85 protein-coding genes are annotated in these 101,335 nt (G+C 39.0%); 5 read left to right on the top strand and 80 right to left on the bottom strand.

The genetic code is table 11. The annotated features are described in order from the left end of the window. Positions 1-611: 611 nt before the first annotated feature. From HF876_RS07875 to HF876_RS07750, 26 genes are all read right to left on the bottom strand, one after another. Positions 612-2,345, bottom strand: a complete 1,734-nt coding sequence (locus HF876_RS07875) for a TcaA NTF2-like domain-containing protein (protein WP_169359515.1) — start codon at positions 2,343-2,345, stop codon at positions 612-614. A gap of 16 nt (positions 2,346-2,361) precedes the next feature. Next, positions 2,362-3,204, bottom strand: coding sequence for a DUF6574 domain-containing protein (locus HF876_RS07870; protein ID WP_169359514.1), 843 nt, complete (start codon positions 3,202-3,204; stop codon positions 2,362-2,364). 1,477 nt (positions 3,205-4,681) lie between these two features. Next, the gene (locus HF876_RS07865) at positions 4,682-6,133 is read right to left on the bottom strand and encodes a right-handed parallel beta-helix repeat-containing protein (RefSeq protein ID WP_169359513.1); all 1,452 of its coding nucleotides are present in this window, start codon (positions 6,131-6,133) and stop codon (positions 4,682-4,684) included. Positions 6,134-6,711: 578 nt separating this feature from the next. Next, positions 6,712-12,036 carry a S8 family serine peptidase gene (locus HF876_RS07860; protein ID WP_346764048.1) on the bottom strand — a complete coding sequence of 1,775 codons (5,325 nt, stop codon included), beginning with the start codon at positions 12,034-12,036 and terminating at the stop codon, positions 6,712-6,714. A gap of 1,002 nt (positions 12,037-13,038) precedes the next feature. Next, positions 13,039-14,034 carry an ABC transporter ATP-binding protein gene (locus tag HF876_RS07855; RefSeq protein ID WP_169359512.1) on the bottom strand — a complete coding sequence of 332 codons (996 nt, stop codon included), beginning with the start codon at positions 14,032-14,034 and terminating at the stop codon, positions 13,039-13,041. After that, positions 14,031-15,023, bottom strand: a complete 993-nt coding sequence (locus HF876_RS07850; RefSeq protein ID WP_346764049.1) for an ABC transporter ATP-binding protein — start codon at positions 15,021-15,023, stop codon at positions 14,031-14,033. The genes HF876_RS07855 and HF876_RS07850 overlap by 4 nt, the downstream gene beginning before the upstream one ends. An 11-nt stretch (positions 15,024-15,034) precedes the next feature. Beyond that, the gene (locus tag HF876_RS07845; RefSeq protein ID WP_169359510.1) at positions 15,035-15,928 is read right to left on the bottom strand and encodes a serine hydrolase; all 894 of its coding nucleotides are present in this window, start codon (positions 15,926-15,928) and stop codon (positions 15,035-15,037) included. 23 nt (positions 15,929-15,951) lie between these two features. Next, positions 15,952-16,755, bottom strand: coding sequence for an ABC transporter permease (locus HF876_RS07840; protein WP_169359519.1), 804 nt, complete (start codon positions 16,753-16,755; stop codon positions 15,952-15,954). A gap of 107 nt (positions 16,756-16,862) precedes the next feature. Further along, entirely contained in the window at positions 16,863-17,783 is a 921-nt protein-coding gene (locus HF876_RS07835) for an ABC transporter permease (RefSeq protein WP_169359509.1), read from the bottom strand. Positions 17,784-17,817: 34 nt separating this feature from the next. After that, positions 17,818-19,383: an ABC transporter substrate-binding protein gene (locus HF876_RS07830; protein WP_169359508.1), complete on the bottom strand. Its 1,566-nt coding sequence runs from the start codon at positions 19,381-19,383 to the stop codon at positions 17,818-17,820. A 163-nt stretch (positions 19,384-19,546) separates the two neighbouring features. Next, a complete protein-coding gene (locus HF876_RS07825; protein ID WP_169359507.1) occupies positions 19,547-21,772 on the bottom strand; it encodes a hypothetical protein in 2,226 nt (741 codons plus the stop codon). 333 nt (positions 21,773-22,105) lie between these two features. After that, on the bottom strand, positions 22,106-22,591 hold the full coding sequence (locus HF876_RS07820) for a hypothetical protein (RefSeq protein ID WP_169359506.1): 486 nt from the start codon (positions 22,589-22,591) through the stop codon (positions 22,106-22,108). 1,056 nt (positions 22,592-23,647) lie between these two features. After that, on the bottom strand, positions 23,648-25,912 hold the full coding sequence (locus HF876_RS07815) for a hypothetical protein (RefSeq protein ID WP_169359505.1): 2,265 nt from the start codon (positions 25,910-25,912) through the stop codon (positions 23,648-23,650). 1,039 nt (positions 25,913-26,951) lie between these two features. Then, positions 26,952-28,076: an acetylornithine transaminase gene (locus tag HF876_RS07810; RefSeq protein WP_169359504.1), complete on the bottom strand. Its 1,125-nt coding sequence runs from the start codon at positions 28,074-28,076 to the stop codon at positions 26,952-26,954. Then, positions 28,073-28,852, bottom strand: coding sequence for an acetylglutamate kinase (gene argB / locus HF876_RS07805; protein WP_169359503.1), 780 nt, complete (start codon positions 28,850-28,852; stop codon positions 28,073-28,075). The genes HF876_RS07810 and argB overlap by 4 nt, the downstream gene beginning before the upstream one ends. After that, positions 28,815-30,041 (bottom strand): bifunctional ornithine acetyltransferase/N-acetylglutamate synthase, encoded by a 1,227-nt coding sequence (argJ, locus tag HF876_RS07800; protein ID WP_277347092.1) that lies wholly within the window; start codon positions 30,039-30,041, stop codon positions 28,815-28,817. The genes argB and argJ overlap by 38 nt, the downstream gene beginning before the upstream one ends. A gap of 14 nt (positions 30,042-30,055) precedes the next feature. Further along, the gene (gene argC, locus HF876_RS07795; protein WP_169359502.1) at positions 30,056-31,090 is read right to left on the bottom strand and encodes an N-acetyl-gamma-glutamyl-phosphate reductase; all 1,035 of its coding nucleotides are present in this window, start codon (positions 31,088-31,090) and stop codon (positions 30,056-30,058) included. A 417-nt stretch (positions 31,091-31,507) separates the two neighbouring features. Further along, positions 31,508-32,626 carry an anti-sigma factor domain-containing protein gene (locus tag HF876_RS07790; RefSeq protein ID WP_169359501.1) on the bottom strand — a complete coding sequence of 373 codons (1,119 nt, stop codon included), beginning with the start codon at positions 32,624-32,626 and terminating at the stop codon, positions 31,508-31,510. Beyond that, complete coding sequence (sigI, locus tag HF876_RS07785; protein ID WP_169359500.1) at positions 32,623-33,372, bottom strand: RNA polymerase sigma-I factor; 750 nt, start codon at positions 33,370-33,372, stop codon at positions 32,623-32,625. The genes HF876_RS07790 and sigI overlap by 4 nt, the downstream gene beginning before the upstream one ends. Before the next feature lie 86 nt (positions 33,373-33,458). Continuing rightward, a complete protein-coding gene (locus HF876_RS07780) occupies positions 33,459-34,472 on the bottom strand; it encodes a hypothetical protein (RefSeq protein ID WP_169359499.1) in 1,014 nt (337 codons plus the stop codon). A 212-nt stretch (positions 34,473-34,684) separates the two neighbouring features. Further along, positions 34,685-35,602, bottom strand: coding sequence for a DMT family transporter (locus HF876_RS07775; RefSeq protein ID WP_169359498.1), 918 nt, complete (start codon positions 35,600-35,602; stop codon positions 34,685-34,687). Between the two features lie 319 nt (positions 35,603-35,921). Beyond that, on the bottom strand, positions 35,922-37,181 hold the full coding sequence (locus HF876_RS07770; protein ID WP_169359497.1) for an efflux RND transporter periplasmic adaptor subunit: 1,260 nt from the start codon (positions 37,179-37,181) through the stop codon (positions 35,922-35,924). After that, positions 37,178-37,855: a hypothetical protein gene (locus tag HF876_RS07765; protein WP_169359496.1), complete on the bottom strand. Its 678-nt coding sequence runs from the start codon at positions 37,853-37,855 to the stop codon at positions 37,178-37,180. Before HF876_RS07765 ends, HF876_RS07770 begins: the two co-directional genes overlap by 4 nt. 15 nt (positions 37,856-37,870) lie before the next feature. Further along, positions 37,871-39,247 carry a S41 family peptidase gene (locus HF876_RS07760; protein ID WP_169359495.1) on the bottom strand — a complete coding sequence of 459 codons (1,377 nt, stop codon included), beginning with the start codon at positions 39,245-39,247 and terminating at the stop codon, positions 37,871-37,873. Positions 39,248-39,681: 434 nt separating this feature from the next. Further along, the gene (locus HF876_RS07755) at positions 39,682-40,509 is read right to left on the bottom strand and encodes a flagellin N-terminal helical domain-containing protein (protein WP_169359494.1); all 828 of its coding nucleotides are present in this window, start codon (positions 40,507-40,509) and stop codon (positions 39,682-39,684) included. Positions 40,510-41,395: 886 nt separating this feature from the next. Next, a complete protein-coding gene (locus tag HF876_RS07750) occupies positions 41,396-41,857 on the bottom strand; it encodes a transcriptional regulator (protein ID WP_169359493.1) in 462 nt (153 codons plus the stop codon). 643 nt (positions 41,858-42,500) lie between these two features. Here HF876_RS07750 and HF876_RS07745 point away from each other — a divergent pair. From HF876_RS07745 to HF876_RS07735, 3 genes are all read left to right on the top strand, one after another. Then, on the top strand, positions 42,501-42,896 hold the full coding sequence (locus HF876_RS07745; protein ID WP_169359492.1) for a helix-turn-helix domain-containing protein: 396 nt from the start codon (positions 42,501-42,503) through the stop codon (positions 42,894-42,896). 142 nt (positions 42,897-43,038) lie between these two features. Next, the gene (locus HF876_RS07740) at positions 43,039-44,619 is read left to right on the top strand and encodes a hypothetical protein (protein WP_169359491.1); all 1,581 of its coding nucleotides are present in this window, start codon (positions 43,039-43,041) and stop codon (positions 44,617-44,619) included. After that, complete coding sequence (locus HF876_RS07735) at positions 44,616-47,327, top strand: DEAD/DEAH box helicase (protein ID WP_169359490.1); 2,712 nt, start codon at positions 44,616-44,618, stop codon at positions 47,325-47,327. The genes HF876_RS07740 and HF876_RS07735 overlap by 4 nt, the downstream gene beginning before the upstream one ends. Positions 47,328-47,410: 83 nt before the next feature. On the opposite strand, the gene HF876_RS07730 is transcribed toward HF876_RS07735, so the two are convergent. Then, positions 47,411-47,809: a single-stranded DNA-binding protein gene (locus HF876_RS07730; protein WP_169359489.1), complete on the bottom strand. Its 399-nt coding sequence runs from the start codon at positions 47,807-47,809 to the stop codon at positions 47,411-47,413. 247 nt (positions 47,810-48,056) lie between these two features. Between HF876_RS07730 and HF876_RS07725 the strand changes: the two genes are divergently transcribed. Further along, on the top strand, positions 48,057-48,491 hold the full coding sequence (locus tag HF876_RS07725; RefSeq protein ID WP_169359488.1) for a YwpF family protein: 435 nt from the start codon (positions 48,057-48,059) through the stop codon (positions 48,489-48,491). 40 nt (positions 48,492-48,531) lie between these two features. On the opposite strand, the gene HF876_RS07720 is transcribed toward HF876_RS07725, so the two are convergent. The 44 genes from HF876_RS07720 to HF876_RS07505 form a co-directional block, all read right to left on the bottom strand. After that, complete coding sequence (locus tag HF876_RS07720; RefSeq protein WP_169359487.1) at positions 48,532-48,900, bottom strand: hypothetical protein; 369 nt, start codon at positions 48,898-48,900, stop codon at positions 48,532-48,534. 307 nt (positions 48,901-49,207) lie between these two features. Further along, positions 49,208-49,648, bottom strand: coding sequence for a 3-hydroxyacyl-ACP dehydratase FabZ (fabZ, locus tag HF876_RS07715; protein WP_169359486.1), 441 nt, complete (start codon positions 49,646-49,648; stop codon positions 49,208-49,210). A 15-nt stretch (positions 49,649-49,663) separates the two neighbouring features. Continuing rightward, the gene (locus tag HF876_RS07710) at positions 49,664-49,960 is read right to left on the bottom strand and encodes a DNA-directed RNA polymerase subunit beta (RefSeq protein WP_169359485.1); all 297 of its coding nucleotides are present in this window, start codon (positions 49,958-49,960) and stop codon (positions 49,664-49,666) included. A gap of 15 nt (positions 49,961-49,975) precedes the next feature. Further along, positions 49,976-50,815 (bottom strand): flagellar hook-basal body protein, encoded by an 840-nt coding sequence (locus tag HF876_RS07705; RefSeq protein ID WP_169359484.1) that lies wholly within the window; start codon positions 50,813-50,815, stop codon positions 49,976-49,978. A 21-nt stretch (positions 50,816-50,836) separates the two neighbouring features. Beyond that, the gene (locus HF876_RS07700) at positions 50,837-51,673 is read right to left on the bottom strand and encodes a flagellar hook-basal body protein (RefSeq protein ID WP_169359483.1); all 837 of its coding nucleotides are present in this window, start codon (positions 51,671-51,673) and stop codon (positions 50,837-50,839) included. Positions 51,674-51,689: 16 nt separating this feature from the next. Then, positions 51,690-52,682, bottom strand: a complete 993-nt coding sequence (gene mreB / locus HF876_RS07695) for a rod shape-determining protein (protein ID WP_169359482.1) — start codon at positions 52,680-52,682, stop codon at positions 51,690-51,692. Between the two features lie 698 nt (positions 52,683-53,380). Then, positions 53,381-53,767 carry a hypothetical protein gene (locus HF876_RS07690; protein ID WP_169359481.1) on the bottom strand — a complete coding sequence of 129 codons (387 nt, stop codon included), beginning with the start codon at positions 53,765-53,767 and terminating at the stop codon, positions 53,381-53,383. A 195-nt stretch (positions 53,768-53,962) separates the two neighbouring features. Beyond that, the gene (locus HF876_RS07685; RefSeq protein ID WP_169359480.1) at positions 53,963-54,223 is read right to left on the bottom strand and encodes a sporulation transcriptional regulator SpoIIID; all 261 of its coding nucleotides are present in this window, start codon (positions 54,221-54,223) and stop codon (positions 53,963-53,965) included. 66 nt (positions 54,224-54,289) lie between these two features. After that, positions 54,290-54,949, bottom strand: coding sequence for a M23 family metallopeptidase (locus HF876_RS07680; RefSeq protein WP_169359479.1), 660 nt, complete (start codon positions 54,947-54,949; stop codon positions 54,290-54,292). Between the two features lie 31 nt (positions 54,950-54,980). Continuing rightward, positions 54,981-55,862: a stage II sporulation protein D gene (spoIID, locus tag HF876_RS07675; RefSeq protein ID WP_169359517.1), complete on the bottom strand. Its 882-nt coding sequence runs from the start codon at positions 55,860-55,862 to the stop codon at positions 54,981-54,983. A gap of 495 nt (positions 55,863-56,357) precedes the next feature. Then, complete coding sequence (gene murA, locus HF876_RS07670; protein ID WP_169359478.1) at positions 56,358-57,653, bottom strand: UDP-N-acetylglucosamine 1-carboxyvinyltransferase; 1,296 nt, start codon at positions 57,651-57,653, stop codon at positions 56,358-56,360. A 326-nt stretch (positions 57,654-57,979) separates the two neighbouring features. Continuing rightward, positions 57,980-58,213, bottom strand: coding sequence for a DUF1146 family protein (locus HF876_RS07665; protein ID WP_169359477.1), 234 nt, complete (start codon positions 58,211-58,213; stop codon positions 57,980-57,982). A 358-nt stretch (positions 58,214-58,571) separates the two neighbouring features. Then, entirely contained in the window at positions 58,572-58,976 is a 405-nt protein-coding gene (locus HF876_RS07660; RefSeq protein ID WP_169359476.1) for a F0F1 ATP synthase subunit epsilon, read from the bottom strand. Positions 58,977-59,000: 24 nt separating this feature from the next. After that, positions 59,001-60,416 carry a F0F1 ATP synthase subunit beta gene (atpD, locus tag HF876_RS07655; protein WP_169359475.1) on the bottom strand — a complete coding sequence of 472 codons (1,416 nt, stop codon included), beginning with the start codon at positions 60,414-60,416 and terminating at the stop codon, positions 59,001-59,003. Between the two features lie 28 nt (positions 60,417-60,444). Then, positions 60,445-61,311: a F0F1 ATP synthase subunit gamma gene (locus tag HF876_RS07650; RefSeq protein ID WP_169359474.1), complete on the bottom strand. Its 867-nt coding sequence runs from the start codon at positions 61,309-61,311 to the stop codon at positions 60,445-60,447. A 44-nt stretch (positions 61,312-61,355) separates the two neighbouring features. Continuing rightward, a complete protein-coding gene (atpA, locus tag HF876_RS07645; protein WP_169359473.1) occupies positions 61,356-62,864 on the bottom strand; it encodes a F0F1 ATP synthase subunit alpha in 1,509 nt (502 codons plus the stop codon). Between the two features lie 27 nt (positions 62,865-62,891). Next, positions 62,892-63,428 (bottom strand): F0F1 ATP synthase subunit delta, encoded by a 537-nt coding sequence (locus tag HF876_RS07640; RefSeq protein ID WP_169359472.1) that lies wholly within the window; start codon positions 63,426-63,428, stop codon positions 62,892-62,894. After that, complete coding sequence (gene atpF / locus HF876_RS07635; protein WP_169359471.1) at positions 63,425-63,952, bottom strand: F0F1 ATP synthase subunit B; 528 nt, start codon at positions 63,950-63,952, stop codon at positions 63,425-63,427. The genes HF876_RS07640 and atpF overlap by 4 nt, the downstream gene beginning before the upstream one ends. 142 nt (positions 63,953-64,094) lie before the next feature. Beyond that, positions 64,095-64,319 (bottom strand): F0F1 ATP synthase subunit C, encoded by a 225-nt coding sequence (atpE, locus tag HF876_RS07630; RefSeq protein ID WP_144540512.1) that lies wholly within the window; start codon positions 64,317-64,319, stop codon positions 64,095-64,097. Between the two features lie 65 nt (positions 64,320-64,384). Further along, on the bottom strand, positions 64,385-65,098 hold the full coding sequence (gene atpB / locus HF876_RS07625; RefSeq protein ID WP_169359470.1) for a F0F1 ATP synthase subunit A: 714 nt from the start codon (positions 65,096-65,098) through the stop codon (positions 64,385-64,387). Positions 65,099-65,124: 26 nt separating this feature from the next. Then, positions 65,125-65,496 (bottom strand): ATP synthase subunit I, encoded by a 372-nt coding sequence (locus tag HF876_RS07620; protein ID WP_169359469.1) that lies wholly within the window; start codon positions 65,494-65,496, stop codon positions 65,125-65,127. 602 nt (positions 65,497-66,098) lie between these two features. Then, a complete protein-coding gene (gene upp, locus HF876_RS07615) occupies positions 66,099-66,728 on the bottom strand; it encodes a uracil phosphoribosyltransferase (RefSeq protein ID WP_169359468.1) in 630 nt (209 codons plus the stop codon). 720 nt (positions 66,729-67,448) lie between these two features. Then, a complete protein-coding gene (glyA, locus tag HF876_RS07610; protein ID WP_205964045.1) occupies positions 67,449-68,708 on the bottom strand; it encodes a serine hydroxymethyltransferase in 1,260 nt (419 codons plus the stop codon). Beyond that, complete coding sequence (locus HF876_RS07605; RefSeq protein WP_169359466.1) at positions 68,705-69,250, bottom strand: TIGR01440 family protein; 546 nt, start codon at positions 69,248-69,250, stop codon at positions 68,705-68,707. Before HF876_RS07605 ends, glyA begins: the two co-directional genes overlap by 4 nt. Positions 69,251-69,271: 21 nt before the next feature. Next, positions 69,272-69,709 (bottom strand): ribose 5-phosphate isomerase B, encoded by a 438-nt coding sequence (gene rpiB / locus HF876_RS07600; RefSeq protein ID WP_169359465.1) that lies wholly within the window; start codon positions 69,707-69,709, stop codon positions 69,272-69,274. A 115-nt stretch (positions 69,710-69,824) separates the two neighbouring features. Continuing rightward, complete coding sequence (locus tag HF876_RS07595) at positions 69,825-71,135, bottom strand: methyl-accepting chemotaxis protein (RefSeq protein ID WP_169359464.1); 1,311 nt, start codon at positions 71,133-71,135, stop codon at positions 69,825-69,827. A 12-nt stretch (positions 71,136-71,147) separates the two neighbouring features. Continuing rightward, positions 71,148-71,579, bottom strand: coding sequence for a low molecular weight protein arginine phosphatase (locus HF876_RS07590; RefSeq protein WP_169359463.1), 432 nt, complete (start codon positions 71,577-71,579; stop codon positions 71,148-71,150). Between the two features lie 45 nt (positions 71,580-71,624). Further along, on the bottom strand, positions 71,625-72,128 hold the full coding sequence (locus HF876_RS07585) for a manganese efflux pump (protein WP_169359462.1): 504 nt from the start codon (positions 72,126-72,128) through the stop codon (positions 71,625-71,627). An 88-nt stretch (positions 72,129-72,216) separates the two neighbouring features. Then, a complete protein-coding gene (locus HF876_RS07580; protein ID WP_169359461.1) occupies positions 72,217-73,248 on the bottom strand; it encodes an L-threonylcarbamoyladenylate synthase in 1,032 nt (343 codons plus the stop codon). Between the two features lie 67 nt (positions 73,249-73,315). After that, the gene (locus HF876_RS07575; protein ID WP_169359460.1) at positions 73,316-73,846 is read right to left on the bottom strand and encodes a stage II sporulation protein R; all 531 of its coding nucleotides are present in this window, start codon (positions 73,844-73,846) and stop codon (positions 73,316-73,318) included. Positions 73,847-73,891: 45 nt separating this feature from the next. Next, positions 73,892-74,749, bottom strand: coding sequence for a peptide chain release factor N(5)-glutamine methyltransferase (gene prmC / locus HF876_RS07570; RefSeq protein ID WP_346764045.1), 858 nt, complete (start codon positions 74,747-74,749; stop codon positions 73,892-73,894). Next, positions 74,742-75,821: a peptide chain release factor 1 gene (prfA, locus tag HF876_RS07565; RefSeq protein WP_169359458.1), complete on the bottom strand. Its 1,080-nt coding sequence runs from the start codon at positions 75,819-75,821 to the stop codon at positions 74,742-74,744. Before prfA ends, prmC begins: the two co-directional genes overlap by 8 nt. Positions 75,822-76,098: 277 nt before the next feature. Next, positions 76,099-76,275, bottom strand: coding sequence for a hypothetical protein (locus HF876_RS07560; RefSeq protein WP_169359457.1), 177 nt, complete (start codon positions 76,273-76,275; stop codon positions 76,099-76,101). Positions 76,276-76,317: 42 nt separating this feature from the next. Then, on the bottom strand, positions 76,318-76,896 hold the full coding sequence (locus tag HF876_RS07555; RefSeq protein ID WP_169359456.1) for a thymidine kinase: 579 nt from the start codon (positions 76,894-76,896) through the stop codon (positions 76,318-76,320). 429 nt (positions 76,897-77,325) lie between these two features. Further along, positions 77,326-77,541: a 50S ribosomal protein L31 gene (rpmE, locus tag HF876_RS07550; RefSeq protein ID WP_169359455.1), complete on the bottom strand. Its 216-nt coding sequence runs from the start codon at positions 77,539-77,541 to the stop codon at positions 77,326-77,328. A 164-nt stretch (positions 77,542-77,705) separates the two neighbouring features. After that, positions 77,706-79,034 (bottom strand): FtsW/RodA/SpoVE family cell cycle protein, encoded by a 1,329-nt coding sequence (locus tag HF876_RS07545; protein WP_169359454.1) that lies wholly within the window; start codon positions 79,032-79,034, stop codon positions 77,706-77,708. After that, the gene (locus HF876_RS07540) at positions 79,024-79,434 is read right to left on the bottom strand and encodes a helix-turn-helix transcriptional regulator (protein ID WP_169359453.1); all 411 of its coding nucleotides are present in this window, start codon (positions 79,432-79,434) and stop codon (positions 79,024-79,026) included. Before HF876_RS07540 ends, HF876_RS07545 begins: the two co-directional genes overlap by 11 nt. Next, on the bottom strand, positions 79,419-79,961 hold the full coding sequence (locus HF876_RS07535; protein ID WP_205964047.1) for a sigma-70 family RNA polymerase sigma factor: 543 nt from the start codon (positions 79,959-79,961) through the stop codon (positions 79,419-79,421). The genes HF876_RS07540 and HF876_RS07535 overlap by 16 nt, the downstream gene beginning before the upstream one ends. A 144-nt stretch (positions 79,962-80,105) precedes the next feature. Further along, entirely contained in the window at positions 80,106-81,389 is a 1,284-nt protein-coding gene (rho, locus tag HF876_RS07530; protein ID WP_169359451.1) for a transcription termination factor Rho, read from the bottom strand. A gap of 119 nt (positions 81,390-81,508) precedes the next feature. Continuing rightward, complete coding sequence (gene glpX, locus HF876_RS07525; RefSeq protein WP_169359450.1) at positions 81,509-82,471, bottom strand: class II fructose-bisphosphatase; 963 nt, start codon at positions 82,469-82,471, stop codon at positions 81,509-81,511. Between the two features lie 303 nt (positions 82,472-82,774). Next, entirely contained in the window at positions 82,775-84,052 is a 1,278-nt protein-coding gene (locus HF876_RS07520) for a UDP-N-acetylglucosamine 1-carboxyvinyltransferase (protein ID WP_169359449.1), read from the bottom strand. Between the two features lie 20 nt (positions 84,053-84,072). After that, entirely contained in the window at positions 84,073-84,720 is a 648-nt protein-coding gene (gene fsa, locus HF876_RS07515) for a fructose-6-phosphate aldolase (RefSeq protein ID WP_169359448.1), read from the bottom strand. A 101-nt stretch (positions 84,721-84,821) separates the two neighbouring features. Beyond that, positions 84,822-85,679, bottom strand: coding sequence for a class II fructose-bisphosphate aldolase (locus HF876_RS07510; RefSeq protein WP_169359447.1), 858 nt, complete (start codon positions 85,677-85,679; stop codon positions 84,822-84,824). Between the two features lie 198 nt (positions 85,680-85,877). Further along, positions 85,878-86,234: a response regulator gene (locus HF876_RS07505; RefSeq protein ID WP_169359446.1), complete on the bottom strand. Its 357-nt coding sequence runs from the start codon at positions 86,232-86,234 to the stop codon at positions 85,878-85,880. A gap of 197 nt (positions 86,235-86,431) precedes the next feature. Here HF876_RS07505 and HF876_RS07500 point away from each other — a divergent pair, with 197 nt between their 5' ends. Beyond that, complete coding sequence (locus tag HF876_RS07500) at positions 86,432-86,950, top strand: DUF2529 family protein (RefSeq protein WP_169359445.1); 519 nt, start codon at positions 86,432-86,434, stop codon at positions 86,948-86,950. A 520-nt stretch (positions 86,951-87,470) separates the two neighbouring features. Here HF876_RS07500 and HF876_RS07495 read toward each other — a convergent pair. The 9 genes from HF876_RS07495 to HF876_RS07455 all read right to left on the bottom strand — a co-directional run bounded on the left by HF876_RS07495 (position 87,471) and on the right by HF876_RS07455 (position 100,785). Then, a complete protein-coding gene (locus tag HF876_RS07495) occupies positions 87,471-89,066 on the bottom strand; it encodes a CTP synthase (protein WP_169359444.1) in 1,596 nt (531 codons plus the stop codon). Positions 89,067-89,210: 144 nt separating this feature from the next. Further along, positions 89,211-89,786, bottom strand: a complete 576-nt coding sequence (gene rpoE / locus HF876_RS07490) for a DNA-directed RNA polymerase subunit delta (protein ID WP_205964044.1) — start codon at positions 89,784-89,786, stop codon at positions 89,211-89,213. A gap of 319 nt (positions 89,787-90,105) precedes the next feature. After that, on the bottom strand, positions 90,106-93,363 hold the full coding sequence (gene icmF / locus HF876_RS07485) for a fused isobutyryl-CoA mutase/GTPase IcmF (RefSeq protein WP_169359443.1): 3,258 nt from the start codon (positions 93,361-93,363) through the stop codon (positions 90,106-90,108). Positions 93,364-93,412: 49 nt separating this feature from the next. Beyond that, on the bottom strand, positions 93,413-94,051 hold the full coding sequence (locus HF876_RS07480) for a TetR/AcrR family transcriptional regulator (protein ID WP_169359442.1): 639 nt from the start codon (positions 94,049-94,051) through the stop codon (positions 93,413-93,415). 1 nt (position 94,052) lies between these two features. Further along, complete coding sequence (locus tag HF876_RS07475) at positions 94,053-95,192, bottom strand: acyl-CoA dehydrogenase (RefSeq protein WP_169359441.1); 1,140 nt, start codon at positions 95,190-95,192, stop codon at positions 94,053-94,055. A gap of 67 nt (positions 95,193-95,259) precedes the next feature. Continuing rightward, the gene (locus HF876_RS07470) at positions 95,260-96,396 is read right to left on the bottom strand and encodes an acyl-CoA dehydrogenase (RefSeq protein WP_169359440.1); all 1,137 of its coding nucleotides are present in this window, start codon (positions 96,394-96,396) and stop codon (positions 95,260-95,262) included. Between the two features lie 20 nt (positions 96,397-96,416). After that, positions 96,417-97,268, bottom strand: coding sequence for a 3-hydroxybutyryl-CoA dehydrogenase (locus HF876_RS07465; RefSeq protein WP_169359439.1), 852 nt, complete (start codon positions 97,266-97,268; stop codon positions 96,417-96,419). Further along, positions 97,265-98,473, bottom strand: coding sequence for an acetyl-CoA C-acetyltransferase (locus tag HF876_RS07460; protein ID WP_169359438.1), 1,209 nt, complete (start codon positions 98,471-98,473; stop codon positions 97,265-97,267). Before HF876_RS07460 ends, HF876_RS07465 begins: the two co-directional genes overlap by 4 nt. Before the next feature lie 158 nt (positions 98,474-98,631). Beyond that, positions 98,632-100,785 (bottom strand): heterodisulfide reductase-related iron-sulfur binding cluster, encoded by a 2,154-nt coding sequence (locus HF876_RS07455; RefSeq protein ID WP_169359437.1) that lies wholly within the window; start codon positions 100,783-100,785, stop codon positions 98,632-98,634. Positions 100,786-101,335: the final 550 nt, after the last annotated feature.

Raw genomic sequence — 101,335 nt, 5'->3', positions numbered from 1 at the left:
AGTGTTCATTTGGAAAGTATCACTTAAGTAATTTCCAATTCATTTCTTTTTTTCGCTTGACATATTACCACTGGGCTATTAATAACTCTTTTATATTTGAGTATATCATGGGAGTAAGAAGTATCTTACTCACTTTTTATACGAGATACTGTAAACCAACTCCTTTACATGTCATAAAACTCAGCGAACGTTGATAAGTTTGCTTTAAACATTTTGACACGTACAACTTTCTAGCTGAATACACGAGTAAAGAGGCCGGACATTTTCTGTGGCTACTCTATTGATGAATTGTGCAGAAATTGTGTCTGACACAGGGACAGACACAACTAAGAGTAGCCGAACGCTTCCCACGGCCCCTCCATTCGATGAATTGTGTGGAAATTGTGTGTGACAAAGGGACAGACACAGAGAAAGGGTATAAACCTAAGTCAAAAACTCTCTACCGGTCATATATTTTCGCGAACGGTCAGAAATCCCTGAGAACGATGCTAAAGTTTATCCGGCCAACTGTCTAGGTTTACCTCTAAAAAAGAAGCAGCCAGGGTTCCCCTTGACTACTTCTTTTAATAAATTGTGTGTGACACAGGGATAGACATACTCCATAATCATTCTTATATTTCATCAGTAGATATCAACTCGTCTGCAAGCCATTGACCGTCTACTTTCTTTACTATAGAAACCGTCTTAAACTTTTTTATCGTTTCCTTGTCAGGGTAGAATGTTCGATATTCCGCAGTGTAGGCAACTTGCCATACATCCGTTTCTTTTTCTTCTACTTTATCTACACTAAAAGATAATAATATTTGGGTTATTCCCTTCTCTTTCATATTAGCTATATAGTCAGTTGTTTCCTTTAGTGAGGGCCCGTCTTTTGTCATTAAGTATTCTACAAAGGACATGGAATTATTGTTAATCGCATCCACACTTGCATAAAGAAATCTTCCCATAAAATATTCTATTTCTTCCTTGATGATATCTACTTTTGCTGTTTTAATAGTTTCTTGGTCTGGTTCATATAAGGTATTTGATCCCTTTAAGACATGAGTAGCATTTTGTACAGTATTCCATTTGTCTTCACTCTGAACGAGCCATTTTTTCTCTTGCTCATCATACGTTAATTCAAATAAGAACGGATATGATTTACTTACAAATTCAGGTGTGTCCTCTAAGTAATAATCTGCTTCTTTATATAGAAGCTCTGCATTAACCTTAATGCCGGGTATATGCTCTAACAAACCTAAAATATTTGCATCCATACTCATTTCCTCAAACTGCCCAGAGTAAAGGAGATTATTATAGGAATTACCATTCAATATATGGTTTTGAATGATCTCTACATTATCTTCTGTAATAGTCGTAAATACATCAGTCGAATTAGCAGCTTTGGCTTGGGCTAATTCTTCTCCAAACTGCAACAATAGATTAGCTACCTCTGTTTCTTGATTTTTTGTTAAAAAACTTGCTGTTAAAAATTGATAGTCACTATTAATTCCTATATTTTCTGATTCTACTTTCCCCCACGGATATTCAACAACCAATTTTGCTTTTTGTGTACCATCTAGCATAATGGGGCCAATTGGATCTGTAGCACCATTACTATTTATTAATATTTCAGTTTCATTAATTAATACACTTGCTTTTTTCATTGCAGTTGAATAGTTCTCTAATTCAAATACTACTTCTGAAAAAGGCAGTTCCAACTGAATCCAGGATGGCTCGCCCTCCACATTCCATAAATAAATCTCAGAAGTTGTTACCCCTGAACCAAAATCATTTTCAAATTTAGTTTCTAAATCATATATTCCCGGGGATAGAGGCCCCATCAATACAAAGTCTTCTCCCCTATCTTCTTCTTTTACTTTTTCTTTATTAAACCGAAACGATAAAGGTTCTACAGTTCCCTCTACATAAGCAAATTGGTCAACCATTTCTACTTGATGCTTTTGAAAGACGCCTAAGAACTTTCCATTTGGCTGGATAGAATAATAATCCTCGATAGACCTTTTTCCTTCTTTCACTAGCAGCTTCACAAGAGCTTCCGCTTCCATAGCGATAATTGGTGAACCATCTTGATGGACAACTAATTTCGTTAAACTCTCCGTATTTTTCTCAGAAATAGCTTCGGCAAATCTTTTTCCAGTAGACTCCTGTGAAAAATAAGAATTAGCCCACATAGAAAAACCTATAATTATAGAAATTATACCTACCGTTATACCAAAATACATTTTCTCTTTTTTCTTATACTTTTTCACTCTTTTAGGCTGGATGACTTGGTTCCCACAGTTCACACATATATTATTACCCGTTATCAATTGGTGACCACACTCTTTACAAAAAGTCTCCATTAGACAATCACCTCTCTCACAAACTTCTTAATTGTTCTATCATTGGAGCTATAGTAGAGTCTGCAATAATTTTAATGTAAATCCAATAAACAAATGAAAATAAGAGAATATACACTAAGTAACCATGGAATTTATCGAGCTTCTGGGACTTTAACTCAAGTAATTTATTGATTATATAGGTAGGGATAATAGCTAGCATGATTAAAAAAGAAAGAATGACAATCACACTTCCTATAACATAAATATTTAGTAGAAATAAGATAAGACCAATTAATCCTACTAAGCTGCTTAAAAGCATATACGCCCCATAATAGCTTAATAATTCCTGCCAAGTTTTTGATGGGCCAAAAAACTTGGTTACAGTAAATAAAGCTAGAAAAACTAATCCCATAGATACTATAGCAAATAGAAACGCTGAACCAAATATACTAAAAAATGGAGGACTCTCTATCTCTCCAATAAAAAATTCCCCTAGCCCTCCAAGCCCATCCAACGCAGCTTGGACAAAACTAGATATAGAAACGTAAATGGTAATCCCGAAAATAATAGCGAAAATCAAAATTGATATAAGTGCATTGATAAATTCTGAAGTACCGGTCACAAATGATTCAGAAGGTCTTTTTATGTACCTTACAAAATAGTTCCAAAACATTTTAGAATGCTCTTTCACCTTCTCAACACGTTCATTCGAGGATGCATTAGTAGTATGCGGAACATTTAGATTTCCAGCAACATTCGAAGTAGATAACTCTGCACTCGATTCAGCATTTCCATTTATACTTACTACAACCTCTCCCCCACATTTCCCACAAAACTTACCTGTATCTTGCTCGTTCCCACATGAAATACATTTTTTCATCCTTGTCCTCCTTCATAATTTCAGGTCATAAAGAAAAGATATTATTTGTAGTCATCCAATAGAACGAATTCTATTAATTTAATATGTGTCATATTATTCACTAGTAAGAATACGTTTTTATATATAAATTCTTAGTAAAGATTTATAAAAAGCTAGTTATAATTAATTATTTTCTCTTGGATGCCGTTCTCTTTCTTTTATAAATTACATTATGAATAGAACGTACAACAGCTTGTACGTTCTATGATTCTTTTACATACATCTCTAAATTAAATTAATACCCTCTTCCTCCACATGCTCCACACGGAACCTTAGTTCCTCCAAGAGGATTTGCAATCCATTCTTCTCCGGTACCACCGCAAGCTTTGCAATCTTCCACCATTTGATCACCTCCTTAAAATTCCAAGTTGATGTAAGTTATGAATAGGATTACTAGTCTTTTTTTTCTATCCAATACAAATTCTTAATTGTTAGTATCTTCAATCGATGCTGTAAAAAGTGTTCGCTATAACATATGCTTATATTCCTATGAAAAATAACCTATTTAAATGTATTTTTATAAGTTTACTTTAGCGTATAGAATGGATTATTCTAAAATAAATTTCCTTTATTAGGGTTATACCTTTAACAATAGAGATATCTTTTTAGTGAAGGGTCATGACTCTTTTGGACTTACGTTGATCTAAGCAGCTCAACTGAGATCTATAGAATAGTACGTCTACCCTACTTGCTTTGATTTGATATGTATTATAAAAACTTAGTTACTAGTCAAAGAAGATGACGAAGGGGATAAAAAGTATGAAAGAAAGAATGGAGAAATGTCTAACTCAATATTTTACCTATTACAAATCCTAACGGTACAAAATTTGAACTATGCTTATACCCAGAAAATAAGTCAACTGTGCAACAATACAAAGTTGTTAAGGAAACGATTCGTAGCTCTACTGGCGTTTAATCCAAAAATAAACTTTCTTCTATCTAAGATTACGTAAATATATATGCCATACCCCCTGGTAGACTTAATAGCACCTATTGTCCTGGACACTTTTATAACATAAATTGGGTCTGATATAGGGATGCACACAAATTTCCTCCAGCTATCGTCTAGGAGTAATAAAAAAGTAGCCAGGTTTCCCTATGACTACTTCTTTGGATGAATTGTGTGGAACATAGGGAAATAAACAGAGAACTAGGTCAAAAATTCTCTACGGGTCATATATTTTCGCGAACGGTCATAAATCCCTCCGAACGGGTTATATATTCTCGCGCCCCGTCATAAATCCCTGCGAACGAGGATAAAGCTCCCCCAGCCCTCTCTCTAGGTTTACCTCTAAAAAAGAAGCAGCCAGGGTTTCCCTTGACTACTTCCTTTGATAAATTGTATCTGACACAGGGACAGATACAAAACGACTCTGCCGCTCGAATCTAGTCACAGTTAATTGTGCGGAAATTGTGTGTGACACAGGGACAGACACAATTACTCCAACCCATTAACAATATTATCCCTAATCACTAAACTACCTTCATTTTCACCAGTTATTTTTAGCGCATTATTACTACCTGTAGTAATAATGTTAGAGCTAAAGATCGCATTTGTTAAAGAAGGTACGTTAATATCAATCACATAATCTGTTGCCTTAGTTGTATTGAAGATATTATTGCTCATACTTAGATTGGATACGTTAAATTCTTCCTTCACTCCGTCTTTTTTCTTTATATTAATGAGATTCTCGGATAAATTATACGCAGAATTATTGTTAAACATAAAGTACCTGAAGGAGGAGTTAAATCCAGTTTTTCCTCCTTCTACTTCAAGGACCCTCCCGCCCGAATCTTTATTTATTTTTCCCGAAAAAGTGTTTCCCGTTATATTAATACCTTCCCCGCCTGTAAAAATAGAGATAAACACTTCTGTGATAATCTTAAAGGTATTTCCGTTTACGATTAAATCATTACTATTTTCTAAGACAATCGCCTTCGATGATCCTGAAAATTCATTTCCTACTAATTCAACCATACCTATATAAGGTACATCGTCTGTTCCTATCTTCGAAGGATCAAAGGTTTCAGCATAAAAGTTCAATAAACCTTCTTTAGCATGAAAGTGATCCTCAATCGTATTTCCTACAATCTGAGCTTGGGAAAATTGCGAGTTTACCTCGCTTGCAATGACTTTAACCGCATTAAGTGTATTGTCATTTTCCGAGTGTCCTACCTCAATATCATTACTATTTAGTTGCGTGTTATGTACATCACCATTTTCAAATAAAATGGCAATCTTCGCGTAGGAAATATGATTATTGGAGATGATGCTCTGATGTGTGTTTGTGTTATTATAGTGAATCGCGTAATCAGCCATATCCCATATTTGATTTTCTGTAATAATAACATTCCTATTTTTATTGATAAGCTCTATCCCTTTTTTAAGGCTATAAAAGTGGGAATTTGATATATTTACTCCAAAGGAGCCATCTAAAACTAACGCTGTTCCTTGGTGATTGTTAGAGTATACGTGAAGTCCTTCAATTACTGCTGAAAATTCATCTTCTAATCCCACATTGGATGGTGGTTCAGCGCCATCCTCTATTTTATTCCCCGTTAAATGAAAGGCAGGAATATCTCCTCTAACAAGAATCTTGGCATTGTTCCCTTGTATTCCTTTGATCGTGCTTAAATCGAGAAAAATCGTTTTGCTAATCAAATAAGTTTTGCCAGATTCTAAGCTTATAATCCCTCTTTCCTTAGAGGCCTTCCGAAAAGCGAGAGTATCATCTGTTTTTCCATCCCCGATAGCTCCAAACTTATGTATTTCTATGTAATCCGATTGATCTAATGATTTCGTAGTAGCTAGACTATAACCTATGATGAGCCCAACAATCATCATTAATATTAGTGTAAAAATAAGTTCTTTCCATTTAAAATTCTTCATAATTCAACTCCGACTTAAATAATTTAAATTTTCTAATTTATTGAAAATAATAACAACTAAAGTAATACAACTTTCATCTCGACTTGTTACATTGTATCAAACCCTAACTCTTATAGATAGAATAGAAAAAAAGAACTAATGATTACTTTTCATTTCTCTAGCAATAGCAACATCAATAAAAAGTAATCTAACTTGCATGATAACTACTCCAATTGCTAAAACTACCAATTTAATTATTTAAACAAAACATGACCAACTTAATCCTTTAGAATAGCATTCACTAACTGCAACAAAAGTAACCTACCTTTGACTATCTTTCTGAAATATAGATGTAGTTTTTTAGTAAGGCATCAACTTCTTGTTTAAATGAATTGTTTGTAAATTGTTTGTGACACAGGGACAGACACAACTCTCCCATAGCCGGAAAACAAGAAAAAGTAGCCCGGTTCCTCCCTTGGCTACTTCTTTAAAATGTATAGTTCGAGAATTGTGTCTGACACAGGGACAGACACAACTTTCCCATATCAAAAAAGGAGTAGCCCGACGATTTCACGTCTGCTACTCCTTTTCCATTTTAATTAACTTGCAATTTTATCCTCGAATATTGGTGTAGGTACTTCAGGAAGTAGGAATAATTCGCTATTAACCGATTCACTACCCAATTTCCCTTGTTCAGAAACTACTACGCTAATGATAATTGTGTGCTTACCATACTTAACAGTGACCATTGTTTCTCCAATGCTCTTTGCTCTTACTAGTCCACTAGTGACAGAGGCAATTTTATTATTATCTGTTTTGTATGAAGCAGCTATTGTTACATCTCTTTCAGATGTTTGCCCATCTGCAGATGTCGTAACTTCTGTAATAGTTAGTTGTAATTCCTTACCTGGTTTTAGATCCACTTGCGTTTTATCTGCTTTAATAGTTACTTCTGGTTCTGAAACAGATACATTTACTGTTTGCTCATTTTTACCATAGACAACAGTAATAGTTGTTTCTCCTGTTGCTTTTGCTAATACTAAACCATTAGTTACAGATGCTACTTTAGGAGCTGCTACTTTATATTTTGCAGATGTTGTAACGTCTTTTTCTGTTGTTTCTCCATCTGCCGTTGTCGTTATTTCTTTAACAGTCAGCTGAGCTTCTTTTCCTTTTTCTAAATTCAATTGGTTATTATCAACACTTAATGTGACTTTTGGTTCAATGACCGACACATTTACTGTCAAATCATTTTTGCCATATTTAATGTTAATTGTTGTATTTCCTGCCGCTTTTCCTCTTACTAAACCATTAGTTACAGAAGCTACTTTAGTATCTGCTACTTTATATTTTGCAGATGCGGAAACATTTTTTTCTGTTGTTTTTCCATCTGCTGTTGTTGTAATTTCCTTCACTTTTAATTGCACTTCTTTTCCTGACCCTAGACTAACTTCTGTTTTATCAACAGTTAATGTTACTTCTGGCTCGGTAACTGATACATTTACAGTTAATTCATTTTTACCGTATTTTACTGTAATGGTTGTAGTGCCCGCACCTTTAGCCTTGATTAAGCCACCGCTTACCGTTGCCACTTTGTTATTGGCAGTTTTATACGTTGCAAAGCTTGTTACATCAACCTCTTTTGTTTTTCCATCTGCTGAAGTTGTTACTTGTTTGATCTTCAGTTGAGATTCCTTGCCTGGTTCCAGATTAACCTCTGATTTGTTTGTAGTCAGAGTGATGATTGGTTCTGTAACTGTGACATTTACCTTTAATTCATTTTTACCATACTTAACTGTGATTGTTGTTTCTCCTGCACTTTTCGCTATTACTAAGCCATTGCTAACAGAAGCTACATTACCGTTTGCTACTTGATACGTTGCAGATTTTGTTACATCCTTCTGCTTTGTTTTTCCGTCAGCACCTGTTGTAACTTCTTTAATAACCAGTTGTGATTCTTTGCCTGGCTCTAGATCGATTTGTGTTTTGTTTGTTGTCAATGTCACTCCTGGCTCTGTAACTGTAACATTCACATTTAACTCATTTTTACCATATTTAACTGCAATTGTTGTACTACCTGCATTTTTAGCAATTACTAATCCTTCTTTTGCAGAAACGACTTTATTGTCCGCAACTTTATATGTTGCAGCCTTCGTTACGTCGACTGTTTTTGTTTTTCCGTCTGCTCCAGTTGTTACTTCTTTAATCGTTAGGCGAGCTTCTTTTCCTGGATCCAAATTAAGCTCAGTTTTGTTCGCAGTCAATGTTACGACTGGTTCTATCACGTTCACATTAATAGTCAGCTCGTTTTTACCATATTTAACGGTAATTGTTGTACTACCTGCATTTTTAGCTGTGATTAAACCATTCTTCACAGAAACAACTTTAGTATCTGCTACTTTGTATGTTGCAGCTTTCGTTACATCTTGTTGTTTTGTTTTACCATCTGCAGTTGTTGTTACCTCTTTAATATTCAGTTGGAATTCTTTTTTAGGATCCAAATCAACTTGCGTTTTGTTTGCAACTAGCTTCACGCCAGGGACAATAACATCAGCATCTTTCACGGTTACATTGACAGTCACTGTATTTGCACCATGAGTAATAGTGATTGTTGTAGATCCTTTAGCAACAGCTGTTACTAATCCTTTAGAAACTTTTACTACACCTTCGTCCGCTACTGTGTAAGTAGCTTCTGCAGTTACATCTTTATCAGTCGCTGTTCCTTCTGCTGGAGTAGATGTTTCTATAACCGAAAGTTGAGCTGTTTTACCAGTTTCTAAATCAAGTTTAGATGGATTAACAGCTAGTGTTACTACTGGTTCTGGTTCTGGATCAGGATTGTTATTTTCATAGATTAATGCTTCTCCTACATTACCTGCAGCATCTTGGACAACTACTTTGATAGAGTTAGTTCCTGTTGCCACTGGGAATGTGAATGACCCGTCCTGTGCTAAATTGAATTTTACAGGCGCAGCAGGTACTCCGTTTACAGTTGCAACATAGGAAGCATTTAATTTTGCATTCAAATCATATTCTAATCCGTATAAATATAATTCTTCGTTATACGTAATATACTTGTCTGTTACTTTCCCGGTTGCCACTCCGTCCTTCACAGAGCCTGCGATTTCTGGTTTAGTTGTCTTTACTACGATTGGACCTGCATAATCACCAATGACTGCTCCTGTTGTTGTTAGACCACTAAAGTCAATTGTGTACAGACCGTCTGGAATGGTTGTTGCAGGTGCAGAACTCCAAGGTTTGTACTCGCCATTAATCGGTAGCGTCCATTTACCTGCTGCAAGTGAAGTACCAGCATGTAAATAACCGATATAACCATCTCCATATTCTCCACTTTCAGGATTCATCATATCCCAAAGCTCAATATAGTTTGTTGTCACAGGACCAGTTAATGTGAATGAAAGGTTAGCTGTGTCCTTCACACCATCTCCATTAAAGGAAAGATCTGTTTCTGTAATAGACATATCTTTAATTTCTGTAGAAGGTGCTACAACAGTAGAAAAGTCTGCAGCAAATGGTAATGAAACCTCTGAACCTCCACCGTTAATACGGATATAACCTAGAATTTCAGATCCCTTCGGTGGTGCTGTTGCTTTAGAAGCTGTCAACGTGACGTTTAACAACTGCTCTCCTGCCAATGTAAATGTCGGTTTATCAACCGTCACTTTAGCATCCGCAAATGTTTTTGTAACATCTACGGTTACATTATAGTTTCCACCTGTATTCTTTAAATCTTTTACTAGAATTTGTTTTGTAACAGAAATGTTATTATCCTTCAAAGATTGCGGACCAAATGTGACCGTCCCTTTCAAGTTTTCAACAACTGCTCCACTTCCATCTAATACAGCTGTGTCAATTGCATAAGCAAGTACATTTGGATGAGCAGCGGCATACGCATCTACACGGCCAGCGCCTTGCGCAAACACATCAAATTTAGTCTTGTCTAGAATTTTAGCTGTATTGGAAAGAGCAACCTTTACATCGAAAGCATTCCATGTCGGATTTGCTTGTTTAACAAGAGCTGCAATCCCTGCGATATGAGGAGTTGCCATAGACGTTCCTGTTTTACGATCATAAGCTTCACCATACACAGCTTCCGGGAAGTCTGTTTTGTACATAGGTATTGTAGACATAATGTTTGTACCAGGTGCACTCACATCAGGTTTAATATCAAAGTTAGGAGTAGATGGCCCACGTGAGCTTGAGCTGTTCACATCATCCCCAGTAGTTTGTGTAGAACCAAAGTTCCCGAATGAAACCTTCCCTGATCCGTTTACTAATGCTGCACGAATTGCGTCCCCGTCTGTTTGAGACATATCAAACGTTGGGATAAAGTCAAAAGAGTCTCCTAAGAATGTTCCAGAGGCATTTGGTGCACCGGTACCTCCCGCAAAGTTATGAATAATTGCTCCCATAGCCCCGTTTTGCTTTGCATTTGCAATTTTATCGACAAATGCAATTCCGCCACGAGAAACTAGAACAACCTTTCCTTGAACATCTAGTCCGTTGTAATCTTTTACTTCTCCATTTCCAGGAACAGCAACTAAATCAAATTCACCTTGAAGCTGAGTGGAAACGTCTGTACCAAAAGTTGTCCCCATTAGTTGCAGTTGCTTTGTTAAATTATACTCACCAACCGTAACTTTCACTTGTCCGTTATGCATTTTTTCCGGATTAGTCGTGTTTCCAACAGCAATTCCTAATCTTGCAGTAGCAGGAGTTCCCATCGTCCCACGGTTAGGACCTGAGTTTCCTGTAGCAATTACAGAAATAGTCCCTGCCATCATTGCATTATTAATTGCAAAAGATCCACTATCTGTTTCAGTGTTAGCTCCCCCACCAAGAGAAAGGTTAATAACATCCATTTTTTCTACTACCGCAGTATCAATAGCTTTAATGATACCTGAAGTAGATCCACTTCCGTAAGCACCTAATACACGGTAAGCATATAAATCTACCTTTGGAGCAATTCCCTTGATTCCGAACTCATTAGCCCCGATCGCTGCGATTGTACCAGCAACATGTGTACCATGAGATGTATAGAATGAGCTCCCATTCGCATTAAATTCAGGAGTTCCAGCAGGACGTTCGGAAGGTAAAGTTTCCGATGCATCATCGTCTGCACGAGGTCTTGTATACGTAGATGAATTAGGTATGAAATTCTTTCCGCCCTTGTAGATGTTAGCAAACTCTGGATGGTCTGCATCAATACCCGTATCTAGTACTGCAACCTTAATGCCTTGCCCTTCTATTCCTTCATTCCAAAGTCTTTCAATGCCAAGAAATGAAATGCTTGTATTCATCTTTGCATCTATTTTTCCCTCTTTTTTAATAGAAGAGGAATTAACAGTTTTTGTTTTTTGAGGTGCTTCCGATGCATAAACGATTGCATCAGGCTCTACTAGCGTTACACCCTTAACTTCTAATAGTTTTGGTAGGTCTTCCGCTTTAACAACCGCCGCAAAACCATTTAAAACAGTGTCAAATGTATATCCTTGTTTCATTGATATCTTTTTAAGGTTAATCTCTTTCTTTACAGCTGTTTGTTGAGCTCGTACATTACTTCTTATCTTACTTTCTTGAGCAGCAGTGAACGATTTTCCTTTTAACTCATTAATTCCTTTTTCAAGCGCAACAGGTTTCTCTGAAAGATGAATAATTACAGCAACTTCCTGATTGCCTGAAATATTTTGTAAATCTTTGTGAAGCTTCGGTCCATTAAGCGACAAACTTACTTGTTCTGCTATTGCCGCCTTTAGCTCCATAGTACTTTCACTTGGAATGTTTGGCTTGAACGGCTTTTTCTCCCCATTTGCGGATGCAGTCATCATTGGACTGAACATCGTCAAGACCATAGCTAGTACTAAAAACACTTTAAAAAACTTATAAACTAGTTTTTTCCCCACTAAATTCCCCCCTATTAGTACAAATGTTTTTTACTTTTAAAGCGCAATTTTAAATTCATCTTTAAGCTACTGTCTTTTAATGAGGATCGCACACTTCCTATTAGATAGATGAGGTATCAAATTGTACTTAATACTTACCAATCTATGTGCTTTCAAGTATGAAAGAATAGCTATCTACCGCTGGAATAAATATTTATGAGAGAATTGTTTGTTACGGGGTCAAGAAAAACCTTTTTACATTATTGACAGTAATAATTAGCAAAGCTTTACAGAGGTTGCTTCAAATCCGTATTGAAGATGCGGTAATCGTTTTGTAGAGTATTTTTAAGAACCATTAGCCAGCTTAATTAATACCACTAGCAACTGTTTCCGACCCTGATGGCTATTGCGCTACTAATGGTGCATATCGTTAGCACTACAATTAGACCCAGCATATAGCACATCTATTTTTTCACCTCCTATCCGCTCTGTTACTAAACCTCTGCAATATCTTCTAAATCAGCATTTGTGCAACGTGTAATTCTATTGCTACATTATTTGCTTCGTATACCACAATCTTCATATAGCAGCTTTGGATTTAAACCTCCACTGATTAGAAGACTTTAATCGCATACATTCTGTGTCAATAGTAAATCTTTTTTTCCTAATTCTCCCTATTAAAATATACAAATATTTCAAGGAAAAATAAATTGTATTATTCCGACAATTAATTACATTTGAATTCTTATTCTTGTAAATTATTCTTTATTCCATCTTTATCGACAGCATTCTCTGTCATATTATGTGAAAAAAGGGAGGAAAGTTTTTCATTCTACTATTAATTTATGGACCCTATTATAAAATTTTGAATGCGAATAATAGTCACTATCTTTATCCGGAAAGATTTTCAACACAGTTTTTTAAATATGTGTAACACAGAAGTAGAAACGAAGAAAAAAGCAGCCTGATGTGGCTGCTTACTGGAATGAATTATAAGGGAATTACGTGGGACACAGGGACAGCTCAAACAAAACTCTCCTCAAACTCATCATCATATTTATGACAACTAACATACCTACCTTCCGCAACATTAATCTCTCGAGGAACGACCATTTCGCATATGCTTTGTTTAAAGGGACATCTAGTGTGAAAAGTACAGCCGCTCGGCGGGTTGGAGGGGCTTGGTACGTCACCTGTTAAGATAATCCTTTCTTTCTTTACATCTGGATCTAATGAAGGAACTGCCGACATGAGCGCTTGCGTATAAGGGTGTAGTGGATTTTGAAATAACCCTTTTTTATTGGATAATTCTACTATTCTCCCTAAATACATCACACCTATTCTATCGCTGACATGCTTTACGACACTAAGATCATGCGCGATGAATATGTAAGTAAGACCAAGAGACTCTTTTAAATCTTGAAATAGATTTAGTATCTGCGCCTGGACTGAGACATCTAAAGCAGAAACAGGTTCATCTGCGATTATTAGAGAGGGATTCACAGCAATAGCCCTAGCAATTCCAATTCGCTGTCTTTGTCCGCCGCTAAATTCATGTGGATAGCGGTCGATGTAACTTGGACTAAGACCTACATTCACTAATAACTCTTGGACTTTTTTTGCTCTTTCCCTAGAGCCTTGTCCAATTTGGTGGGTTTGTATTGCTTCACCTAATATTGCACCTACTGTCATTTTGGGATTAAGAGAAGCAAAAGGATCTTGAAAAACTATTTGCATCTCGCCTCTCATTTTTCTTAGGTCTCTTTCGTTTAAGGAGGTTATCTCCTCCCCTTTGAACGTAATTCTTCCTTCTGTTGGTTCAATCAGACGAAGAATACTTCGACCCATTGTTGATTTGCCACAGCCACTCTCTCCTACTATCCCTAATGTTTCTCCTCTATTCACATAAAAATTCAGTCCGTCTACGGCTTTGACAAACTGCTTTTTTTGTTTAAAGAAACTTTTTTTAACGGGAAAATGAGTTTTTAAGTTCTCTACAATCAACAGAGGTTTATTCAAGATTTCACCCCCTGCTCTTCGTATAACCAACACCTTACCCGCTGAGCATTCAGCTCGAATAAGGGGGGATTATGTTCTTGGCATTTGGCATGTACGTGCTGACACCTAAAGCGGAACGGACAACCTTCCTTAATTGCCCCTATATTAGGGACATTTCCTTCGATTGGAGTGAGACGATTATTACTTTCACTATGGATATTCGGAACAGAATTTAACAAACCAATTGTATAGGGATGTTTTGGGTTCTTAAAGATTGTCCTAACATCTGCTTGCTCAACAATTTGTCCATAATACATGACGATGACCCTGTCTGCCATTTCCGAGATTACCCCTAAATCATGGGTTATGAGTAAGATTGCTGTGTTATATTCCAGCTGCAATTGCTTCATCAGCTCTAAAATCTGTGCCTGAATCGTTACATCTAATGCAGTGGTAGGCTCATCTGCAATGAGTAGTTTAGGATTACATGCCATTGCCATTGCAATCATGACCCTTTGTCTCATACCACCAGAGAGCTGATGGGGATATTCTTCTATGATGCTTTCTGCTCGAGGAATCCCTACCTTTTTTAGAATTTCAATTGTTTTTTCCTTGCTGTTTGATTTCGTAGCAAACCCATGTAGAAAAAGAACCTCGCTAATCTGCTTTCCTATTTTATGGACTGGATTCAAAGATGTCATAGGCTCCTGAAAAATCATCGAGATTTTATTGCCCCGGATATTGTGCATGTCTTTTTCCGAAAATGTGTTTAAATTCTCTCCTTCAAAGACGATTTCACCTTGAATAGAGCTCGTATTTTCTTCAATTAACTGCATCAATGATAAGGCAGTTACACTTTTCCCACAGCCTGATTCTCCAACTAAGCCTAGCGTTTCCCCCTGTTGAATATAAAACGATAAATCTTTGACTGCTGGTATGACTTCCGATTTATGATTTGTAAAAGATATATTTAAATGATCAATCGTTAATAAGTCCTCTAAAGGTTGGATAGTCAATCGATCTACCTCCCGCCTAAGAAATATTCATATGCTAATTTAGAAATTTGAGCAATTGGCTCGTCTCCCTCATATTCTAAAGAATTGCCATTTGAGAAAACACAAATGACATACTGCCCCTTATCTTCTGGTAAATAGACGATCCCTGCATCATTGTACATCGTTCCAAGGCTACCCGTTTTATTAGCTACAGGCGTATTACGAGGAAGCAGCCCTCCAATACGTTGCTGGTAATGCTGTCTAGATAGGATATCTACTATTTCACTTGAACATTTTGTTGAGACAAACTCTCCTTTAGCAAACAGTTCTAGTAAAAGGGACATATCCTTTGCAGAGCTCACATTGCTTTCTTTATTGTGCTGATAAACGACACTTTCCCAATCTACTTCCTGTTCTTTTAAGCGTCTAATAATTTCATCAAAAAGCTCTGCACTGTATGGCTGATAAGGTATTCCTACACTCAAGCTCAAAAGTTCCCAAATGGAATGCTTGATATAAATATTTTTAAGCCCTAATCTGTCCATTGCTTCTTTCACCGGCTTAACTCCACCAAGAATTTTCAATAATTTATCGGTAGCAAGGTTATCACTCACAATGATCATCATGGTCGCTAAATCCTTAATAGTCGGCTTTATCCCATACTCCATTTCCTGAAATACTCCAGAGCCAGGTACATGGTCTTCTTCGGTGAGCTGTATCCTCTGGTTAAGTTTAATCTCTCCACTATATACCTTTTCATATAAGGCTGCTAGAACTGGAAGTTTGACCACACTTGCTGTTTGAAATAACTTGTCTTCCTGTATATTAACCTCTTCGTTTGTTTGTAAATGCTTAATATATATTCCATAGTCCGCTTCCAAATCCTTAATATAGTCCTCTATTTTTTGCTGTAAAATCAACTGAGTCACTCCTTGTTTGATAATTATTTGGATTTAGGATCTAATGCATCTCTAAAACCATCGCCTAGCAGGTTAAAGCCCAGTACTACGAGCATGATTGCTAGTCCAGGAAATAATGTCATCCACCATGCTTGACTTAAAAATGATTTTCCTACATAAACTAGTGCTCCCCACTCTGGATTAGGTGGCTGAGCCCCTAGTCCTAAAAAGCTAAGCGATGCAGCAGAAAGTATGGCACTACCGAATTCTAAAGTTGCTAAGATGATGATTGGAGAGGTAACATTCGGCAGGATATGTCTAAATATTATTTTCCCGTTCCTTAGCCCTAGCGCTCGAGCAGCCTCTACATATTCCGTTTCTCTAATCATTAAAACTGCTCCTCTGACAACTCTGACAAAGGAAGGAACAGCCGATATAGCTACTGCAATCATTGCATTTGTTAAACCTACTCCTAAAACAGCAACAATCGCAATAGCCATTAGTAAGGATGGGAAAACCATTAAAATATCAATGAACTGCATGATATAAATATCTGCTTTTCGGTAATATCCGGCAACGACTCCTAATAGAACGCCAATTGTTCCTGAGATAACAACTGCGAACAAGCCCATCAATAAGGAAACTCTACCTCCGTAAAGAATACGAGTCCAAATGTCTCTTCCAAATTCATCTGTACCCAACCAGTGATCTATACTTGGCCCTTTTAAGCTATCTTCGAAGTTCATTTCGTTTACAGGATATGTTGCAAACAATGGAGCAAAAGCTGAAGTAATGATGAAAAATAGTAATATGCAGGAGCCAATGACGGCTCCTTTGTTTCTCTTCATCTTTTGAATAAAGGTAGTTTTAGAAGACTTCCATTGAGTAGGTTCTAAAGTTAAAGTATTGGTATTATCTACAGGTTTCAGCTTTCTCTCTCCTCTCACACGACTCTTTATTCGTATTGAATACGAGGATCTAACTTCGTATATAGCAAATCAACTATAAAATTTACAAGAATGATAATAGAGCCCATAAATAGCAATAACCCTTGAACAGTTGGAATATCACGGGTAGATATCGCTGCAATGATTAGGCTGCCGAGTCCCGGGAGTGCATATACAGTTTCCGTTACTACTGCTCCCGCCATTAAATAACCGAACTGCATACCAATCAATGTGATGACCGGTATTACCGCGTTTTGTAAACAATGTTGGAAGATTAATCGGTATGCCCCGGCACCCTTCGCTCGAGCAGTTCGTATATAATCCTGTTTAATCACGTCGAGCATGCTGGAGCGAGTCATTCTCGCTATACTTCCCGCCGTCCCAAGCCCTAAAGTAATGGAAGGAAGTATGAGAGAGTAAAACCCGCTATATCCTGAAATCGGGAAAATACTTAACTGGTAAGAAAATAACAGGATTAAAAATAGTGCAATCCAAAAACCTGGTGCAGAAATACCAATTAGAGCCAAAGTCATCGCTAGTTGATCATAGATGGTATTCTTTTTTACAGCGGCTAATATACCAATACTTATCCCTAAAACCGAACCAAACAAGATACTATAGAATGCTAATTGTGCAGTTACCGGTATCCGATTCATAATCTCTTCCACTACGGTATAACCAGTTATAAAAGAGGTTCCTAAATCTCCTTGAAATGCACTCGCCATGTAGGATAAATATTGAACAGTTATTGGCCGATCTAATCCAAGTCTAGATTCTAATTCCTGAATAGATTCCTCTGTTGCATAGTCACCGAGTATATGATTGACTGGATTACCAGGGATTAAGTGAATAATCATAAATACTAAAATGGAGACCCCAATAATGGTAATAAACATTGTAGTGATTCTTTTTAGCAGATAGGATGACAAGTTGACGCCTCCTTTTGTACAAAGTATGTTACTTCTATTTCTTAACTTTTACTTCTTTCCATTCGATACTTCCTTCAATTGGATGGACTACAAAACTTTCAAAATTACGAACTGCCGTAATATTTTCTTTTACATATAGCGGCACAAATGGTGATTCCTCCACGAGCATTCTCATTGCGTCTTCATAGAGCTTTAATCTAGCGTCTTGATCCATTTCAATCGCAGCCTGATCCAAAATGCTGTAAATTTCTTCGTTTTCATAATGAAGCCGCTTGGATTTTTCTTTCCCAAACAATAAGAAGTTCAATACGTCAGCATCTGGCCATCCGAAGCTCCAAAGCAACATTTGGTGTGCCCCTTTAGGAGTTTGTTCAATTATAGTTGCAGATTCTTTTACTGAGATGTTTATTTTAATACCGATATCCATTAATTGATTTTGGATAACCTGAGCTGCTCGTTGGTTGGCCGGGTCATCGTCTACCCATAAATCCACAGCAAAAGGCTTGCCATCCTTCATCGCTACTCCATCTTTATTCGTTTCCTTCCAGCCTGCATCCGCTAAAAGCTTCTTTGCCTGCTCAATGTCTCTTGTATATTTTTCTTTGGCCATTGTTTCGATTTCCTCGCTATAGCCAAACGCAGCTTTTGGTAATGGTCCAAATACCGATTTTGCCTCTCCATTTAATGTATTATCTATAATAGACTCTCGATCTATTGCCATTGCAATAGCTTGTCTAACATTTTTATCTTGGAAAATAGGAAGCTTATTGTTCCAGCCTAAATAACTTAGGACGTCCCCAGGTACACGTTCAATCGTCACTTCGGAATCCTTCTCTAAGTCCTCAATATATTGGTAAGGTACATTTAATAAAACATCTAGATTCCCTTTCTTAAACTCTAAAATTCTAGTTTCTTCATCTGGTATAAATCTAAATTTCACACTATCAAACCCTGGACCGCCTTCGTTCCAATCAAAGTCTTTATAAGGCTCATAAATTAGAGAGTCACCACGGTTAATCTTCGTCAGCTTCAGAGGGCCAGAACCACTAGGATTCTTCTCAAACCCTTCTCCTTTTTCATCCAAAACAGAACTATCTAACGGGGACAAAAAGTAAGTAGTTGCATTGATAAAAAATGGTGCAAACTGATCCTTCCATTTAATCTTAAATGAGAATTCACTGACCACATCAATGCTCTCTATATCTCCAGCATTCGTACTGAAAGGAGAGGATGCAACCAATCTTTCGAAGGAAAGCTTAACCGCCTCCGCGTTAACCGGCTTCCCAGAATGGAATTTCTCTCCCTCTTTCAAATTAAAAATAACCTCTTTACCGTCCCCTATAATTTCGTAATCAGTTATTAAATTTGGTACGATATTCCCCTCATTATCCAGTTTCAGTAACGTATCATATAATGCAGTATTCGCTTCACCAGTCGACGATGTTCGATGAATATCAACAGAATCAGGCTCCGATACTAAACCTACTACGACCTCTCCAGCTTCCTCCTTAGAATCCGATTGCTTCCACCAGTTACATCCGGATAGTAAGAGTGCTAGCACAATAAACATACCGACGAAACCTAAACGTTTTCCTCTCATATCTTTCCCCCCATTTTCCTATGGCAACTTGTCCATACCGGAAATTTGTATTACCAACAATATATTCATTGAGGTGGGTAGATATGCTTTAGGTTAGAAACTATTGAATGTTAAACATGAAAAAATCCCCCAAAGAATATCTCTTTGGAGGATTTAGATCAGTTTAATATTTAGTTATTAGTAATTTAGGGATTATATTTATATTATTATAGGCATTATTTATTCCTTCAACAGCTATTACTTCTAAAGGCCCTGATAAACCTGGTGTTTTACCTACTGCAATAACTTCTCCAGATAGTTTATCGTCCTCATTAGGTCCAAACTTCACTTTAAATCCATTAGTAGTTTTAGAGAAAAGGTTACTATTTTTATTGTTAGTGTATTGAACGGTTGTACCATCTTCATCCTTTAAGGTAATATATGCAGAATTAGAAATTATGGCATTGTCTCTAAATACTATTGTATTGGCACGAGAAATTGGTGCAATTGTGAATTCTAGTTCTTCATTAGTAATATCTTCATCAGGAGTTTTCCCATCGCCTACAGATTGGATATTAAAAGGTCCTTCAATTACTCTAAAACTAGTACCACTATTATAAGCTGGAGTTAATTTCCCAGCAGGTTGTTGAACTATATAAAAATCATTTATAGCATTTTGTTCAATACTCGTTTTATATTTCCAGGTTCCATTAGAGCCTATTCTCACTTTACCAAGGAGAGCTCCTGTATTCTTAAAGAAGAATACTTCATAATTAGGTTGGCCTGTCCCTGAGAATTCGAGCTGGTTTCCTAACATACGGTAACCATAGGCGTTTTTATAACCAAATTGTGAATCTAACAGTAATGGCACTGAGTAGTGGTTAACTGAGATATTGAAAGAAGATGATGAATTTGTTTGATAATTTCCGTTTACAATATCTTCAATATTCAATGCAGCTTTAAAAGTATCTAAAGATACCGCTACATCTTCATTTTTATAAGTATCTGAGTAACCCTTTAAAATATATTTGAAGCCGTCTGAAGTGACAAAATAATTATTCGTATTGTCTATATAGCGTACTGCTTTATTTGATATAGTACCTGTTTTTGCAGGCGCATAGAAGTTTAAAGTAGGTGATGTTTGTGTGTCAGCCACTCTATTATTTTCTAATCTATTAAAGGTGATTACTTTGTCTAATGCTGGAGTATTTACATTGCTCGCCGTAAATGTAATGTTAATAGTACCATTTTTGTCAGGCAATACATTCACACTTTTGGATCCAGTAATGTTATTTTCTATTCCGTTAATGCTAAGTACTTTTAATCCAGCAGGAATATCAATTTTTACTGAGCTATACCCATAACCAGAAAAAGTGCCTGTTAATGCGAGTACTTCCGAAGTGTCTCTATGTTGAACTGTGGAATTACCCATTTGAATAGGAATGATAGTTCCTGGTGCAATGAAGCTAGCCGTACTTCCTTTATACTTTACTGAATACTTCACACTTGGAGTTTGAGCAGATGTGGTTAAGGTTACCGTTAATCCATCTCTACTTAAAGTTGCATTCGTGATTAACAAAGAATTATCGACAGTAAATTCTGAAATTTGAACTGATGATATAGCTCTATTCAACTTTAAATTAAGTGTTGTATTATCTATTCTGGAAATGGAGCTAATTTCGATAGGCAAAGCATTTGTCACTGAGGTTAAGCTACTTTGCAGTCTACTTTCCCATTTTAGAGCATTAGCATCTAATATCGCTTGAGCTTCATATATCTTTCTAGCAGCCTCTGCTTGTCTAGATAATCTAATATCTTCAGCGGCTCCTTTAGTTTTCATATGAACCGTAACATCATTTTTCAATTCATTAATCAGCTTCTCAGCTGGACCCTTAACTACGTTTCGAATTCTATCTCGAGTAGATTGTCCATACACTCTATCTAATAAAATGGTTTGCTTCCGAAACTCTGCAGTCATTTCATGATATGTTTTTTCCACTAAATCAAGATTATTTGCTGAAACAGCTGCAGAAAGTGCAATTGTTTTATCGTTAATTTTGGTACTAGCAGTAATGGCATCTAAGTACCCTTGTGCTCTTTTTAATTGTGTTTTTGCTTCTGTCAATCTAAGATCATACTTCAACTGTTCGGAAAAGCTTAGCTTTTTTATTTCTTTCTCTGCATTTGCGATAGCAGCTTTCGCTTCATTAAATTGACTCCATGGCTGAGTTACCCCATCAGCCGATCCTTCTATTGAGATTGCCCATTTTAAAACAGTACTTGAATTTTGGACATTCGTCATTAGTTGGTCAATGTTACTAGCTGCGTCTGCTTGGTGTGGTGCGATTGATACAATTGCTGATGCTGCTACTGCGGTAGCTACAGCAATTTTTTTAGTTTTGTTGTTCATGACATTTCTCCCCTTTATTTTTAATTACCATTAGACTTAATAATTCATTCTTTTCTAAAAATTACTAATAACTATATTATAACTTTTTATTTTAAATTTTCATTAACTTTCGAATACTTTTCCGTATTGTATTACACTTACACAGGGACGACTTCAACATTAGCGAGAAGCATATCCCAAAGTGGAATTATTATATTTACTTGTTCTTAATTTCAAAAGTCATGCCAAAGTCTTTATACAGATTAGTGGATTTTATAACTTTCAAACTATGTCTATAGTTCATACAAAAAGAGCAAATAAAAAAAGCATCCGAGTTAACGGATGCTTTTATAATCATTTATAGTCACTAAAGAAAATTTGTACATTTTTATCTTTAGCTTTTTCTTTCGCTTCAAAGCCAACTACTGCACTTCCAGTATTATAAGTAACTTTCCAATTAACTAAATCTTTGAAAGCTAAGCTTACTTTATAAGCGATAACTTCTTTAGAATCACCTTTAGCTACGTTGATTACTTTAGAAGTACTTGTGCCATCATTAAAAGTTACTGTGAATTGACCATTTCTTGAAGCAGAACCCTCTATAGTTAATTCATTGACTTCAGACTGTCCTACTATAGCTGCATTGCCTAAAACTTCTTGCTTCATTTCACCTTTAATTTCAGCACGGTTTTCTTTCTCGTTAATGTTAAATACTGCATCTGGGAAAGCTTTATTGTCTTTTGAAGTAAAAATCAACTTACTTCCTTCGGTAGTAATATCCCATTTGTCTGTTAAATCTTTATAAGAACCTTTTTGTGTTACGTAAATATTTTCATGCAAAGCTTTCGCTACTTCTTCAGCAGTTCTTTTTGAGACTTTACCGCTTACTGTTTTCTGGGTAGATCCGAATAAGTTATTTTTTACAATGCCGTCTCCGTCATTAATATAAAATTTAAAGTTACTTGTTGCATCTGGGAAATTGTCAAAGAATTCAAAAGTAACAACCGTTTGTGCTCCTTCTTTTGACTCGACTCCCTTAGCTATTTCTTTAACTGAACCATAAAAGCTATTCCCGTCTTATACTGTTAATTAACAGCTTTCGTTTCGGGCCTACACCGCACGTGCGACTTTCATCGCATACGGCGTGCCATCAAATGGATATCTATATTCCTATATCCTTATTAAAAATCCAAAAATTACTATTAATATCAAAAAAATATTACTGAATATTCAGATAATTTTAGACAAAAAAATATAACCATTTGACTGGGTTCCTTCGCTCCTGCTAGTTTTCCCCTCCTTATATGTTACCATATAAGTTCAATCGGCTAGCTATCCACACTACTATTAACCCGCTGCCATTCTTCTAACTTCATTGGTGCTGATTCACCTCTCCTAGAAGAATTTCAAACGTTCCATAACTTACCATCCCTCTTTTTAATAACCTTAGGCCTCCACTAATTAAAATGAGAACAACCAGTTTGACAGTCAATTATACAGGTTGCCTTTAAGCTATTGCAAACTTAAGGATAAAAATTGAACCCCTAGCAATTTTCTCAATAATTATTAACTCATCTTACCTACATGGATTCGTTTTCCTGACCATAGCTATTTTTTAAGGAGCCCCGCCTCATTAATGAGTACGTCTTCACCTGACTTAACCCTAGTTGTTTATCAGTACAGCTTAGGATCCAGGAGGATTAGGCATCTGCACGATGACTGTTATACAGATATAGGAATCACACCTATAAATTGGAAGTTATAGTTAGAAAATAATCCAAGTCTGATAATTTCTTATAAAAGATTTAACTGATATAAGAAACTATAGACTTGAATTCATTTCCCGCTTATTTCATCAATAAATTGACTTATAAAGCAACGTTTCGTTTATTTTTATTAAGGAGTAGTAGTTGTATCTAATTTAACGTCAACTGATTTAGCTACGTTAAATACTAGGTTATCTTGGTTAGAGATACCTTCAACTTTTACTAAAGTATTACCGAATAAAGTTTTGTATGCATCAACTGGTGTTTTAGTTTCTACGCCAGTGATAACTACTTGGTTTTTAGAACCAGTTACTTTAGATACTGTGTAGTAGCGAGTGTAACCTTGGTCATCTTGAAGTGTAATTTTCGCACTTGCAGATACTTTTAGTTCATTATTAGCTAAAGTAGAATTTTTTACATTGAATGTAACAATGTCTCCAATTCCAATGTTTCCGTTACCATCTACGTCAGTAGCGAATAATCCACCTGCTTCAGTAGCAAAGAATTGTTGGTAAACAGTTACACCAGAAACAGTAGAAGTAGCTGTATTAGAACCTACTGGTCTAGAAGTAACTACGAAGTCATTTTTAGCACCTTCAGTTAAGTTTAATGAGTTAACAACCCATGATCCATTAGAAGAAACAGTTGTAGTTGCAACTGCATTTCCTGTAGCAACTGTACCTTTGTAAACTTCAATGATATGTCCTGGTTGTCCAGTACCTTCTAAACGAGTTGCATTAGTATCAGCTGTAAGAACGTCAGATGGATTAGTAACTTTTAATGCTGCATCTGCAGTTACATCAGTATCAATTGTAAATGTAGATACGTTAGCTTTAGTTGCACTGTAGTTAAACACTACTTTATCTTGTGCAGAAAGAGCTTTTAAGAAATCAGCTGATGATACTTCTACATTTTTGAAGAAGAATTTGTCATTAGCATCATATAGATATTTTAAACCATTCATATAGATAAAGCCGTTAGTAGTGTCAACAGTTACAGAAGATACATCTGCAGTAACTTGACCATCTGCTGCTGCTTTCCAGAAAGTAGTTTTAGGAGCTAATTTATAAGATCCGTCTTCAATACGAGTTACTCTTGGAATTACTGAAATAGTATCGTCATTGTTAACTACATCTTGCACGATGAATGTTACTTTACCGTTTACTGCAGAAACAATATACTCATCATCAGCTGCAACGTAGCCAGTAGTTGTAGAACCATTTACTGATTTAACTCTAACTTTTGACTCATCAGCATATACTGCAAGAGCAGCATCTAGAAGTTCAAGTTTAACTGCACCAGTATATGGAGTTCCATCAGCTTTAGTTACGTTAACTGTATAAGAGCGTTCGCCACCATTATCTAAGTTAACTGCATCTGTTTCAACAACACCGATTGTAGTGTCAGTTGCTTTTGCTGGAGTTTTGAATGCTTTACCAGTAGCTTTACCTTGGTAAGACAATGCATACTCAGTATTAGAAACTTGGTCAGTAGTTGTTAAAGTAACAGTTTTACCGTCTGCAGCTACAGAAGCAGCTTGAACGATTAATCCGTTAGAGAATGTAAATTGTCCAGCTGGAAGTACTGCTGCACCAGGTTGGATTTTAGTAGAAAATTTAACTGTCACAGTGTTTTTGTTATCGCTAACAAGTGAAAGTACTTGTAATGGAATTGAAGCTTCTACATCATTAACTGATTTTTGTAGAACTGCTTCCCAAGTTAATACTTCAGCATCAAGGATAGCTTGTGCTTCAGTTAATTTTTTAGCAGCTTCTTCAAATTTAGAAGCTTTAACATCTGTAGCTGCAGCTTTAGTTAACATGTGAACTGTTACTTCAGAAGCATACTCTCTTACTGTTTTTTCGATTGGTAATTTATATACTTTTAAGATTTCATCACGAGTTGATTGTCCATAAACACGGTAGTTAAGAATTGTTTGTTTACGGAACTCTTCAGTTACTACATGATATTCTTTTTCGATTTGATCTAAGTTTCCTGCTTTAACAGCAGCTTCGAATGCAGCGTTTTTAGCAATGATTTTTTTACCAGAAGTAATAGCATCAATGTATGCGCCTGCACGAGAGATTTGTACTTTTGGATCTACTAATTTAGCTTGAGCAGATAATTTTGCAGAAGAATCTAATTTTGCAATTGCATCCTCAGCTTTTTTCAATGCGTTTTTAGCATTGTTGTACTCAGTCCATGGTTCATTTTTGTAGTCAGCAGTACCTTCTACTGAAATAGCCCATTTAAGAACTGTACCTGCATTTTGTGCGTCTGTGATTAATTGATTTACATTTGTTGCTGCATCTGCTTGTTGAGCTGGTGCTGCTGCAACGAATGCTGAAGCTGCTACTGCAGTTGAAGCTGCAATTTTAATAGCTTTTTTCTTCATAAACTTGTGATCTCCCTTCGCTTGTGTGTTGCTTTTTTTGTAGTGTGTAAATGCGGTCGCCTGATCGCGTCCATTATCATCACCCTAACAATATATGAGTATACCCAACTCTTATACTAAAATCAACCAATAATATAGAAAGTTTACCAGTTTTTTTAAAGAATGATGTTATGAAAGCACCAGTGACTCATTACACTTTCCATAATACAGTAATATTACCAAATAGGCTAGTCTTTTTTAGAATTTTTTCTTTTTACAATATAGTTTGATATATTATTGCTTATCTCCATTTATTAGGATAAGTCTGATTTTAAAAATAATTTTATATTTTTTAGAAAAAGGCGTGCATTTTTCCAAATATATGTTATGATGTACAGTATAGAAGGTTACTTATAAATGTGTAACGCCGTAAACTTGTTTGTACATTAATTAGTGTGCAGCCTTCTACTTCCTTCGTTTTATCGCTCAAGAAAAGAAGCATCTGATCTTCGGATGCTTCTTTTCTTATTTTATGAAGAGAATTTATAAATGGAAATTAACTTAGCATCGTCTCATTCATGGGTCGATGTTTTTTATCGTTTTCTACTTCTTTTTTTAAATATCCAAATAGAATTCGTTTTACTTATACTTCCTTTTTAGGTTTATAATCTCTGAATTCCTTATCTTAGAATGATATTTTTATGACCTATCATGCATAGTACAATAGCACTTGTCTATTACCTTATAAACCTAATCACAAACTTTTTTCATTGTAATATCTCTTTTTACGTTGTAAAACTCCTGTAAAATACTTGAAACACTAGTCTATTCAGCATAGGAACTAAGTTTTATATCTTTGGAAAGATTCAAAGAGAATTTGCTATATTTATATAATGTCTGCCTTTAAAACTGTTAATTATTACAAGTGCCAGGCACCTGTAATACTATTGAAATCTAGCTTTTCTTCTATATAAAGGAGGAAACACAAAAAGAACCCCTCTATTAAGAGTGGTCCATGTTTGTGAATAGCGGTTCGCTGAGCGCTTTAATTCAAGTATGTTTAGTTTAAGATTGTACGTAAGATTTCTACTGCTTGATCGATTTCATCACGAGTTACTGTTAAAGGTGGCAGGAGACGAATGACGTTGGGTCCTGCTCCTACTAATAGAAGTCCTGCTTTTTCTGCTTTGGTTATGTATGGTGCCGCTTCGTCTTCGCAGACGAGTCCTAGTAATAAGCCGGCACCAACTATCTTGTAGGATGGCAGTGTTTCGTTTAGTTTATGCATAAAATACTCGGACTTTTTATTAACCTCATCTATAAACTCCGATTCAAATACATTTTCTAGGACTGCTTGAGCAACTGTGACTGCTAATGGGTTGCCTCCGAACGTTGTGCCATGTGTTCCTGGACTGAATGTTTCTCCTAGTTCACTTGTTCCTATCATTGCGCCGATTGGAAAACCACCTCCAAGACCTTTTGCCAGTGTCATAATGTCTGGCTTTAATACGGTTTGCTCATAGGCGTAACGGGTACCTGTTCGGCCGATGCCTGTTTGAACCTCATCTACAATCAATAGTATTCCCTTCGATTCACATATATTAGAGATTGCTTCGGCGAATTCAGGGGTAACTTTGTTGACTCCCCCTTCTCCTTGGATTACCTCCAGCATGATCGCACCGACCTCTTCATCGATAGAAGCCTCTAGCTGCTCCACATTATTGAATGGCACAGTTTTGAATGTCTCTAGCACTGGACCGAAGCCTTGACATACTTTTTCCTGACCAGTTGCGGACATTGCTCCAAATGTTCTTCCGTGGAAAGAGTTTTCGAAGGTAATGATCGTGTGCTTGCTAGTATGCTTACGCGCTAACTTAATGGCAGCTTCATTTGCCTCGGCTCCACTATTGCAGAAAAAAGCATGAGAAAAATGAGTTTCTTCTATTAGAGTGCTAGCAAGCTGCTCCTGCTTTTTACTTTCGAATAAGTTCGATGTGTGCCATAGCTTTTCGCTTTGCTCTTGGATTGCTTTTACAATGGCGGGGTGCGCATGCCCTAGGCTGAGCACCGCTATGCCACTAGTGAAATCCAAGTATTTTTTGCCCTGATCATCGGTGACGATTGTGCCCTTTCCTTCTATTAAGTGTACTGGGCGTCGGGCGTAGTTTGGAAACAAGGAACTCATGCAAAAACCTCCTGATGAACTATCGTTGTACCGTTTAGCTTTTCATCTACAATTTTGACAGATGGAATACCCTCTTTTAGGCAGTCCATAGCTGCAGTGACCTTAGGAATCATCCCACCATATATGTCTTCGGTTGCGATCCATTCCTTGATAGAGGATGTTTGCACGACCTCTTGAACTTCTCCGTTTATCTTAATACCTGGTGTGTCTGTTACTAGCAGCAGGCAATCTGCTTTGATTGCTAAAGCGATTTTACTTGCTACTGTGTCTGCATTTATATTGAGTGGCGTTGCGTCTGGTAGGCAGCCAATACAGGAAATGACTGGTGTGATGCCATTTACGAGCAGTGTTTCAAGAATGCCTGTATTGACGTGTTTTATTTCTCCGACAAAGCCGTAAGTCTCCTTGTCTAAGAAGTCGCATTCGAGTAGATTACCATCATAGCCGCTTAAGCCTACAGCTGCAATCCCATTTTGATTGAGCTGGAGCACTAGAGCTGGATTGACCTTGCCGACGAGCGTGCATTGGACAATGTCTACTGCTTCCTCGGAAGTTACTCGGAAGCCATTAATAGTAGTCGAAGCTACTGCCTTGTCAGCTAGTGCTTTGTTGATAGCCGGACCACCACCGTGGACGATAATGATTTCATTGCCCTCAGATTGTAGCTTCTTAAAGTTCTTGAAAAACTGTTCATTTAACCCTTCCAGCATACTGCCTCCAAGCTTAATAACGATGCGATCAGGAACGATAGGTTGCATTGATTTGAACGTAGTCATAAGTCAAATCACACCCCCATGCAGTTCCTTGGCCTTCCCCTTGGTTCAGTTCGATTAAAAATTTCACTTCTGCCTGCTTCAAATAAAGCATCGTTACTTCTTCAGAGAATGGGACAGGCTCCCCATTTTCTACAACCGGTGTTGGACCGATTGAAATCTTAATAGCGTTCGGATCTATCGTTGCACCACTGTAACCAACAGCACAAATCAATCTTCCCCAGTTGGCATCACTGCCGAAAACCGCAGTTTTAACTAGCGGTGAGCCTACGACCGTCTTGGCAATTTTACGCGCCTCCTCATCGGTGACCGCACCCTTAACTTCTACCTCAATCAATTTGGTAGCTCCTTCTCCGTCTTTCGCAATCATTTTAGCTAAATCCAATGCGACTGTATGAAGCGTTTGGACGAAGTTATCCCAGTCTGGATGAAGTGGAGTCAATGGATTGTTTTCTGCTAAGCCGTTTGCCATTACGACTACCATGTCGTTCGTGGATGTGTCGCCGTCTACTGTTATGGAGTTGAAAGTAACATCTGTGATGGATTTTAGTGCATCCTGCAGATGGTTTGATTCGATATTGGCGTCTGTTGTGATGAAGGCGAACATTGTCGCCATGTTAGGCTCGATCATACCGGAGCCCTTGGCAGTTCCTGCAATAATGACTTCCTTGCCATCGATGACAGTTTTGTAGGAAGTGTCCTTAGTGACCGTATCTGTCGTCATGATTGCCTGAGAGAAATTGATAGCTCCTTCTAGCTCATCGATTGGCTCGAGGTGTTTGATTCCCGCTAGGACCGGCTCCATTTTCATCATTTCACCGATGACGCCGGTGGAGGCAACTCCGACTAGGTTTGGGTTAATGCCAAGCTTTTCCGCTGTTTTTTCCTGCATCGTGTAGGCATCGATTAAGCCTTGCTTTCCTGTGCAGGAGTTTGCGATTCCTGAGTTCACGATGAGTGCTTGCATTTTCTGTGTGGTGTATACGACTTCTTTCGTTACAATAAGTGGCGCCCCTTGGACTGCATTCGTCGTGAAAACCCCAGCAACGCTAGCGGGCACCTCACTTGTGAGTAGGGCTAAGTCTTTTTTCTTGTGCTTAACGCCGCAGTGGATGCCGGTCGCCTTGAAACCTTTTGGTGAAGCGATGTTTTTGTAGGTGATGCGCTTCATCGTCATTGTTTCTGTCAACATGGGGTTTCCTCCTTTTAAATGAATAATGGAACGAGCGAGAGTCCTGTCGTTTGGTTGAGATTGAATTGGACGTTCATGTTTTGAATGGCCTGCCCGGCTGCTCCTTTAACTAGGTTGTCGATGACCGAGACGATTGTTGCTCGGTTCGTGCGCGGATCTACTTTCACGTGAATATCGCAATAGTTAGAGCCATACACTTGGTTTGTGCCGAATTTATTCGTATCTTTTATAATTCGGACGAACGGATGGTTTACGTATGTTTCTTGTAAAGCGTTTACTAGGTCTGCTTCTGTGACGCCATCGTTTACCGGTGCGTAGCTTGTTGCCAGGATTCCTCTTTTCATTGGAACAAGATGCGTCGTGAAGGTGATTGGTGCCGACTGGTTCGCAAACATTTGAATGGCCTGCTCGATTTCTGGAATATGCTGATGCTCATGGAGCTTGTATATCGCAGTGTTTTCGTTTGTTTCACTGTAATGTGTCATTTGGCTCGGCTTGTTGCCTGCTCCAGAGATACCACTTTTAGCATCAATAACGAGATGACTTGCGTCAATTAAGTTCTCTTTGATAAGAGCCAGCAAGGAAAGCAGGACCGCTGTCGGGTAGCATCCGGGGTTTGCGATAAGCTGAGCTTCTGCGATAGCGGCTGTGTTCCATTCTGTTAACCCGTATACGCTTTGTTCTACCGCATCCGCCGGGGCTGGTGATTTTTTATACCATTGCTCGTATGCCGCTAAATCCTTTAGACGAAAATCACCCGATAGATCAATCAGCTTCGGCTTTTTGCCGATAAGTGCTGGTAGTAGATTGGATGAGACCCCTGAGGGAGTGCTCGTAAACAATACATCGTACTCTGCTAATCTATCAGACTCAATTTCTAAAAGTGGTTGGTCATGAATATTCATTAAATGTGAATATTTATCCGAAAAATGTATACCCTGTTCGGATGAAGAGAACAGATCAACGACTTCCACTTCAGGATGATTATGTAAGAAACGAACTAACTCAAGCCCACCGTACCCTGTTGCTCCAATAATACCTACCTTCATGCACTCACCTCTTACCATTTGTTAGCAATATTATAACTATGTATAAATATAAAGTCAATTGTATTTTTATTTGTTTTTATGCTGATTATTTTAGGGGAGTGTTAGTGGTTGATGGTTTGTTACAGGTGCCTGGCACCTGTAACAAACAACAAACTAGTTTGAGAGAGTAATTTTGCTAGGAGATTTGGTTTTTGAAGTTTCTCAAGAGAACCGACCGATTATTCGTTGAAACCGACCGATTTTTCCTTCGAACCGACCGATTATTTGGGAAAACCGACCGATTCTGTTGCTGGACCGACCAATTATTGAAAACAACCGACCGATTCTCCATTTATACGAAAAAAAATGCCTCGTCTAATAAGACAAAGCATTTTTAATGGCCCATGAGTCTACACATACTCATTACAAAGTAGAAGCTCATGGCCTATGGTTGTTATTCTTGTCTCTATGGTGGTTGCCTTGATTGTTGCCATTGTGATGATTGTCTTTCGGTTTGTCGTGCCCTTTATTATTGTCTTTTGGACCTACACCTTTGTGATCGTTCCTGGATGGGTGTTGTTTTTCATCCTTGTGTTTACGGTCGTTCGAGTGTTTCGGTTTATCTTTTGACTGGTTAGGGTTCGGTTTGTTTTCGGGATTATGAGTTTTATTTTTTGGTGCATTTTCTTGTTTGTTTGGGTGTTCCTTTTTCTCTTTCTCCGGCTTCTGGGTGGCAGCTGGAGGTGGAGCTGGAACGACTGGTCGTTGCTTTTCTACACGTTTTTTTTGTTTTTCATCTACACTGGATTTTTTTTGTAGCTTTGCACTGGAATTATTTTGTTGTTCTACACTGGTTTTATTTTGTTTATCTACACTGGAATTGTTTTGTTGTTCTACACTGGTTTTGTTTTCTTTAACTGGTTGTTGTTCTTTTTGTTTGTACTTTTGAATCGATGTGTTATTTTCGTTTGCTTTTTTACGTTCTTCTGTAGAGCTTTCTGTTACATTAATATGCTGCTCTGATTGTACTGCCTTTACTTCTTTTACCGCTTGGTTTACTTGAGCTTTTACTTCTTGATTGGTTTCATTCTCATAAACGGTTGTGATTACTAATTCATCCTGAGCTGCTCCTACCTGCTTGACTGCGTGGACTAAGACAGCAGCAAGAGCTAGGTCCTCCCAATTATTAATATCGATAGGAGTGTCTTCATCGAGAGAACGGAGTGAAATAACCTGCCCGTCCTCATCTACACCGATTTCGACAGCATGCTCACCTTCTAATTGTACGTAAGCATAAGCGCTCGTTTGCTGAGGGATCAAAGATGCGACACAAAATATGAGAACAATTGCCGCGACAAGTATTGGGGCTAGAATTTTTGGCTTTATTTGTGTCAGTAAAAATGGAGCTTTTGCTTCTAGCAATTGAAATTCTGCTTCGGATCCGATCATTGGGTCATCAACCAATGGGGTACCGCGCAGAAATTCGCCCTCACTTGTGAGAAAGACATAGTAATCATCTTTCTTCTCACAGACAACGCCTCGAAAGTTGCGCATCATATGATTTCTCCCTTCACATAATCTTTTATATAAACGAAGTCACTGTTGAGTAGCAGTACGACGGCAATCATATATTTGCGATGCCGTTCCAATGTTTTTCGTGATACATCAACAAGTGCTTCGATATTCTTGAGCGGAAGCTTTTTATGCTGGATAAAGGACTCGTAAAGCTCTTCGGATTCGGAAATAATTTGTGCCACTAGAAAGGCAGTTTTCCGTGTATCCTTGTGCTTTGGTGCTGAAGCCGTCAACTCGTCAAATGACAAGTTATAAGTTGCTAGCAGCTCCCCATACCGTACTAGTTCCTCTCTCCTTGCTTCCGCTCGCTGTTCTTCTGTGTATGATTCAATGGATTGCTCGTTCCATATATAATGCTGCTCGTCTATTCTATCCTCGGTAGCCCCCGTTTGGAGTAGAAGCACCTTTTCCTTGCGGGTAGCTTCCTTTCGAATAAAGTCAACAAGTCGCCTTTTTATAATAAGATGTGCAAGTGTTTGTAAGGATGCATTTTCTTCAGGATTGAATGCAAGGACCGCTTCATGAAATCCATTAAGCGCGATACTATACTCTTCATCCTGTTCATCGATTGGCCGCTTGCAAATGTAAGCGGCCGTTTTCTTTATAAAGGAGGTATTGGCTAAGAGGAGGTCATTGATTGCCTCCTCATCGCCAGCCATTGTCCCAAATTCTAGCTTTCTTTTATTCTGTTTTGATTTGAAGAGGCCATGAATGATGGACAAAAGCATATATACCCTCCGTTCCCATTAGTTCCGTATAAACCTGTATTGTATCTGTCTATCCGGGAAATGAAAAGCGGTAATCTGAAATATGATTAATTTCTATCATTTTTTCCTTGCCCATGATGACCATGTTTGTGGTCATGTTTGTTATGGTGATCTTTATGTTTTTGGTGCTTATCATGTTTTGGTTGTTGATTGTGCTTTGGTCCCTTGTGATGACGATTTTCATCTTTACCATTAGGATGCTTTGGTTTCTGTTCAGCTTTCTTTTGTTCCTGAGCTGCTTTTTTTGCAGCCAATTCAGCGGCTTTAGCTTTTTTCGCCGCTTCTATTTCAGCTTGCTTTTCTGCTTTTGCTGCTTCGCGTTCAGCCTTTTCTTGTGCTCTTTTTGCTTCAGCTGCCGCTTTTTCTTGCGCTCTTTTTGCTTCGGCCGCAGCTTTTGCTGCTTCCTTAGCTGCTTTTTCTTCAGCCTTTTTCTTTTCTAACTCTGCTTTTTTCTTATCTCTGTCTGCTTTGTCTTTGTCTTTATCCTTAATTGGAGGAACAATGACTGGTGGTGTATTTTCTTTAGGGTCCTCTTGTTTAGCTAAATAATTTTGCAGCTCCGTAACTACAGTTTTTACTTGAGCGATAATTGCTGCTTTTTTGTCTGCATTAGGTGCTTGCTGATAGTCTTTGAATAACACGATTAATCGATCGATTGCAGCCGTAAGCTCTGGAGCTTTCTTTTGGTAGATATCTTTTTGAGTCGTTTCATACTCTGCAATAACTCGATTAATCACGTTCAAGATTGCTGCTTTTGCGTCATCATTACTAGCAGTTTCATATGCCTTCACCAATCCAACTAGCTTTTCGGTTGCCAATTCCACGGGAAGATCCTTGTTTGTAGTCGTTTGTGCTGTTGCTGCAGTCGTTGATGCTGATGCAACCGCTTGAGTCGGCGTTACCTGTGCTGTCTCAGAAGCTGACGATGTTTCCTGTGTGTTTTTGTTTACGTCATTAATGTTTACGGTGTCGTAATTACTGTTCGCCCAAGCATAGCCTGCGCCTGATACTGTCAAAGTTGCCACTAATAGAGCAGCACCAGTCTTCTTCCAATTCTGCATATAATCACCTCGTATAAATTTTTGTCCAAGTAATACCCGGACATCTAGTTATTCGAAGGCTCACTCATTTTTGTGGGGGTCGCTCGGAAACTTTTTATATTTTTTTAGTTTGTTTTATTACAGGTGCCTGGCACTTGTCATAATGTTAAATACATTACGGGTGCCAGGCACCTGTAATACTCACGCAACAATGAAAAAGCAGCTACCGAATATCAGGCAGCTGCTTTTTTCTTTTTATGCTTTTTCCATAGATCCTCTGCTGCTCCTGAGCCGAGTATTACCCCGGCTATGATGAAGATTAGGCTGGCCAGATGATTCCACCCTAGCACTTCGTTTAAGAAAATGGCAGAGAATACTAATGAGAAAATAGTGTTTAGGTTCATGAATATCGCTGATTTAGTTGCACCCGCTTGACCTATCGAGTAGTTGTATAGCATGTGACCAACTGCTGTGCCTAGGATCGCAGAGGCAAAGAAAATCAACCAGAATACTGGATCTACTTCTGTAAATTGAACAATTGCTCCTGGCTCCTGTATAAAGCTGATAATCATTAATATAAATGAGCCGATTACAAGCATATATGCTGTCAGCAGTCTTGGATCCAATGTTCTTGCAGCCTTACTTATCACCATATAGCTCATGACCTGTGCAAGTATAGCAAGGAATACAAAGAAGTCTCCGATGGCAGAGCCCCCTAAGTCACCACCGCCTACTACAGAAAGGCTTACCCCAATTATCCCTAATACCAGACCTAGCCATTGAATCAAAGAAGGAAAATACCTTAGGATAAATGCTCCTGCTATCGCTGTAAGCATTGGCCCTGTCCCTAGGATCAGTGCTCCGTGTGTTCCACTTGTAACCGAAAGCCCTATATTCAGGAAATAGTGATGGATTACTACGTTAGTCAAAGACCCTATCGCAATATATTTCCATTCCTGCTTCGAAGGCTTTCGAATCATTTTCATTTTCCATAAAATAAGAAAAACTGTAACACCAGCTGTAAAAATACGGAAGGCGGTCAGGGTTACTGGGGACACCTCTGCGATCAAATATTTAAGCATCGGAAGATTAGCGCCCCATATTAACATAACGAGTACGAGTATACCGTAAATTTTCCACTGGTTGTTCATATAGTTATTCGCCTTACTTTCAATTTAGATTAATCTTTAGTATAGCGAAGTAATATTAATATGTTAAGTATTAGTAATCGTTTTTGATAGATTAAGATAGCAATCAAACCCAAGCATCGGTCGGACGAGAAAAATTTACGACAATCTGAGGGTAGTTTCCTACAATCCATAGCTACTTTACTACAATCACCCAATAAATTATTACAGGTGCCAGGCACTTGTAATAATCCCGCAACGGGTCAACCACTTTTAATGAAAAAAAGAGAATGTATGCTCACCTAGTGAACATAAATCCTCTTTTTAGTTTAATAGAATACCATTATTTATACGTCAGGTATTTAACGTAATCCTTCCAGCTAACTGCCTTGATGCTCGTCCATGACGGTGTTTCCAACGGGAACGGTAGGAAGGCTGGGGCTTCTGGTGTTTTTGGTTTATCGTCTAGGACGATCATGCCATTTTCAAGTCCTGTTGATACGACAGCATGCTTGTTTAAATGGAATGGAGTATTTACTGCAGTTCGTGTAATCTTCCCTTCAGGAGTTAACACGTAAAGCTCGGCTTGTTCCTTTGTGGGGTTTAAAAGCCATTCTCTTTTTATCGTTACTGCGTTCTCTGCTTGCTGTGTCGTTATTGCAGAGTTCATGTTTGCGGCAAACGGTAACTGTTCTGGCTGCTCGTTTAGTTGGATCATTACCTCGTAAAGTGGCTCCTCTGATTGCGCGTCATATTCTTTATATGCGGAAAGCCAAGGAGAGCCATTTGCAGGGACTTGTGTGATTGTTGCAATCGTTCCCTCTGCCATAGATTCGCTATGTGAAGAATAATTTCGTACGAGCATTCCTGCTTCTAGCTTATGCCATTCTTTCTCAGGCACGAAGGTAAGCAATGATTTCTCTACGGAATATATCTCGATAAAGTATTTACCGTCTTTATTCTCAATCGATCCAACGGTTCCTGCGATTGGGCTAAGCAGTGACATTGCACCTGGCTCCTGGTTTAGCTGAGCTTCCATGATCTGTAGCTGACGGTCTACCTCCGCAAGCTTTTGCTTTGCTGCTCCAATAGCCTGTGAATAGCTTCCATCTTGAGAAAGCTGAACATCCACCTGGACATTGACATCTGTTACCTCATCGTTCGTATTGCTAGTAGCTGTGTCTGTATCCGTGTAAGACCCTTCTGTATTCGATCTTTCATACTCTAGGTCACTTATAATTTGATTTAACTGCATTTGTTCCTGTCTATAGGCCTGTACCTCAGTTTCCCATATGCCTCGTTGCTCTTCAGCAAAATCTGGCTTTAGCTGGGCCAGTTCGGTATCAGCACCTATTTCTTCACCTTCTGAGACCGCTAAATTACTTACTCGTTCCACATCGACAGTCACCGTGACTGCATCGGTCGGTACTACAACCGATTCTTTTTCTAGCTCCTTGGAATATGTATTCGTTTGAACAGTTTCATGATCCTTTAAGTAGTACGTTCTCGCAATCTCACTATTTTCCTCGAACAGCAGAATTGCGTTTGCTGCTATAAACGTAGAAACAATAATAGAAACTCCTATTACTAACCATTTATTCATACGGCTTGCCCCCCTTCAATCCATGTTTCAATAGGAAGAACTTCAAAGCCTGCCACAAGTAATGCCAATACTATAGGAATTGCTATTAAGATAATGATTAGATTTCGAATAGACAATTCTGTGTAGTTACGCAGGAACTGAAACTGAATCGCAATGATTAAGCCAGTAATTAGACTTAATTCATTAAAGAAGTAAACAAAGAAATCATTATCTAAAAACACCGCTGCTAGTGGTCCAAACGATAGTACTGAAAAGTCTGTTGTATAACCAACGATTGCGTATATAACAAAGACAAATGCCTTTTCCAATAAAAGAAGTCCGACTACAAATAATTGCAGCACTGCAACTTTAGATAAGTCTACGCTCGTTAGCTTATGAAGCACGTAAGAAATGAGGAAAAAATAAAATGCCATGTAAACAAGCGACCAAAGAATAGCTCCAATTAAGGAGACAATTCTAGCAATAATATAGGTTTCACCAAATCCCTTTGCAAATAAAGTCGTAAGTCCTTCTGTGTGCATCCCCCAGATATCGCGAAGTGCAAAAAGAAGCACGCCTAACAAAGCGACCATCCATACACGTCCCTTAAAATCGCGCACTGTCGCATCCTTTAATGAATTCGCCAAGTCTTGCTGATGGAAAAGATATTTCCAAAATCTAAATTCAAAAAACACCAAGTGTTCCCCCTCTTATTGTTGAACAGTTACCTCGACGTAAGCACCTTGTTCCATCTGAATGTCTTTCGAAGATTGGAAGGTAGGGTGGATCAGTAGTAAGTAGGCTGCTCCTTTTTCTAGTTTTGTCGGTATTGCTTTAATTTGATTGGTAGATTTTTGTTCTACTTTCAAAGGGATTTTCTTGGTATCACCTAATGCGATCAATTCGATTCCCTCTTTTTTATTCAGCTGAACAGCTTCTGAAAATGTAACCGTGAATTGTTTTGTCTGCGCTACATTTTCTAGTTTAGATAATCGTTTATAAGATGGATAACTTTCTAAAATCGTATCTAAATGGGCCTTTTCAAGCTCCATCCCCTCTTTGGTCACCACCTGTGGCTGCACCCCTGTTTTATTCACAACAGTGCCTTTAGGTCCTGCAAATTCGGCCACCGTCAGTTTTAGATAAGACCCATCCGACAATGGATAAAACGACTGCATGGAGCCCTTTCCATAAGTTCGTTGTCCGTAAAGAGTAGCTGATTTGTGATCTAATAGTGCAGCCGCAGTCATTTCAGATGCACTCGCACTATAGCCATTGATCAGTACCTTTGTGTTATTAGGAAATAAATCCTTTTGCGGTATCGATTTTACTAAACCTACCTGATTTTTTAGCATTAGCATATACGCATGAGGACTATTTGGAAATAAACCAATTAGCTCCTCCGCAGTGTTTACGTAGCCCCCGCCATTATTGCGCAAATCTAAAATATAAGAGGTCGCTCCTTTTTTTGCAAGTCGCTCCTTTGCTGCAATGACTAAGGAAGCGCCATCCTCTGAAAAGGAGTTGATGCTTATATAGCCAACGTTTCCATATAACATTTCATTAGAAACAACTGGAACCTGAAAGCTTTTTCTTGTTAATATGTATGACTGTTTTTTTCCTGTAATCTTTAACACTTCTATGTTAACCTTTGTACCGGCTTTTCCTGTGATCAGTGAGGAAGCCTGCTGCACAGACATGCGCTCCGTAGAATTCCCATCCACAGAAAGAATAATGTCTCCCGGCTCAATGCCAGCCTCCTTTGCTGGAGCACTGTCAAACGTGCTCACTATTTGGATGCCTTTTTCATGTTCTTCAATTGAGATCCCGATACCAGTGGGTTTATTGTTTATCGAATCTGTGTATCTTTCAAACTCTTCCTTTGTAAAGTAGGTAGAGTAAGGATCTAACTGCCCCACTATGGATTCAATGGAGTCCAGTTCTGTTATGTTAGATTGGAGCTCTCCCTTGTAATATTCCTTGACCAGTTGCCTGACTTCATCAATTGGAGCTGCCCATGTGTACATAGGTGCAAGTAATAATGTTAATAGGAATACGAATGTAGTTAATCCCGAGACCTTCCTCATACCTTTTTCCCTCTTTCTATAATCTATAAACCTATCTTAACGTAAAAAATTGTGAAATGCTAAAGCTTCTTGTATATATTTGGTTACAAAGCTTCTATTTTAGAACAAAGTAGATGGCAAAATAAGAAAAGCGTAACCGCCTATCTCTGCCCCGACAGGCAAATGGAGAAATGCGAGGAGGCAGCTCCTCAGCCACCGGAGCTTTATCCATTTGACCCCGAGGTGCAAGGCGGTGGAGCTAGACATCAAGAAAAGCGCAACCGCCTATCTCTGCCCCGACAGGCAAATGGAGAAATGCGAGGAGGCAGTTCCTCAGCCACCGGAGCTTTTATCCATTTGACCCGAGGGGCAAGGCGGTGGAGCTAGACATAAATTTACCCACAGGTTCAAGATTTTATAATTTCCAGTACAAAAAAACAACCGTGAACAATGCGTCACGATTGTTTGTGCGAATTTAATAGCTGTAATACGGATTGAGCCTGTTGCATATGCATGCTTAGTACGTATTGACTGGCCTGCATTAGTATATTAGCTTTCACTAATGCCATCATTTCCTTTGCCATATCTACGTCACGTATACGAGATTCCGCTGCAGTTAAGTTTTCTTCCATGTTAACCGCGTTATTGTAGGCGTGCTCCAATCGATTCGAGTATGCCCCCATCCGAGATCTTTCCCGAGAAACCTTGTTAATAGCATCGTCTAACCCACCGATTGAATCTTCTGCATCAGCTCTTGAGGAAATCGACAGATCATTCAAGCCAAGGCTTCCTCCTGACATATCTCCAAAGAGGAGCTCAATAGACTGTCCTGCATTTGCCCCTGCCTGAATGTTAATGGAGGTGTTAGTGCCATCAAGCATGGTTTTCGTATTGAAATTAGTATCCTTGGAGATTCTAGTGACCTCTTTTTTCAATTCCTCAAACTCAATATTAAGTAAGCTGCGATCCTCATCCGTTAAAGAATCGGTTGCAGCCTGCACTCCTAACTCACGCATACGTTGGAGTATAGCATGTGTCTCATTAAGTGCTCCCTCAGCTGTTTGCAACAACGAAATACCATCCTGAATATTACGAGCCGCCTGACCAAGACCTCTAATCTGCGCCCTCATCTTCTCCGAAATAGCAAGACCAGCCGGGTCATCCGCAGCTCGGTTAATCCGATAACCAGAGGAAAGACGTTCCATCGACCGATTAGCAACCGACCAATGCTGATTCATATTGCGAAGAATAGATAACCCCATCGCATTCCACTTACCTAGCATCCCCTAACCCCCCATTCACTCTACTAACCTTTATATCGACCCACCCACCTAGAATATCAACAAAAAAAAAGAAAAGCGCAACCGCCTATCCCTGCCCCGACAGGCAAATGGAGAAAAGCGAGGAGGCAGCTCCTCAGCCACCGGAGCTTTTCTCCATTTGACCCCGAGGGGCAAGGCGGTGGAGCTAGACATCCAGAAAAGCGCAACCGCCTATCTCTGCCACGACAGGCAAATGGAGAAAAGCGAGGAGGCGGCCCCTCAGCCACCGGAGCTTTTATCCATTTGATCCCGAGGGGCAAGGCGGTGGAGCTAGACATCCAGAAAAGCGCAACCGCCTATCCCTGCCCCGACAGGCAAATGGATAAAAGCGAGGAGGCGGTTCCTCAGCCACCGGAGCTTTTCTCCATTTGACCCCGAGGGGCAAGGCGGTGGAGCTAGACATCCAGAAAAGCGCAACCGCCTATCCCTGCCCCGACAGGCAAATGGTTAAAAGCGAGGAGGCAGTTCCTCAGCCACCGGAGCTTTTCTCCATTTGACCCCGAGGGGCAAGGCGGTGTAGCTAGCCAACAATTGATACTATGAAATTAACGCCTTCCTAAACAACAAAAATATTTTTAAAACACTGTCTAACCTCCTAAACATTGGGTATATATTACACATGCATTACAGATTTATTGCAGGTGCCAGGCACCCGTAACACACAAAGCGTGGGAGGTTTATGTATATGGCTAAGTTGGGTTTTAATTGGGAGGATATTTTGTTTGGAATAGTAGGTTCAAGTACATTTGTTATTCTTTTTCATTTGTTTTCATCCTTTCAGTAATTTAGCCATAAAAAAACACCTTAGCAGCAGATAACTTTTGCAAGGTGTTTTCAAGGTATGAAATTAGTCGACATGATGTCCTCCGTACGTGTCTTTGTATTGTTGTAGTTCTCTAAATAGAGTTGCATCTTTATGAAGTAAGGCATAATCTATCATTCTATCAAAATTTTCTTTTTCTAAATGGTCTATAATTTCCTGTGTTCCTTCTAATAGCATCGAGCTAGACTCGTCTACATTGTTTGCATTAATAATGGTTTGAAGGTGTACATGAATATCAGAGACTAATAGGAGTTGGTATAGAGGAAGTCGAATAAAACGATTTCCTTTTTGGAAGACAAATACTTCGGACAGGTTCTCGACTTGTAACGAGTTAGCGTTAACTATGATCTCTTTTCCTTCTACAGGTATGAAGTCAAAAAGCTCATCGTCCTTACGCAAGGAAAAGTATTGATAGGCGAAGACCAGCTTGATCCTATCCCCTTCCAGCTGAGTATAAAAAGGCTTCATTAATTGTACAAGTAACATTCCATCCCCTCCTATCCTTTTTGAATTTTCTGATTTATTGTAGTATATCATAATATCTTTTTTTCGTGTAGTGTATTTAGCCAAAAAAGCGAACGCTAAATGCATTCGCTATTAAAATATTTCTATTTAATTTACAATGCACTCTCTATCTTCCTTTTTCCTCTAGGGCATATAAAAAAACCATATCTTTCCGCACTATATTCTACTAAAATAGCATCAAAAATCCTTTGTAGGACTTCCTCTCTTGATACCTCTTTCACACAATTTATATAGAACAGAAGCATATTTCGGTTAAAGTCCAGCTGAAGATCATAGATGCTGAAATATTCCGAGACGATTAAGGGTATATGCCTCATATCTTTTTTAGGACTTTCTACAATGTATTGTACATTTTGCTTTTTTACTCCAATTAGCTTCACATGATTTAAACCATTCTTCGAATAACCATCTAAAGAATCAAACAACAAAGGGATAAATACTTGGATTCTTTCTACTACTTTCCTCTCCTCTCTTAAGTAAATTGTCCTATAATACTTTTATACTGCATTACATCAAAATAATTACATTAATCTCCAATTTGGCGATTTTTAATCTAACCTTCTCTCTTTTCGTTATTCTTGTGGCATTGTAGAGGAGGAATTATATGGCCTTTTACGAGCATATCCGTGCGTACCGTGAACAATTAGATATTACTCAAATGGAAGCTGCGAAAAGAATGGGCATTGATCATTCTGCTTTGTCTAAGTATGAAAAAGGTGATTTAGCAATCCCTATCACCTTACTGGGAACAATCCAGGAGGTTTATGCCATACCTAAGGATGATTTTTTACATATGCTGATGGGCAAGCCTTCTAAAAGTAAGAACCCTGGGCTAGAGGCGCGAGAAAGCCGAGCAAGATACTTAGAGTCCTTTTACGAGGAAAACATCGCACCGCTACAGCATCTGAAAGAGTTCCGTGAGTTAGTGATGGATATTAAATCACATTCTAACGACGACAAAGAGCTCAAGCGGTATATAAAGAAATTAAAAACAGAGTAAGGTCCTCACTTTCTTCAATACTAGTGAGGCTTTTTATTTTGCTTTTTTTCCTCGGAAACAGTTTTGCTCTCCCTTTGGCTTTTATTCGAGCAGGTTTAAACGTATAATGGAAGGAAAGCCTTTTTTATTAGGAGAGATTTGTTTGAACCTAACTTCGTATCAAAAATTAGCTCGTCATTATAAAGAATATATAGATACATCGATGAGAAATATAGAAGAGAAATTAAATCCGACAGTCACAGAAGATGAGGAACTCGTAAGAAGAGCAACCTTTTTTGTACGTAATGGTGCGGTATCCATATCAAATTATTCCCTATCCGAAAACAGGGTAGATTTTGTTATCCGAGACGTAACGAATATTGAGGTTAAATATTTGCCGATGGTAGACCTCATTCATTGTCCTTGCCAAATGCAAAAGCCATGTAGACATATTGTTGCAGCCGTTTTTTACCTATATCAACAAAACTTTTCCTTATCGGATTGGGTTTCTAATTGGAAATCTAACTCGGAGCATCTACAACTATCGTTACTTTCCAATGAAAGAAATCCGAAAAACTGGGATTTAATTATCGATAATTTTTTCCGGAAGTTTATCTCAAGTTACCCGCCAACAAGCTTCTATTTGTTAGAATTTGCAATCCATGACCTTGAAGCACAGGTTCGAAAATCTCGACCATTTGAGCGAGAATGGCAACCTATTTTTGATGTGTATGTCAAGCTAGGTATTCTGCAACGTGCCTGGTTTTATTTTAATGAATATGCCGAAACTAATATGCGCAACCGAGTGTATCAGTTTTTAACAAACTATACGGAGGATTTAGATGAGAGTCTGTCCCAGCTAGCTGCAAAACCTAGAATGTTCGCAGCAGATCCGTTTTACGATCGAATGATGAGAATTATACGTTCCTTTTACTATGAGGAGGAAGGGCTGATCTATTACCGAAAGCACATATACTTGGCTTTCTGGGATGCCCTAGTAACGGATAAGGCTACTCGTATGCAAGAGGTTAAATACCTGCAGGAGCTTACTATAGAAGAAGATGGACTCATGTTAAATATGGTGCTGCCATATTTCTATCTTACCCTATCTATGATTGATGAGCTTTTGGAAGCAGCGGAGAATATGGATAGAAACCAGCTACTAGAGTGGGTAGAGGTTAGTGAAAAGGCTCTACATGCGTCCAACAAGGATTTAGTAAATGAGCTGAGTAGAAAGCTATTGCCTCATATCTCCTATTATTTAACGGAAGTCATTCAACATCCAGCAAAGGTTATGCTCATTAGAAGACTGCAAATACTATTCAACCAAGTGGACTTAACAACAGAGGAACTGGAAAAGCTATATTTATCTTTTGGTTTATACGGGATCCAGGCATACTCCGGTTTACTAATCGAACAGAAGCGGTATAAAGAATGGATGGCGCTTCACCAGGCTACCAACTCTTCACTAGAGTATACGGAGTCCTGTGGTTTAGCGGTTGTAAGAGAGGAGGCTCCTGAAGTACTTCTTCCACTTTATCATCATTATGCCATGCGTTATATCCAAGAAAAAAACAGATACAGCTACAAGCAAGCTGTTCGCGTTTGGAAGAAAATGAAACAGGTGGCGAAGAAAGCAAACGAAATTGACTATTGGAATGCTTACGTAGAAAGTGTTCGTGAAAAATATCGCCGACTTCGCGCCTTGCAACAAGAAATAGAGAAAGGAAACCTGCCATTATGAATAAGCCTTTATCTATTACAAAAGAATTTTCTCTGTATATCGAACAAGCAGCAAATGGAAGCTTTCTTTTATCTACAAATGCAGCTTCTATTCAAGAATGGGTGGAGGCTCTCTACTTAAATCATCGTGAAAGCTTTTTTGGACTCAATGCACAAATTGAGGATAACGTATTAGTAGCTTCTCCAGTAGAGGTAATGGAGATTTTTTCTTCCGAAGGGCATCCCTTTATCACCTTTTCTGCGGCAAATGAGTCTGCTCAAGAATGGCTAACGACGTTTAAAGAAGCTGGAGGCGTTTGGAGTTCACCTGACCTTTGGAACACAGTCGAGCTAAAGGAGAATAACTTAGAGGTTTCGGCTCCGCTTGAAGAACGAGGAAAGCAGCTTGTCCAGCATGCCATTCAGCAGAAGCTGTTCCAGGCTGGGCTGACGATGGAGGATTTACCTGCCTTAATACCTTTCTTCCAGCAGGGCGGCTGGCCGATAAAGTCCCAATCGACACATCCGAATCTATTGGTTGCCTTACGTCTATCCGAGCCAGATGAAGCAGATGACACTTGGTTAATAGAGACAGTTGTTCGCGGTAAGAAAAGCAGTGTCTATTGGACGCCTGCCTATCGTAAAAAGACATCACCTATTAAGGAAGCACTGCCAGACAAATGGAGAGATCATAGCACCTACATCGAGGAAACTCAGGATAAAATATTTTCCCTTGTTTCCTCCATTGATGCTGTAGAATTATCTACCTTTTTCTCTTCACCGTTAACTGATGAAGAAGTGCGTGTTTTTTTACGTGATGACTTGATCAAATTACAGGCCCTTGGGTTTGAGATTGTCCTTCCGAGCTGGCTGAAGAGCCTCAAGGAATCCAAAATGAAGGTAAAAACAATCGCAAAGACTGCTAATACGTATAAGACAGCTGCTGGTTTAAATGAAATTCTTCAGTTTAACTGGAACTTTTCTTTAAACGGTCACGAAATTTCTGCAGATGAATTTCAAAAAATGGTCAATGAAAACCGTTCTTATATTCAAGCAGGAAATGAATGGTTCCGAATTGACGCTGCATGGATGCAACAAATCCGAAAGTTGATGAAGCAGTCCGAGGATGAAAATTGGACGGTTAAGGAGCTATTGTTCCGTGAGATTCCTGAAGAAATTGCGTTAGCCATTGATGATGACGAGCAGTCCGATGAGGATCCACTATTTCAATTTGAAATGCAGCAATCTCTTAAGGTGTTAATGGAACAACTTTCAGAGAAAAAAGGTTATCCTACGGTTGATGTCTCATCCAACCTATTAACCTCACTTCGTCCATATCAGCAGCTAGGATTAGACTGGCTTGTCTTTATGCGCAATGAAAAGTTTGGTGCCTGTCTTGCAGATGACATGGGGCTTGGAAAAACTGTTCAATTAATCGCCTATCTGCTCCATGTTCATGAAAGCGGTGAACAAAAGACACCATCTTTAATCATTTGTCCGACCTCTGTTCTTGGAAACTGGCAGAAGGAGCTTGCTAAATTTGCTCCATCGTTAACTGTTCAAACTCATTATGGGACAGCACGAACACGGGAAATAGACAAAGAAGCAGATGTTGTCATTACCACTTTCGGTACTGCAATGCAGGACATTGAAGCATTACAGGAAATCGAATGGTCTAGTATTACACTCGATGAGGCTCAGAATATAAAGAACATGCATACCAAACAATCACGTGCCATTCGTAAGCTAATTGGTAAGCATCATATCGCTTTAACTGGAACACCGGTTGAAAACAGACTATCCGAGCTATGGTCCATCTTCGACTTTATCCATAAGGGATATTTAGGTTCTTTCCGTAAGTTCCAGGAAAATTATATAGCACCAATTGAGCGAGATAACTCAGACTCTGTAAAGCATAAGCTACGTGTCAAAATTCAGCCCTTCCTATTAAGAAGAACGAAGCAGGACCCAGAATTATTGCTTAACCTACCTGAAAAGCTGGAACAGCGAGAATACTGCGGCCTTACTACAGAGCAAGCGGCTTTGTATGAGTCTCTCATACAAGAAACGGTCAGTAAGCTGGATACGCTTTCCGGCTTTGAGAAAAAAGGACTCATCTTAAAAATGCTTAGTAAGTTAAAGCAACTATGTAACCACCCTGCCCTATACTTGAAGGAGCCTTTTGATGACGCAGATGACATGCTTGAACGCTCTGAAAAGCTAGCACGAATTGTGACGCTAGCTGGTGAAATCGCTGCCCGAGGTGAGCAATGTCTCATCTTCACCCAATACATTGGAATGGGCCATTTACTACAGCATTGCTTGACGGAGCTGTTCCAAATTGACGCTCCTTTCCTAACAGGAAGTATGCCAAAAAATCAGCGTGACCATTTGGTTGAAGCATTTCAGGCCAAGGAATTCCCAGTTTTCCTTCTATCATTGAAGGCAGGGGGAACAGGACTGAATCTTACAGCTGCTAGCCATGTCCTTCATGCCGATCGCTGGTGGAATCCTGCGGTTGAAAACCAAGCGACAGATAGAGCTTATCGGATCGGACAAACGAATTTTGTTCATGTTCATAAGTTTATAACAATTGGTACCATTGAAGAAAAAATTGATAAGCTACTTGAAGAGAAGCAGGCATTATCTGAGGAACTGATTCATTCTAGTCAATGGATCACGGAAATGTCAGATGCAGACTTGAAGGATTTACTCACCCTTTCCATTTAAATTTTTTAGCAAAAACCTGGCCAGCGATTGGTCAGGTTTTTTCTCTCTTGTATCATTTGATTTGGTTGCGGCCATTCAAATTTTTACACTGGAAGTTTTTTTATTTGTTCTGCTGGAAATTCAAAATCACTTTCTACTTGCTTATTTTCTTCTTTACTTTGTTCTGTTTCGTCACGATTTTTGGTAGCTAAAAATCGGATATCCTCCACTATAACCTCTGTCACGAATACTCTTATGCCCTCTCCTTTTTCATAAGATCTCGTATTTAAGCGGCCAGTAATTCCTACCAAGGAGCCCTTTCCACAGTACTTCACAGTTGTTTCAGCTAGTTTCCCCCAAATCGTGCAAAGGACAAAATTTGCTTCTTCGCTCTTATAGCCCTTGCTTACAGCAACTACAAATCCTGTTTGTACTCTCCCCTCGGATAAGTGTTTCAGCTGTGGAGCCTTCGTCATTCTTCCAATTATCGAAACTGTATTCAATCTGTCACCTCCTTTATTAGCCATATCATAAGCTTTACAAGCATAATTGGCAAAGTCGCATTTTAGCATTTTGGGGCGTTATTCTAGACTAAAATTTAAAATTGAAAACCTCTTTTTCGACAACCCCTTTCTCCCTCTCATTCCTAAAAATTAAAAATAGGAATTTGCTAGTTTCATAATTATTTTTTTCCATAGAATCGCTATGCTATAATGGAGAATAATTAGCCAGACTAAAGGTGGATTGTCTATGAAAACTTTTAAAATGATTTCCGTATCCCTTATTCGTAATAATGAAGAACTGCCGATTCTATTAGAGGATGGTATTGTGATTAACCAAGAGAATACCAGTCGATCTTGGATTTTAGAGTTATTTATCGACCAAAAACATGAGGATTTCTTTAATGAATTAAAAGCATCGAATGAATTGTTTAACGCAAAGGTTGTCATCTCTTACCCGGAAAATGAACCCGCTCATTTTGAAGTAGCGACATACTCCGTGAAAAAAATTGGTGATCACCTTTCCGTTCTGCTTCGTGGAACGTTAAAGCGTGTACGTAGAAAATATGCCGAATCGTTACTTGCAGAGCTAATTGAAGATGGGTTAATCGGAGAAGAATTATTAACCCAATTCGAAAAGGATATGAAAACTAGACCTTCCTTAAAGAAAGATAAAGAAAGCTGACTCCATTTGGAATCAGCTTTTCTTTATGTGAAGAATTTCTTTATCGGTCATTGCCATCAACAGTAGGTTCTTCTACCCATGTTCCTTTATCTCTGTCTAGAGTTGAATTACCATTACCATTGTTTCCACCCATTGTACCGTTGTCATCACCATGATTTATACCACGGTTACCGTCATCTTGGCCACCCATACCACCGTTCATACCATCAGTAGTACCAGTACCAGCTCCACCGCCATTACCTCCAACACCATTGCCAGTATCTCCACCCGGAGAAGGAGTAATGACACGATCACCGTTGTTTAACTCTCCCATCGGTGTTTCGTTGTTTGAAGGTACTGCTTCATCGTTATTACACCCAACTAATAAAAACGAACATAATGCAATAGTAGGAACAGCTTTTTTCCACATAAAAAAATTCCTCCTTTCTTGATATCGTCATCACAATCTTCATGTGACTTACGATAGGTTATCCAAGAGAAGAAGGAACTATCCTATGGTATTATTACCTCTTTTTTCAATGAAAAATAGGAGTAATAGTTTAAGCTTTTTCAAAAATAAAGTGCAATTGATAAGCCATCACCCGTCGCTAAGGCGCTCGATTGTAATGTCTTATCTGTATCATTCATCCCACAGGAGTCGCCGCCTGCCGCTCCAATCATTTACTTGGAAAAATCAAAATTAACTCATATAAATAGTTAAACGTGGAAGACTACGATTAGTTCTTTTCTTGTACAGGTCCCAGGGCAAAAAGAATGTCCGTTTCACAAACAAGCTCCCCATCTACTGTCGCAATACCGTGTCCTTTACCCATCGGCCCGCGAAGCTTAGTCAGCTCCACTTCAAGTTTCAGTTGATCGCCTGGTTTCACTTGGCGTTTGAAACGACAGTTATCTATTCCTGTAAAGAAAGCGAGTCTTCCTTTGTTTTCAGGAATTTGTAATACTGCCACTGCTCCAACTTGGGCTAGCGCTTCCACAATAAGAACGCCTGGCATTACAGGATATCCAGGAAAGTGACCATTAAAGAATTCTTCATTAATCGTTACATTTTTTAATCCTACCGCTCGTTTACCTTCTTCTATTTCTAAAATACGATCTACCATTAAAAATGGATATCGATGAGGTAGAATAGCTTGTATTTGCTCCGTTGTTAGCATGGAATCGCCCTCCAATTATTTACCGTCTTTAATGTCAAATATATGCTGGTACGTTTCCCATTTGAGCGCATCCTTTGGCTCGCCTTCACCTATTACTCCGTAGCCGACCATAAGTCCAGCAGCTACTGCCACTGCTATAAGTGCCGCAACAATTAGGATACGCAACCAAATTGGAAACATACGAATTTGAACCCACTTAGTTTGTTTCGTTTGTTCTGTTGATTCATTTACTGGTTCTTTCTTATTAGCTTGCCCTTGTGTTTTTTCTAGCCTACGTTGTTGTCTGCTAGAAGATTTTACTTCTTCTGTCATACAAATTACTCCTTACTAGCGTATCCCATTAATTAAGCCCATCATTTGATCTGCAATGGAAATGGAACGTGCACTAAACTGATACTGCCGTTGAGTGGTCATTAAGTCTGTCATCTCTTTGGAAACATCCACATTAGACATTTCTAACACTTGGTTGCTCAAAGAAATTTCTCCTCTGGCCGCTCCCTGTAAATCTACCATAACATCCTCAGCATTTGCACCTAACTCATCTAAATTCTCTGGTATAACAATATACGCAGCAGACAAGTGTTCCATGAATTGAGGCTTTTGCAGTACAGAAACCGCTAATTCTCTTTGATCAGTTGTGCCATCTGGATACTCTGCTACTAAGACACCGGATTCATTGACAGAGAATCTGGAAACACCTTCTCTTAAGGTAATCGCTTGTCCTTGGGCGTCGGCAACTGGATATCCTTCCCCGTTAACGAGCATCAGCTGACCATTCTCTACCGGAGAAACATAAAACGCTCCTTGACGAGTATAAGCTGTTTTTTCACCATTCTGACCGTCTGGCATAATGACTTGAAAATATTGCTTAGGCTCCTGGAAAGCAAAATCTAGGTCTCTACCAGTAGATTGGATACTCCCTTGCTTCCAATTCATCTGCGACTGAGCAAGCGCTGCTCCCACCCCGTAACGAATACCTACAGGGGACTGTCTGTCAGCTTTATCTAACTTATCATTGTTAAATTGCTGATACAGTAATTCCTGAAATTTAACTTCTTTTGATTTATAACCATGCGTATTAGAATTGGAAAGGTTATTCCCTATAATATCTAATTGGCTTTGTAATTGGGACATCGTGTTGGTTGCTGTAATCATAGTACGTAGCATTTACTGCACCTCCTTCATTAGTTAAACTCGGCCAACCTCGTTGACTGTTTTTTGCATACTTTGATCATATGCTTGAAGTATTTTTTGATTTGCCTCAAACGTTCTATACGCAGACATGAGTTCTGTCATGGTCTTTGCAGTGTCCACGTTAGATCCTTCAATATAGCCCTGCTGCATCGCAAAGCTTACTTCTCCATTGTCATATGCGGAAGGGAGCTCATTGCCATCTTCGGTTCTAAATAAACCATTGTCTTGTTTAACTAAACGATCAGGTGTTGCTGCAAATGAAACACCAATTTGAGAAACTGACTCGTTATCCACATAAATCTGTCCATCATCGCCTACGCGGAAGTCATCATTTTGCATTTGAATGCGTTGTCCGGAAGAATTTAATACATATAAACCTTGAGCATTCGTCAGAAAGCCTGCTGCGTCTAATGTAAAGTTACCGTTTCTAGTGTATGCCTCTCCACCTGCAGGATGCTCGAGTCGGAAAAATAATGCACCTGCTTTTCCTGATTCAGCATCCACTGGAAGCCCACCATCTATTAAAGCAAGATCTGTATTTAAGTCTGTTTGCTTTAGTTGTCCTTGTGTTTGCAAGGCAACAATCTCAGACATATACACGCCTGTACTAATTCCACCAACTGTAGAAAGAGATTTTCCGCTTATCGGATTCTCTGTTGGAATTTTAGTCGGCCCTAAACGTGACATTAACATATCAGGAAACGAACGAATAGTTGATTGGTCTGCTTTAAAGCCTGGTGTATTCGCATTTGCCATATTATTGGTTAATAGCTCGGTTCTTCGCTGTTGGGCAATCATTCCGGATGCTACTGTATTAAATCCTCGAAACATGATAAAGCCTCCACTCTTATCTTCTACTTATTTTATCGATATTATCAAGCATAATTCCAGTGCCAATAGCAACACAATCCATCGGTCTTTCTGCAGTAAACACAGGAACCTTCAATTCTTCCATCAATAAAGTATCCATTCCATGCAATAATGCTCCACCACCGGTAATAATTACGCCACGGTCAATAATATCTGCAGATAGCTCAGGTGGAGTCTTTTCTAGCACATTTTTAGCCGATTGTACAATAACCGATACAGACTCTCTAAGTGCATGTTCAATTTCATCGGACTTGATCATAATCGTTCTTGGTAAACCACTTACCATGTCCCGTCCGCGAATATCCATTTCCTCATGACGACTGTCTGGAAAAACTGTTCCAACCGCAATTTTAATATTTTCTGCAGTTCGTTCTCCGATCAGCAGCTTGTACTCTTTTTTAATATATTGAAGAATATCATTATCAAAAACGTCTCCAGCAACCTTGATGGATTCAGAAGTAACAATATCACCCATAGAAAGTACCGCGATATCAGTAGTTCCACCACCAATATCCACAACCATATTCCCGCTAGGTTGGAAGATATCCATGCCTGCTCCAATCGCAGCAACTTTTGGCTCCTCTTCTAAATAAACCTTTTTCCCGCCAGACTTTTCTGCTGCTTCACGAATTGCCTTTTGTTCAACACTTGTAATGTTTGTAGGACAGCATATTAAAATACGAGGCTTGGATAAAAAGCCTTTTACATTTAATTTATTGATAAAATGCTTAAGCATCGCTTCTGTCACATCAAAATCAGCAATTACTCCATCTTTTAGTGGACGAATCGCTACAATATTTCCTGGGGTTCTACCTAGCATTTGTCGAGCTTCTTCTCCAACTGCTAGTACTTTATTCGTATTTCTATCTAAAGCAACCACGGAAGGCTCATTTAATACAATTCCTTTGCCCTTCACGTGAATTAACACATTTGCTGTCCCTAAATCAATTCCTATATCTTTTGCAAACATTACTAGTGTTTCCCCTTCCTCACTAAAACTTTTATATGTAAACTCCGTAATGTATCTAACATCTAATTTTATCATAGTTTTGTCAGAATAACAGTTTTTTTCAATAGCATTTTGGACAAAAAAGTATAAAAAAATAGAAATTTTTGACGAATTAGAAACTATTATCACTATTCCTGTCTAGGTAAGTGTTCATATACTTATATTGGGACTATCGGATTGAATTGTGTCTGTCCCTGTGTCACACACAATTTCCACACAATTCGCTTCTGACTGGGGGATCGCTTGCATAGTTGATTTCGATTGGAAAGAGTAAAATATCACCGCTCACAGAGATTTATCACCGGTGTTCCTTTGGGTCTGTCCCTGTGTCACACACAATTTCCACACAATTCGCTTCGTACTGGGAGACTGCTTGCATAATTGATATCGATTGGAAAGCGTTTTTGAAAATATCACCGCTCACAGGGATTTATTCCGCAAAGCAAATCAGCTCAAAGTGTTGCGGGAAATCCAAAAGTGTTGCGTCTTTTGATCAAAGTGTTGCGTTAACCAAATAGAGTGTTGCAGTTGCGGAAACTACTCCGCAACCTAATTTTAGTATGCGTAAGTTTGCATATGAATATGTTATATTCGTCAATTGAGCAAAATAAAAAGCACCTCAATTAGCTAGCTACTGAAGTACTTTCTAAAATACGTGATTAATCCAGTAATAGTTTGATCGTTTGCGTAAAATCTTTACTTTGAATTACATAACTATCACTTGTTTTTTCACTGAAAACTATTATATTTTCATCGAGGAATACGTACACTTTTTGCGAGTAATTTGATTTAGGAGCAATTATATAATCCGCATCGAGGACGGGATATCTTTCGTCGGATTTAATTAGCTTTAAATCCTCGAATAACTTCACTAAACCCTTCTGTTTATCATCTGAAATTTGAATGGGTATTATTTTTCCATCTTTTATCTTTTGAACGGATATTGCTGCCTCTTTACTAAAGTAATTTTCTTCTAAAACGTCTCCTACTGTAAGTTCCTTGGAAAAATAATTGTATAGAAGAATGCCTGCGAATAACAATATCAATATCACGCCTCCAATAAAAATATTATTCCTTTTCAACTCCACACCCCTTTCAAATATCTTAACTTCCACTTACTAATTTTGGAAAGTATATTTTCCTTTTTCGTATGTATAATCTTTTTTTATCCAACCATACTACCGATACATAGAACACTTTAATCCATAAGAAAAGGCCGTGAAATAGTTCATTTCACGACCTTACCTATCATCTTTTTTGGTCTTCCATTTTTGCTTCGTAGCTTCTCCACCACGTAGATGCCTGACTGACTTGTGGTAGGCAAGGATTTCCTTTACCTCTCTTGCCAGTACTGGATCCACTAGATGGAGTCTTTCCGTTAGATCTTTGTGTACGGTGCTTTTGGAATGACCTGTTTTGCTCGCGATGGCGCGAACTGTTTTCTTTGTTTCAATTACCATTTCACCCAATCGTATGCATCTATGACGAATCGTTTCGTGCACCAACTCTTCCTTTCGTTAGTAAAGGAACTTTTCACCATTTTATGCATACGGGTGGGCTATTATGAATTAAAATGCTAGTAATGATTCCGGGTTAACAAGGACTCCATTTTCAAGTACTTCAAATTGAAGGTGGATACCTGCAGTAGGATTCCATTCATTTTCAGCTGCAGTTCCAAGAGCTTGGCCTTGTTCAACCTCGTCTCCTGCTTTTACTAGAATGCCAGCGACAGAACGATATTTTGTTTGCATACCATTTGCATGAGAGATTACGATTTCGTCTCCTAGGAATGGGTCTACGTTTACTGCTTCCACTTTACCGCTTAATGCTGCTACAACTTCAAATGGCTCATTGTTCATTGTTAAAGATACTCCAGTGCTTGCTACGTAAGTTTGGTCAAAAACAAGCAATGATTTCTCACGAGTTGCTTCGTCTGCCTCTAAATCATAATAGTGCTGTACAATTTCCACGTTATCTAGCATAGCTTCCTTAAAAGGATATTTCATAGATTCCGCTTTTGCATTCGTTTCAATTGCAACTTTGTCTGGATTACTTGCGTCTGTCCATTCTGATTCTTCTGCAGAATCATCGCTGACATACACATTATAACCCCAAATCATTCCGACAAACGCTACCGAAAAACCTGCATATACTAGTGGCCAAAACCAAGGTTTTTTCGGGTTCTTACTCTTCTGCTGAGAAGGCTTTTTAGATTGTTCTTCTCTCATTTTCATCACCTCTAATTGCATTGTTGGCATATTAAGGAGATTTTAAACATGGAGAAAAACTTTTTATTTTTGTTCCTGTATAGTAATGCAATAATATGTCATGTGCTTTTTTGGAATCGTTTGCTAGAACCTCGGCACCGTATTGGCTCATCCCTACTCCGTGTCCGTAACCAGTAGTTTCCACTATCACTTTATCATTTTGAAAAGCTATCTCGAAATCAGTAGAAGGCAAGCCAAGTAATGTTCTAACCTCTCTGCCTGTCCAGCTTTTACCGTTCATTTCGATAGTCTTTACTCGATTTGAATCAGTATGTGCTATTTTCACATTGCCTACGATATTATTAGACCATTTGATCTTAAACGCGTCCGCCCACTCTTTATGAGTGAACTCAAACGTTTGTTGCACCTTCTTTGAATACTCTTCTTCCTTCTGACTTGGTACGGATACCAAATAAGGTATTGCATATCCACTATAGTTTTCGGCGCTTTCTGTTTGACCATTGCTCGTAGAAAAGAACATCGCAGTTATTAGCTGATCCTGATAGACAATAATTTCACCTTCTGTAGAAGCTACGACTCGTTGAAGCTTGTCCTCGTATTCCTTAAAGGAGTCCCCCCAGCGTTTTTTCCTTTCTTCTGGACCTACATACACTTGCTTTTGTACTGTCTTATCAATTGACTTTGATCCATAATCAGTTTCTCTTAAAACGTAGGTTCTCGCAGCAATCGACTGTGCTTTTAATGCTTCTTCATGGAATGTGATTGGCATTTCTGCAGCAACTACCCCTAACACATACGTTTCAAGAGGAATTTTCTCCTTTACCCCTTTCACCTCAATTAGTATTGGACAGTCAACTTCAATTTCAGGTACGACTTCTGGTACAGCCTTTTCTTTCACTTTGTCTTTAATCATAAGAAAAGGCAAAATCATTAGACCGATGCAAAGGATTATTAAGAGAATGTATTGTTTCATAGGATTACTATATGCAGTACAAAACTATCTCATGACGGACAAGCTTCTATGCATCTTCCTAAAAGAATAGTAGTCTTCAAGATAAATACCCATTTAAACGCATTTTAAGGGGTATAGAACCCATTTTTTATAAATAGTTGAGGGAAAATATCTTAAAAGTATTACTCTTCTCAAAACGGCTTAAAATACTAATTAGGAAATTAAACAAGTTTTCCTTATGCTTTATACACTTAAAAGCATTTTAGCTAATGAAGGAATAGATTGCTCTTCTATTCATAAAAAAGCTCGCGAAGATACAATTTCGCGAGCTACCCGCTATTCGTTAGTGAAATCCTTGCTTACTTTCTATTGCCCTTAAAACCACTCCTGATTTAATGTAAAAAAATCCACAAAAAAGCACAACGCAGGAATAAATGCATTGTGCCTTTCATATGATTAAACGAGCTGAGCCGCTTTTTCGGTATTTTCTGTTCCAATACGCTCAATGTCAGCGCCTAAAGCAGCTAACTTTTTGTCAAAATTAACATAACCGCGATCTAAATGATAAAGCTGTGTTACTCGAGTTACGCCCTCAGCCACTAAACCTGCAATAATTAGAGCTGCAGCTGCACGAAGATCCGTAGCCGCCACCTCTGCACCTTGTAGGTTAGATGGAGAATCCATCATCACAGAACGTCCCTCAATTTTCATATTACCATTCATACGTCTAAATTCTTCTACGTGCATAAAACGGTTTTCAAAAACTGTTTCAGTAATAATACCTGTACCGTGAGCTGTCATCATCAATGCCATCATTTGTGATTGCATATCTGTTGGGAATCCAGGGTGTGGCATTGTTTTAACATCCACTGATTTTAAGTTTCCATTAGAGCGCACACGAAGACCTTGGCCCTCTTCTTTAATCTCAATGCCCATTTCCTGCATTTTAGAAATAAGAGCTGTCATATGCTCTGGTACAGCATTTTCAATCAATACATTGCCTTTTGTAATTGCTGCAGCAACCATAAAAGTTCCTGCTTCAATACGGTCCGGAATAATGTGATGCTCAGTACCGTGTAATTCTTCTACACCCTCGATACGGATTGTATCTGTACCTGCACCTTTAACTTTACCGCCCATTTCATTGATAAAGTTTGCTAAATCAACAATTTCAGGTTCTTTCGCAGCGTTTTCAATAACTGTAATTCCTTCAGCTAGAGCTGCTGCAGTCATGATGTTTTCTGTCGCTCCAACACTTGGTACATCTAGATAGATTTTAGCACCTTTTAAACGTCCAGTTGTTTTAGCTTCGACAAATCCATGTCCAAATGAAATTTCTGCACCCATTGCTTCAAAGCCTTTTAAATGTTGGTCAATTGGTCTAGAGCCAATAGCACAACCACCTGGTAATGCAACTCGAGCAAAACCATTACGAGCAAGAATTGGTCCCATTACAAGAATGGATGCTCTCATTTTACGCACATACTCAAACTGCGCTTCACTTGATAACTTTTGTTGAGAGTCAATTATTACTTCGTTTAGTTCGGGGCTATATGAAATTTCTGTATTTAAACTTTTTAGTACTTCATTTATCGTCAAAACATCTGCAAGTGTTGGTACATCTTTAATTACGTTCTTACCCTTTGTCGCGAGTAGAGCTGCTGCTAATACAGGTAATACTGCATTTTTAGCACCTTCGACCCGTACGTTACCTGTTAACCTTTGGCCGCCTTTAACAACAATTTTATCCACTTAGTTCCCTCCGCGTTCATAATCCTCTTTAGCTGATATATAAAAGAAAAATATGTATGGTGTTGTTTATTATTTCAAAACAATATCATCATACAACGTATTTCGACTATATACAAGCACCGAAAACCCTATTTTCATGTCCTCTTTTGGTAAATTTTCTTAGTCTATTATACGTAGTACCCAGTCTTTTCGTGTAGATATTTATAAATTACCCTACATGTTTTGTAATAAACATCTTCGACAGCATATTTCCCAGGAAATATGAGGAGATTCTACATGCTCATACAAACTTGTCCATAATTTGCATGAGCATGTAGGATCTTCTACTAAAATAAGTACTGTAACTGGTTAGACCAGGAAGTTAAATTTAAGAAAAAGTTTGCTACTGTAGAACCTAACATAATGCTTGCCAATATAAAGAAAAGCTGGGCTTGAAATACATGATTCTTTTTAATAAATTTGTCCACCATAAGAGCTTGTAAAGCATAAAACGAAATACCAATAAAAAAGATATTTGCAAGTATGGCAATTAATGCTTGCTCTGAATTTAAAAGACCCATATTTCCCCTCCACTTTAGCTAAATCTTTCGTTTTTATACTTTTAAGAAGAATGTTCATCAAATTCTTCCATGTTTTCATTTGATCAAAATGTAAATAATACATGTATAGTCTATAAAAAAGTATAAATGATCAAAAGACTAACTACCTGTTCATTTAATAGCCGAGAAGGTTACAGTTCCAATTAGTCAATCAAAATTCTTACTGAAATGCTCTCCTGCCTTCTAAATAAACATTTCTTTTTATACCTTATTTTATGACGAATAATCTGTATTATCCACTGGAGTTCGTAAATTATAGCTGATTTGCAAGAAAAAAAACGGACAGAAATAAATCTGCCCGTTTTATGTTTCGTCCAAATTAAATGTTACCCTCATAAACGTTGATACGATTCATCGCACGCTTCAAAGCAAGTTCAGCACGAACATAGTCTGTCGTGTCTTGTTTACTTTGAAGTAGTGATTCTGCACGTTTCATCGCTTCTTTTGCACGAGCTACATCAATTGTATCGGCAACCTCAGCAGATTGAGCTAAAATCGTTACCTTTTCAGGACGTACTTCAACAAATCCACCACTTACTGATACATATTGAGATTTACCATCTTTTTTCAATTTAACTGCACCAATACGAAGAGGTGCAACCATTGGAATATGGCCAGGTAAAATACCAATTTCACCCGATGCTGTATTAGCGATAATCATGTCTACTTCAGAATCGTATACCGGGCCGTCGGGAGTGACAATATTGACTATAAGTGTCTTCATATTTTTACCTCCTGGTCCGATTTATTATACTTCTACGCCCATGCTTTTCGCTTTTTCAACAACTTCTTCAATGCGTCCAACTAGACGGAATGCATCCTCTGGTAAATGGTCATATTTCCCTTCAAGAATCTGTTTGAATCCTGCAACAGTTTCTTTAACTGGAACGTAAGAACCTTTTTGACCTGTAAATTGTTCTGCAACATGGAAGTTTTGAGATAGGTAGAACTGAATACGACGAGCACGGTTAACTACAAGCTTGTCTTCGTCTCCTAATTCATCCATACCTAAGATTGCGATGATATCTTGAAGCTCTCTATAACGTTGTAACGTATATTGCACTTGACGTGCTACTTCGTAATGCTCTTGACCAACTACTTCTGGTGAAAGTGCACGTGAAGAAGAAGCTAAAGGATCAACCGCTGGGTAGATACCCATCTCAGATAATTTACGCTCTAAGTTTGTTGTCGCATCTAAGTGAGCGAAAGTTGTAGCTGGAGCTGGATCCGTATAGTCATCGGCTGGTACATAAATCGCTTGGATAGATGTTACAGAACCAGTGTTAGTTGACGTGATACGCTCTTGTAATTGACCCATTTCTGTAGCAAGTGTTGGTTGGTAACCAGCTGCTGATGGCATACGACCTAAAAGGGCTGATACCTCAGAACCTGCTTGTGTGAAACGGAAGATATTATCGATGAATAGAAGTACGTCTGCACCTTGCTCATCACGGAAATATTCAGCCATTGTTAAACCAGTCAAGGCAACACGCATACGTGCTCCAGGTGGCTCGTTCATTTGTCCGAATACCATTGCTGTTTTCTTGATAACGCCTGAATCGCTCATCTCATGGAATAAGTCATTTCCTTCACGCGTACGCTCTCCAACACCAGCGAATACCGAGATACCGCCATGCTCTTGAGCAATGTTATTGATAAGTTCTTGGATAAGAACTGTTTTCCCTACTCCGGCACCACCGAATAGACCGATTTTACCACCTTTGATATATGGAGCTAAAAGGTCTACTACTTTAATACCTGTTTCAAGAATTTCAACTTCTGTTGAAAGGTTTTCAAATGTTGGTGCTTGACGGTGAATTGGATCACGACGCTCTGTAGTAGGAATTTCTTCTCCTAAGTCAATAATATCACCAAGAACGTTGAATACACGTCCTAGAGTTACATTACCAACTGGAACAGAAATTGCTGCACCTGCATCTATTACCTCTGCACCACGTTTAAGTCCATCAGTAGATGACATCGCAATTGTGCGAACAGAATCATCACCTAAGTGTAAAGCTACTTCTAACGTTAACGTAGTAGGAGCTTCGTTTGGACGTTCAATAGCTACAGTTAATGCATTATAGATAGCTGGTAAGTGGCCGTTGTCAAACTTTACGTCAACAACTGGACCCATTACTTGTAGTACTTGTCCTTTGTTCACTACTGTTCCCTCCTGTCTTACTTTCTTCCTATTCTAGAGCCGATGCTCCGCCGACGATTTCCGTAATCTCTTGCGTAATCGCTGCTTGACGTGCTCGGTTGTATACTAATGTTAAGTTACTAATCAAATCAGATGCGTTATCTGTTGCAGATTTCATCGCAGACATACGCGAAGCATGTTCACTTGCTTTACCGTCGAGTAATGCACCGAAAATTAGGCTTTCTGCATATTGAGGAAGTAACACTTCAAGGATTGCTTCACTTGAAGGCTCGAACTCATATGAAGCAGTTGTAGCTGCGCCAGTTTCTTGTGCAATATCCGTAAGTGGCAGTACCTTTTTCTCTGTAACTTCACTAGAGATGGCACTGACAAAGTGGTTATAGTACATATAAAGTTCATCATATGTACCATCCGTGAACATACCAACAGCTTTGCGAGCAATTTCTTTAATATCAGAAAAAGCTGGTTGGTCAGGTAAACCGATAACTTCTCCGATTACATTAGAACCACGTTTTACGAAGAAGTCACGTCCCATACGACCAATTGCTAAAACAACATACTCATCCTTCGATGCATGACGACTAGCGATTGCATTTGCAACGGCACGTATAACGTTACTGTTGTATGCTCCTGCTAACCCACGATCAGAAGTGATGACAAGATATGCAGTCTTTTTTACAGGACGGTTTATTAACATTGGGTGTCCACTGTCACTCGTACCTGAAGCAATTGCACCTACTACCTCTTGAATTTTACCCATGTAAGGAACATATGCTTTCGCATTTTCCTCCGCACGGTTCAACTTAGAAGCAGAAACCATTTGCATAGCTTTTGTGATTTGACTCGTTTTCTTAGTTGACGTAATTTTATTTTTAATGTCGCGTAAAGATGCCACTGGTATTTCACCACCTTATTGTTTTTTTCACTTAGACAAAGATATTATTCAGATTTAGCAAAAGTTTTTTTGAATGCAGAAATTGCATTGTTTAAATCCTCTTCTGAAGGAAGATCTTTTGTCGTGCGAATATGATCTAAAACGTTTGTGTGGTTTGTATCTAACCAGCTGCTAAGCTCTGCTTCAAAGCGAGAGATATCTTTAACTGGAACATCATCTAAATGACCGCGAGTAAGAGCGTATAAAATAATAACTTGTTTTTCTACTTTAATAGGAGAATTCAAGTCTTGTTTTAGTACTTCTACTGTACGAACACCACGATTAAGTTTCGCTTGTGTTGCAGCATCTAAATCTGATCCAAATTGAGAGAATGCTTCAAGCTCACGGTATGCAGCTAAGTCAAGACGAAGTGTACCCGCAACTTTTTTCATTGCTTTAATTTGAGCTGATCCACCAACACGGGATACTGATAAACCAGCGTTGATAGCTGGACGTACACCAGAGAAGAATAAATCAGATTGTAAGAAAATTTGACCATCCGTAATTGAGATTACGTTTGTTGGAATGTAAGCAGAGATATCCCCAGCTTGTGTTTCAACGAATGGTAATGCAGTGATTGAACCTGCACCTAATGTTTCGTTTAACTTCGCAGCACGCTCAAGTAGACGGCTGTGTAAGTAGAATACATCCCCTGGATATGCTTCGCGACCTGGAGGACGTTTAAGAAGTAATGAAAGCTCACGGTATGCAGCCGCTTGTTTAGATAAATCATCATAAACGATTAATACGTGCTTACCATCGAACATAAATTCTTCTGCCATAGTTACACCAGCATAAGGAGCTAAGTATAATAATGGAGCTGGAGCAGATGCAGATGCAGTTACAACGATTGTGTAATCTAAAGCACCTTTTTTACGAAGTGTTTCTACTACGTTACGAACAGTCGATTCTTTTTGACCGATAGCAACATAGATACAAATCATATCTTGGTCTGCTTGGTTAAGGATAGTATCAATCGCAACAGATGTTTTACCTGTTTGGCGGTCACCGATGATTAACTCACGTTGACCACGTCCGATTGGTACAAGAGCGTCAATCGCTTTAATACCTGTTTGAAGTGGTTCATGTACAGATTTACGTGCCATAACCCCTTGTGCAGGACTTTCGATTGGACGTGATTTTGTTGTTGCAATAGGGCCTTGTCCGTCAAGTGGTTGACCAAGTGGATTTACTACACGGCCAATCAATTCTTTACCAACAGGAACTTCCATAATACGGCCTGTACGACGTACTTCATCGCCTTCTTTGATGTCTGTGTATGGCCCAAGGATAACGATACCAACGTTATTCGCTTCCAAGTTTTGTGCCATACCTAATACACCAGTCGAGAATTCTAAAAGCTCTCCAGCCATGACGTTGTCGAGGCCATGAGCACGCGCGATACCGTCACCAATTGTAATAACCGTACCAACGTCGCTAACTTTCATCTCAGATTCATAATTCTCAATCTGCTGTTTAATCAAGACACTGATTTCTTCAGCTTTGATGCTCATGTATGTCACCTCTCATAATTCATAATATTAACCGATCAAGTTACGTTTTAAGCGATCTAATTTTGTACTTAGAGTGCTGTCGTAAATGCGGTTTCCGATTTGAACGCGGATACCACCAATAATAGATGGATCAACGATGTTTTGAATACGTAATGATTGTTTACCTACGTTTTTAGCAAATACAGAAGAAACGTTTGCACGTTCTACCTCTGTTAGCTCACGAGTTGTATAAACCTTTGCATCTGCAACACCTTGTGCTTCATTAGAAAGGGTCATAAACTCTTCAACGATGTTTGTAACTTCGCTTAATCTTTTCTTGTCAATAAGCACTAGAAGTGTATTGATGACGATTGGATTAGCGTTTGAGAAAATTTGACGTACTAGCTCTTTTTTCTTATCTATAGAAAGCTTAGGAGATGTAAACAATGTTTTCAAATCTTTATTGCCTTTCCAGACTACATTAAGCTCACGTAAATCATTTTCTACTGCTTGAATTTCGTTTTTTTGTTGTGCTAGATCGAACAAAGCGATGGCATAGCGTTTTGCTACAGTTGAATTACTCAATTAACTTCGCCTGCCTTCGCAATCGTTGCCTCGATTAGCGCACGGTTATCTTCTTCCGACACTTCTTTTTCAAGAACTTTAGCTGCTGCAAGTACAGATAGTGAAACGACTTCTTGTCGTACCGCTGCAATCGCTCTTTCTTTTTCTGTATCGATTTCACGGATAGCAGATTCTTTCAAACGCGCAGCTTCAGAGCGAGCAGTTGTGATAATTTCTTCACGTGATGCTTCCCCTTGCTTCTTCGCATTTTCTACAATCGCTAACGCTTCTGTGCGTGCTTCTTTTAGTAAGTCACGTTGTTCTTCAAGTAGACGCTGAGATTCTTGACGGCTAGTTTCAGCTGCTTCGATTTCGCTCGCGATCAACTCTTCACGCTGTGTCATGATTCCCATTAAAGGACCCCAAGCCACTTTCTTCAATAGGATCATCAATAAGATGAAGAAGAATAATGTAGCTGCGATATCCCAAACATTTAACCCATTATGAGTATCACCAGCACCAAGTACTAGGTATTCAAAAGACACGATTGTTTCACTCCTTTCAAACGCTATTAAGAGATCTTGCTTCTATAATGTTTAAACTTGTGTTTATTATTTTCTAATTCATGTTTTTTCATAAAGAGAATGGCGGAGTTAGTTTCCGCCATTATAGACTTAAATATAAATACTATTGGTTTAATACGATAAACGCGATAACTACTGCGATAATCGGCACGGCTTCAACTAACGCTACCCCGATGAACATAACTGTTTGTAAAGCTCCACGTGCTTCTGGTTGACGAGCGATACCTTCTACTGTTTTTGAAACGATTAGACCATTACCAATACCTGCACCAAGTGCACCTAAACCAACTGCTATAGCTGCTGCTAAAAGACCAACTGAACCTACCATTGTTTAATTTCCTCCTTGGAATGTTGTTTTTTTTTATTTTCTGCCTAGTTTCCTAAACAGTTATATTAATGGTCTGCTGACACTTTATGTGACATATAAACCATTGTTAACATAACGAAAATGAATGCTTGGATTCCACCGATAAAGATAGAGAACCCTTGCCAAGCCATTGCCGGAACGATTGCTCCGAAAAAGCCAAAAATACTAGATGTTGCTAAACCTGCGATTAAGCCTAATAATACTTCCCCCGCATAGATATTACCGTAAAGACGTAGACCGAGTGTCAACGTATTTGCGAATTCTTCTATAACTTTTAATGGGAATAATAGTGGCATTGGCTTCAAGTACGTATCAATATTGTACTGTTTGAAACCTTTCATCTTAATACCGTAATAGTGAGTTAAAACGATAATCATCACTGATAGTGTCATAGCAACTGTTGGATCTGCTGTCGGTGATTTCCACCAAAGCACTCCGTCATACGTAATTGCAAACGGTAGACCTAATAGGTTGGCTATTGCGATAAACATGATTAATGTAATTCCAAGAATATGGAATCTTCCGCCTGTTTTCCAGTCGAAATTACTCTTAATAATTCCTTTCACGAAGTCCATTATCCACTCCATGAAATTTTGCATCCCAGTTGGTTTAAGCTTTAAGCTTCTCGTTGCAAAAAATGCAATTAAGAAAACGATCAGAGAAGTTACAAACAACATAAGGATGTTTGACCAGTTCCCCGTCATACCCCAAAGCACAAATTCTGGATTTGAGTGTCCCACGATTCTTTCACCTCTCTTTCACATACTCATGGCTGATTTCTAACTAACAAAATTCGTTCTACTATAAGTAGAACATAGGGAATCATTAATCCGATAACCGTACTAATTAGATGAATATCATCTGGGAAAATAAGTGCAATTGCAACTGCAGCAATACCTGAGGCAAATCGAAAACTTGTCCCTAAGCCTGCTCGTCCCTTTTCACCTAACATCACACGATCAAATTTTTCCATTCTACGTACTAGTATCCAGAAATTGTACAGACCGAATAAGGAACCTACTGCTAAGCCCGCAAAAATAGCAGGATATGGCGTAAATGCCCATCCAAGAACACATATCGCAAGCAAAAAAAATATGTACTTTTTTTGCCTCGTAAAAATACGTTGCATTTCTAGCATTGGTCTAATCTCCTGAATCATATTTTCGAATGGTAGCGATTCTCGCTGCTCTAGTCATAAGACCTGGCATAAACAAATCACTAAAAGATTGGAGTGGTTCCAAAAGTATGATCAATTCACTAAAACGTGAACGTATCGTCTATAGAACCTACAAGCTGTGAGAGAATCGCTGAAAATAGAGCTATCCCTTGTAACGGACGTCAAATTGACGCATAAAAGTGTACTCACGTTTCCCCTAATATAAGTAAAAACTGTGAATCTAGTAGAAAGTTGATACATCAAGTGTTTCACGCATGAAACCCCTATCATGATTTATCCTTTGTAAGCATACAATAGGGGCAATTTGATGTCAATTGCTATCAGTGAAAAACTTCACGTAGATGACTAGATTGACAATTTATCGACAAATTTAAAAGAAAATTTCGCAACTTTTTCAAAACAGGAGTATTCCTTGTTTAAATACTACCTCCGCTTAGTCACACCTTTACAATCTTACCATACATTTATGCAGTATGTTGACCCTTACAGTTGAAAAGGCCAACTTACTGCAAGCATTACCTAATTATCCTAATTTTACTCTCGATAGAGAAAATGCCCCTATTTTACTTTGTTCCAAATAAACGGTCTCCAGCATCTCCAAGACCAGGAACTATATAACCGTGGTCATTTAGCTTTTCATCTAATGCAGCGATATAAATATCAACGTCTGGGTGAGCATCTTGAAGTGCTTTTACACCTTCAGGAGCAGCGATTAGACACATAAACTTAATGCTCATTGCACCACGCTTTTTCAGAGAGTTAACTGCTTCTATGGCAGAACCGCCAGTTGCAAGCATTGGATCTACTAGGATAAAGTCACGATCAGCAACATCCGCTGGAAGCTTAACGTAATATTCAACCGGTTTTAATGTTTCTGGATCACGATAAAGTCCGATATGTCCCACTTTTGCAGCTGGAATAAGATTTAACATACCATCGATCATGCCTATACCCGCACGAAGAATTGGAACTAGTCCTAATTTCTTTCCTGCAATTACTTTCGATTTTGTAACCTGAACAGGAGTTTCTACTTCCACCTCTTCTAAAGGTAAGTCACGTGTAATTTCAAAGGCCATTAATGTCGCTACCTCATCTACTAATTCGCGGAACTCTTTCGTACCAGTTTTCACATCACGGATATATGTAAGTTTATGTTGAATCAGTGGATGATCAAATACGTATACTTTTGCCATATTACATCTCTCCTTCTTGTTTTTTTTCATCTTTGCCATTATAACAAAAACGGTAGTAATCATACTAGTAATCACAGGGACTTAATATTGCGTCTATTTCATTAGTAAAACAAGGCTATGTTAAAGAGTAGGTTTTATTTATGATACATAGAAATCTATAAATCAGAAAGTAGAATTGATTTCCGCGCCAGCCGGACGCTTTCCTCGGGGTGAGCGATAAGCCATCACCCATCGCTTGCGCGCGTGGTTGTGATGTCTGATCTGTCTCACTCATCCCGTAGGAGTCGCCGACTGGCGCTCCAATCAATAAATGGGAACAGCTTTAATGCATCAATAATTATTTATAAATTTATTTGCACAAACAAAGCCGAAAAACTGTACCAAACTCCAATTTCATAGTCCATTTATAATCTTATTAGTCATTTGAATGTCCCTTTTATAATATTTACAGTCACTATAAAAAAGAATTGGTAGACAAAATCAACCAATAACTTTAACAAAGCTTAAAACAACTCCCTGTTGGTTAATATTCAGTTAAATAATCAATGCTTACAAAAACCATCATTAACTGGATAGGTAAAACCTTTGATAGGAACTATTTTTCTTTTCTCGTTTACTTCCAGTCTTTCTCATGGAGCAAAACTATATGCTTAAATAATCACTTTTTTAGTCACAGTTAAGGGAGGCTTATGACACAGTCATAGGCCTCCCACACAACAGTTAGTTATATAGAGGGAATTGATCAGTTAGAGCTTGCACTCTTTCTTTTGCTTCAGCAATTACTGTAGCATCCTCATGATTCTTTAATAGCTTAGCAATAATAGAAGCAATTTCTTTCATTTCTTCTTCTTTGAAGCCACGTGAAGTTACCGCTGGTGTTCCTACACGAACTCCTGAAGTAATGAATGGGCTAGAAGTATCGAAAGGAATTGTATTTTTGTTAGCAGTAATTCCTACTTCATCTAGTACATGCTCTGCTACTTTACCAGTTAAGCCTAGTGCAGAAACATCTAATAGCATAACGTGGTTATCCGTACCGCCAGAAACAATACGAACTCCTTCTGCTGTTAAGCTGTCAGCTAGTACCTTAGCATTTGCAACTACTTGCTGTTGATATTCTTTAAACTCAGGTTGAAGTGCTTCACCGAAGGCAACCGCTTTTGCAGCAATTACGTGCATTAATGGACCGCCTTGAATACCTGGGAAAATAGTTTTATCAATTTTCTTAGCGAATTCCTCAGTAGTTAAAATCAATCCACCACGTGGTCCACGTAACGTTTTGTGCGTTGTAGAAGTCACAAAATGAGCGTGTGGTACTGGGTTTGGATGAAGACCTGCAGCTACTAAACCTGCTATATGAGCCATATCTACGAATAAGTATGCTCCAATTTCATCCGCAATTTCACGGAATTTAGCGAAGTCAATTGTACGTGAATATGCACTTGCACCAGCAACAATCATTTTAGGCTTGTGTTCTAGAGCGATAGAGCGAATTTCCTCGTAATCTATCATTTCAGTTTCTTTGTTTACACCATACTCAATGAAATTATATTGAATTCCACTAAAGTTTACAGGAGAACCATGCGTTAAATGCCCACCGTGTGACAAGTTCATCCCTAAAATAGTGTCACCAGGCTGTAAAGCTGTCATATAAACGGCCATATTAGCCTGAGAACCAGAATGTGGTTGCACGTTTGCATGCTCTGCTCCAAAAATTTCTTTTAAGCGATCGCGAGCAATATTCTCTACTACGTCTACATGCTCACAGCCACCGTAATAGCGTTTGCCAGGATAGCCCTCTGCATATTTATTTGTCAGAACAGAACCCTGTGCTTCCATTACAGCTTCTGAAACAAAGTTTTCTGATGCAATAAGTTCGATGTTTGATTGTTGACGTTTTTTCTCTGATAACATTGCCTCAAATACTGCTGGATCTTGTGATTGAATCTTTTTCACTTCTAGTTCCTCCTCTAAATTCATCCGTAAAATGCTCGTACCCCGCCAATAAGTTTCGGTCGAGTAGTAGCGATCGTTATAATCGCTTCCCCTACCATTTTGGTGGATACACGTATCGGTACAGCAACTGGTTGCAGCTGCATGCCGATCATGGTTTGACCAATATCAAGTCCTGCTTTAGCCTGCACATGTTCCACCACTACAGGCTCCTGAAATTGGGTATATGCGTAGGCAGACATAGAGCCTCCTGCACGAACAACTGGAATAACTGAAACCTCCGGCAGTCTATATAGCTGCTGTGTGGCTCTTTCCATCGTTAATGCACGATTGATATGTTCACAGCCTTGAAAGGCCAGAAGTATTTTATTGCGCTCGGCAAATGCTCGAATCGGTTCAAATAAAACCTCTGCTACCTCTAACCCACCGGCAGTTCCTATCTTTTTCCCGATTACTTCAGAGGTAGAGCATCCTACAACGAACAAATCATTTTCATGAAACGTTATTTGCTGCTCCACTTCCAGGAGAAGCTGTTCCATTTGCTGTTGCCACAAATTTTTTGCTTCCATCTGAAATCCCTCTATTCCATGTTATTTTTCTAAAGCTGAAATTTTTTCAATACGGCGTTCGTGACGACCGCCTTCAAATTCTTGAGCTAACCAAGTTGCCACGATTTCTCGTGCAAGGCCTGGACCAATTACTCGCTCTCCCATTGCAAGAACGTTAGAGTCATTATGACAACGTGTTGCTTTAGCAGAAAAAACATCATGCACTAAAGCACAACGAATTCCTTTAATCTTGTTGGCAGCGATGGACATTCCAATACCTGTCCCACAAATTAAAATTCCACGATCAAACTCTCCACTTGCTACACCTTCTGTTACTGGTGCTGCATAGTCAGGGTAATCGACAGAATCATTTGTCTGTGGACCAAAGTCCTTATAGGAAAGTCCGAGTTCTTCAAGCTGTTGAATAATTTCTTTACGAAGGTTATTGCCTCCGTGATCAGAAGAAATTGCAATTTTCATCTTGTTCCCTCTTTTCTGTTTAGTACTCAAATTCATCATACCACCTTTTTGAGCAAAAAAATACAACTCAAATCGTTTGAGCTGTATCCGTTTTTGACATATTCATTTTATAACATTATCGGGCAGTACGGTCAAACTGAGAGATCACCTGGAACAAATCTTCTGACTGACGTTTCAAGTCTTCTGTTAAAATATCAACCTGTTCAATAGAGCGAGCTTGTTCATCCGTAGCACTTCTTACTTCCTCTGCTCCTGCTGAAGTTTCCTCTGCAATCGCTGCCACATCCTGAGATTGTCGAGCAGTGCTTTCTATATTAGAAAGCTGTTTTTCTACAAGAGAAGAAATCTCTACTACTGATTCAGCCATTTCATGAACTTTTGTCGACATGCCTTCTACTGCTGCATTCGTTTCAGATACACGTTTGGCTTCCCCAACAGCAAAGCTTACCTGGTTCGTCATCTGTTGAACTACTGTTTGAACATCACTTTGTATCGCTAGAATAAGAGTAGAAATACCTTGTACCGCCTTCGCACTTTCATCTGCAAGTTTACGTACTTCCTCTGCTACTACTGCGAAACCTTTACCATGCTCTCCTGCACGTGCAGCTTCTATAGAAGCATTCAGTGCCAGCAGATTAGTTTGTGCTGCTATGTCTCCAACTAACTGAATAATACTTTCAACCTTGCTGGCATTCTCTTCTAACTGATGAACATTCCCTAAAGCAGATTCACTGCCAGAGGCAATTTTTTGTATGCCACTCACTAAAGATTGTATGACCTTAGTAGTTTCTGATAGCTCGGTAATCATTTCTTTTGACTGTACAGAAGATTTTTCAGCACGCTTATTTACCTCCGAAGCAAGTACTCTAACATCCTCTACTGACTCAGCTGTTTCTTGCACAGCCATAGCGGATTGCTCTGCTCCTTCGGAAATTTGAGCTATAGTAGAGGCGATTGCCTCTGCCTGATCAGATGCAACGGAAGCTTCTTCTGCAAGCTTTTGTACACTGTTGTTTGTTTTATCAAAGTTTTCTTCTATTCCTTGGACCATTTCACGAAGATTTTCTAACATCGTTTGGAAGGCAATAGCTACGGATTGAATCTCATCTTTAGAGTTTGGAACTTCTACATCCACGCCAATTTTACCTTCTGAAGCAAGTGTTGCAACCTTCTCCAAGTTAAACAGAGGCTTGATGATTAATCCACTGAAAAAGTAAGCAAGAAGGCCTGACCAGAATATACCTAAAGCATATGTAAGAATTTCAAATGGAAGGGCTCCTATATTTATATCCATCGTTTGTAAATAAGGTTGTACATAATTGATAAATAATGCACTTGTTGAATACGTAATAATTGCAAGAACCGTTACAAAAAGCACAATCTTCTTTTGAAATCCAAAGGCGTGCTTCTTTCTTTTCTCTTTCATCCATTTTTCCCCCTATAGCTTCTTGACTAATCCCTCTGTTAGCATACTAAGTTCTTCGTAAGTCCGTTCGTATATACCCAGGTTTCCTCCAAAAGGATCCATTACATCCTGTATATCGTCCGGAGTTACAAATTCTTTATACATATAAATCTTAGAAATTGCTTCGGGAAAAGCAAAAATAAGGGCCTGTTTGTGAGCAGCAGTCATCGTTAAAATTAAATCTGCCCACTCAACTATAGACGGCTGTAGGGAGGAGGATTTATGGGTAAAAGGAATGTTGTTGTCCATTAGAACTTTTTGACTATTTAGAGACATATTTTCTCCATCCATTGCATAAATACCTGCTGACTTCACATTTACATTATCTAACTTCTTTGCTTTTAAAATTGCCTCTGCCATCGGACTTCTACAAGTATTTCCTGTACAGACAAATAAAATATTCATACTAGATCATTCCTTTATGTTAGTGTGTATAGGCTGTTTATTTTGTTATATATTTTGAAGAGTAAGCAAACCCATGACTAATAAAACTCCACCGGCCAGTTTCATAATCATACCTCTGTTCATCACAGTGTTTTTATATATAATTTTCTGTGCAACAATTACTCCAACAAAAGCGAAGATGCCTGCACTTAGAATAAAAATGAACTTTTCTACTTGGAGCATACCAAAGGAAATACTTACGGAGAAGGTATCTAGACTCGCTACTATAGCCAAGATATACGGTGGCATCATCGGTATTTCTTTTGGAGATTTTGATAATACCATTTGAAGACCTACCAAGGTTAGCAGAACTCCTGATAAATAAGGGCTTGCCTGCTGTAAATAGGTTTGTACCAAAACACCTGCATAATAACCTATCAAGGGGAAGAGCATATGTAAGGATGCAACCCAAGCAGCTAGAGTCAAAACCTGTTTTCTATATGATACAAGAGAAAATAAGATAAGTACATCTACCGACATTAAGAATCCTGCTAATATTTCTGTCCACAAAAAAATCTCTCCCGTCTATTTGCATAATTAAATGTATGCAAATGGACCGGAGAGAATACAAAATATAGACAACCTTTTTTAACTTGTTTTACTTTTCGAAAAACCATTTACCATCTGCAGCTTTTTCTAAACGATTCATAATTGCTGCTCCAACGCCATCCTTTTCGAAAACAGGGGCAAGCACGATATCTGCATCTGTATCATCGCAGCTTCTAAGTGCCTCATATAACAAATGAGCAGCTTCTTTTACTTGTTCATTGTTACCAAGTGAAAAATAATAGTTGGCATCTACTACTTTCAATTGATCCGTTGCAATGAGGGCAACCTTTTTATCTTCCTTATGTATACTAGCGATAGCTTCTTGTATCGATTGTACAGATGCCTCTATTAAATAGACAGGTGCATTCGGGGCATAGTGAGCATATTTCATGCCAGGTGCTCTTGGAGCTTCTGATTTATCTACAAGCTTTGTTTCATTGACCTTGCCAATAACTTGTTCAAGCATTTCCTTTGTTACTCCACCTGGTCGTAGAATAGTTGGAATCTCGCTAGTACAGTCAAGCACCGTCGATTCAAGTCCCATCCCAGTTGCTCCGCCATCTATTATAGCAGGGATTCTACCATTTAAATCCTTGTGCACGTGTCTTGCTTTAGTTGGGCTAGGTTTTCCACTTCGGTTTGCGCTCGGAGCAGCAACCGGAAGTTTTAGTTCACGTAAAAGTTTTAAAGCTACAGGATGATTAGGCATTCTTACCCCGACAGTATCCAAGCCTGCGCTAACATTGGAAGCCAAAACAGTTTCCTTCAGCGGAAGTATTAACGTTAATGGTCCAGGCCAAAATGCATCCATACATAGCTGAGCCTTTTCCGGGATGTGAGAGATAAAATCACTAATTTCATCCTTAGATCCAATATGCACAATAAGAGGATTATCCTGGGGTCTGCCTTTTGCTTCAAAAATTTTCGCTACCGCTTTTTCATTCGTTGCGATGGCCCCTAAGCCGTAAACAGTTTCCGTTGGGAAAGCTACCACTTCACCCGAATGTAATAATTGGACGGCCTCTGTATAACTTATTTCTTCTGTGGATAAGTTACCCACAGATAAAATTTTTGTATTCATACGTAACTTCTCCTTTTTTAGAACCTTATCCACAAAATGTTAATAACTTTCAGACAATTGTGGAAAACTATGTGGAAAATTTCTTTTTTAACCATTCCCAAACAAAGAATTTAGGCTTTTCTTCTTTTACTTCTTCTTTATAGCATGCTTTAGGAAATAGACCGCACCACCAATTATCTCCTCTTCCACTACCGATAGAAACTACAATCGCCTCCACCTGCGTCTGAGCTGCAATTCCACTTTCCCATTCCTTTGGCGGAAAGATCGTTTGACCTTGTGTGATTGTCATCTTCTCCTGCAAGCTACTGGATAGACTCACAACTGTTTTCTCTAGTTCTATTATTGTAGCGTCCGGATCCTTTTCATAATTTACTAAGATTGGCGCTATTTTTTCCTGTACTTCCATTTTCACCTGCTGATCATAAGCGGTGTTGCTGTTAGCAACTAATCGAAAGCGCATCGCCTCCGTTTGTTCCGCATTATGAATAAAAACAAATAAAATCGTTTGAATAACCAATAGCATCCATACAAAGAGAATAACTGCATCTATTTTTTGTCCTACTTTACCTGCTCTTTTTATCTCGTAATCTGGTAACATGTAACATTCCTCCCTTAGGAACATTGTTACCAATAGATTCATATCTTATTCAGCATTTGTACAAAAAACAAAACGATTTTTTCCATTAATGTCTTGAATAACCTCTACATTCCCTTTAGGAAAGGCTTTTTGAAGCATTCCAGCAACAGCTGGCCCCTGCTCATAGCCAATCTCAAAACCTATTAAACTAGTTGAATTCATCAAGGAAGGAAGCTGCTCTGATAATTTACGATAAAGTAAAAGACCATCCTCATCTGCAAATAAAGCCAAATGTGGTTCATAATCGATCACGGTATCTGATAAGCTTGGCGCCTCTGAATGTGCAATATAAGGTGGATTCGATAAAACAATATCCCACTTTTCATGTGATATAGGCTCTGCCAAATCTCCCTGCTTAAAGTCGATAAGTGCGGACAGTCTCTCCGCATTTTTTGTAGCCACCTGTAATGCTTTCTCGGATATATCTGTAGCCGTCACCTTGGCGTTTGGTACTTCCTTTTGAATAGTAATAGCAATGGCCCCACTTCCTGTGCCAATATCGGCAACATATAATGGGTTTTTATCCTTAAATAGGAGCGGCACACGCTTTCTTACCTCTTCTATTAATTCCTCCGTTTCAGGTCGCGGAATTAAAACAGACTCGTTCACTAAAAATTCTCGATCATAAAAGGTTTCCTGACCAATAATATATTGATATGGTCTACCGGTTGCATGCTCCTCCACATAGCTCCAGAAAGTATTAAAAGAATCTGTTGAAATCTCTTCATACATGGCCATCATAAGCTCAGAGTAATTTTTCCCTAGGACAAATTGTAAAATATAACGAGCTACTTCTTTTTCACGGTTATTTTCCTCTAAAAAAGAAGAAGCCCGGTTCAGGGCCTCATAAATGGTCTTAGACATTTGTATCATTCATTCTTTCTAGCTTTTCAGCTTGATCCTCTAAAATCAGTGCATCCACCACTTCATTTAGCTTACCTTCTAAAATTTGGTCTAGCTTTTGAATTGTTAAACCAATACGATGGTCAGTCACGCGATTTTGTGGATAATTGTATGTGCGAATTCGTTCCGAACGGTCACCAGTACCAACCGCTGATTTACGGACAGCATCATACTCTGCTTGCGCTTCTTGACGGAACTTATCCGCTACACGTGCACGAAGAATTTTCATTGCTTTTTCTCTGTTTTTAATCTGAGATTTTTCATCCTGCATGGAAACAGTGATCCCTGTAGGTAAATGGGTCATACGAACAGCTGACATAGTCGTGTTAACCGATTGTCCACCAGCACCTGATGATGCAAAAGTATCTACACGAACTTCTTTTTCGTGAATCTCTACGTCTACCTCTTCCGCCTCTGGAAGAACTGCTACTGTTGCAGTAGATGTATGAATACGGCCGCCTGACTCAGTTTCTGGAACACGTTGCACGCGGTGTGCACCATTTTCGTATTTCATCTTCGAATAGGCATTATTCCCATTAATCATGAAGATAATTTCTTTATATCCGCCTAAACCAGTTGGATTCGATTCCATAACCTCGATTTTCCAGCCTTGTGTTTCCGCAAATCTGCTGTACATACGGAAAAGATTTCCTGCAAATAAGGCTGCCTCATCTCCACCCGCAGCTCCACGAATCTCCATAATAACGTTTTTGTCATCATTCGGATCTTTCGGGATCAACAAAATACGTAAACGCTCTTCTAGCTCAGCAATCTGACCTTCTAGCTCGTTCACTTCTTCCTTTACCATTTCACGCATATCTGCATCTAGCTTCTCATCAAGCATTTGCTTTGCATCCTGGTATTGGCTTTTAACATCCTTATATTCTCTATACGCATCCACTGTCGCCTGTAGATTCGATTGTTCCTTTGAATACTCTCTTAGCTTGTTCGTATCATTCACTACATCTGGATCACTAAGCAATTCATTTAAATTATTATAACGGTCTTCTACCGATTGTAATCGATCAAACATCGTGCTCACCTCGTTCATTTATATGTCTAATAGTACTATTATAAAGAAAAAGCGGAGTCCTTGCTACTTTTTCTATTTTAAACGGCCTTTATGCTAATGAAAGAATATATACCTATTCTATTCAGTAAAGGGCTCGCGAAGATACAATTTCGCTCGCCATCCGCTACTTTACGGATTGATAGCTCAACTGCACAGGTGGGAACCGTTTGTTCAAAGTTTCGCTTCGTCTCCGAACGGTTTTCGGCTTTCTGCAAGGTTCTTGCCCATTTCCGCAAGGTTAGTCCCTGTCTCTGCAAGGTTCCACGCCATCTCCGCAAGGTTCCGCTTCGTCTCCGCAAGGTTTTTGGCTTTCTGCAAAGTTCTCGCTCATTTCCGCAACGTTATTCCCTGTCTCTGCAAGGTTCATCGCCATCTCTGCAAGGTTCGGCTTCGTCTCCGCAATGTTCCGCGCCATCTCTGCAAGGTTCTCTATATTGTATTAGAAATACCTACTCGTTCACTGAGTAAGCGGTGGATTGGAGTGGCATTTGCGGCAAACTGGATAATAGGAGTCATTTCCACCGATTTGAATTTGTTCTCCTGTATATACTGGTTGACCGCTCTCATCCACTCGTAAGTTCATGATTGCTTTACGATGGCAGAACCAGCATATCGTTTTCATTTCTTCGATTTTATCAGCATAGATCAGCATATATTTACTGCCCTCGAACATTTCGTTTTGGAAGTCATTCTTTAAGCCAAAGCCCATGACAGGGATATTTAGTTCATCTACAATTTGTGTAAGCTGAAGAACATGCTCTTTTTTTAAGAATTGCACCTCATCGATTAACACACAATATGGTTTCGGATCTATTTCTTTTACTACTTCATATAGGTTCGTTTCATCATAAATTGCAGTGGCCTTTCTCTTCAAACCAATTCGGCTAGAGACGTGTCCCACCTCATCACGAGTATCAATACCAGGTGTGAAAATAACGACTGGTTTGTTTTGTTCTTCATAATTATGTGCTACCTTTAGAATTTCAATTGATTTTCCACTGTTCATCGCACCATGCTTAAAAAATAGTTGAGCCATGATATATCTCCTTACTTATCGACTATGTATTTTGCTTCTATCTATTTATATCATACGGGTGTATTCCCCGAAACTATTTTAATGGAATTGTCATAAGAAAAGCGCAACCGCCTGTCTCTGCCCCGACAGGCAAATGGAGAAAAGCGAGGAGGCAGTTCCCCAGCCACCGGAGCTTTTATCCATTTGACCCGAGGGGCAAGGCGGTGGAGCTAGACATCAAGAAAAGCGCAACCGCCTATCTCTGCCCCGACAGGCAAATGGAGAAAAGCGAGGAGGCAGCTCCTCAGCCACCGGAGCTTTTATCCATTTGACCCCGAGGGGCATGGCTGCTTGCGCTAGACACTATCCACAGATTGAGAATTTTATAATTTCCTAAACTATAAACAAAAATACCTGCAAAGCACTAAGTGCTCTGCAGGTATTTTGTTATTAGTCTTGAGTTTCTTCTTTAATTCCGTATTTTTTGTTGAAGCGATCAACACGGCCATCCGCAGCTGCGAATTTTTGACGTCCAGTATAGAATGGGTGACATTCGTTACAGAACTCGACTTTAATGTCTGATTTTACAGAACCAGTTGTGAATGTGTTACCACATGAACATGATACTGTTGCTTCTTTGTAATCGGGATGAATTCCTGCTTTCATCTCTATCTCTCCTCTCGCCCTGAACCATCTGGAACAGAGTTGGTTATGAAACTGATACCTTACACGATCCGATTGATGTCAATCGCATATGTAGCAGAAATGTATAAACTTACGTTTCATATAATAACATGTCTTCACGTTCTAGACAAGTCATTAGTTTTTGTTTAATGACTTGTCTTAGAAGTTATTTTGGGAACGTGGAGTGTCTGTACAAAGTGTTTTCGTCTATACACGCTAAGAACTAAGCCTATTAAGAAAGCATTGAGGACGGTTGGCATAAATCCATAGCTAAAAAACGGTAGTGATATCGATACAATTGGAACTAACCCAAGTGTCATTCCAATGGCATAGATGAATTGTGTTGAGAAAATTGTAATACATCCTGTAATGATTAATCTTCCGAAGGAGTCCTTCACGGAAGAAGTAATGTGTAAAAAGCGCATAATCACTAAGCTTAGTATTATAAATATTCCAATCGCCACAGCTAAACCATAGGATTGAATGAGATGTCCAAACACTAAATCTGTATGTGCTTCAGGTAGTTTATAAGTCGTTCCTGCCCCAAACCATTTAGCTCCTTGTAGTAAATCTGTAAGCAATACATTCATATATCCTACACCTTCAGCGTAACCTGCTGGATTCAAGAAGCCCAATAGACGGTCTATCTGGTATTTTGCGATGCTTCCATTTTGATAGCTGAACCATGCAAATATAATGTAGCTAATGATTAAAGCTGCCACAGCTCCAGTAACTATACTTTTTTGCTTTCTTGAAAACTTACTTTTCATGAATAACACTGCAACAAGAGCTCCGTATATTAATAAAATTGACAAGTCCGCATTAAAGCTAAATAAAATAAATGAAATCCCTACTAGTACAGTCGCTTTCCATAAGGCAAAGTTCTGTTTGGAAAACAATGCTGCCCAGGCAATACAGTAAAGTGGGATCGCCATCCAAACCTTTAAACTAATAAATCCAACTTGGATCATTACTTTTCCGTTTATTTGTGCATTGTAAAAACTATATAAAAATATTATAAATAAGGAGGCAATGCCGAAAAAAACATAACCCAATTGTGCAAACTTTCGATAATCCAAAAACATTAATCCAAGAGCAACGCCAAAGCCTAAGATAATATGAATTACATGATTAGATAAAAACGCAGGAATCATATGACCATATCTGTACTCATAATGCGGTTGATTCAAAGCAATAATCGGCAAAAAGCTCAGTAATAATATACCGATGAGTAAGGAGAGAAGCAGCCAATCTATTTTGGGCTTGTGGATGTCATTTAATGATTTACCAAGCTCGGTAGGACTGCCCATTTCTGAAACAGCTTTAACCTCTGCTTCCTTTTCCGTATATCCTTTTGTCATCCAAGACATCTTCGAGTGTTCCATATGATTAGCTAGCTCAGCTTCTACATAACTTTTTGCCTCTTTGGAGCGAATATGTGCAATTACTGACTGTAAATACTCTTTAATGCTCATCTGTAATCACCTCGTGAAATAACTGCCTTAGTGAGAAACGAGTTGCTGTAGAAGAATGCTTTTTCTGTAATAGCTTATGTCCTTTTTTCGATAATCTATAATACTTTTCTCCTTCAGTCCAAAAGGATTCTAGCTCACCGTTTTGTTCCGCCAGATGAAGTGAGGTATATACAGCTCCTTCATTACATCTAATAGATTTTTCTCCTCTTACATGCAGAAGCTCTACTAACTCACTACCCGTCTTAGATTCTACTAAAAGAGGTAAAATCTCTTCTGTTAAAGCAGCTGGAGAGAGTTGTTTAATTTGGTCATTTACTTTTTGATGTACTTCTGAAAATTGCAGATGCTCAAATGTAGTACTTTTCATAGCTTTTTTTAAGCCCTTCAATCGTTCTTCCACTCAGACCCCTCCAATATATTCTTTAATAGAAGTTTTCCTTTGCGCAGCCTCGTCTTAATGGTGTTTTCATTAAGCAGCAAAACGGCTGCTGCTTCCCTCATGGTCAGTTCTTCAAAATAAGCTAAGTAAATTACTTCACGATATTTAATAGGTAAGCTCATGACTGCCGCTGCAAGCGATGCATCCTCATCTTGCTGGACAATGATTTGTTCTACACTTGAAGACAATGTAGCTCTATTTAGAAACGCATCTTCTGTTATCCTAACATTTTGGTTATACCAGCTTTTTAAATAGTCCTTGGCATGATTGATGGCAATGCGCCATAACCATGTTTTAATAGATGATCGGCCTCTATAGCTCGGTAACCCTTTGTAGCACTTCACAAAAATCTCTTGTGTTAAATCCTCAGCAATCGTTTCGTTATGTACGTAAGCATAGACTAGCTGCAATATATCCTGACCATGTGTACTCATCAGTTCATCGATGAGCTGCTCATAATTCTCGGATTTAGTATCCCCCATTAGCATTCGCTCCACCGTTGTCCCCCCTTTTGCACATTAGACGAGTGTGCAGTTAGAAAAGTTTTCATTTATGAAATCATTATTTAAAAACATCAAAAAAGGAGACTCAGGACTGTTGTCTTGAGTCTCCATTTAAAGTTATTAGTTCAATTATAGTGACACTTTACCACTACGATGTGCTTTCATTTCCTCGCTCAATTGCTCGAAGAAACCTTCGTTCGTTTTCGTTAAACGTAGTTTTTTCAAGAAACGCTCTCCAAAATCGGAAGAATCAGAGAAAGTTTTGCGAATAGCCCATAGTTTATCCAATTGGTCTTTAGGAATTAACAATTCTTCTTTTCTTGTTCCTGAACGACGGATGTCAATGGCCGGGAAGATACGACGCTCTGCTAGACTACGGTCTAGGTGAAGCTCTAGGTTTCCTGTACCTTTAAATTCTTCGTAAATAACTTCATCCATTCGTGAACCAGTATCTACTAAAGCAGTGGCTAAAATAGTTAAGCTTCCACCCTCTTCGATATTACGCGCAGCACCGAAGAAGCGTTTTGGACGATGGAATGCAGCAGGGTCAATACCACCTGACAAAGTACGCCCACTTGGCGGTATTACAAGATTGTAAGCACGTGCTAAACGAGTGATAGAATCCATTAGGATAATAACATCACGCTTATGCTCTACAAGGCGCATAGCTCTTTCCAAGACAAGCTCTGCTACCTTAACGTGATTTTCTGGTACCTCATCAAATGTGGAGCTTACTACATCAGCTTTTACAGAACGCTCGATGTCTGTTACTTCCTCCGGGCGCTCATCTATTAATAATACAATTAGCTCTGCATTTGGATGGTTCGTTGTAATAGCATTAGCAATTTCTTTTATTAATAATGTTTTACCAGCCTTCGGTGGAGCAACAATTAAACCACGCTGACCATAACCTACTGGAGCTACTAAATCCATAATTCTAGTAGATAGCTTCTCTGGAACAGTTTCCAATTTAATATGGCGATCTGGATACAAAGGTGTTAGTCCTGGGAAATGAACTCGCTCTTTAGCAATTTCAGGATCTTCTCCATTTACTAGCTCTACATGCAGAAGACCGTAATAACGTTCGCTTTCCTTTGGTGGTCGTACTTTCCCTGTTACTTTGTCTCCATTACGCAAATCAAATCTTCTAATTTGTGACGCGGAAATATAAATATCTTCGGAGCTAGGAGAATAGTTAATCGGTCGTAGGAAGCCAAAGCCCTCCTGCTGAATGATCTCTAAAACACCTTCCATAAAGAAAAAGCCTTCTTGCTCTGCACGAGATTTTAAGATTGCAAAAATAAGTTCTTTTTTTGATAATTTACTATAAGCAGCTATTTTATACTTGCGCGCAAGAGTATAGAGCTCTTTTAAGGTCATATTCTCTAGCTCATTGATCGTTGTTTGTGTCATTAGCACGCACCACTCTTTACTATATTTTGTTGTTTACTTATTGAAACTGGATAAAAGGAAAGAAGTTTTATTAGAGGATACCCGATAGAGAACTATCGGGTATACAAAGAAGTTTAGTTTTATAGTACTAAATTCGGTTTTTTGTTTAAGCTGTGACGGCCTTCTACGAAACGAATAGTTCCGGATTTGGCGCGCATTACGATAGAATGCGTGGAACCAAAAGCGCCTTTGAATTGTACTCCACGAAGAAGCTCTCCATCTGTAACTCCAGTTGCAGCAAAGATTGCATCATCGCCTTTAACAAGATCCTCCATACGTAAAATCTTGTTAACATCTAGTCCCATTTTTTTACATCTTTCAAGTTCTGCCTCATCCTGAGGAACAAGCTTCCCTTGAATTTCTCCACCTAAGCATTTTAATCCAACTGCTGAGATAACTCCTTCTGGAGCTCCTCCCATGCCGAATAAAATATCAACACCAGTATTATCAAAAGCAGTGTTAATCGCCCCAGCTACATCGCCATCGGTAATTAGCTTGATGCGAGCGCCTGCTGCTCTAATTTCTTCAATAATTTTTTCATGGCGCTGACGACCTAGGATAGTCGCAACAACGTCTTCAATATCTTTGTTTTTTGCACGAGCAACAGCACGTAAATTATCAAGTACAGACGCATTTATGTCCACTTGGCCAACGGATTCAGGTCCTACTGCCAGTTTTTCCATATACATATCTGGTGCATGAAGTAAATTTCCGCGATCTGCAATTGCTAGAACTGCTAAAGCATTCCAGCCACCAGAAGCTACAATATTAGTACCTTCTAAAGGGTCTACTGCTACATCTACTTGAGGACCTCCTGTGCCATGGCCAAGCTTTTCTCCGATATATAGCATCGGTGCCTCGTCCATTTCACCTTCCCCAATTACTACAACACCCTCCATAGGGATAGTGTCAAATACTGTACGCATTGCAGTAGTTGCTGCATCATCTGCTTCATTTTTTAATCCTCGTCCCATCCAGCGAGCAGATGCAATAGCGGCTGCTTCAGTCACTCGGACTAATTCCATTGATAAACTACGTTCCATTTCGTTTGTGCCTCCCGTATTACGGATTGTATATAAATACATACGAATTTGTTTCTTCCGATATCATTGTAGCATATTTGTCAAATAAGAAAAGCGCAATCGCCTGTCTTTGCCCCGACAGGCAAATGGAGAAAAGCAAGAAGGCAGCTCCTCAGCCACCGCTGCTTTTATCCATTTGACCCCGAGGGGCAAGGCGATGGAGCTAGACAAATAGAAAAGCGCAATCGCCTGTCTCTCGATCGACAGAAATCACCTAAGTTATGTCTAGTTTCTAAAAAAATGGAGAAAATACCCTCCATTTTTCTAGCTATTATTTTGTTCGATTTCCAGTACTTCCACTCTTCTAATATCTGCCCCTATACCTTGTAGCTTCTCGATTAATGAGCTATATCCTCGGTCTATATGGTAGATATCTTGAATTTCGGTTTCACCGTCTGCTATTAAGCCTGCCAGTACAAGAGCAGCCCCTGCGCGAAGATCACTCGCTCGAACGGTTGCAGCCTCTAGCTTAACAGGTCCAGTTAGCACAGCAGTTCTACCATCTACTCTTCCATTTGCATTCATGCGGCGTAACTCATCAATATGTTTAAACCGCGCTGAGTAAATAGAATCAGTAATGACCGAAGTTCCGGTAGCTTGTGTCAATAAAACAGAAAAAGGTTGCTGAAGATCCGTGGCAAACCCAGGATAAACAAGTGTCTTAACGTCAACAGCTTGTAAATTTGTCGTTTTAGGAATAAATACCTTCTCTTCAAACTCTTCTACAGCTACTCCCATTTCTCGAAGCTTTGCAGTTAAAGCTTCCACGTGAAATGGAATGACATTATCAATGGTTACTCCATCACCGGCAAGTGCAGCCATAATCATAAAAGTGCCAGCCTCTATACGGTCCGGAATAATCGTGTGCTTTGTACCGTGCAGCTCTTCTACCCCATCAATACGAATCACGTTTGTTCCTGCACCTTTAATATTAGCTCCCATATTTGAAAGTAACGTTGCCACATCAATGATTTCTGGCTCTTTTGCAGCGTTTTCGATAATAGTTCTACCTTTTGCTAGGACGGCAGCAAGCATGATGTTAATTGTGGCGCCCACACTTACAACATCTAGATATATTTTTGATCCAACTAGCTCGTCTGCTCTCAAATAGATTGCTCCGTGCTCATTGCTCACTTCTGCACCTAACGCTTCAAACCCTTTAATATGCTGGTCAATTGGTCGAGGGCCTAAATGACAGCCGCCCGGCAGCCCAATAGCTGCTTTTTTGAATTTCCCTAGCATAACACCCATTAAGTAATAAGATGCTCGTAACTTTTTAATATTACCATTAGGCATAGGCATATCTACAACATTTGTCGGATCTATCACCATAGTCCCCTCAGAGAAGGTTACTTTTGCTCCAACCTCTTCTAAAATTTCCTTTAGGGTGAAAACATCCAATATTTCAGGTAAGCCTTCTATTGTAACGGGAGAATTAGCCATCAACGAAGCGGGAATAAGAGCTACTGCACTATTTTTTGCCCCACTTACTTTAATCGTGCCACGGAGGGTGTTTCCTCCTTTTATTTTATAAACTTCCATACCGTTCTCCTTCGTGTTGGTTACTCGCTTTTTCTATTGTTCCAATCCGCTAGGAAACCTTCAATTCCTTTATCAGTTAAAGGGTGATTGAATAATTGTTTTAAAACTTTAAATGGAGTAGTAGAGATATGTGCACCATTTAATGCTGCATCTGTAATATGCTGTGGATGTCTGATTGAAGCAGCGATGATTTCTGTGTCAATGTTATGGATAGAGAATATAGTTGAGATTTTAGCAATCAATTCCATACCGTCATGGCCAATATCATCTAAACGTCCTAAGAAAGGAGAAACATATGTAGCACCAGCACGCGCTGCCATTAATGCTTGGTTTGCACTGAAGATTAAAGTTACGTTAGTTTTAATACCTTCTGCACGGAAAACCGAACATGCTTTTAAGCCTTCTGGTGTCATTGGAAGCTTAACTGTGATGTTTGGTGCAATTGCAGCTAGCTCTCTACCTTCTTTAATCATACCTTCTGCATCTAAAGCTATAACCTCTGCACTTACTGAACCATCTACTAAAGCTGTGATTTCACGTAAACGATCGTGAAAAGAAATATTTTCTTTTGCTACTAAAGATGGATTTGTAGTAACACCTGAGATTACTCCCCATGAGTGTGCTTCTTTTATTTCGTCAAAGTTTGCTGTATCGATAAAAAATTTCATATTAATAATATCCTCCTCTTGATGGAAAAACAGGAGAAGTCCCTCTTGTCACTCTACTTAAGAGCCAAAGAGCACTTCTCCTTTATAGCTATTTATATTACTTATGCTTTATTAGAACTTCCGAATTCACGCATTTTTCCAATCACAGTTGCTTTTATTGCATCACGTGCTGGGATTAAATACTTACGTGGATCGTATTGTTCTTCGTTAGCTGCTAGGTATTCACGAATTGCTTTTGTTGCAGCAATTTGGTTTTCTGTATTTACATTAATTTTAGCTGTACCTAATGAAATAGCTCTTGTAATGTCTTTTGTTGGAATACCAGTTCCGCCATGTAGTACTAACGGTAAATCAGCTAACTTAGAAATTTCTTCCATTTCTTCAAAACCTAAGTTTGGTTCACCTTTATACGGACCATGAACGGATCCAAGAGCAGGTGCAAGACAGTCAATTGCAGTGCGTTTTACAAGCTCTGCACATTCTGCTGGGTCGGCATAAATAACGCCATCTGCTATTACATCGTCTTCTTGACCGCCAACAGTCCCTAGCTCTGCTTCTACGGAAACACTGTGAGCATGAGCATACTCTACCACTTTTGAAGTAATTTCTACATTTTCTTCGAAAGGATGGTGTGATGCGTCAATCATGACAGAAGTAAATCCAGCATCAATTGCAGCCTTACATTTATCAAAGCTTGAACCATGATCTAAATGAATTGCTACCGGAACTGTAATATTATAGTCCGCCATTAATCCTTTAACCATATGTACAACTGTTGTAAATCCGCCCATGTATTTTGCAGCGCCTTCAGAAACACCTAGAATAACTGGTGACTTTTCTTCTTCAGCTGCTTGTAAAATAGCCTGCGTGAATTCCAAGTTATTAATGTTGAATTGTCCAACTGCATAGCCTTCTTTTTTACCTTTTTCAAGCATTTCTTTCATAGAAACTAAAGCCATTTAAAAGGACCTCCTATATTTTAATTGGTACATCGCAAATAATTAATCAAATGCTTAAGCAGGACATACATCTAAACATTCCACATAATAAAATACCCTATATTTTGTCCAAATAAACTGTTTAGAGTTAGCCTACTCATTTCCTACACAATCATAACAAAAACAGGCGATGTTTTCCACTGCCTGCTCATACCCTCATTATTTTAGTAAATTGTTCACAGCATCCCTTACTTCAAAAATATCAAAGGGCTTTGTAAAATAGAGAGATGCGCCTAAGCCCATCGCCTCTTGTATGAGATTTAACTCACCATAAGCGGTCATCATCATCACTGGTAATTCAGGTGATTGTTCTTTTATTTTTTTTAAAATTTGAATCCCATCCATACCTGGTATTTTCATGTCCAATAATACACCAGCAATCGGCTTTTCTTCTAATTGCTTCAATGCCTCATAACCATTTGATGCTAGGCTAATCTCGTACCCTTCTTGAGCGAAAACTTCTTTTAAGAGCATCCGTATCCCAAGTTGATCATCTACAATTAGTAACTGTTTCATGAAGGAAGACCCCTTTTTACCGTATTTTCTAGTAATGTAATATTCGCTACAAACATTCCTCTTTCCTCCTTTTTCTGTTGAAAATATTATGATAAAAAGGATAAAATTCCTAATAATTGACACATTTTTTATGATTGCTATACAAGTTACTACAATGATTATCCAAATTCTTATATAATAATTTAGAGGTGAAAAGAATGAAAATGTTAACAACACAACTTTCCGGGCTGCTCCAAAGAATTGCTAGCTCCGAGGAAGAAAGCATAGAAGAAACTGCTCGCCTCCTTGCACAAGCGGCTGCAGGGGAAGGGAAAATCTATTTTGCAACGTTTGATGAAATGCATAGCATTGCGATAAATGCACAGTATGCTACTGAGCCATTTCCAAAAATGGAAAGATGGAGTCCTGATGTAGAGTTTACTAGCGCAGACAGAGTTTGGATCATTACTCGCTCCGCTCTTAATGATGAGGCAATTTCGCTCGCTAAAAGCTTAAGTGAGCAGTTTATCCCTTTTGGCGTTTTAACTAGCGAGCCGGCTGGGGACGATAATTTGTTATTTGACCTTGCATATACATATATATCCTTAAAGATTTCTAAAGGACTACTTCCTGCTGAAGATGGCTCTAGAGTAGTTTTCCCACACGCACTCGCTGGATTGTTCGTATATGAGGCTGTTAAATTACAAATCGACGAAATACTTAAAAGTGAGGAATAAATATTAGGTATAAAGCTAGCTGCCAAAAGCTAGCTTTTTTTAATGATAAAAATATACAAACATTATTCACTAGAATTAATGTCTGCCTCGTGACTTTAACGGTTGTTTGTTTCTGAAAGAAACTTTCTTCCTTCAGCTAGTTCGCTCTGACTAGTTTTACGACAATAGAACGGTATTTTACTACAATCACCCGCTACTTTACGACAATGAGCCCACTTTTTACTACAATCCCTTGCCTGCTAACTCGCTCTCACCAAAAAAACCTTTATGAATAGTAGACTTATTATCTTACATCAAAGTTTCATATGTAATTGGAATATTTGAAATTTATATGATTTATAATAGAAATTTCTCTTTAACACTTCTTACCCCACTTCGCTAATCCTATTATAACCTATACTGTATAATAATTACATCACTGTTTATGTGAAAGATTATCACTTTTATGTACAAAAAAGCATCGAACATTTTACAAAAGAGTAAAGTGCTCGATGCTATCTTTTCATTTTTCTATCTTCAATTATTCTCCAACGGAAGCTTTAATGAATTCACGGAATAATGGTTGTGGACGCTGCGGGCGAGACACAAACTCCGGATGGAACTGAGATGCTACGAAGAAAGGATGCTCAGGAAGCTCAACGATTTCGATTAATCGACCATTTGGGCTTGTCCCAGAGAACATAAATCCAGCAGCCTCGAATTGCTCACGGAACTCATTGTTGAATTCATAGCGGTGACGGTGACGCTCATAAACAAGCTCTTCGCCGTATGCTTCTTGTGCTTTAGAGCCAGGAGTTAATTTACATGGATATAATCCTAGACGAAGTGTACCACCAAGGTCCTCTACGTCTTTTTGTTCTGGCAATAGATCAATAATAGAGTGTGGTGTGCTTGGATCTAACTCAGTTGAGTGTGCTCCTTCTAGGTTTAACACGTTACGAGCATATTCAACTGTTGCTAATTGCATACCTAGGCAGATTCCGAAGAAAGGTACTTTGTTTTCTCGAGCAAATTTAATCGCTGCAATTTTACCTTCTACTCCGCGATCTCCAAATCCACCAGGAACAAGGATACCATCTACGTCAGAAAGAATTTCAGCAACATTTTCATTGCTTACGTGCTCTGCGTTTACCCATTTAATCTCTACATCTGCATCAAATGCATATCCTGCATGTTTCATTGCTTCTACAACAGAAATGTATGCATCTTGAAGCTCTACGTATTTACCTACTAGACCAATACGAACTTTTTTCGATAATGATTTTACTTGATCTACTAGTCCTATCCAGTCCGTCATATCTGCTTCTGGCGTAGTAAGCTGGAAGTGATCTACAACGATTTGGTCTAAATGCTGAGCTTGTAGGTTTAAAGGAATTTCATATAAAGAATCAGCATCGATACATTCAATTACTTCTTCTGGTTTGATATCACAGAATAACGCGATTTTATCTTTCATATCTTGTGGTACAGGCATTTCAGAGCGAACAACAATGACATTTGGTTGAATACCTAAGCTTCTAAGCTCTTTAACACTGTGCTGAGTTGGTTTTGTTTTCATCTCACCAGCAGCTTTGATAAATGGTACTAGCGTACAGTGGATGTACATGACATTATTACTTCCAACATCGCGCTTCATTTGGCGGATTGTTTCTAGGAAAGGAAGTGATTCTATATCCCCTACTGTTCCACCAATCTCCGTAATCACGATGTCCGCTTGAGTTTCTCTCGCAGCAAGGAATAATCTTTCTTTTATTTCATTTGTAATATGAGGAATGACTTGTACAGTTCCGCCGTTATAATCTCCACGACGTTCTTTTCTTAAAACGGACGAATACACTTTACCTGTCGTGATGTTAGAGTATTTGTTCAGATTGATGTCGATGAAACGCTCATAGTGACCTAAGTCTAAGTCTGTTTCTGCGCCATCGTCTGTTACAAAAACTTCCCCATGTTGATATGGACTCATTGTTCCAGGGTCTAGATTGATGTAAGGATCGAATTTTTGAATCGTTACTTTCAATCCTCTATTTTTTAATAAACGTCCAAGAGACGCAGCTGTAATACCTTTACCGAGCGAAGATACAACCCCACCAGTAACAAAAATAAATTTAGTCATTGTCGTTCCTCCTATTTATCGTGTTCCAATAATAAAAAGCGCTCCTCCTGCTGGTTTTAGCAGGGGAGCGCGTATGCACATGAGTATGTCTCTTCAAAAAGAGCCCAATAAAATCTTATAGCGTTTGCTAGTAGAAGTCAAGAATTATTCTTCTTCGTCTAATTCTTCATCATCATCTAGATCTTCATCATCAATGATTTCAAAGTCTTCATCGTCTTCGTCGATTAAATCTTCCTCGATTACGTCTACTTCATCAATTTCCGCTTCCACGAAATCGATTGCTACTACATCATCGTCATCGTCGTCGTCGTCATCTTCATCGTCGTCATCTTCAATAAATTCATCGAATTCTTCTTCAAAGATAATTTCATCCTCATCCAAATCATCCAAATCGTCTAAATCATCTACTGCTTTTGTTTTCTTCTTACGTACTTTTACAGTTGGAGCAGTTTCTTCTTCAATTTGTTCCACTGGATACCACTCTCTAAGGCCCCATTGGTTTTCAGCAATTGCTAGGAAACGTCCATCAATATTCATGTCTGTATAGAATTGTGGCTTACGATCTGCCATCTCTTCATCTGTAAAGCCGTTCAACTTTTGAATCTCATCAAATAATTCTGTTAATGTTAAAGAATTTTTCTTGTCTTCTAGTATGGCAAATCCAAGATCTATTAGTGATTCTTCTTGTAATTGTGCTGTTGTCATTTCACGAAAATTCAAATCGTGCACGTCCTTTCTATGTCCGCTTGCATACTTTCCATTATATACAAACAATTAAGTTATATGCTACATTCATTTATTCTTTTTGAAAAGAGATATTTTCCTACCAACTATAGAAAATAAATAAAAAGAAAGCAAGAGTAACGGTATGGAAGCGAGTCTTTTATTATACAACCAAACTGTCGTTAAAAGGAGAACAATTATAACCATAATTTGAACAGGCTTTTTCATCACACTTCTCCTCTACGACTTTATATATACATTATACAAAAAATATAATAAAAAAGTGCCTCTAATATACATAGAGACACTAATATTTTTACATATTTCTTCGATATTGACCGCCGACCTCATAAAGAGCATTAGTAATTTGACCTAAGCTAGCAATTTGGACTGTGCTCATGAGCTCTTCAAAGATATTGCCACCACTCATTGCAACTTGCTTCAAGCGCTCTAATGCATGCTCCACTTTAGTTTCATGCTTAGCTTGGAAGTCTCTTAAATTATTAATTTGAGTTTCTTTTTCCTCTTTGGATGCACGGGCAAGTTCCATATTGTCTATATCATCTTCAGAAGCAGGGTTTGGATTTAAGTAGGTGTTAACTCCTATAATCGGAAGTTCCCCTGTATGCTTCTTCATCTCATAATACATAGACTCTTCTTGAATTTTGCCACGCTGATACTGAGTTTCCATGGCTCCAAGAACACCGCCGCGGTCATTGATCCGATCAAATTCGGTTAGAACCGCTTCTTCTACAAGGTCAGTCAGCTCTTCCACTACATAGGAGCCTTGTAAAGAGTTTTCGTTTTTTGATAAACCATGCTCTTTTGTAATAATCATCTGGATAGCCATGGCACGACGTACAGATTCCTCTGTAGGAGTGGTGATTGCCTCGTCATACGCGTTTGTATGGAGCGAGTTACAGTTATCCTGCAATGCCATCAAGGCTTGAAGCGTTGTACGTATATCATTGAAATCTATCTCTTGGGCATGAAGACTTCTTCCCGATGTTTGTACATGGTACTTTAACTTCTGGCTTCTCTCATTTGCCCCATACTTTTCACGCATAACCACAGCCCATATACGACGGGCAACGCGACCAATCACCGTATATTCTGGATCTAGCCCGTTTGAGAAGAAGAATGATAGATTAGGTGCAAATTCATCAATATTCATCCCACGGCTTAAATAATACTCTACATACGTAAAACCGTTTGCCATCGTAAATGCCAGCTGGGAAATAGGATTTGCCCCTGCCTCTGCAATATGGTAACCAGAAATAGAAACAGAATAGTAATTTCTAACCTTATGGTCGATAAAGTATTGTTGGATGTCCCCCATCATTCGAAGTGCGAATTCTGTCGAGAAGATACACGTATTTTGTCCTTGATCTTCTTTTAGGATGTCTGCCTGCACGGTACCTCGAACGACTTGCAATGTTGCTTCCTTCACATGAGTGAATTCTTCTACCGTCAATGTTCTACCTAGCTCTTCTTCCTTTAGGCGTACCTGCTGGTCAATTGCCGTGTTCATAAACATTGCTAAAATAATCGGAGCTGGACCGTTGATGGTCATCGACACAGACGTGGATGGCGCACATAAGTCAAAGCCAGCATATAGCTTTTTCATATCCTCTAATGTACAAATGCTAACACCAGATTCCCCGACCTTGCCGTAAATATCTGGACGATAATCCGGATCTTCTCCGTAAAGCGTTACGGAGTCAAACGCTGTAGACAATCGCTTTGCGTCGTCATCCTTAGATAAATAATGGAAACGACGGTTAGTACGCTCTGGAGTTCCTTCTCCTGCAAACTGACGCTTAGGGTCCTCTCCTTCTCTACGGAAAGGGAATACCCCTGCAGTATAAGGGAACGATCCTGGTACATTCTCTTTATAAACCCATTTCAAAATCTCCCCGTAATCGACAAATTTCGGTAGAGCGACTTTTGGGATTTTCAAGCCAGACAAGCTTTCCGTACGTAGAATTGTACGAATTTCTTTATCCCGAATTTTTGTGACAAACTCATCGCCTGCATACGCATCTTTTAGTGCCTGCCAGTTGTCTAGAATACGTTTTGATTCTGCCGTTAATTCATCTTTAATGCCCGCGGCTAGAGATTCTAATGATTGAATTAAAGCATCGTCTGCTGTTTTTTTCTTAACCTCATCAATTGCACCCTCTAGTTGGAACAATCGTCTTGCGAACTCTACCTGCTCTTGAGACTTGTTATGATAGCCTCTAACTGTGTCCGTAATTTCACGAAGGTAGTACCTGCGATCGTTAGGGATAATGACATTTTGCTTTTGCGTTTTCACAAACTGATCGTAAGAAGTTGCCCAATCTGTGCCCAATTTTTTATTCAGCGTATCGATTAACGCTGCAAATAATGAGTTAGTCCCTTTGTCATTGAACTGGCTAGCAATTGTACCGTAAACTGGCATTTTGTCCAGCTCCACATCCCATAGCTCCCGGCTGCGTTGATACTGCTTTTGCACCTGTCTTAATGCATCCTCAGAGCCTTTTCGTTCGAATTTATTGATAACGATTAAGTCTGCATAGTCAATCATATCAATTTTTTCTAGTTGAGACGGTGCTCCAAACTCACTAGTCATGACATACATAGAGAGGTCAGAAACATTCGTAATTTCGGCATCCCCTTGACCGATTCCACTTGTCTCTACAACAATCAGATCATAGCCGGCAACCTTCACAACATCTAATACATCTGCAATTGCGCCTGATAATTCTGTCCGTGATCCACGAGTAGCTAAGCTTCTCATAAATACTCGTTTATTGAAAATAGCATTCATACGGATACGGTCTCCAAGCAGAGCCCCACCAGTTTTTTGCTTTGTAGGGTCAATCGATAAAACTGCTATCTTTTTATCTGGCAATTCCTGAAGAAAGCGACGGATCAATTCATCCGTTAAGGAGCTTTTCCCTGCACCACCTGTACCCGTGATTCCTAGCACCGGAGTATTCTTAGACAGGCCTTGTGCCAGCTCAAGCATACTCTTTGTTTCGGAATCCTTGGTGTGATGTGCCTCTTCTGCTAGTGTAATCAGATGAGCGAGTACCTCCGGATTTTCAGTTGTAACTTTCTCGATTGTTTCTTTTGCTCCTGAAGGCTCTGTTGGAACGTCGCACTCCATTAGCATTTTGTTGATCATCCCTTGCAGTCCTAACTTTCGACCGTCTTCAGGTGAAAATATTCCGGAAATACCATAATCCTGCAGCTCTTTAATTTCTTTTGGGATAATTACTCCACCGCCACCACCATATATACGAATATGAGGTGCTCCCCTTTCGGCAAGTAAGTCCTTCATATATTTAAAATACTCGACATGTCCTCCTTGATAGGAAGAGATGGCAATCCCTTGAACATCCTCTTGTATAGCAGCATTAACAACCTCTTCAACCGAACGATTGTGGCCTAGGTGGATCACCTCTGCTCCGCTCGCCTGTAAAATGCGGCGCATAATATTGATGGATGCATCATGACCGTCAAAAAGACTCGACGCCGTTACAAAACGAACATGATTTTTTGGACGATATACTTCTATCTTAGACATGTTGTTCCTCCTTGTTTGTGTGAACATTTATTCCAAACCCTGGACTAATTTAAAGAACGTCCTTCGCTTTACCCATCCCACTGAGTAATAACTGCACTTGTAGATCTGTAAATTGCTCGATGGTAAATTCCTTGCGCAAGGCCCATCTTCTAAATGCCCACATTTGCCCTTGGACAGCCAAGGTATGAGCATAGAGTTTAGCCTGCTCCGCAGTTAGCTTCAGCTCCCCAGCCTCAATACAGCCAACCATGATTTTATGGAATATATCCACCATTTCTAGCTCTTTCGTTAATACATATTCGAGTGCTTTTTTTGGTAACGATTTGGATTCCTGGTACATGACGACAAACTCATCCGACATATCATCTATCACCCCATAATAGTGATATATCGCATTTTTCAAATCCTCCATCGTCGTGCCTTTTTCAGGCTGAAATTCTGAAAGCCTTCCATGAACCTCATGATAAATACTATCGCAAACTAAATAGAGTACATCCTCTTTGGTGCGGATATATTCATAAAGCGTGCCTATACTAAAGCCCGCTTCCTTCGCGATCTCTCTTGTAGTAGTACGGTGAAAGCCCTTTTGTTTGAATAAAGTGACAGCTGCTCGAATCATTTGCTGACGTCTTTTTTCAATTAAGTTTCCGTCCTTTACAGAGGTCAATACTTCGTGTTTTTTGTCCATGTTACTTAGTAAGCATACGAGAGATAACAAGACGTTGAATTTCTTGTGTACCCTCATAAATTTGAGTTATTTTAGCATCACGCATAAAACGTTCCACTGGATAGTCCTTCGTATACCCGTATCCACCATATACCTGCACTGCTTCTGTTGTAACTTTCATAGCTGTATCTCCAGCCATTAGCTTAGCCATTGCAGATTCCTTCCCGTAGGAAAGTCCATTAGACTCTAACCAAGCTGCTTGATAAGTAAGTAATCGTGAAGCTTCAATTGATGTGGCCATATCTGCTAGCTTAAAGGAAACTCCTTGGTTCGCAGCAATTGGCTTGCCAAACTGTACACGCTCTTTCGCATAGCTAACGGAAGCATCCAAAGCACCTTGAGCAATACCGACCGCTTGTGCAGCGATACCGTTACGACCGCCATCTAACGTTTTCATAGCGATGATGAATCCTTCGCCTTCTTGACCTAATAGATTTTCCTTAGGCACACGGCAGTTTTCAAAGATGATTTCTGTTGTAGGCGACGAACGAATTCCTAGCTTTTTCTCTTTTTTCCCAACTGAGAATCCTTCAAATCCAGCTTCTACGATAAATGCACTTGTTCCTTTATGCTTAGATTCTGGATCTGTTACAGCAAACACTACATAAATGTCTGCAATCCCACCGTTCGTAATAAAGATTTTAGAGCCATTTAGCACATAATGATCTCCATCTAATTTAGCAGTTGTTCTCATGCCACCTGCATCGGAACCAGACCCCGCTTCTGTTAATCCGTAACCACCAATTTTTGTTCCTTCTGCCATTGGACGAAGATATTTTTGCTTTTGCTCTTCATTTCCATATTTGAATATTGGCCATCCAGCTAAAGATGTGTGTGCAGAAAGCGTTACTCCTGTAGATGCACAAACTCGTGACAGCTCTTCTACTGCGATACAGTAAGCTAAATAATCTGATCCAATTCCGCCGTACTCTTCAGGCCACGGAATTCCTGTTAGTCCAAGCTCTGCCATTTTATCGAAAATTTCACGATCAAAACGCTCCTCTTCATCACGTTCAGCAGCTGTTGGTGCTACTTCATTCACAGCAAAGTCACGTACCATTTTACGAATCATTTCATGCTCTTCTGTTAGTTGAAAATTCATTTGTACATTCCGCCTTTTTGTCATATTTATTTTTGTCTGCTATAGATCGTTCTGATAGACATATCTCTTAATTCATCAAATGCTTACTAATAACGATTCGTTGGATTTCACTTGTGCCCTCGTAAATTTCGGTAATCTTTGCGTCGCGGAAATAGCGTTCTACTGGATAATCCTCTGTGTATCCATAGCCGCCAAATACTTGAACCGCCTCAATTGCTACGTCTACCGCTGTTTTAGAAGCGAATAGCTTAGCCATCGATGCTTCTTTCCCACAAGGAAGTCCTCTATCTCGCATATTGGCTGCTCGGTAAACTAGTAATCTAGCTGCCTCTACTGCTGTCCCCATGTCTGCAAGCTTGAATCCAACTCCTTGGTTTGCAGCAATTGGCTTACCAAATTGGACGCGCTCCTTTGCATATCCTACCGCTGCTTCGAAAGCAGCTTCGGCTATACCTAGAGCTTGAGTTGCAATTCCAATACGTCCCGTGTTTAAGTTGGCCATAGCAATCTTAAAGCCCTCGCCCTCTTCTCCAAGAAGGTTCTCTACTGGAATTTTCATATCCTCGAAGGTGATTTGGACTGTTCTCGATCCATGCAAGCCCATCTTGTGTTCGTCTTTTCCAATGATAAAACCTGGTGTGTCCTTCTCCACGATAAAGGCGGAGATTCCGCGAGAGCCCTGCGAAGCATCTGTCGAAGCAAATACGATGTAAACATCTGCCTCTCCACCATTTGTAATAAACACCTTGGATCCATTCAGCACATACTGATCGTCTTTTTTGATTGCCTTCGTTTTAAGAGCACCTGCATCCGACCCGGCAGATGGCTCTGTTAAACAAAATGCTCCAAGATACTCGCCAGATGCAAGCTTTGGGATGTACTTCTGTTTTTGATCTTCATTACCAAAGTAAAGAATTGGATTCGTCCCTACCGATGTATGTACAGAAAGGATAACCCCTACAACCGCACTTACCTTGGATAATTCATGGATGGCAATCACATAGCTAGTAAAGTCCATCTCCGATCCACCGTACTTCTCTGGTATCGTGATCCCCATTAAACCTAACTCACCCATTTTTTTTATAATTTCACGCGGGAACTCCCCTTGCTCCATCCGTTCAATAAAAGGCTCTATTTCGGCTTTTGCAAAATCACGAACCATGCTGCGCATCATTAGCTGCTCTTCAGTGAATGTTAACTCCATTAATAAATCCCCTTTGTTGGTTATTCGTAGATATAGAAGCCTCTTCCAGTTTTCTTCCCTAGCCATCCAGCCTTCACGTATTTACGCAATAACGGACAAGGTCTATACTTGCTGTCACCAAATCCTTCATGAAGCACTTCCATAATATATAGACATGTGTCTAGACCAATAAAGTCAGCTAGCTGAAGAGGTCCCATCGGATGGTTCATACCCATTTTCATGACATCATCGATTGCTTCTTTCGTTGCTACCCCTTCGTATAATGTATAAATTGCCTCATTGATCATTGGCATTAATACACGGTTTGCAACAAATCCTGGGAAGTCATTTACTTCAACAGGAACCTTACTTAACTTTTTCGTCATTTCCTCAATCGCTGCATAAACTTCATCATTAGTTGCAAGACCTCTAATAATTTCAACGAGCTTCATCACGGGAACTGGATTCATAAAATGCATGCCAATTACTTGCTCTGGACGATTGGTAGCCGCTGCAATTTCTGTGATTGGAAGTGATGACGTATTCGTTGCTAAAATAGCATGAGCTGGTGCAATAGCATCTAGTTGTTTAAAAATAGATTGTTTGATTTCCATGTTTTCTACAGCTGCTTCGATGACAAGATCTACGTCATTTGCATCGTCAATTGATAGTGACTTACTGATTTTATTTAAAACCGCTTGTTTGTCGTCCTCGGTCATTCTTCCCTTTTCTACATTTCTAGAAAGATTTTTGGAGATTGTTTGAAAGCCTCGGTCAAAGAATTTTTCTTCTCGATCATTTAGCTTCACTTCATAGCCTGCCTGTGCACAGACTTGTGCAATTCCAGAACCCATTTGCCCTGCGCCTATTACCATTACCTTTTGAATGTTCATGCTAGATTTCCCCCTGTTTTTGGAACTTCAATCATGATGGCATCTCCTTGGCCTCCACCTGAACAGATGGCAGCTATTCCGATGCCTCCCCCTCTACGCTTCAATTCATACGCAAGCGTAAGTATAATTCGTGCACCAGATGCTCCAATTGGATGACCTAATGCAACAGCCCCACCGTTCACGTTCACTTTGTCCTCTGATAAACCAGCAATTTGACTGCTCACTAACGCAACTGCTGCAAAAGCCTCGTTGATCTCAAACAAATCAATTTCATCAATAGTTTTCCCTGTTTTCTCAAGTAGCTTGTTAATAACTAGCCCCGGAGTTTGTGGAAAGTTTTCTGGCTCAATTGCAATGGCAGTGTGGCCAACTATATATGCTAGTGGCTCTTTTCCAAGCTCTTTTGCTTTTTCTTCATTTGTCAGTACAAGTGCACAAGCACCATCATTTACCCCAGGTGCATTTCCAGCTGTAATAGTGCCCTCTTTACCAAATGCAGGTTTCAGCTTAGCAAGTGATTCAACCGAAGTATCCGTCCGAGGAGCCTCATCCTGAGTCACAACAATCGGATCACCTTTCCGTTGGGGAATCTCAACCGGAACAATTTCTTCTGCAAATATTCCAGATTCAATCGCTTTCAACGCACGGCTGTGACTTCTATATGACCATTCATCTTGTTTTTCACGTGATAACTCAAACGTCTCAGCAGTCGAATTTCCGTAAGTTCCCATATGAACACGCTTCGGATGGAATGAACAAGAAAGACCATCGTAAATCATTCCGTCGACCATTTGGCCATCTCCCATTCTTAAACCAAATCTACCTTTCGGCAAATAGTATGGAGCGTTGGACATAGATTCCATTCCCCCAGCTACGATTACCTCTTCGTCCCCTAAACGAATGATTTGATCTGCCATCGTTACACTTCTCATCCCTGAAGCACAAACTTTGTTGATCGTTTCTGTTTGGACATTCCAAGGAATTCCAGCCTTGTTAGCTGCCTGTCTAGAAGGAATTTGACCTTGCCCGGCTTGTAGAACTGTCCCCATAATCACTTCATCTACCTGCTCGGGATTTACACCTGCTTTTGCAAGTGCTTCTTTTATAGCAACTCCTCCCAAATCGGAAGCTGTTAAGTTACTAAGTGCTCCACCGAACTTACCAAAAGCTGTACGTGCCCCATCCAAAATTACTGTTTTCGTCAATACAGTCACCCCTTTGATTTGTATACGCTTTCAAGATTATTTAAATAAAATATTACTGACTGAACGCTCGCTCGATTCATACTGTTAATAAAAGGGAGTATTTCCACTCCCTTCCTCACTAGTTTAAGTTTACTTAATGTAATTTGTGATTGCAATTATTATTGAACATTCTGTTCTTCGTTAACCTCTTCTATTTCAGTCACTGACTCACCGAAGATGGATTTTTCTAGAAGCTCAGCAATATCATATGTTCCTACTGTATCTTCTACTTCTTTCGCTTTCGTACCATCTGACAGCATCGTTAAGCAGTACGGACATCCAGAAGAAATAACGGTTGGTTTTACTTCTAACGCTTGTTCTGTACGAGCAACATTTACGCGGTTACCAACATGCTCCTCCATCCACATCAAGCCTCCACCAGCGCCACAGCACATCCCGTTTTCACGGTTACGCGCCATTTCTACTAGCTGAACTCCTGGGATCGATTTTAATATTTCACGAGGTGCATCATACACATCGTTATAACGTCCCAAGTAGCAGGAATCATGGAAGGTAATTGTTTCATTTACCGCATGCTTAGGTTTTAAGCGACCCGCCATTACTAAATCATATAGTAACTCTGTATGATGAAGAACTTCTCCATTCCAACCAAAATCACCGTATTCATTTTTGAAAATATTATATGCATGAGGATCGATTGTAACAATCTTCGTTATCTCTGCTTTTTCAAATTCTTTAATATTTGCTGCAGCTAATTCTTGGAACATAAATTCGTTTCCTAGACGTCGCGGTGTGTCTCCAGAATTCTTTTCCTTATTTCCTAAAATTGCGAATTTGACTCCTGCTTCATTCATCAGATGAGCAAACGATAAAGCAATTTTTTGAGAACGGTTGTCGAAGGATCCCATAGACCCAACCCAGAATAGATATTCAATTTCTTCCCCAGCTTTAGAAGCTTCTTTTACAGTAGGAATATGAAGATCTGGGCGAGCATCTCTCCAGTTTTCTTTCTCTTTACGGTTAAGGCCCCAAGGATTACCTTGACGTTCAATGTTTGTCATTGCACGCTGTGCATCCGGGTTTACTTTGCCTTCTGTCATTACTAAATAACGGCGAAGGTCTATAATTTTATCTACATGCTCGTTCATAACTGGACATTGGTCCTCACAGTTACGGCAAGTCGTACAAGCCCAAATCTCTTCCTCAGTGATTACATCTCCGATTAATGAAGGACTGTAAATATCTTCAATTACTGCACCTTCTGCTCCAGCTGCCATCGCTAGTTGATTTCCTTTTGTTCCTTGGAATGCTAGTGAAGGTACCCATGGTTTTTGTTTCGTTTCTACTGCTCCAGTAAATGTTAAGTGATCACGAAGCTTCACGATTAAGTCCATTGGAGAAAGCATTTTACCAGTTCCTGTCGCTGGACACATATTCGTACAACGACCACATTCTACACATGCGTAGAAGTCTATCATTTGTGCTTGTGTAAAGTCTTGGACGCGACCGACACCGAAGACTGGCATTTCCTCTTCATCCGCTTCCTCGTCCTCTTCTTCTTCAAAATTAATAGGACGTAGTCTACCTACTTTATCTAGACGGTGAAAATATACGTTTGCAGGTCCAGTGATTAAATGGAAATGCTTAGATTGTGGTATATAAACTAAGAATGATAATAGGAACAATAAGTGAATCCACCACATAACAAAGAATACAGTGATTGCGGCTGCCTCAGGTATCCCTTGGAAAACGGTTGCAACAGCAGATGCTACAGGCTCACTCCAGGTTGCCTCATGTCCATGCCAAATCATTCCCATACCGTTACCGACTAATACAGACACCATTAGTCCACCGATGAAGATCAGTACTAGGCCATTTTTCCATCCACGTTTTAAACGAACTAGCTTTTCTACGTAACGACGGTAGAATGCCCAGATTACTGCTACTAAAATAACTAATGTTACGATTTCTTGGAAGAATGTAAATGCTGGATATAGTGGTCCTAGCGGTAAATGTGAATCAGGTGCTAGTCCCTTCCAGATAAAATCAATTGCTCCAAATTGTACTAAGATAAATCCATAAAAGAACATGACGTGAATAGATCCACTCTTCTTGTCTTTTAATAATTTCTTTTGTCCAAATACATACACCCAGATTTTGCGAAGTCTTTCCTTCACATTATCTTCAAACTCAACTTTTTTCCCCAATTTAATGTATGCGTATCTCGTTCGTAGTAGATATACAAATAGATATACCGCATACAGTACAACACCTATGAATAACACCCAGTTTGCGATTAACAATGGATTCATCCCTTTTCCCCCTCTAAGATGTGCCTAATTACTAATAGAATAACATTATAATAGAATTATATGAATTAATACAATATTAAAACTGAATGAGCATTCAGTCAATAGGGAAATATATATTCTTTTCAAAAATGTTATTTTTTTAAAATAATTTAAGCTTCTACGCTTTGCGTTAAAGTATTATATTAAATGCAGATGGTATTTAGGAATTATAGATATAAATTTAATAATGAAACTCGCATTGTTAAGTAGATTTAGAAATGACAGATTTCCGCTTTTGGCGGGCGCTTTCCTGGGGGCACGGGTCGAGCCTGTAGTCTCTCCCTCGTGCTGTTCCCCTAGGAGTCGCCGCCTGTCGCTTCAATCATATAGGATGGGGAAAGGATTTTAGATATTGGAATCGAGTTTTACATAGATTAATTAATAATAAGTTCCACATAATTAAGTAGATTTAGAAATCACAGATTTCCGCTTTCGGCGGGCGCTTTCCTGGGGGCACGGGTCGAGCCTGTAGTCTCTCCCTCGTGCTGTTCCCCTAGGAGTCGCCGCCTGT

The sequence above is a fragment of the Psychrobacillus sp. BL-248-WT-3 genome (assembly GCF_012843435.1).
Classification (GTDB): domain Bacteria; phylum Bacillota; class Bacilli; order Bacillales_A; family Planococcaceae; genus Psychrobacillus.
The sequence above is the reverse complement of the archived record's forward strand: the minus strand, read 5'-3'. Positions and strand labels throughout refer to the sequence as shown.

What these genes read in the sequence shown, in the direction of transcription:
- glpX (WP_169359450.1), bottom strand. Translation starts at nt 82,471, where the DNA reads ATGGAACGTAGTTTATCAATGGAATTAGTCCGAGTGACTGAAGCAGCC.
- HF876_RS07735 (WP_169359490.1), top strand. Translation starts at nt 44,616, where the DNA reads ATGAATAAGCCTTTATCTATTACAAAAGAATTTTCTCTGTATATCGAA.
- HF876_RS07605 (WP_169359466.1), bottom strand. Translation starts at nt 69,250, where the DNA reads ATGGAAGCAAAAAATTTGTGGCAACAGCAAATGGAACAGCTTCTCCTG.
- HF876_RS07725 (WP_169359488.1), top strand. Translation starts at nt 48,057, where the DNA reads ATGAAAACTTTTAAAATGATTTCCGTATCCCTTATTCGTAATAATGAA.
- HF876_RS07840 (WP_169359519.1), bottom strand. Translation starts at nt 16,755, where the DNA reads ATGAAGAGAAACAAAGGAGCCGTCATTGGCTCCTGCATATTACTATTT.
- HF876_RS07495 (WP_169359444.1), bottom strand. Translation starts at nt 89,066, where the DNA reads ATGACTAAATTTATTTTTGTTACTGGTGGGGTTGTATCTTCGCTCGGT.
- HF876_RS07755 (WP_169359494.1), bottom strand. Translation starts at nt 40,509, where the DNA reads ATGCTAGGTAAGTGGAATGCGATGGGGTTATCTATTCTTCGCAATATG.
- HF876_RS07760 (WP_169359495.1), bottom strand. Translation starts at nt 39,247, where the DNA reads ATGAGGAAGGTCTCGGGATTAACTACATTCGTATTCCTATTAACATTA.
- prfA (WP_169359458.1), bottom strand. Translation starts at nt 75,821, where the DNA reads ATGTTTGATCGATTACAATCGGTAGAAGACCGTTATAATAATTTAAAT.
- HF876_RS07510 (WP_169359447.1), bottom strand. Translation starts at nt 85,679, where the DNA reads ATGGCTTTAGTTTCTATGAAAGAAATGCTTGAAAAAGGTAAAAAAGAA.
- HF876_RS07825 (WP_169359507.1), bottom strand. Translation starts at nt 21,772, where the DNA reads ATGAACAACAAAACTAAAAAAATTGCTGTAGCTACCGCAGTAGCAGCA.
- HF876_RS07575 (WP_169359460.1), bottom strand. Translation starts at nt 73,846, where the DNA reads ATGTTACCAGATTACGAGATAAAAAGAGCAGGTAAAGTAGGACAAAAA.
- fabZ (WP_169359486.1), bottom strand. Translation starts at nt 49,648, where the DNA reads ATGCTAACAACGGAGCAAATACAAGCTATTCTACCTCATCGATATCCA.
- HF876_RS07870 (WP_169359514.1), bottom strand. Translation starts at nt 3,204, where the DNA reads ATGAAAAAATGTATTTCATGTGGGAACGAGCAAGATACAGGTAAGTTT.
- HF876_RS07665 (WP_169359477.1), bottom strand. Translation starts at nt 58,213, where the DNA reads ATGGGTCTTTTAAATTCAGAGCAAGCATTAATTGCCATACTTGCAAAT.
- HF876_RS07480 (WP_169359442.1), bottom strand. Translation starts at nt 94,051, where the DNA reads ATGGACAAAAAACACGAAGTATTGACCTCTGTAAAGGACGGAAACTTA.
- HF876_RS07875 (WP_169359515.1), bottom strand. Translation starts at nt 2,345, where the DNA reads ATGGAGACTTTTTGTAAAGAGTGTGGTCACCAATTGATAACGGGTAAT.
- sigI (WP_169359500.1), bottom strand. Translation starts at nt 33,372, where the DNA reads ATGCTTTTGTCCATCATTCATGGCCTCTTCAAATCAAAACAGAATAAA.
- HF876_RS07560 (WP_169359457.1), bottom strand. Translation starts at nt 76,275, where the DNA reads ATGGCGCGGAACATTGCGGAGACGAAGCCGAACCTTGCAGAGATGGCG.
- argC (WP_169359502.1), bottom strand. Translation starts at nt 31,090, where the DNA reads ATGAAGGTAGGTATTATTGGAGCAACAGGGTACGGTGGGCTTGAGTTA.
- HF876_RS07780 (WP_169359499.1), bottom strand. Translation starts at nt 34,472, where the DNA reads ATGCAGAATTGGAAGAAGACTGGTGCTGCTCTATTAGTGGCAACTTTG.
- HF876_RS07535 (WP_205964047.1), bottom strand. Translation starts at nt 79,961, where the DNA reads ATGCTAATGGGGGATACTAAATCCGAGAATTATGAGCAGCTCATCGAT.
- mreB (WP_169359482.1), bottom strand. Translation starts at nt 52,682, where the DNA reads ATGTTTGCAAAAGATATAGGAATTGATTTAGGGACAGCAAATGTGTTA.
- HF876_RS07520 (WP_169359449.1), bottom strand. Translation starts at nt 84,052, where the DNA reads ATGGAAGTTTATAAAATAAAAGGAGGAAACACCCTCCGTGGCACGATT.
- HF876_RS07710 (WP_169359485.1), bottom strand. Translation starts at nt 49,960, where the DNA reads ATGACAGAAGAAGTAAAATCTTCTAGCAGACAACAACGTAGGCTAGAA.
- HF876_RS07595 (WP_169359464.1), bottom strand. Translation starts at nt 71,135, where the DNA reads ATGAAAGAGAAAAGAAAGAAGCACGCCTTTGGATTTCAAAAGAAGATT.
- atpA (WP_169359473.1), bottom strand. Translation starts at nt 62,864, where the DNA reads ATGAGCATCAAAGCTGAAGAAATCAGTGTCTTGATTAAACAGCAGATT.
- HF876_RS07580 (WP_169359461.1), bottom strand. Translation starts at nt 73,248, where the DNA reads ATGAATACAAAAATTTTATCTGTGGGTAACTTATCCACAGAAGAAATA.
- HF876_RS07680 (WP_169359479.1), bottom strand. Translation starts at nt 54,949, where the DNA reads ATGAGAGAAGAACAATCTAAAAAGCCTTCTCAGCAGAAGAGTAAGAAC.
- HF876_RS07455 (WP_169359437.1), bottom strand. Translation starts at nt 100,785, where the DNA reads ATGAATCCATTGTTAATCGCAAACTGGGTGTTATTCATAGGTGTTGTA.
- HF876_RS07590 (WP_169359463.1), bottom strand. Translation starts at nt 71,579, where the DNA reads ATGAATATTTTATTTGTCTGTACAGGAAATACTTGTAGAAGTCCGATG.
- argJ (WP_277347092.1), bottom strand. Translation starts at nt 30,041, where the DNA reads ATGTTGACAGAAACAATGACGATGAAGCGCATCACCTACAAAAACATC.
- HF876_RS07500 (WP_169359445.1), top strand. Translation starts at nt 86,432, where the DNA reads ATGAAAATGTTAACAACACAACTTTCCGGGCTGCTCCAAAGAATTGCT.
- rho (WP_169359451.1), bottom strand. Translation starts at nt 81,389, where the DNA reads ATGACACAAACAACGATCAATGAGCTAGAGAATATGACCTTAAAAGAG.
- HF876_RS07705 (WP_169359484.1), bottom strand. Translation starts at nt 50,815, where the DNA reads ATGCTACGTACTATGATTACAGCAACCAACACGATGTCCCAATTACAA.
- HF876_RS07750 (WP_169359493.1), bottom strand. Translation starts at nt 41,857, where the DNA reads ATGTTACTTGTACAATTAATGAAGCCTTTTTATACTCAGCTGGAAGGG.
- glyA (WP_205964045.1), bottom strand. Translation starts at nt 68,708, where the DNA reads ATGAATTTAGAGGAGGAACTAGAAGTGAAAAAGATTCAATCACAAGAT.
- HF876_RS07470 (WP_169359440.1), bottom strand. Translation starts at nt 96,396, where the DNA reads ATGGAGTTAACATTCACTGAAGAGCAGCTAATGATGCGCAGCATGGTT.
- atpE (WP_144540512.1), bottom strand. Translation starts at nt 64,319, where the DNA reads ATGGTAGGTTCAGTTGGTCTTTTAGCAGCAGCTATAGCAGTTGGTTTA.
- prmC (WP_346764045.1), bottom strand. Translation starts at nt 74,749, where the DNA reads ATGTCTAAGACCATTTATGAGGCCCTGAACCGGGCTTCTTCTTTTTTA.
- HF876_RS07475 (WP_169359441.1), bottom strand. Translation starts at nt 95,192, where the DNA reads ATGAATTTTCAACTAACAGAAGAGCATGAAATGATTCGTAAAATGGTA.
- spoIID (WP_169359517.1), bottom strand. Translation starts at nt 55,862, where the DNA reads ATGATTAAAGACAAAGTGAAAGAAAAGGCTGTACCAGAAGTCGTACCT.
- HF876_RS07620 (WP_169359469.1), bottom strand. Translation starts at nt 65,496, where the DNA reads ATGCTAGAAATGCAACGTATTTTTACGAGGCAAAAAAAGTACATATTT.
- icmF (WP_169359443.1), bottom strand. Translation starts at nt 93,363, where the DNA reads ATGTCTAAGATAGAAGTATATCGTCCAAAAAATCATGTTCGTTTTGTA.
- argB (WP_169359503.1), bottom strand. Translation starts at nt 28,852, where the DNA reads ATGACTACGTTCAAATCAATGCAACCTATCGTTCCTGATCGCATCGTT.
- HF876_RS07720 (WP_169359487.1), bottom strand. Translation starts at nt 48,900, where the DNA reads ATGTGGAAAAAAGCTGTTCCTACTATTGCATTATGTTCGTTTTTATTA.
- upp (WP_169359468.1), bottom strand. Translation starts at nt 66,728, where the DNA reads ATGGCAAAAGTATACGTATTTGATCATCCACTGATTCAACATAAACTT.
- HF876_RS07465 (WP_169359439.1), bottom strand. Translation starts at nt 97,268, where the DNA reads ATGAACATTCAAAAGGTAATGGTAATAGGCGCAGGGCAAATGGGTTCT.
- HF876_RS07745 (WP_169359492.1), top strand. Translation starts at nt 42,501, where the DNA reads ATGGCCTTTTACGAGCATATCCGTGCGTACCGTGAACAATTAGATATT.
- HF876_RS07810 (WP_169359504.1), bottom strand. Translation starts at nt 28,076, where the DNA reads ATGAGTTCCTTGTTTCCAAACTACGCCCGACGCCCAGTACACTTAATA.
- HF876_RS07545 (WP_169359454.1), bottom strand. Translation starts at nt 79,034, where the DNA reads ATGAGCATTAAAGAGTATTTACAGTCAGTAATTGCACATATTCGCTCC.
- HF876_RS07700 (WP_169359483.1), bottom strand. Translation starts at nt 51,673, where the DNA reads ATGTTTCGAGGATTTAATACAGTAGCATCCGGAATGATTGCCCAACAG.
- HF876_RS07770 (WP_169359497.1), bottom strand. Translation starts at nt 37,181, where the DNA reads ATGAATAAATGGTTAGTAATAGGAGTTTCTATTATTGTTTCTACGTTT.
- HF876_RS07790 (WP_169359501.1), bottom strand. Translation starts at nt 32,626, where the DNA reads ATGATGCGCAACTTTCGAGGCGTTGTCTGTGAGAAGAAAGATGATTAC.
- HF876_RS07865 (WP_169359513.1), bottom strand. Translation starts at nt 6,133, where the DNA reads ATGAAGAATTTTAAATGGAAAGAACTTATTTTTACACTAATATTAATG.
- HF876_RS07815 (WP_169359505.1), bottom strand. Translation starts at nt 25,912, where the DNA reads ATGAAGAAAAAAGCTATTAAAATTGCAGCTTCAACTGCAGTAGCAGCT.
- rpiB (WP_169359465.1), bottom strand. Translation starts at nt 69,709, where the DNA reads ATGAAAATTGCAATTTCTTCTGATCACGGAGGCAATAACCTTCGTAAA.
- HF876_RS07830 (WP_169359508.1), bottom strand. Translation starts at nt 19,383, where the DNA reads ATGAGAGGAAAACGTTTAGGTTTCGTCGGTATGTTTATTGTGCTAGCA.
- HF876_RS07555 (WP_169359456.1), bottom strand. Translation starts at nt 76,896, where the DNA reads ATGGCTCAACTATTTTTTAAGCATGGTGCGATGAACAGTGGAAAATCA.
- HF876_RS07660 (WP_169359476.1), bottom strand. Translation starts at nt 58,976, where the DNA reads ATGAAGACACTTATAGTCAATATTGTCACTCCCGACGGCCCGGTATAC.
- fsa (WP_169359448.1), bottom strand. Translation starts at nt 84,720, where the DNA reads ATGAAATTTTTTATCGATACAGCAAACTTTGACGAAATAAAAGAAGCA.
- rpmE (WP_169359455.1), bottom strand. Translation starts at nt 77,541, where the DNA reads ATGAAAGCAGGAATTCATCCCGATTACAAAGAAGCAACAGTATCATGT.
- HF876_RS07775 (WP_169359498.1), bottom strand. Translation starts at nt 35,602, where the DNA reads ATGAACAACCAGTGGAAAATTTACGGTATACTCGTACTCGTTATGTTA.
- HF876_RS07505 (WP_169359446.1), bottom strand. Translation starts at nt 86,234, where the DNA reads ATGAAACAGTTACTAATTGTAGATGATCAACTTGGGATACGGATGCTC.